The organism is Achromobacter sp. NPDC008082 (assembly GCF_042957345.1).
Classification (GTDB): Bacteria; Pseudomonadota; Gammaproteobacteria; order Burkholderiales; family Burkholderiaceae_B; genus Achromobacter; species Achromobacter kerstersii_A.
On the sequence record NZ_JBIBIB010000007.1, the window covers coordinates 227,788 to 339,901 of the forward strand.

Consider the following 112,114-nt stretch of genomic DNA (forward strand, 5'->3'; position numbering starts at 1 on the left):
CGCAAGGGTGTGCTGTCGATTGCGGCCACGCACTCGCAGGCGCGCTACGCCTTGCCCCCCGTCATCAAGGAATTCCGCCAGCGTTACCCCGATGTGGTGCTGCATCTGCACCAAGGCTCGCCCAAGCAAGTCTCGGAAATGCTGCTGGAAGGCGAGGCCGACATCGGCGTGGCAACCGAAGCCGTGGCGGACTATCCCGGCCTGGTGAACCTGCCGTGCTACCGCTGGAGCCACAGCATCATCGTGCCGCGCGGCCATCCGCTGGAGCATCAGCACGACGGCATCAGCCTGTCGCAGTTGTCGCGCTACCCGATCATCACGTACGGACGCGGCTACACCGGCCGCGCCCACATCGACGAAGCGTTCGCGCGCGCCGGCATCACGCCGGATATCGTCATGACGGCCATGGACGCGGATGTCATCAAGACCTACGTCGAATTGGAACTGGGCGTGGGGATTGTGGCCGCCGTGGCGTGGGACGCCGAGCGCGACACCCGCCTGTGCGCCATCGACGCCCGCCATTTGTTCGAGATCAACCTGACCCGCCTGGCAATACGACGCGGCGCATGGCTGCGCGGTTATGCGTTTCACTTCATCGAAATGTTTGTGCCGACGCTGACGCGGGAGGTGGTGGACAGGGAGTTGAAGGGGGACGGCGTGTCAACGTAGGAATCGCACCATTATCCAGGTGACGTTTTGCCCGTTGATTTGAGGCATGGGGGTTTGATGCATGAAGGTCTGCGGACCGGTCGGCACCTGTTCGCAAGTCCAGGAGCCGGGGTAGGGGCAGGGTTGGCCTGAGCTTACTCGTACGGGTTTGGTCGCATCGGTGGCCGCATCGTCGTGCATCCAATGCCAAGCCACCGTCTGGCCTTGATACGCAGGCATCGGTTCGTCTTTGCGGACGGTGCACAAGATTGACCCTTTCTCGTCCGCGCGCCATCGGCCTGCTCGGGGAGCCGGTTGACCGGTCTGCGCGAGGCGGGCAGGTTCCGGTTCGGGGGCGCGTTGATCAATATCGCGCTGCCAGATGACTGTGCCGCGAGATCTATCCTGCGAGACGGGCGGGGCGAGCTCCCCGGCCTTGAAGTAGCGGCGGGAATGGGTTTTAGCCAGCGTGTACCACCAGCCGTCTGAGGGGATCAGCTCGCCCACGACGACGTGCGTAGCGGTGGGTTCGACGGGCGGATCGCCGGGCGTCAGGCCTCGAATCTCGGGCGTTGGCCAATCACTGTCGTCATCGAAGCGCGCTAGCCAGCGCTGGGTGTCAACGCGGTCGAAATAATGGTTCGGGTCGCCATCCCATTCTCCAAACCCCGTCAGTTCCAGTTGCGGATGCCGAATACGTCTGAGCAGGCGATTGAGCAAGACGGGAAGTTCAGGTACGCCAAGTTCAACGGGATACAACTCAGGTTGCGGACCCAGTTCAATCCATTGCCCGCAGCTGAGCGTGTCGATGCGGATGCGCGGGTCGTTCAGATGCGCGATGACCTCTTCGCGGGAGACCAAGAGCTTTTCTCGCCAGATGTCGGATAGGAAGAAGCCCCAGGTGGGGGGGCGGATGCCTGAGGGCAGTCCAGGCGTAAACGCCATGCCAAATGGATAGTCCGTGTCCAACCCGTAGAAATGCGGCGCAAGCGCGCGGTCCCAGACGGCCGCTTCGGAACGCATGCCGAATTCCAACGGATTACCCATGGCGAACCCGCTATAGACTGTTCTATCTTCACCCAATCGTTCGGAAACTTGATCTCTACCGCGGCAAACACGTTTTCAACTTCGAACGGCTGCTGGCGATACTCGACAATCACCAGATCTGGCGCCAAGCTTCCTTTTGGGCGGGGCCAAAAAGGGAAATACTCGCTGATCCGTTTTGGCCGGGTTGATGGGTCACCCAGCATCGCGGCAAACGACGTCCCGTGGTAATTCGGTTCGGCCTTCAGCGGGCTTTGCCACGCCAGCAGATCATCCACGGCTTCAAACACCAATGACGCTGTCGTCTGCTTTAACGCGATGTCGATCGTGGTCTCAATGACTTCGCCCGGAATCTTCTTGCGGATTCGCCTTGGCACGGTCAGCGGTGATTTCAATGCCCATTGGCACACGGTGCTGATCACGGGGCGGAACGGAATTTTGCGTTCGATGTACTGTTTGAACGTCATGTTTTCATTGCGGCCGCGCGACACGGTCGTGTTGCCGCCCGTACGGACGAAGGTCGAGCTTTTGATATCGATCTCTTCCTTCATGCCCTTGATGACGTCTTTCAGGATGGTCTCGACTTCCTTCTTGCGCTGGCTGATCTGGGCCAGGGTTTCGGCCGTTTCAATGGCGGTTTGTGCGGTTTCGTAGGCGGCATAGGCGCGATAGGCGCGGTATCCCCAAACCAGGGCGGCGACAACTGGGGCGGCCATCAGGTGTCTCCGTCGGTATGCAGGTTCAGGAAAGCGTCTTCTCTGGGACCGTGTTCGGGAAAATGCTCGCGCGAGCCATCCAGTTCACCCACCAGGTGCTCGGGGTCTTCGGATAGCCGTTGATCCTCTCGCATGATGGTTTTGTATGTGTGCACGCTGCGTGCGCGAGGCGTATTGATGAATTCGGTTTCACCGTTGTGATCCGTCATGCCTTCTTGCAGCAGCGTGGCGCCGGTCATGATCCGATATCGGTAACGTTCGAACGTGCGTTCGTCTGTCTTGCGCATGCGGAACCGGCCGGTGTAGTCGCCGGATGCGACGTCGGGTGAGGTGAAGGCCGGTAGTTCGGCGCTGCGCCCGGTCGGGCCGGAAAACGCATGCTGCGCCGCCTTGACCGTAAAGGTCCCCGGCATGCCCAATTCGATGTGCCCATCGGCCAGCTTGATGTACGCCCCGCCGCAAAGCAGCGTGATGTGCTTGTCGGCCGCGATCAGCACGTGTTGTTTGCTGGACGTGAGCTCGGCGCTTTGGTCAGCCTGAATGCGGATGGCGTTGTGCTGCGCTTGCAGCAGCATTTCGCCTTGGTGCGCGATGTGGCGCAGGGCGCCGCCTTGAGAGAACAGCCCCACGTCGCCGCCAGCGTTGATCACGACTTTCTCGCCCGCGCTGATCTGCTGATGGCGCTGGGCGATGCTGTCCAGGTGTTCGCCTGCGCTTAGCGTCAAGCTGGCGGGCGTGGCGGCGGCGATGCCACCGGGTGCGCTAAGCGCCATCAGGGCGGCATCGCCTTGGCCTGCGCCGTTTTGTTGATCATTTGCGCCGTGGCCTAGATCGCGCACGGACTCGCTTAGCGATTGCTGCGGGGCGGTGTCATGCTCGATGCCTTCGTGCTTGCCGGCGTAGTCGCCTAGCGTGCGGGCTAGTTCCAGCGCGGCTTCCAACACGCCCACCATCTCCGAGCGATCCAGTTGCCCGCCCTTGGCATGCCGTCGCGCCTCGGTCGTCAGCAGCAAGCCTTGCGCCGCACGCAACGCGCCATGCGCGTCCGTGCGCAACTCAAACCCTTCGCCACGCGGTTTGCCGCCGGCTGGCCTGGGGTGCGTCAAATAGCCCAGATGCAGTTCAGATGCCCCGTGTTCACTCATCAGCGCCGCGCTGATCTGCGCCGACGTGTCATCCAGCCGCAGTTCATTGGCCCGGTTGCCCTTGTGTTCCTTGCTTTTGATGGTGTGCAGAATGTTGTGCCGGGGCAGTTCATACGGCGGAAGATGGGTGGCGCGGTATGCCCGCGAGGTGATCAGCGGCTGGTCTGGATCGCCGTTCAGGAATTGCACGACGACTTCTTGGCCGATTCGCGGGATCGCCATCTGCCCCCACAGCGCGCCCGCCCAGTTCTGTGAAACCCGTATCCAGCAGGAGCTGTGTTCGTCGTGGTCGCCCAGCCGGTCCCACGGAAACTGCACCTTGACCCGGCCCCACTCGTCGCAAAAGATCTCTTCGTTGGGCGGGCCGACAACGGTGGCCATTTGCGGGCCGTCGATGCGGGGTTTAGGGCAGGGCGCGGGCTTCCAGTCGACTTTGTCGGGGACGAGTTCGGCGGTGTAGCCATATTGCGTGCCTTGTTCCGCACCGAAGCCGTCTTCTTCCTGGCTTGTGTGCTGCACGCCATGGTGGCGCATGCGGACGGGCCGCCAGCCGTGGTTCCAGTCTTCGCGCGGGTGACCGGTCAGGTCGAAAGCCACACCGGGAATCAGGCGCGCGTCGTCACCGTCGACGATGGCGATACGCGCATCGCGGCGTCGGCCTAGCAGTCTTGACTGGGTGAACGGTTTGCCCGCTTCGTCGCGCTTGTAGCGGCCGGGATAGTCGTAGCGTTCGTAACGGCGGTCTTGATGCGCCAAGTCTGCGGCGACAGGCGAATGTTCCTGGCTGTAGCGCGGATGCTTGTAGGTGTAGTCGCGCTGAGTTTGCACTGCGGTGCGCACACGCTCGGCGTAGGTGAAGCGATGCAGCGCGGGCTCGGGCTGATCGCCGCCCGGCATGGGGTTGTACAGAACCGGCCCGCCCGCGATTTCACCGTGAATGTAGATGCGGTCGCCGTGAATCAAGCGGTGGCTTTTTTCGGCATGTTCGTAGCGGTAGAAATAACCTTCTTCGGCGGCCAGACGGTTCAGAAATTCCAGATCGGTATCGCCCGCCTGCACGCAGTATTCGCGCGGAAGGTGTTCGTTCGTCGTGACCTGTTCATAGTCCGTGATGCCCTGGCGTTTGATGACATCCGCCATGATCTCCGGCACGGACAGGTGCTGGTAGATGCGCCAGTCGGAACAAAGGGCGGCGCGGGCCAGAGAGGGTTCAAGCACCGCCCGATAGCGGGTGCGGCGAAAGCCGGTCATCGATTGTTCAAACTCCGTCACGATGCCATGCACATGCCGCACCGCCATCCCGCCCCGCCAGATCGTGAACAGGGCGGGTTGATCCAGCAGGCCGCCAAAATCCACCGCTGGATCAAAGCTGGAAAGGTCCACGCTTAACCGGTAGGTCTCGGACAGCGCCTCGTCCAGCGTGAATTCAACGACATCAAACGCCGCGCCATGGACGGGCGTGAACGTGAAACGCATGTCTTTTACGTGCGGCAACATGGGCGTCCCTTCCGGTGTATCCAAGTCGAGCAAGAATCTTCGGCAATCGTCGGCACTGCCGTCTATAGAAGGAGTCTGATATTGCGGCTGCACTGACAGAATCCGCCGCTCTGCGTCCCAAAGCCGCCATTGCGCGCATATCCATAGACGCATTTCTACGTTGTCCGCCGCCCGGCGCGCACGTAGCCTGAAGGTCTCTTCAACCCGGACGTTCAGGTCATCTCATGAGCATTTCTTCCCCCGCGGCCGCGCCGGCCCAAAGCACGCATACCGCACGCGCAGAGGCCGTTCGCGCGTTCATTGCGCAGGTGCGCAAACTTGTTCCCGACGCGTCGCACGCGACGCCGGAACAGCTGGCGCGGGTGGCGGCGCTGTTGGAGGCCTTGGGCCAGCGGCACGAACTTTTCCCCGCAGACGCATTTGCCGTGGCGCCGGGCCGCCCCACCTCTATTTATCGCTTGGCCGAAGATGTGGACGGCGGCTACGCGCTCTACCTGTCGCTCGGTGAACCGGGCAAGGCGCAGCCGCCGCATGACCACACGACCTGGGCCATTATTGCGGGCGTGCGGGGCAACGAGCGCAACGAGGTGTATGCGCGGGCCACCACCGAAGATCCGTTGCGTGACGCCCTGACGCCCGTGCGCCGCGTGGACGTGGGGCCGGGCAATTCCATCGTGTTGGGGCCGGACGACGTGCACACCATCGAATTGGTGGGCGACGAACCCGGCGCGCATCTGCACTTCTACGGCTTGGCGCTGGACCGGCTCCATGGCCGCGTGGTGTTTGAAAGCACGGCGGGCGGCACGTATCGCACGTTTTCGCCGCCCGCCGCCATTTACCATGCACGGGTGTCGGCCCAGGCCTTGCAAGAAGAACTGCGCGGCGATGCCGAAATCGCCGTGCTGGACGTGCGCGAGGCCGGCCGTTACGCGCGCCGCCATTTGCTGGTGGCGGTGCCTGCGCCGCTGTGGCGCCTGGAGGTGCTGGCCGACCGCCTGGTGCCAAGGCGCGACACGCGCATCGTGCTGGTGGACGATGATGAATCCCAAGCGCATCAGGCCGCGGCCAAGCTGACGCGCCTGGGGTGGACGGACGTCTCTGTGCTGGAAGGCGGCACGGACGGCTGGGCGCGTGCGGGGCTGGAACTGTTCTCTGGCACCAACGTGCCGAGCAAGGCGTTTGGGGAAGTAATCGAACACGAAAAGCACACGCCGTGGATCGATGTGAATGAGCTGCACGAGCGCGTGGCGCGCGGCGACGACATCGTGGTGGTGGACAGCCGTACGCCGGAAGAATTCCACAATTTCACGTTGCCGTTCTCGCATAGCCTGCCGGGTGCGGAACTGGTTTATCGCATCCGCGAACTGGCGCCTGACCCGAAGACGTTTGTGGTGGTGAATTGCGCCGGCCGCACGCGCAGCATTGTGGGCGCGCAGACGCTGATTGATGCGGGCATTCCGAACCGAGTAGCGTCTTTGCGCAACGGCACGATGGAATGGTTGCTGTCGGGCCGCGAGCTTGCCTATGGCCGCCATGCCGCGCTGCCGGAACCGGGCGCGCCGGCGTTGGCGGCGGCGCGCGAACAGGCGCGCGATGTGGCGCAGCGGGCGGGCATTGGGTATCTCGACACGGCGACGCTGCACGCGTTTGAGGCCGAGCACGCGACGCGCACCTTGTTCAAGTTCGACGTGCGTACGCGCGAAGAGTACGAGACCGGTCACCTGGAAGGGTGGCGGTGGGCGCCGGGCGGGCAGTTGGTGCAAGCCACCGACGAATACCTGGCCACGCGCCGCTCGCGGGTGGTGCTGGCGGATTGGGATGGCGTGCGCGCGCTGACGACGGGCGCCTGGCTGGCGCAATTGGGCGCGGTCGAGGTCTATCTGTACCAGCCGCCTGCGTTGGCGCCGTTGCAAAGCGGCGTGGAGTCGCGCCGCGTATTGCGTCATCGTCCGGAGGCGGCCGGCGTGCGTGCGCAGGCGCTGCATGCGGCGTTGAACGCGGATGAAGCCATTGTGTTTGATGTGGAATCGCGCGTGGCGTATGAACGTGGGCATGTGCCTGGCGCGCGTTTCGCGGCGCCGGACCGGCTGGCGGAATTCCTGTCGCCGGATGATCCGCGCGTGATTGTGCTGACGTCGTCGGACGGTGTGTTGGCCAGTGTGGTGGCGGCCGAACTGGCGTGGCGCAGCAAGCGGCCGGTGCAACATCTGCTGGGCGGCACGCGCGCCTGGAAGACAGAGGGCTTGCCGCTAGGCACAGGCGCAGCGGGGGTGTTGACGGGAGACGACGACCAGAGCATCAGCCCGTACCTGTTTGATGATCTGGCGGCGCGCGATGACGGCTTTCGGGAATACCTGGACTGGGAGCTGGGGCTGGTGGCGCAGTTGGAACGCGATGGCAGCCAGGACATCAGCTTGATTCCGGCGAAGTAGGGCGGCTGGGCATGCGCGCCCCGGGCATCGGCATCCGCCGCAGAAAGGCAGGCGGCCGCCGTCCCGGGGCAACGAAATCTGCCTGATTATCCAAGGTGACGAAAAGGTTTACGCTTTCCGTTTCCTTCAGGAGATTCGACATGCAGCCTACATCGAACGTAGCCACCTATGCGAACGAAGCCACCTATGCGCTTGGCAGCAAGCGGGTCAAACGCCTGGGTTATGGCGCGATGCAGTTGGCAGGCCCCGGCGTGTTCGGCCCGCCGCGCAACCGCGATGCCGCGCTGACGGTGCTGCGCGAAGCCGTGGCCAGCGGCGTGAACCATATCGACACCAGCGACTTCTATGGCCCGCACGTTACGAATCAGTTGATCCGCGAAGCGTTGTCGCCATACCCCGATGACCTCGTTCTGGTGACCAAGATCGGTGCGCGGCGCGGCGAAGACGCGTCGTGGATTCGCGCCGACAAGGCCGATGAACTGACGCGCGCGGTGGAAGACAACCTGCGCAATCTGGGCCTGGACGTGCTGGACGTGGTGAACCTGCGCATCATGTTCGGCGTGCACGGGCCGGAAGAAGGCTCGATTGCCGAACCGCTGGCGGCGTTGCTGGCCTTGCAGCAGCGCGGCCTGGTGCGCCACATCGGCTTAAGCAATGTGACGGCCGCCCAAGTGCAGGAAGGCCGAGGCATCTGCGACATCGTTTGCGTGCAGAATCAGTACAACCTGGCGCACCGCGACGATGATGCGCTGATCGACGCGCTGGCGCAGGACGGCATCGCCTACGTGCCGTACTTTCCGCTGGGCGGCTTCAGCCCGCTGCAATCGGCCACGCTGACCTTGGTGGCGCAGCGGGTGAACGCCACGCCGATGCAAGTGGCGATTGCGTGGCTGTTACAGCGGTCGCCCAATATTCTGGTTATTCCGGGAACCTCATCCGTTGCGCATCTGCGCGAAAACCTGACGGCCGGGGATCTGGTGCTGCCCGGGGATGAGGTGCGCGCGCTGAACAACATCATCAACGAAGCGGAGTGACGTCGTGCTGGCGCGCTCGGACATTAGCCAAGTGCGAGCCGGCCCACTGTGTTCACTACGCAAGCTCCAGCCGGTTCCCGCCCATTGACTTGGCGCGATACAAGGCGCGGTCGGCCGCCGCCAGCGCCTCGCTTAACGGCGGCGCGTCCTGTTCGAATCTTGCCAGGCCGATACTGACCGTGGCCTGCACGTCGCCTCGGCCGATGTGGCCGGGCAGCGTGTCTGCAAAATGCGCCGCCATCGTTTCGCCCAAGGCTTGGGCGCGGCGCGCGGGGTCGCCGGTCAGCAAGGCGGCGAACTCTTCGCCGCCCAGCCGGGCGAGCATGGCGCCAGGCCCGACGATGCGTTGGGCGATGTCAGCGAAGGCCTTCAGCACCTTGTCGCCCGTCTCGTGGCCGTGACGGTCGTTAATGGATTTGAAGTGGTCCAGGTCAAAGGCGAGTACGGCGATGGGCGCGCGGCCGGCGCTGTCGCGAATCAGGCGCGCGCCTTCCTCGAAAAACCAGCGGCGGTTGCCCAGGCGCGTCAGGTAATCCGTTTGCGATTCTTGCAGCAGTTGCCCATGCGCTTCTTCACGAACAAGCTTGAGCAGCGCCATCGGCAGCAGCACCGAATACAGCACCCCTTCATACATGGTGATGTTGCTGGCCAGCGCCCGGATGTCCGGCCCATATTGCGCCACCAGCCAAGGCAGGATGACCGCGCGAAAGGCGTAGAACAGCGCGTGGATGACGGTGACGACGATGACGAAGTAGCGCGATGACAGCGGCTTCATTGGCGCGCATCGCCACATTTCCCAGGCGGTCAGCGCCGCAATGCCGGCGATAGGCGCCGCGCTGACGTAGGCCCACATCACGCCTTGCCCTTCTGCGCCCGCCGCGGCCCACAGCAGCGCCATCACGATCAGCAACGCGCACGACGCCTTGCGGTACTGCCGGCCGTTGAATGACGCCACGCCGTGCAGCACTAGCAGGTAACCGCTAAGGATGATGAGGTTGCTCAGGCCCGGGCCGATGGATGCGGGCAGGTAGCCGCGCAGCAGCACCACGGTGCATCCGGCGGCAAGCGTGGCGAAGCCCGCCGCGAACATCCGTAACGCCTGGCTGCGTGGGGAGTGGGTCCGGTGTTCCCAGTAGGTCATCCCAGCGCTGGCAAGCAGCGTACCGATGACAAGGAGATAAAGGGTGAAGAGATCGACGTGCATCCCGGCGGGTATAGGCAGTGCGCCGATACAGGCGTCGGCTGCGGGATTTTACGTGGAAAACTTGACAGCGGCGTGTTACAGCTGCGCGCTGTGCGCGGCATCCAACAGGTCGTCGGCATGCACCATTAATGCACGGACCTGGTGCAGTTGCGGGTACTGATTCAGCACGCCTGCCCATTGGGGAGAGGTCAGTAACGAATGCCAGACGGGGTGCAATGTGTGGGTGTCTGCCGGCTGCCCTTGGGCGAGTTGGCTGGCGAACGCGATGCTGGCAGGGGCAGACAACAATTGCATGCGGCTGGCGGCATTGAGTAGACGCGGCGCGGGGTCGGCGGGCGCGTCGCAGCAGTACAGCACCGTGTGCGCCAAGCCAGGCCCGTCTGTCGGCAACGCGCGCAAGGACTCGCCGCGTAGCGGCACGATGCCTTGCTGCGTTTTGAAGGGGTACGTGGTGTGGATGTCCGCATGCGCCAGCAATTGCAGGCCGCGCAACAATCGGGGCAAGTCCGTGCTGGCGGCGTCGACCGACGCTTTGGCTTCGACCAGTAGGCAGACATCCCACGCGGGCGCGTCATCCTCGTTACGCATCACGTCGGACCGGCGCAACAATGCGGCGTCCCATTCGCTCTTGGCCCGGTCGGCGCTGGCAGGTAGCGACGCGGGCACGCGCATCGACGTCACCACGCGATAGGGGGCGGTGGTGTTGGCCGCACGTCCATGTCTGGCGCGTATGTCGTCGGCGGGTTCGTCGTCGGGGGGTATGTCGTCGGGGGGTATGTCGTCGGGGGGTATGTCGTCGGGGCGTTCGTCGTCGGCGCGTGGGCTCATGCTGCGGCGTTCGCTTGCGTTCAGCCGCTGCGCCACGACTTCCAGCGCTTGGGCCGCCAGCGCTTCGACGGCCGCGCCGCGTTGTTGGGCGTCAGAGCCTTGCCGTAATGCTGTCGCGCTGCCCGGGCGCGGGCCGTTGCGATCCCACAGCGATTGGTAATGCCGCACCCGCGCGTCGGCCGCCAGCACGTCCAAGCGTTGCAGGCGTGTCAGCGCAGCGCTATCCAGCAGCCGGGCGCAGCCGCGGGCAAGCGCAACGTCGCCATGGGTGTCCGGCATCTCGCATAGCCGTTGCACGGCATCCGCTAACGCTTGCCATGCCCCAGAGGACGCAGCGGCTTGCACGTCGGCCAGCGTGTCCGCCTGCAAGCCGCGTGGCATGCGCGCCAGCTTGGCGGGGTGCGCGATGGCATTGGCGGCGGCCAGGATTTCGCGGCGGTCCGCGTCGGCGCCTGCGGCAAGCGATGCGTACTCGCGCACGGGCGCCACGCGATGGCGCAGTTCCATGGCCTGGATGGCGGGGTCGCCCTGGCCTTCACGCATGGCGTCGCGGATCAGTTGCGCCAAGGCGTCGACAAAGGCGCGTTCGATGTCAGCGTGCGGCGTGTGGCCTTGGGCCAGCGCCTGCCGCGCCTGGTCGATCGCCAACGCCAGCGCGGTGGCGCTATGCCCGTTCTGCGCATCCGTGGTGACAGCAGGCGTGGGCGGCACGCGATAGCGGCGCACCACAATGCGCAGCGTTTCATCCAGCAGGGCGGGGCGCGGGGGCAGGGGCATGTTGATGGGGACGGAATAGGACGGTAGCGGCGTAAGCCTAGCGCGCCGCGCGAAAACATGCAGCGTTTTCATGGCTGACAACTACCTGAACGGGTAATCAGAATATGAAAACAATGTCGTTCGCGCCCGGCAGCGCAGCCGATATCGTCCGGTTTGAACGGCGCATCAGCCGCCGCATACAGGAGAATCCGATGTCCCCACGCAAGTTGCTCGCTGGCGCGGTCGCCGTGCTGGCCACCTTTGCCGCTGCGCCCGCAGCGGCGCAACACGCCAAATTTCTGGTCACGACCGAGTGGCTGGAAAAGAACTTGAACGACCCCAAGGTGCGCGTTGTGGAGGTCAGCGTGAACCCGGGCCTGTTCGAACGCGGCCATATTCCCGGCGCGGCCAATGTGAACTGGCACACCGATCTGGTCGATACCGTGAACCGCGACATCGCGCCGCCCAAGCAATTCCAGGCGCTGCTGGCGCGCTCCGGCATCAATGCCGACACCACCACCGTGCTGTACGGCGACAACAACAATTGGTTTGCGGCGTGGGGCGCGTGGATTTTTGATATCTACGGCATCGATAACGTGAAGATTCTGGATGGCGGCCGCAAGAAGTGGGAAGCCGAAGGGCGCCCGCTGGCCAATAGCGCGAAGATTCAGCCGGCTGGCACGGCGCAGATCAAGACGCCCAACACGGCGCTGCGCGCGCATCTGCAAGACGTGCTGGCCGTGGCCCGCAAGGAAAAGCAGGGCGTGCTGGTCGACATCCGCTCGGCCGATGAATACAACGGCAAGATCTTCGCGCCCAACGGCGTGCCGGAACTGGCCGTGCGCGCGGGCCATGTGCCGGGCGCGGTCAACGTCACCTGGAGCAAGCTGGTGGCCGATGACGGCACCTTCAAGCCGGCAGACGAACTCAAGGCCATCTACCAGGCGGCCGGCGTGGACGGCAGCCAGCCCATCATCACGTACTGCCGCATTGGTGAACGGTCCAGCCATTCGTGGTTTGCGCTGAAGAAACTGCTGGGCTATGACGTGCGCAACTACGACGGTTCGTGGACGGAATACGGCAACAGCGTCGGCTCGCCCATCACCAACCCCGCCGGCACCGTGTGGGGCAAGACCTGACGTGACGACGTTGCGCTATGGATCGGCCGCCGCCGTGCTGGCGGCCGTGGTTGCCGCCGCCTGGCTGCTTGCCCCATTGCCGGATGGCGGGCGCAGCCTGGCCTTGTCCGTGCTGCTGGGCGCGGCGTTCGGCATTGTGCTGCAACGTTCGCGCTTCTGTTTCTACTGCATCGCCCGCGACTTCATCGACAAGAAGGAAACAGCCGGCATGTTTGCCGTGTTGCTGGCGCTGGGCGTGGGCATGCTGGGGTATCACGCGGTGTTCGGCGCGTTTCTGCCGATTCCGTCGGCTGACCGCCTGCCGCCCGGCGCGCACATCGGCCCCGTCAGCGTGGCGCTGGTGGCGGGCGCGTTCGTCTTCGGGGTGGGCATGCGCGTGTCGGGCTCCTGCATCAGCGCGCACTTCTACCGGCTGGGCGAAGGGGCGCTGGGCTCTCCCTTTGCGCTGCTGGGCGCAGGCGTGGGTTTCGTGCTGGGCTTTGCGACGTGGAACGCCTTGTACCTGGCGGTGATTCAGCAGGCGCCTGTCGTGTGGCTGCCGCAGCAACTCGGGTATGGCGGCACCGTGCTGTTGCAAGGCGCGGTGCTGCTGGCGCTGGCGTGGGCGGTGGTGCGTCGAGGCGGTGCGCAGACGGCGTTGCCGCAGCGGGCGGCATCGCCCTGGCATGCGGTCTTGCATGAACGTTGGCCGCCAGCGGTAGGGGGCATTCTGGTCGGGGCCATCGGGGTGATGGCGTACTTGCGGATTGCGCCGCTGGGCGTCACGGCGGAACTTGGCAGCGTGGCGCGCACGTTGGCCGCGCGTGCGGGCGGGTTGCCGGATCGGCTCGAAGGCCTGGATACGTTTGCGGGCTGCGCCACGGCGGTCAAGCAGGTATTGCTGTCGAACAACGGCGCGTTCGTGCTGGCCTTGGTGGCGGGCGCGTGGGCGGCGGCCTTGGCGGCGGGCGCATTCCGGCCCCGGCTGCCCTCGCTGAAGGACGTGGCGCGCAACTTTGCGGGCGGCGTCTTGATGGGCTGGGGCGGCATGACGGCGCTGGGGTGCACCGTGGGCACGCTGCTGTCTGGCGTGATGGCGGGCGCGCTGTCGGGCTGGGTGTTTGGCGCCGCCTGCTTCGCGGGGATCTGGGCGGCGCTGCGTGTGGTAAGAGCCCCCGCCGCCCGCCCCGCAACGCAACTTACTTGAACAGCGCGGCGTTCTCTTCCAGCACCGAGTCGGCGCACTGAGCGTCCAGGTTGCCGCCCGGGGCGCCGGCCACGCCGATCGCGCCGATGACATTGGCGCCCGCCTTGACCGGCACGCCGCCGCCCAGCAGCAGGAAGCCCGGGATGTCGGTCAGGTTGGCCGCGCCCGGATTCTTTTGCGCGTTTTCCATCATGGTCAGCGTCGGGGTCTTGGCGGACACGGCGGTGAAGGCCTTGGCGCGGCTGGCTTCGATGGTGTGCGGGCCGGCGTTGTCGGCGCGGGCAAAGGCCTTGAGCAGACCGGCGCGGTCAACGACCGACGCGCTGACGTTGTAGCCCTTGGCCTGGCAGGCGGCGACGGTGGCGGTGGCGAGCTTTTGCGCGTCAGCCATCGACAGATTGCTTTCGTTCAGCACGGCGGCGTTGGCGGCGCCGGCAAACGCCAGCGAGGACATCAGGGTGGCGAGCGTGATCCGGTTCATGGTCTGCATCCTAGTTTTTTGAAGGGGTTCGGTAGGAGCAGTCAGTGTGGCGAAAACGCGGCGCGGCCGGTATACGCCCGATTACGCCCAAACCTCCGTAGGGATACGGAGGCTAATCCAGCAACGTTGCGTACTGGCGGATCAATTGCGCCAGGGAATCTGCTTCCAGCTTGGCAAAGACATTCGCCCGATACGTTTCCACCGTGCGCGGCGATAAATCAAATTCGCGCGCGATTTCCTTGTTGCTCATGCCTTGCACGATGCGTTCCAGCACCTCGTGTTCACGGCCGGATAAACGCGCCAGCCGCTCGGTGGCGGCCTGCGTCACAGCTAGCCGTTCGCGGCTGGCGATGTGGGTGCGCACGGCCGCTTGCACGGCGTCCAGGAACACATCGTCGTCCACCGGCTTTTGCAGGAATTCCATCGCGCCGCCCTTGAAGGCGCGGCGGCACAGGTCCACGTTGGCATGGCCGGTCAGCATGACGACGGGCAGGTCGGATTGATCGGCCAGACGCGTCAGCACGTCCAGCCCGCTGATGCCGGGCATGCGGATGTCGAGCACAACGCAGCCGATGGCGCTGGGCGTCAGCTGCGCCAGAAAGGCCAGCGGGTCGCCAAAGCCCGCGCTGCGCAAGCCCACGCTACGCAGCAGCAAGGCAAGGCCGTCGCGCACGGCGTCGTCGTCATCCACCAGATACACCAGCGGCGAGTGTTCCAGCGTGCGGGGATCTTGAGCGGTCATGCGGGGGCTCCCGAGCGCGGCAGGCTCACGGTAAAGCAGGCGCCTGTGGGGGTGATGTTGCGCACGGCGATGCGGCCGTCCATGGAGCCGGCCAGCGTCTCGCACAGGGCCAGCCCCAGGCCCATGCCGTGTGGGCGCGTGGTGTAGAACGGCGCGAACAGCTTGGGCAGGGCGTCGGACGCGATGCCGGGGCCGGTGTCGCTGACGGTGAACAGATAATCACCGCCTTGGGCGTGGCCTTCCAGCCGGATGTGACGCGGGCCGTCGCTGGCGGCCACGGCGTCCGCCGCGTTCTGCACCAGGTTGTGCAGGATCTGCTCCAGCGCCACGCGGTCGCCCAGCGGACGTGCGCCGGGGCTGGTGTTGTGCCAGCTCAGGCGGATGCCCTGACGGGCCAATTCCGGTTCGCGCAGAAAGCGCAGCGATGCCACCAGCGCGTCCGGGTCCAGCGCTTCCCGGCGGGCGGGCGAGCTGGGTTGGACCAGTGCGCGCATGCGGCTGATGATGTCGGCCGCGCGCTTGGCCTGTTCGGCGCTGGCCAAGAGCGCATGGCGCACGGCGGGGCGTTCTTCCTCGTCATCCAGCAGACGTTCGGCGGCGCGCGTGTGCGCCAGGATGGCGGTCAGCGGCTGGTTCAATTCGTGCGCGATGCCCGCCGCCATTTCGCCCAGCGTGCTCAGGCGCGCCATCGCGGCCAGGCGCACCTGTTCCTGTTGCCGGCGCGCGTCGGCGTGCGACCGCTGCCAGGCGGCGGCGCCTGCCACGAGCAAAGCGCTGGCCGCCGCCCACAGCAGCCACGCGGTCCACGGCCAGAAGCCAGGCGTCAGCGTGCGCGTGCTGCGCATTTGAAAGGGCTGGCTGGCCGCGCCCAGCGGTTTTTGCAGCGTCATCGTCAGGCCAAAGGCGTCGGCGGGTTGCTTGTCCAGCAGGGTCAGCGGGGTTTGATCCACGGTCAGCGTCAGGTTCGCCAGCCCCGGCGGAAAGTCGGCGGCGGGGACCAACTGGCGGGCGTCCACCAGCAGGCTCCAGCTGGACGGCGCGATCAGCCAGTAGTGCGCCGCGTCCACAGGCAGCGTCACCGGCCGGCCCAGTTGGCGGGCGCGATCCAGGGCGTCGGACAGGCCCGGCGGCTGGGCCAGGCTGCCTGCCCACGCGCCATCGGCCAGATAGCCCAGCCCCTGCAACTGCGGCATGGCGGGCTGCAAGCTGGGGTAAAGACGTTCGGGGGTGGGCGGGTGCGACAGGGCAGCCAGCGTGGCCAGCACGGCTTCATGCTGCACGGTCTTCTGGCTCAGCATGCGTTGGGCCACGCTGGTGCTTTGAAAGAAGCGGTCGTGCTGGTCGACGTATTCCTGGCGGGCGATCCAGGCGGCGCCCAGGCAGAACAGAACCAGCCAGCAGAGGAGGGCGCGGGAGCGCGATAGGGGATTCACGCGGGAATTATGCCTTGCGGCCGCTGCGGACCGGAATCCGTAAGGCTACGGAGGATTCAGGCGGCGCGTTGCTTGGCGTGAGGGCGGGGGTCTTCGCCCGTGCCTGGGCTGGTGCCTCGGCCGTGGCGTAGGCTGGCGCGATGATTGCCGTCGCCGTCGCCGTCGCCGTCGCCGTCGCCGTCGCCGTTAGCCGGGCCGCCCGTCTCGGCGCCCGACTGCGAACTTGCCGACACCGCCATCTGGTAAAGCGCCGCCACCAGGTCCGACTGTGTGACCAGGCCGTGCAGGTTGCGCGCGGCGTCCAGCACCGGCACGCAGTGCAAGCTGTCCGACATGGGCCGGGCCAGCTCGATGACGGGCAGGCCCGGCGTGGCGAAGGGGACTTCGCTGCGCATGCAATCGGCCACCAGCAGGTCGGGCGCGGGGGCGCCGTCCAGCGTTTTCGCGGCCAGCCGGCTCTTGCGCGCCAGCACTTCGCCCTGCGCCACCATGCCGGCATAGCGGCCGGCCGAGTCGAGCACGGGCAGCGCTTGCAGGCGGTGCTTGTCGAACAGGCGGATGGCGTAATCCAGCGGGTCTTGCTCGTGCACGGTGACCACATCGCGCGACATGATGTCCGCGCAGGTCACGTCACCAAAACGCCGCAGGCTGGCGCGCAGTTCGGCGGCCAGCACGATGTCTTCCAGGTCTTCCTTGCTGATGTCCAACAGTTCGCCGCGTCGGGCCAGGGCCTCGTCGAGATCGGCGCGGCTGAAGCCCAGGCGTGCGCTGGGGGCGGCGTCGCGCGTGTGGTGCCCGGGCGCGGGGTCGGCATGGCGGCGCGGATAGTTGCGGCGCAGCGCGCCGTTGAACGCCACGGCAATGCACAGCAGAATCAGGGAATTCAGCCCCACGGGCCACAGCGCAAAACCGTAACCCAGGCTAGCCACCGACGGGCCGCCCAGCACTGCCGTCAACGCCACCGCGCCGCCGGGCGGATGCAGGCAGCGCAGGCTGAACATCGCGCCGATGGCCAGGGCGGCCGCCGCGGCAGCCGCCACACCCGGTTCGGGAATCATCTGCGCGCAGAATACGCCGACCAGCGCGGACACCAGATTGCCCGCCATGATGGACCAGGGCTGGGCCAGGGGGCTGGCGGGCGCGGCGAACAGCAGCACGGCAGACGCGCCCATCGGCGCGATAAACCAGGGGTTGGCGCCGCCCAGCGCGTGGCGGCCAACCCATTCCGTGCAGAACAATCCGAACAGCGCACCCAATACGCCATAGAGCTTTTCGCGCCCATTGACGCCTACCGGCGCTGGCGCGAACGAGCTCAGCCAGCGCTTCATTGCCACACCCAAAACGATCTCCTCGCGTGCTTGAAATATGTCGCGGGACGACAATTTATCACGCGGCAACTGACGGCCAGCTATCAGCGCACGGGCCACGCGTCAGCCAGCGTCGCCGTCGATGCGGGCCAGCAAACGGCCCAGCAGCGGGCGCATGGCGCGCAGTTCTTCCAGATGCGAAGCCGACAGGCCTTCCAGCACGCGTTCCGCTTTTGGGGTCAGCACGACCTCAACGCGGCGGCCGTCTTCGGCGTCGTCCTCGCGGCTGACGAGCTCAAGGCGGGCCAGCCGGCCGACCAGCTCGGCCGCGGTGTGGGGACGAATCAGCAGGCGTTCGGCGATTTCGCCCACGTACAGGCCGCGCCGCCCAGGCGGATGCTTGCGCGTGCCTTTGATGGCCAGCAGGGTCTGGTGCTGTTGAGGCGTTAGATCGAACTCGGCCGCCGCGCCCTCGCTGAAGGCGGCGAAGGTGCGCAGTGCGTATCGGAAGTCGGCCAGCAGTTCGTAGTCAGCAGGCGACAAAGTGGTGGGGGACGGATCATTGTTCACCCGGCGATTCTAATAGATCATCGGCGCCGCGTGGCCTGTCCGTTTGTCCTACTTCTTGTTGGCGGGGTGTCAGGGTTTGGCTCAGGATGCCGCCGCCGCGCCGCTTGCCGCACGCAGTTCCCACAGCACGTCCAGCACATGCTGGGTCGCGCGTTCGACCTTTTCGGCGCGGTGCGCGATGCCCAGCGGCCGCCACAACGCGGGCCGCAGGGGGCGCATGATGATGCGCGGGTCGGCCTGCGGCGCGGTGGTTTCGTGCGGCAGCAAGGTCGCGCCGTAACCCGCGGCCACCAAGCTTTTAATGGCGTCGTTGTAGTTCAGCTGGATGCGGGCACGCGGATTCAGCCCGGCGTTGGCGAACCATTCGCCGGTTTGGCGCGACAGGCGGGTGGTGGCGTCGTTCAGAATCAGCGGGCGCGCCGCGAGCCAGGCGGGCGTGACGCGCGCGGGGGCGGGCCAGCCCACGGGCAGAAAGGCCATGACCGGGTCACGCCGCCAGGGTTTGATGATCAAGCCATCGATAGGCGGTTGCGGCAGCGCCACCAGCCCAATGTCCAGCGTGCCGTCGTTTAAGCGCTGCAACGTTTCCTGGGACGTCAGCACCGCCACTTGCACGTCAATGCCCGCGTGGCGCTGGCCCAGCGTTTCCAGCGCCTGCGGCAGCAGATGCGCAATGGCGCCGGTGGATGCGCCCAAGCGCACGCGTCCGGACAAGCCCTGCACCTGCCGCTGCACATCGTCCAGGGCTTGATCGGCTTCGGCCAGCAGCCGGCGCGCGCGTTCCAGCAGCGTATCGCCAATGGCGGTGGGGCGGACCTGTCCGCGCTTGCGCGTCAGCAGCGGTGCGCCGATGCGCGCTTCCAGGTCGGCCACATGCAGGCTGACGGTAGGTGGGGCCAGATGCAAGGCGCGCGCGGCGTCCGCAAACGAACCCAGGTCGGCAATGGCGACCAGCGTACGCAGGCGGTCCAGGCTGATTTCACGCATGGGTTATTCGTTCAGAAAAGATGAAGTTGACGGTCATGATATTCGACTTTTCTTATGTTGAGCGCAGGCCGATGATACCGGCTGGCTTCATTGATTCCCTTACTTTTTCTCTTTACCCCACCCTTGACCCCACCCCTTACGCGACGGAGCACGTCATGACGCACCCCCTGGTTTTTATCGACGGCGACCAAGGCACGACCGGCCTGCAAATTCACGAGCGGCTGCATGGCCGGACTGATTTGCAGTTGCTGACGCTGCCCGATGCCGAGCGCAAAGACCCGCAACGCCGCGCCCAGGCGATCAACGCCTGCGACGTGGCCATTCTGTGTTTGCCTGACGAACCGGCACGCCAGGCGGCGGCATCGGTGGTGAACCCGGCGGTGCGCGTCATCGACGCCAGCTCGGCGCATCGGACCACGCCGGGCTGGGTGTATGGCTTTCCGGAAATGAGCGCGGGGCAGGCCGAGCGCATCGCCCACGCCAAACGCGTCAGCAACCCGGGCTGCTATCCCACGGGCGCCATCGCCTTGCTGCGGCCGTTGATTCAGGCGGGTCTGGTGCCGTCGGATTATCCGGCGGTGGTGCACGCCGTGTCGGGCTATTCGGGCGGCGGGCGCGCCAGCGTGGACGCTTACGAGGGCGCGGGCGGCGTGCAAGGTCCGGCGTTTCAGCTGTATGGCTTGGGCCTCGCGCACAAGCACACGCCGGAAATCGAAGCGCACGCCGGGCTGACGCAACGCCCCGTGTTCGTGCCGGCTTACGGCGCGTTCCGGCAGGGCATTGTGCTGACGATTCCGCTGCAACTGCGTTTGCTGCCGGCGGGCGTCACCAGCCAGCAATTGCACGATTGCCTGCAACAGCACTATGCCGGCACGACGCATGTGCAGGTGGTGGGCCGGCAGGAAGCCGCCGCGCAGTCGCACTTGGACCCGCAGGCGCTGAACGGCACCAACGATTTGCGCCTGGCGGTGTATGGCAATGAACAGCACGGCCAGGTGTTGTTGACGGCCGTGTTCGACAACCTGGGCAAGGGCGCATCGGGCGCGGCCGTGCAGAATCTGGACTTGATGCTGGCTGCGATGGGCTAGTGGGATGGGCTACTGGGATCGGCCAGCGTGGCTTCTACCAGCCGGCGCAGCCACATCGTGCCCGGGTCGCTTTCAAAGCGCGCATGCCAATGCACGGTGACGCACAAGGGCGGCAACGAGATGGGCAGCGGGCGGATGTCGAACGCGTGGTCGCGGTTGAACCAGAGGGCGGCGCGGTACGGCAGCGTTACGGTCAGATCGGTGCGGCGCACGATTTCGGCGGCGGCCGAAAAGTGCGGCAGCGCCAGATAGGGCTGACGATGCAGGCCGGCTTCGCCCAGCACGTCGTCCAGCAGGCGGTGCGCGCTGGCGCGCGAGGCCACCAGAATATGGTCCAGCCGTTTGAACTGGCCCCGCGTCAGGCCCGCGGACAGCACCGGGTGCCCGCGCCGGCCCATGCACGCATAGCGCTCGCTGAATAAATCGGCGTGGCACGTGTGGCGGCCCAGGCCAGCCAGGTTGCCGATAGCCAGATCGACTTCACCATCCTTCAACGCTTGCGGCAGCTGCTCCAGCGCCACCTCCAGCACTTCGATCTGCAAGCGCGGGGCCAGCGCATGCACACGTTCCATCAGCGGCGGCAGGAACACCATTTCCCCAATGTCAGACATCGATAGCCGGAAACGCCGCGTGCTCGTCGCCGGGTCGAATTGCTGGCGCAGGCTGACCGCTTCGGCAAAGCTGTTCATGCCGCGCTCAATGGGGTCGGCCAGTGCAAACGCGACGGGCGTGGGCTGCATGCCGGTGGCGGTGCGCACAAAAAGCGGATCGTTGAATTGTTCGCGCAATCGGCCCAACGCGTAGCTGACGGCAGGCTGGGTCAGGTTCAGCCGCTGCGCCGCGCGCGTCACGCTGCGCTCATGCAGCACGATCAGGAAAACCCGCATGAGATTCAGATCAAAGTCCACGCATGCCCTTGGTATCAGTCTGATTTATAAGATAAATAATACCCATAAATTTGACACATAAATAGTTGATTCCTAGACTAATTCCACAGAGTCGCGCGATGCCACGCAGCGGCCGAACCGCTGGGGAAGCGTTGTCATGCATGCGTTGACATTGCCGTCGTTATTGGTGGAGCAGGGCGCCCGCTTGGGCGATCAACTATGGGTTCAAGCGCCCGGCGGCGCGCTGCGTTTCGGCGACGCGCCGGCCCACGCCGCAAGCTGGGCCGCGCGTTTGGCGGCGGCGGGCGTGGCGCTGGGCGACCGCGTGGGGCTCATGGCCGGCAACCGGCATGAATTCCTGTCCGTCGTGCTGGGTTGCGGCTGGCTGGGCGCGGTGGTGGTGCCCATCAATACCGCATCGCGCGGCATGCAGCTGCGGCACATCCTGGCCAATAGCGGCTGCGTGCTGCTGGTGGCGGACGCAGCGTCCTGTGCCGCGTTGGCGGCGCTTGCGTCCATGCCCGCCATGCAGGATGGCAATGCCGGCAAGCACGCCGGGCAACACGCCGCCTTGGCGCTGCGCCAGATCTGGCTGCTGGACGAGGTGGCGGACGTGGCGGGCCTGCCTGCGCCCGCCAGCGCGCCGCCCGCCCTGCACGCGAGCGATGCGGGCGTGCCTGCCGCCGCCGACATCGGCCCCGGCGACATGCTGGCCATCTTGTACACGTCTGGCACATCGGGCTTGTCCAAAGGCGTGTGCTGTCCGCATGCGCAGTTCTATTGGTGGGGCAAGATCGCCGCGCGCAATCTTGAAATCACCAGCGCTGATGTGCTCTACACCAGCTTGCCGCTGTTTCACACCAATGCCTTGAACGCCTGCTTTCAGGCGCTGGTGACGGGCGCGTCCATCATTTGCGACGAACGCTTTTCCGCAAGCCGCTATTTCGACCGGCTGGAAGCCACAGGCGCCACCGTCACGTATCTGCTGGGCGCGATGGTGCCGATGCTGCTGGCGCATGAACCCGCTGCGTCCGAACGCCGGCATCGCACCCGCATCGCCTTGGCGCCCGGCGTGCCCGAACGTTTTCATGCGGCCTTCACCGAGCGCACGGGCATCGCGCTGCTGGAAGGCTACGGCTCTACCGAAACCAACTTCGCGCTGGGCGGCACCTTGGCCCAGCAGCGTCCCGGCACGATGGGCCGGGTGGCGCCCGAGTTCGACGCCATCGTTGCCGACGAACACGACGCGCCCGTGCCAGATGGCGAACCCGGCGAATTGCTGCTGCGCGCCACGCCGCCGTTTGCGGTCGCCACCGGCTACTTCGGCATGCACGACAAGACGGTCGAAGCCTGGCGCAACCTGTGGTTCCACACGGGCGACCGCGTGGTGCGCGACGCCGATGGCTACTTCCGTTTCCTGGACCGCATGAAAGACGCCATCCGCCGCCGCGGCGAGAACATTTCGTCTTACGAGGTGGAACAGGTGCTGCTGGCGCATCCGGCGGTGGCCGTGGTGGCGGTCTATGCCGTGCGCTCTGAATTGGCCGAAGACGAAGTCATGGCGGCGCTGGTCTATAAGCCCGGCCAGACCTTGACGCCTGCGGCCCTGCTTGATTTCTGCCAGCCCCGCATGCCGTATTTCGCCGTGCCGCGCTATCTGCGCGTGCTGGACGATCTGCCGCGCACCGAGAACGGCAAGGTCCGCAAGTTCCGCTTGCGCGAAGAAGGTATCACCGGCGACACCTGGGACCGGGACGCCGCCGGCTATCGCGTGGCGCGCTAGCGCGCCATTGATCCATTCAAAAATCCAAGGGGCGGCAATGACGATGGCATACAAGGGGGCGGCGTTATCCGCCGCCGACGAAGCGAAAAGAAAGCGCACGCGGCGCGTGGTGACGGCTTCCGTCGCGGGCAACGCGATGGAGTGGTACGACTTCTTCATCTACGGCACGGCGGCGGCGCTGGTGTTTGGCGAACTGTTCTTTCCCAAAGGCACCGACCCGTTACTGGGCACCATGGGCGCGTTCGCCGGCTTTGCCGTGGGTTTTCTGGCGCGGCCGCTGGGCGGCGTGATCTTCGGCCATATCGGCGACCGCTATGGCCGCAAGCTCGCGCTGGAGTGGACGCTGGGGCTGATGGGCGCAGCGACTTTCCTGATCGGCCTCTTGCCCACCTACGAGCAGGTCGGATTCTGGGCGCCCGTTGCCATGGTGGTGCTGCGTATCGTGCAAGGCGCGGCCGCGGGCGGGGAGTGGGGCGGCGGCGTGCTGCTGATCAGCGAAGCCGTGGGCGGCAAGCGGCGCGGCTACTTCTCGTCGTTCAGCCAGTTGGGCGTGGCCGGCGGCTTTGTGCTGTCGTCTGGCGTCTTCATGCTGGCGCAGCAATTGCCGCAGGATTCCTTCATGAGCTGGGGCTGGCGCCTGCCGTTTTTGCTGAGCGTGCTGATCTTTGGGGTTGGCCTGTATATCCGCAAGCACATCCCGGAAAGCGATGAATTCGTGCAAGCCAAAAAGACGGCCAAGCGCGGCATGCCGGCGGTGGAAGTGTTCCGGCGCTATCCGCGTCAGGTGTTGACGGCGATGGGGCTGCGCGTGGCCGAGAACGGCGGCTCGTACATCTTCCTGGCCTTTGCGCTGGCCTATGGCAAGTTCCTGGGTATTTCCAACGACATCATGTTGGGCGGCGTGCTGGCGTCGATGTTCATCGAGCTGGGTACGCTGGTGTGGTTCGGCCATTTGTCTGACCGCATCGGGCGGCGCGCCGTGTATTTGATTGGCTCGGTGGGCTTGGTGCTGGTCGCGTTTCCGTTCTTCTGGATGGTGCAGACAAAGGAGCCGCTGTGGATTTTCCTGGCCTTCTTCCTGGGCAACACGGTGTGCCACGCCGCCATGATCGGCACGCAGCCCGCCTACTTTGCCGAGCTGTTCCCCGCTGAAGTCCGCTACACCGGTTTGGCGCTGGGGCATGAGCTGGCGTCGGTATTCGCGGGGGGCTTGTCGCCGCTGATCGCGATGGCGCTGCTGCGTAAATATGAATCGGCCACGCCCGTGGCGTGGTTCCTGGTGGGCATGGCGGCCATTACCGTCATCACCTTGCTGCTGACGCGCGAGCCGCCCCGGCAGGACACGGAATGAACGCGATGGCCAGTGACGGCGGCGACGCCAGCCCGGACGACGGCTTCAATGCTGGCGCAGGCGCCAGCCTCCACCGCGGCCCCGGCATTGTCAGCGTCGGTGAAACCCCCGCGTTGCGCCATCCCGACGCGTCGTGCTCCACGGCCGGCCTGATGGCGCAGGCGGTAGGCGAAGCCCTGCGCAACGCCGGGCTCAGCCCCGCGCAGGTGGATGGTCTGGGCGTGGCGTCGTTCACGCTACGCCCGGACCGCGCCATTGATCTGGCCTGGCGGCTGGGGCTGCGCTTGAACTGGTGCATGCAGGACGAGATGGGCGGCGCCAGCGCCATCAACTTGCTGCGTCAGGCGTGGCTGGCGCTTGCGGCCGGGCAGGCGGAAACCATTGTGCTGGTGTCGGGCGACCACTTCACCGGCGCCGATTTTGCCGGGCTGGTGCGCGGCTACAACCGTACCGCGCAAGACTACCTGAGCCCGCTGGGCTGCGAAGGGCCGAACCCCATGTTCGCGATGCTGACGCAGCGGCAGATGGCGGCAACCGGGCTGCGCCGCGAAGACTATGGCGCGCTCTGCGTGGCGCAACGCCAATGGGCCGCCGGCAATCCCAACGCCGCCTATCGCCAGCCGCTGACGCTGGCGCAATACCTGGACGCGCCCATCGTCGCGCCGCCCTTGAGCCGGCTGGACTGCGTGCCGGTGGTCAGCGGCGCCAGCGCCCTGGTGCTGCGCGCCCGCCCGCAAGGCGTGCACGTGCGGCTGGTGGCAAGCGGCGCCCGCTACAACCACGATCAGCAGGAAGGCGATGGCCTGGAAACCGGCATTGCCGCCTTCGCGCCCGCGCTGTGGCGGGCGGCAGGCATGGGGCCAGACGACATGGATGTGGTCAGCGTGTACGACGATTACCCGGCGATGGCCTTGGCGCAGCTATGCGACTTGTGCGTTGCCCGCGCGGGCGACTTGCCCGGCTTCATCGCCCGGCGCATCGCCACCCGCGATCTGCCGGTGAATACCGCGGGCGGCCAGTTGTCGGCGGGCCAGGCGGGTACGGCAGGCGGCATGCACGGGCTGGTTGAGGTGGCCCGGCAACTGTTGGGTCAGGCGGGCGGCCGCCAGTTACGCGGGCTGCGCCATGGCGTCGTTACCGGCTACGGCATGGTCCAGGTGCGTTACGGCATGTGCGCCAACGCGGCGGTGCTGACGCGGGAGGGGGCATGAGCCTGAATATTGATCAATGCCGCGCATGCGCGCACCGGTGCTATCCGTCCCGGCTGTGGTGCCCGGCTTGTGGCCACGACCAGGTGCTGCCGGTGGCGGTGGACGATGCCGAGCTGCTGGCGTGGACGGTCATGCCGGCAAAAGGGGACGCGGCCGATGAGGCCGGCCCCGCCATCATCGCTACCGTGCGCGCCTTGCCCGACGGCCCCATGCTGGTCGCGCGGCTGGAAGACATGCCCACGCATATCGGCCAGCGTTTGCGCCTGTTCGGGCGCGAGACGCAGGGGCGGGTGTTGCCGTGGGCGAGGACGCTGCCCGGGTGAACGGCGATGGGCGGAAGGGCGCTTGGGTAAGCGCTGGTTGGGTGTAGACCACCTAGTCGCCGCTGTCCGCCGCCCGGATCGATTCCAGCCGCTGCGCGAGCGACGCCGTGGACAATTCACCCACCCGCAAATCCACCAGCCGGCCCTGCGCATCCAGGAACAACGTGGCCGGCAAGCCCCGGTTGCTGAACTTGCGCGACGCCTCGCCGGCCGGGTCAATCAGCACGTTGCGTAGCGCGGGCGCGTGCTTGTCCAAGAACTGCGCTACGTCTTGCGCGGCTTCCGCCTGATTCAGAAATACGAAGTTGACGTCCGCGTTGGCCGCCTGCGCCGCCGCAAAGGCCGGCATCTCTCGCCGGCACGGCGGACACCAACTGGCCCACAGGTTGATCACGGTGGGCTTGCCGTGAAAGGCCGACATCGTGGCGGGCGCGCCATCCATGCCGTGGACGGCCAGCGCAGCCAGTTCGGGTTGCGGCTGCGGCGTCGGGGCCAGCCAGCGCCCGCCGCCCAGCCACGCGGCGCTGGCCAACGCCAACGCGCCCAACAAAGCCACGCGCGGCGCCTGGCGGCGCAATACAGCGATGACGGCATAGGCCCACGCTGCCGCGAGCCCCGCCAAGCCAATCCAGCCGCCATCGCGCAAGTCCAGCATCTTGACCGGGTCGGGCAGGTAGTGGTCGCGGTAGCGCCAGACGAAGCTCAGGCGGGCGGCCAGCAGGCCGATGATCAACGCCCGCCACAAGACGGTGCTCAAGTGCGCGGCGCGATCGCGGTCGCGATTCACGAGCTTGGCCGCCAGCAGGCCGACCACCCCGGCGGCGATCAACAGCGCAAGTTCAGTAGGCAATACCAGAGGGCCGAGCCGAATGGCGGGCGTCATGCGTCCGCCTTGGTGTTGGCCGTGTCAGGCGGCGCAAAGCGGAAGGCAATGCGCATGTTCGCACCCAAGCCGGTAATGCGCAGGTCGTGAATACGCGCGCTGCCGGGCAGGGGCAGGGGGCCTTCAGCGGTGAAGCCGTGCCCGTCGATATCGTCCTGCAACGTGCCGCCATCTTGCGCCTGAAATAGCGCGGCGTAGGTCTCAAAATGCGGGGACGGGGAAAAGCTGCCTTCCATTAGCACGCCGCCAGACGTGCGCACCTGCGCCACGCCCACGAGCTTGCCCCCGCCATCCTTGATGTTGAATTCCATGCTCGGCTCCCGAATGAAGCGGACTAGCCTAGCATGCGGCGCGCCCCGCAGCGCCGGGGCAACCGGCATGGTCCGGCAGTAACGCTAAAATGGCGGCTCGCGGCTGCCTGTCCAGCCTTTCCGGCATTCTTATTCTTGCGCCTGGCGCACCCATAACTATGAAAAAACTGACCGCTGTTCTCCTCGTGTCCGCCACCACGCTGCTGACCGCTTGCGGCCCGAGCGACAACGCGACCCCGGCCAGCGCGGCCGCTTCGAAGAAGGTCGTCGTGGGGCTGGATGACAACTTCCCGCCCATGGGTTTCCGCGACGCAAGCAACCAGATCGTCGGTTTTGACGTCGATATGGCCAAGGAAGCCAGCAAGCGCCTGGGCATGGAAGTGGAATTCAAGCCGATCGACTGGAGCGCCAAGGAAGCCGAACTCAACGGCAAGCGCGTCGATGTGCTCTGGAACGGCTTGACCATTACCGAAGAGCGCAAGAAGAACATCAGCTTCACCGCGCCGTACATGGCCAACCACCAGATCATCATCGTCGGCACGCAGTCGCCCGTGAAGGTCAAGAACGACCTGGCCGGCAAGGTGGTCGGCGCGCAGGATGGCAGCAGCGCCACCGACGCCATCGCCAAAGACCCGGTTGCCGCGCAGATCAAGGAAGTGAAGAAGTTCGGCGACAACGTCACCGCGCTGATGGACCTGGCCGCTGGCCGTCTGGACGCCATCGTCGTGGACGAAGTGGTGGGCCGCTACCTGATCAGCAAGCGCGCCGGCGAATACCGCGTGCTGGACGAGAACTTCGGCACCGAAGACTACGGCGTTGGCGTGCGCAAGGACGACACCGAACTGCTGGGCAAGCTGGACAAGACGCTGGATTCGATGAAGCAGGACGGCACCGCCGGCCGCATCGCCACCCAGTGGTTTGGCGCGAACATCATCAAGTAAGCGGCGCGCGAACCCACTGAATGGACTACGTACTCTCTTTGCTGGGGCCCATGGCGGAAGGCGCGAAAGTGACCTTGACGCTGTTTTTCATCACCCTGGCCCTGGCGGTGCCTTTGGGGTTGGTGCTGGCCCTGGCGCGCATTTCTAAGTGGCCGCTGCTGAGCAGTCTGGTGAACGGCTATATCTGGCTCATGCGCGGCACGCCGCTCATGCTCCAGATGCTGTTCATCTATTTTGCGCTGCCGTTCGTGCCGGTGATTGGCGTGCGGCTGCCGGATTTTCCGGCGGCCGTGGTGGCGTTCGCGCTGAACTATGCGGCGTATTTCGCCGAGATCTTCCGCGCCGGGATTCAGTCGGTGGATCGCGGCCAGTACGAAGGCAGCAAGGTGCTGGGCATGACCTATCTGCAAACGTTGCGCCGCATCGTGCTGCCCCAGATGGTGCAGCGCGTGCTGCCGCCGATGAGCAACGAAACCATCACGCTGGTGAAGGACACGTCGCTCATCTACGTGCTGGCGCTGAACGACATCCTGCGCACGGCGCGCGGCATCGTGCAGCGTGATTTCACGACCACGCCTTTCCTGGTCGCCGCCGCCTTCTATCTCCTCATGACGCTGGTTCTGACGTGGTTCTTCCAGCACATGGAAAAGCGCTATGCCAAATATGACCAGTAATCCGCAGGCAGGCGCCAGCCTTTCCGGTACGGAACGCTCCGCTGTCGTCCGGCCCGGTATGGACCAACCCGGCCTGGACCGCCCCGTCATGATCCAGGCCAGCGGCATCATCAAGTCGTTCGGCGCCAACCGCGTGCTGGACCAGGTGTCGCTGACGCTGGGGCAGGGCGAGGTCGTGGCGGTGATCGGGCCGTCGGGCTCGGGCAAAAGCACGTTCCTGCGCTGCCTGAACCACCTTGAGACCATCGACGAAGGCAGTATCGATGTCGAAGGCGAATCGATGGCGCGCGCGGTTCCGGGCGGGCGCAGCCAGTACGCCAGCGATGCCGAAGTGCGCCGCATCTGCCGCAAGATGGGCATGGTGTTTCAGTCGTTCAACCTGTTCCCGCACATGACGGTGTTGCAGAACATCATCGAAGCGCCGATCACGGTCAAGGGCATGACGAAGGCGCAGATCATCCCCAAGGCGGAAGAGTTGCTGCGCAAGGTCGGCCTGCTGAACAAGCGCGACAACTATCCCACGCGCCTGTCCGGCGGCCAGAAGCAGCGCGTGGCGATTGCGCGCGCGCTGGCGATGGAGCCCGACATCATGCTGTTTGACGAGCCCACCTCGGCGCTGGACCCCGAACTGACGGGCGAAGTGCTGCGCACCATGAAGCAGCTGGCCGACGAACGCATGACGATGCTGGTCGTTACCCACGAGATGGGCTTTGCCCGCGAAGTGGCGCACCGCGTCATCTTCATGGACGACGGCCGCATCGTGGAAGAAGCCCCATCCGCCACGTTCTTCAGCGCGCCGCAACACGCGCGCAGCCGGGAATTCCTGGCGCACATGCTGTAAGGCAAGCCGGGTGCGGGCAACGGCCTTGCACCCCTCTCGGAGGTGACCATGCGCCCTGACAACGTTCCCGTCCTGCGGTTGCGCGGCGTGTACAGTCAGCGCCTGGCCCCCGTCAGCTTGGATTTGGCGGCAGGCGAGTGCGGCGCGATTGTCGGGCCGTCGGGGTCGGGCAAGTCATTGCTGCTGCGGCAAGTGGCGGACCTGGACCCCGGGCATGGCGAGATCGAACTCGATGGCAAGCCGCGTTCCGGGATGCGGGGCTACGAATGGCGGCGCCAGGTGGTGTATTGCCAGGCGGAAGCCGGGTGGTGGGACGACCACGTCGCGCCGCACTTCCCAGACCGCACCCAAGCGCAAAGCTTGATGCAGGACTTGGGCCTGCCCCCCGAAAAGCTGGATGCCTTAGTGCACGAGCTATCCACGGGCGAGCGCCAGCGCCTGGGGCTTGCGCGCGCGTTGGCGCAGCAGCCGCGCGTGCTGGTGCTCGATGAGCCCACGGCCGCGCTGGATCAGGCGGCCACCGCCCGCGTGGAAGCGGCATTGCAGCAATTCCTGGATCGTGGCGCGGCCATTCTGATGGTCACGCACAACCCGGAGCAGGCCCGCAGGCTGGCGCGCCGCACCTGGCGCATGGCGCAGGGCCAACTGGAGCCGTTATGGACGTGATCAAGCTGCAAGCGCTGGACCTGGTCATTGCGTCGTTATTGGTGCTGCTGTGCGCGGCGATCTCGTTTGCGCTGCGCTTGAATTTGCAGCGGCAGGTGTTGTGGGCGGCGATCCGCACCGTCGTGCAATTGCTGCTGGTCGGCCATATTCTGCGCGTGGTGTTCGCGCATGCCACGCCCTGGCTGACGGCGCTGGTGGTGGCGGTGATGATGGCGCTGGCCGCGCGCGAAGTGGCAGCCCGCCCCAAGGCGCGGCTGGCCGGGCATGGCAATGGCTGGGTTGGCACGCTGGCGGTGGCGGCCACCACCCTGATCACGGCCATGTTCATTCTGAACACCGCGCTGCGCCCCGACCCCTGGTTCGACCCGCGCTACGCCATCGCGCTGGTGGGCATTGTGCTGGGCAGCGTGCTGAACGCCGCCAGCCTGGCGCTGGACGGCGTGCTGTCGGGCGTGCGCCGCGAAAAACTGGCGATCGAAGCGCGGCTGGCGCTGGGCGCGACCCCGCAGCAGGCGTTCGCAACGCTGTTGCGTGAATCCGTGCGCCGCGGCATCGTACCCAGCATCAACCAGATGTCGGCGGCGGGCATCATTACCTTGCCCGGCATCATGACGGGCCAGATCATCGCCGGCATGGACCCCATCGACGCGGCCAAGTACCAGATTCTGCTGATGTTTCTGCTTTGCGGCGCAAGCGGCATGGCGGCCATGGCGGCGGCCTATGGCGCCATGCGTCGGCTGACGGACGAGCGCGGGCGCTTGCGTCTGGATCGTCTGTCGGCGCCGAAATAGGGCGCCCATCGGCGTCGGCAATTCAATAAATTTAAGATCGTTTTAAGAAATTTCATGAGAACTCGACGCGCGCCTTCTCATAATGAGCGCAATGTCGAGCCTTTTTGAACGTTTCTTCCTACGGACTTTCATGCCTTTTGAGTCTTGCTTGCCCCCATTTTCTGGCCACTATCGCCTTGCCGCCGTTCGTGCGGCGCAGGAGCGCCGGGCATGAGCGCCGTCCTGACCCCAACCGCCCAGTCCACACACGCGGCGGCCACGCAAAGATCCATTCCCGGCTGGCAGGTATTGCTAGGGCTGGCCGTCTGGCTGGCCGCGTTGGCGTGGGCGCGCTGGCTGACCTTGCCTGACGAAGGGCGGTATGCCGGCGTGGCGTGGGAGATGCTGCGCAGCCAGTCGCCCATGGTGCCGCTGCTGGACGGGATGCCGTATTTCCATAAGCCGCCCTTGTATTACTGGCTGGCGCAAATCAGCTACGCCTTGTTTGGCGTGCATGAATTCAGTGCGCGCCTGCCGTCGCTGCTGGGCGCATGGAGCGCAGGCGCGGGGCTGTATGCGTTTGTCTCGCGCTACCGCAACGTGGCGCAGGCGCGCTGGGCGGTCGTCATCCTGGGCCTCACGCCCTTGTTCTTCGGCGCCGCGCAGTTCGCCAATATGGACATGTTGGTGGCCAGCATGATCACGCTGTGCGTGTTGGCCGCTGCGGACACCGCCTTGCGGCGCGCAGAAGGACGGCCGTTTCGCGCGATGTCGATTGCAACCGGGGTGCTCGCGGCGCTGGCGGTACTGGCCAAAGGCTTGATCGGCCTGGCGTTGCCCGGCGCCATCGTGCTGGCCTGGCTGGTGTTGCAGCGCGACTGGCGCGGCATGCGCGCCTTGCTGTGGGCGCCGGCCTTGCTGGCGTTCGCCGTGGTGGCCGTGCCGTGGTTCGCGTTGATGCAGATGAAGTTTCCGGGCTTCTACCACTACTTTTTTGTCTACCAGCACTTCGAGCGCTTTGCGCAAAGCGGGTTCAATAACGCGCAGCCGTTCTGGTTCTATGTGCCGATTGTGGTGGGCCTGGCCTTGCCGTGGTCGATCTGGGGGGCGGCCATTTTCACGCGCGGCTTCTGGCGTGACGCCGATCCGCAGGGCTTGCGCCGGCTGATGGCGATCTGGATCGCGGTGGTGATGGTGTTCTTTTCCATCCCGCAGTCCAAGTTGATTGGGTATGTGCTGCCCGTGTTCCCTGCGCTGGCGTTCCTGATCAGCGAACGTATCGCGCCCGCTTGGGCGGCAGGTAAACGCCGGGGCATAAGCATTGCAGTCATCGTGGCGGTAGTGATCTGCCTGGGTGCCATTGTTGCGGCGGCCGCCAACCCGCGCGGCAGCGCCGGGCTGACCATGAAGGAACTGCGCGGTGAAATCCGGCCGCAAGATACCCAGGTCGCGCTGCATGCGTTGCCGTTTGACCTGGGCTTTTACACGCAGGCGTCTGAACCTGCCTGGATTGTGGATGACTGGCTGGACCCCGCCATTCCCACCCGCGACAACTGGCGCAAGGAACTGTATGACGCGGCCGAGTTCGACCCCATCGTGGGCAAGCGCGTGCTGGTGCAAAACGGTGATTTGACCGCGCGGCTGTGCGCGTCCGCCGACGGTACGCGCTTTTGGATCTGGGGCCGGGACGATGACGCGGGGCGTTATCCCGCCATCAACGGCGTGGCGCCGCGTCTACCGGGCGACAAGCGCGCCGTGTGGCGGCTGGACATCGACAACGCGTTCCGCCAACGGATGTGCGCAGGGCAGGCGGCGAAGTAGCCAGGCAACCCAGCTCGCAAGCGATAAAAAAGCCGGCAGCCTTTGAAAGGGCTGCCGGCTTTTTTTGTACTGGCGGTAACTCAATACCGCCAGATCCTGACGCTTAGCCGATGGAGGCCAGCACCTGGTTCAGCGTGGCGCTCGGGCGCATGGCTTGGCTGGCCTTGTCTTCGTTCGGCTGGTAGTAGCCGCCGATGTCAACCGGCTTGCCTTGGGCCGCCTTCAGCTCGTCCACGATCTTGGTTTCGTTTTCGGCGAACGCACCCGCAGCGCCAGCGAACTGCGCAGCCAGGGCGCGGTCGTCGGTTTGCGCGGCCACGGCCTGGGCCCAGTACATGGCCAGGTAGAAGTGGCTGCCGCGGTTGTCCAGGCCGCCAACCTTGCGGTCGGGCGACTTGTTCTCGTCCAGGAACTTGGCCGTTGCCTGATCCAGCGTCTTGGCCAGAATCTGCGCGGTCGGGTTCTTGTACGTGCGGCCCAGGTGATCCAGGGATTCGGCCAGCGCCATGAATTCGCCCAGCGAATCCCAGCGCAGGAAGCCTTCTTCCAGGAACTGTTGCACGTGCTTCGGGGCCGAGCCGCCCGCGCCCGTTTCGAACAGGCCGCCACCGGCAACCAGCGGAACGATCGACAGCATTTTGGCGCTGGTGCCCAGCTCCATGATGGGGAACAGGTCAGTCAGGTAGTCGCGCAGCACGTTGCCGGTGACCGAAATCGTGTCCAGGCCTTCGCGGATGCGCTTGACCGAGAACTTGGTGGCTTCAACCGGGTCCAGAATGCGCAGGTCCAGGCCGCTGGTGTCGTGGTCGTTCAGGTACTGCTTGACCTTGGCGATGATCTGGGCGTCGTGGGCGCGATTTTCGTCCAGCCAGAAGACGGCGGGCGTCTTGCTGGCGCGGGCGCGGTTGACGGCCAGCTTGACCCAGTCCTGGATCGCGGCGTCCTTGGTCTGGCACATGCGCCAGAGGTCGCCAGCTTCCACGGCTTGTTCCAGCAAGACCTTGCCCGACGCGTCGGTGACGCGCACGGTGCCCGATGCCGGGACGACGAAGGTCTTGTTGTGCGAACCGTATTCTTCGGCGGCTTGCGCCATCAGGCCGACGTTGGGCACGCTGCCCATCGTGACCGGATTGAACGCGCCATGCTTCTTGCAGTCGTCGATGACGGCTTGGTAGACGCCAGCGTAGCTGCGGTCGGGAATGACGGCCTTCGCGTCTTGCAGCTGGCCTTCGGCGTTCCACATCTTGCCGGAGTCGCGAATCATGGCGGGCATGGACGCGTCGACGATGACGTCGCTGGGCACGTGCAGGTTGGTGATGCCCTTGTCGGAATTCACCATCGCCAGTTGCGGCAGGGTCTTGTAGGCGGCGTCGATGTCGGCGGTGATCGCGGCTTGCTGGTCAGCCGGCAGCGATTGGATCTTGGCGTACAGGTCGCCAATGCCGTTGTTGGGATCGAAACCGGCTTGCTTGAGCACGGCGGCGTGCTTGGCCAGCACGTCTTTGTAGAACACGGACACGACGTGGCCGAAGATGACCGGGTCAGAGACCTTCATCATCGTGGCCTTCAGGTGCACCGAGAACAGCACGCCGGTGGTCTTGGCGTCGTCGATCTGGGCTTGCAGGAAGGACTTCAGCTTGGCGGTCGACAGCACGGCGGCGTCGATGATCTCGCCGGCCTTGACCGGGGTCTTTTCCTTCAGGACCGTCTTCGTGCCGTCAGCAGCGGTCAGTTCGATCTTGACGTCGCCGGCGTCGGCGATCAGGGCCGACTTTTCGGTGCCGTAGAAATCGCCTTCGGACATGTGCGCCACGTGCGACTTCGAATCCGCCGACCACGCGCCCATCTTGTGCGGGTGCTTGCGGGCGTAGTTCTTCACCGACAGCGGCGCGCGGCGGTCGGAGTTGCCTTCACGCAGAACCGGGTTCACGGCGCTGCCCTTGACCTTGTCGTAACGCGCCTTGACGTCGCGTTCGGTGTCGTTGGCGGGGGCGTCCGGGTAGTCGGGCAGCTTGTAGCCTTGCTCTTGCAGTTCCTTGATGGCCGCCTTCAGTTGGGGCATCGAGGCGCTGATGTTCGGCAGCTTGATGATGTTGGCTTCGGGCTTGACGGCCAGCGCGCCCAGTTCGGCCAGAGCGTCGGACAGCTTCTGGCTGTCGTCCAGATAATCCGGGAACAGCGCGATGATGCGGCCGGCCAGAGAGATGTCACGCGTCTCGACTGTAATGCCTGCGGGCTTGGCGAATGCCTGGACGATGGGCAGCAGCGAACGGGTTGCAAGCGCCGGCGCTTCATCGGTGAGGGTATAGATAATCTTCGGAGTAAGAGACATGATCCTTGAATCTGTTCGGCGCATAGCGCTTTCGGCGCAAACCCGAACATGCTAAGCGGCGTACGCCGGTAGATGTTGTCGAGAGTGGGTTCGTATGGGCAGAGGCGGGGCGGACCCCGGATTTGCTCAATCCGGCAGGCGCCTGCCCTTTATTTGTTGGCTCGATGACTCGGCCAATCTGGGAAGTACGACTGCCACGAAGGCGACATTGTAAACCCGTGACAAGGGCGCCGCGCATGGAAATAGCTGCAAAATGCCGTCTTATGAGCAGGATATCGCGGCTATATGCGTGGGATATGGCGGGCGGCGTTCTCGAATTCACGCTTGGCGCCGTTTCCGCCCGGTGTGATTTGACAAAATCCCGCGCCAAGCGCATTCTTTGCGCCATGAATTTCCGCGCCGTCCGCATTTCGCTGATTATTACCATCATTCCAAGAATGGTGGGTTAGCGCGCGACCGCAATAGTCACAAGCCACCCGCCCCACGAGGCGGGTTTTTTGTGGCCGCCTCTGCCGGGCAAATTTCCTAAGCAGAGAACCGCATGCAATCCTCCCCGACCGACACCGCATTCCAGCACGGCAACGCCTCGCCCATGGAATACCTGCGGCAGATTCTGACCGCGCGCGTTTACGACATCGCCCGCGAAACCGAATTGGACGCGGCGCGCGGCTTGTCGGTCCGGCTGAACAACACCGTGTTCTTGAAGCGCGAAGACAACCAGCCGGTGTTTTCCTTCAAGGTGCGCGGCGCCTACAACAAGATGCGCAACACGCCGCAGGCGGCGCTGGACCGGGGCGTGATCACCGCGTCCGCTGGCAACCACGCCCAAGGCGTGGCCATTTCCGCGGCCAAACTGGGCGTGCGCGCCATTATCGTCGTGCCGCAGACCGCGCCGCAGGTGAAGGTGGATGCGGTGCGCGCCCACGGCGGCCCGACCGTCACCGTGGTGCAGGCGGGCGATTCCTATAGCGACGCCTACGCCCACGCGCAAACGCTGGCGCAACAGCACGAGATGACCTTCGTGCCTGCCTTTGACGACCCTTATGTCATCGCCGGCCAAGGCACGGTGGGCATGGAAATCCTGCGCCAGCACGCCGGCCCGCTGCACGCGATCTTCGTGCCCATTGGCGGCGGCAGCCTCGCCGCAGGCGTGTCGGCCTATGTGAAATCCGTGGACCCGTCGGTGAAAGTGATCGGCGTGCAAACCGAAGATTCCTGCGCGATGGCGCAATCGCTGAAGGCGGGCGAACGCGTGAACCTGCCGGAAGTGGGGCTGTTTTCAGATGGCACCGCCGTGAAGCTGGTGGGCGAGGAAACGTTCCGCCTGTGCCGCGAATACCTGGACGAGGTGATCCTGGTGGACACCGACGCGGTGTGCGCGGCGATCAAGGACGTGTTCCTGGATACGCGCAGCGTGCTGGAGCCGGCGGGCGCGCTGGCGGTGGCGGGCTTGAAGAAATATGTCGAACGGGAAAACGCCCAAGGCTTGTCGATGGTGGCCATCACATCGGGCGCCAACATGAACTTTGACCGCATGCGTTTCGTGGCGGACCGCGCCGAAGTGGGCGAAGCGCGCGAGGCCGTCTTCGCCGTCACCGTGCCGGAAGAACGCGGCAGCTTCCGCCGCTTCTGCCGCGTGATCGGCCAGCGCAGCGTGACCGAATTCAACTACCGCATCGCCGACGCGCACACGGCGCACATCTTCGTCAGCATGCAGATTGCGCGCCGGGGCGATGCGGCCGACATCATGGCGGCGTTGCAGGAACAGGGCTTTTCCGCCAGCGACCTGACGAATAACGAAGTCTCGAAGCAGCACATCCGCTACATGGTGGGCGGGCGTTCCCCGCTTGCGGGCGGGGAGCGGCTGTTCCGCTTTGAATTCCCCGAACGCCCCGGCGCGCTGATGAAGTTCCTGTCAGAGATGGCGCCTAACTGGAACATCAGCCTGTTCCATTACCGCAACCAGGGCGCGGATTTCAGCTCGGCGCTGGTGGGCATCCAGGCGCCGCTGGCCGATAGCGCGGCGCTGGACGCCTTCTTGCAGCAACTGGGCTACGCGCATTTCGAAGAAACCCACAACGAGGCGTACCGCCAGTTTCTGATCTGATCTGGCTGGATCGAGTTGGGTCGGGTTGGGTCGGGTTTGGCCGGATTTGGCCGGGTTGGGCCGGGTTTAGCCAAAATCGATTTGACTCCCGCGCGTTCAGCCCGGCTTGCAGTTCGCCTTTGCGCGTGACGTCGCCGTGGGCAACGTCACGCCGGGCTTAAGCTGCAACGTGGCGCGGCCCTGTGTTTGCGCCAATTGCAGCGTGGCCGCGCGCCAGGCGGGCACATCGTCAAACAAGACTTCCGGCCGGGACGACGACGGGTACAGCGGATCGGGCCGGTTGAATTCAATGGCGGGCAGCGCCAGGCACGTGTCTTTGAAGTTCAAGCGCGCCAGCTCCCGTCCATCGCTTAAGCGCACCGCACGAAACGCCAGCGGCGCGTCCACGAACTTGACGACTTCGGGCACGATCCGCATGTCGCCCTGCGCGTCCTTGATGCGCGTGGCGGGTTCCACCACCACCACGTCTCGGCCCGGCGCAATGGCCAGATACGCCACGTCGCCGTCCACATCCAGCAGTTTTCCCTGGCCCAGATTCGTTGCCTTGAGCGGCGCGTGGCGGATCAGCACCGTTTCTTGCCAGGCGGTTTCCACGCGCGTCCAGCCTGGCAGGCGTGCGTCTTCGAAGCGGGTGCCGCCGGGTTTGTCGCGGTCGCGCTGGTTCGATAGCGCCATCCGGTTCACGCGCAGTGCGCCGTTGGCGACCTGCAAGTGGGCCAGCACCGGATCGGCGCTGGAGCTGGTGAAGTAGGCCAGCACGGCATCGGTTTCAAGCGCCTTTGCGTTGGCGGCGCAGAAGAACGCGGTTGAGGCCATGTCGCGGCCGTCGGGGTAGAGCAGCTTGCCGACGTCCTTGCCGCAGAGCTTGTTGCCTTGGAACGTGATGGTGGTGCTGCGGGTGTTTTGGCGCTGGCCGGTGTTCCAGTCCTGACGCCCGCCCGTCGTGATCTCGACGACGAGGCCGTGATTGTCGTAGACGACCGATGCGCCTGCGGGCGCGGCAAGCAGGCTGAGAAAAAACGCCATGATGCGGCTTCTCGTCATTTCCGCGGACTCCCTGGAATGGCTGGACCGGTAAATATATACCGCCGCACAGGATGTGCCGCCGTTGTATATACCGCCGCACAAGATGTGCCGTCGTTGGCCCGTGCCGTCAGACCCCGGCCAGCCCATCCACGTGCACCTGCGCCTGCCCCTGCGGGCAGCGTTCCACGCGGGCTTGCACGCGATAGACCTGACGCAGCGAGTGCGGCGTGACGACGTCGGCAGGCAGGCCCTGGACCTGGATCGCGCCGCGATGCAGCAGCAGCGCGTGGTCGGCGTGGCGCAGCGCGATGTTCAAATCATGCAGCACCACCAAGGTGATCAGCCGGTGCTGGCGCGTCTGGCGGCGCAGCACGTCCATTACATGGAATTGGTAGTTCAGGTCCAGCGCGGACAGCGGTTCGTCCAGCAACAGCAGACGAGGGCGGCGCACCAGCGCTTGCGCCAGCGAGGCCAGTTGCTTCTGGCCGCCCGACAGCTCATCCAGATACCGGCTCGCAAGCGCCGCGATGCCCAGGCCGGTGATGACGGCCTGCGCGTCGTGCATCAGCGATTGACCGGTTGCGCTTTGGGTCCCCACACCCTGGCGGCCTGAACGTGCGGCGACCAGCACCGATTCGAACACCGTCATGTGTACGCCCTTGGGCAAGGCCTGCGGCATGTACATGGCGCGCTCGGCCCGGCGCGCGGGGGAGGCGCGCGCCAGGTCTTCGTCGTCCAACAGGATCGCGCCGCGCATCACTGGGTTCAGCCCGGCCAGCGTTTTCAGCAGCGTGGATTTGCCGCTGCCGTTCGGGCCCAGCAGCGCGGTGACCGCGCCTTCGGCCAGCGGCCCGGCGCTAAGGTTTTGAAGCACCGGCTTGCCGCCGTAGCCAGCGTCCAGCCCGCGGATGTGCAGCGCTGTCATCGTCAGGGTTGCAGCACCAGCGTGCCGCGCATGTGTTGGGCGTGCGCGGGGAACGAGCAGTAGTAGGTGTACGACTGCCCAGCGCGCAGGCGGCTGACGGGGAAGGTCACGGTGGCGGTTTCGCCGCCGCCCAGCATCGGGGTCTTGGCCAGGATGCGCGCATCAGCAGGCGCCAGAAATTCGTGCGGCGCACCGGCTTTCATGCCGTCGATCATCACGGCATCAATATCTTCCGTCTTCGTCAGCACCCAGTTGTGGCCGGCCTTTTCCTTGCTGTTCTTGCCTGTGTGAATCAAGCGCACGGTGAACGCGGTGCAGGTGGCAGGCACGACGATGTGGTCCGGGCCGAACTGCTTGCCGGGGCGGCCTTCAACGTCGATAGCGCAAGCGGGGGCGGCTTGCGCCGCGCTGGCGACGAGCAAGCTGGCCAATGCCAGGGTCAGGCGGGAATGCATCAGGGGAGTCTCCTTTGGGAATGCAGGCTTAGGGGGCGTCAGGTGCGCTTTAACGCACGCACGACGATGGTGAGAAAAAACGGAATGCCAACCAGCGACGTCACAATGCCCACCGGAATCAGCGCGCCGGGCAATACCGTCTTGGACGCGACCGACGCCAGCGACAGGATCAGCGCACCCGCCAGCGCACTGCCGGGCAGGTAATAGCGGTGGTCTTCGCCCAACAGCAGGCGGGCGATGTGCGGGGCGACCAGGCCAACAAAACCAATCGTGCCGACGAACGACACCGCCAGCGCCGCCAGCGCGCTGACGCGCAGCAGGCTGACCAGGCGCAGGCGCTTGACGTCTATGCCGAAGCTGGCGGCGCGCTCTTCGCCCAGCCGCACGGCGGTCAGCTTCCAGGCGTCGCGCATCGAAAAGGGCAGGGCCAACGCCACGGCCGCCGCCATGACGGACACCGTGGTCCAGTTGGCGCGCGCCAGGCTGCCCATCGTCCAGAACACAATGCCTTGCAAGGCCTCTTCGCTGGCCACGAATTGCAGCAGCATCACCAGCGCCTGAAAGGAATAGACCAGCGCGATGCCAAACAGCACTACGCCCAAGGTTGAACCGCCGCGCCAGCGCGCCACGCGTTCCAGGATCAGCACCGACACCAGCGTGCAGGCAAAGGCCGAGATCGACACCACCATGCCGGGCGGCAGCGCCGGCACATGCCAGTCCAGCGTGATGGCCAGCGATGCGCCAAAGGCCGCCGCAGCCGACACCCCCAGCGTGTAGGGGCTGGCGAGCGGGTTGTCGAGCATCGTCTGCATCTCGGCCCCGCCCAGCCCCAGCGCCACGCCGACCAGCAAGGCCATCAGCGCATAGGGCAAACGAAACTGCCAGACGATGACGCGCGTGCCAGCGCTGGCCGCGTCGGGATGCAGCAGCGTGTGCAGCAGGTCGGCAAGCGGCAGCGACGCCGGGCCGCTGGCGATGTCGGCCAGCAGGCTGGCAAGAATGGCCAGCGCCAGCACCGCGGTCAGGAACCGGCGCTTGCGTACGGTGCGGCGGTAGGCGGCGATGGCGTCGTCTGCGCTTGCCGTAAAGGCCGGTGCGGCCGCCGTGGTCGGGTTGATCATGGCGCGATTAGCGGGCGGAAGGCGCAGAAGCGTCCAAAGACCCCGCAGGCGCCGTCCAGTACGTGCCGGCGTTGTCCACGTCCAGAAACTGGCGGTACAGCGTGTCCAGCGTGTCTTGCGGGTTCAGCGCGGCGGCGCGTTCCGGGTAGAACCACGCGGCCATCGCTTCGATGGCGGCCACGTTGTAGGGCGAGTTGTAGAACGCATGCCAGATGCCGTAAGCGCGGTGCTGCGCCACTGCGTTCAGATCGCGGATGCCATCGCGGGCCAGCAGCGCGGTGAGGCTGCCTGCCGACACATGCGCGGCGGCGCCTGGCCCGACCAGCAGGCCAGGGCGGCCGGGTTCGGAGCGGCTGCCGGTGGCGATGTAGACGTCGGGTTTGGCGTCCAGCAAAAACTCCAGGCTGACGTCGCCGATTGCGCCGGGCAAGACGGGTGCCGCCACATTGACGCCGCCCGCCGCCTCCAGCAAGTCGCCAAAGCTGCCGTTGCCGGTGGTGTGGCAGCAGGCCGGCCATACACCCGCCAGCATTTCCACAAACACGCGCGGGCGCTGCGCCTGCGGCACGGGGTCTACCATCTTGCGCACGCGCGCCAGCCTGTCTTCATAGAAAGCGATATAGGCTTCGGCTTCAGCCTGGCGGTCCAGCGCCTGCCCCAAAATCCGCATGCTGGGCACGGTGTTCTGCACGGGGTGCTGGCGAAAATCGATGAACACAATGGGAATGCCGGCGTCTTGCAGCGCGGTGATCATCGGGTTGTTGCGCCCCGGCCCGTGGCCGCTCAGGCTGAACACCGCTACATCGGGCGCCAGCGACACGATTTTTTCAGGGCTGACGCTGGCTTCCGACGTCTTGCCAATCAGCGGCACGCGGGCTGCTTTCGGATAGCGCGTGACGAGCTGGTTCCAGGAATACGGGTCTTGTTGCTTCAGCTCGCCTTGCCAGCCCACCACGCGGGCGACCGGGTCCTTCTTGTCCAGCAGCGCCATCGCAAACACGAAGCGGCCTTCACCGAGCAGCACGCGTTTGGGGTGGTCAGGCACGGTGACGACCCGGCCGGCCAGGTCTGTAACCTGACGCGCGTGGGCGTCAGCAAGCACGCCCAACCCGGCGCAAAGCAGGGCGGTAGCGGCCAAGGCCGCACGAAGCAAAGAAAGCGTACGCATCGAAACATCCCGGGTTGCGCCGTTCGCCGCAGGCTTGCGGGTAACGCGAACCATTCTTATCGACACGCAGTGTCCGCCAAGCCGTCTCAAGAAATCGTTAAGAGAAATCGTTAAGACGTGGCCGCCAAGGCAGGGCGCCGCCGCGCCATGCCATAACGCTTATGGACCCCTCAGGTTTATTCATTGGGCGCTAATGCTTCGCCTGCCCATAATCCAACAGGCCTACGCGATACCCCTCACCCATAAGGAAACGCCATGCCTAAACTTACCCACGCCGTCTGGCATTACCGGCGCGACAAGATGACCGCCCTGATGGACGATCTGGCGGTCGACGCCATCATCTTTACGTCCGCCGACTTCTTCCAGTTTGCGACCAACTTCCATACCGACGTCCTGCCCTGGGAACGCCCGATCTTTGCCGTGGTGCCGCGTGACGGCACGCCGTTTCTGGTGATGAACGAACTGTCCACGCACCATATGCAGTTTTCCCAGGAGCAAGGGAAAGTCTGGATCACGGACATCACGTACTACGCGGAGCATCCGCGCGTGTCGAACCGACTGCCCTTGATTACGCAGCTGCCTGAAGTGTTGGCGGCAAGGTTGAAGGCCGCGGGGCTGGCGCGGTCGCGCATTGCCGTTGAAGGCGGCAGCCCTGTGCTGGCGCAGGCGGGCCGCATCCTGCCCGACATCGTGCTGCGTCCCGCCACGCCGGAATGCCGCTCGCTGCGCTGGCAAAAACATGATGAGGAACTGGCGGTGATGGCCGCCGCCGCCTCTATTTCCGATTGGATTCAGGACCGCTACCGCGAGAACATCCAGCCGGGCCGGCTGGTGCAAGAACTGGACTTTGCGATGGCGTCGCTATTCGTGCAAGAAGCCGCCAAGCGTTTTCCGGGCGAGCATTTCGAAGTGATCCGCTGTTGGACGTTAAGCGGCCCGGCCTCCGCGTCGCCCCATGGCGATGGCGCGTCTTGCGGCGCGCGCATCAACAAGGGCGATGTGCTGGTCAATATCGTCATCCCGCGCCTGAACGGGCTGACGATTGAAAACGAACGCACCTGGTTCTGCGGCGCGCCCTCGGCCGAGCAGACCCGGCTGTGGTCCGCCGCCAAGGCCGCAAACGAAGCCGCCATTGCCGCGGCGCGTACGGGCAACCCGGTCTGCATGATAGATGCGGCGGCGCAGGCCGAAATCGAAAAGGCCGGCTACGCGGATTTCATCCGCCATCGCACCGGGCATGCAGTGGGCATCATCCACCACGAATACCCGGAAGACATGGCGTTCTGCCAGCGCCCCTTGCTGGACAACGAGGTCTATTCGGCCGAACCCGGCATCTACGCCTATGGCATCGGCGGCTTCCGGCTGGATGACACTGTGGTGGTGGGCGACACGCCGCGCGTGTTGACGAACACGCCCAAGACGCTGGAATACGCGACGGTCAAGTAGTTGAAGCCGGGCCAGCGCCGCCGCCTTCGAGCAGGCGCTTGGCCTCTTCGCGCAGCGTCTCGCACAAGTCCGGCAGCACGATGCTGGGCGAGTTCGCCGCCCACAGCATGCCAATGGGGCCGAACTCCAGGCGCGACGGCATGGGCACGATGCTGATCAGGTTCCAGCGTTCGTACATCCGCGCAACCGAACTGGCCAGCGTGGCGATGTAGTCGCGGTCTTGCAGCATGGATAACAGCGCCACCAGCGAGCTCGTTTGCACGGCGGGCCGGGGCGGCGGCATGCCCGCTTCCGACACCGCCTGGTCCAGCCGCACCCGCGACAAGATGCCGGGCGGCGGCAAAATCCAGGGGTAGCCGTCTGTGTCTTCCCAGCGCGGCGCGGCCAGTTCCGTCAAGGGGTGGCCGCGCCGCGCCACCACGCTGAACGTATCGGTCATCAGCCATTCGGTGCACAGCCCGGAGCGGCTGGCGCGCACATCCAGCGGGCCGATGATCAGATCAATTTCACGGCGCTCCACGCGTTCCACCAACGGCTCAAGCAAGCCTTCAACCAGTTCGATCTGCACCTTGGGTGAACGCTGGTGCAGCGCGGCAATGGCGCGCGGCAGCAAAACCGGTGCGGCGGACAGGATCGTGCCGATATGCAGATGCCCGGCCACGCCGCCTTTGACCGCTTCGATCTCTTCGCCGGTGCGCGCCGTGTCGCCCAGCACCCGGCAGGCGTATCGCCACAGCGCGCGCCCGGCCTCGGTCAGCGTCAGCGTGCGGCCGCGCACAAATAACGGCGTGCCGACCAGGTCTTCCATGTCGCTCAGCCAATGGGACAGCGCGGGCTGCGTCATGTGCATCGCCTTGGCGGCGCCTGTCACGGTGCCGGCGCTTTCCAGCGCGGCCAGCACTTGCAGGTGCCGCAGCTTCAGGCGGCGGGTCCAGGAGAGTTCAGTCGGGGTGGCATCCATGCGGAAATGGTAATGGATATCTCAGCTTTATTCATTGGCCGGATATGGTTCGTGGCCCGCAAAATGCCTCATCCCTTTCATGAGGCAGACCCGTGACGAGTTCAAACGATTTCAAGCCGCAGGCGCTGGCGTTAGGCGGCGTGGCGCAAGCGTTGGCGCAAGATTCGCAGCCGGAGCGCGGCTTGCAGGCATTGGCCGATGCGCTGTCGGCGCGTATCGGCTACCGCTTGTTTACGGTACTGGTGCTGGATCGGCAGGCGGGCCTTAGCCGCCGCTACTTTTCCAGCCAGCCTGTGGCTTATCCGACCGATGGCGCCAAACCCATACGCGAAGACAGCGATTTCTATGCCCGCGTCGTTCAGGCCGGACAGCCCCGGCTATGCCAGGACCGCCACGAGTGCCAGCAGGCGTTTCCAGATCACGATCTGATTTTCTCGCTGGGCTGTGAAAGCGCGGTCAACGTGCCGGTGCGATGGAACGGGCAGACCATTGCGTCATTGAACCTGCTGCATGAAGCGGGCTGGTACCGGCAAGACATGCTGCCCGAACTGGCCTGGTATTCGGCGCTTGCCATTCCGCTCATACAAACAATCCACCACACTACCTGATATCCACGGGGAAAAACCATGAAACGTTTTAGCGCAGGATTCGCTGCATTGCTGATGTCGTGGGGGCTGACGCCGGCCTACGCGGCGGATGCCTATCCCACCAAACCCATCACGATTGTTTATCCCTATGCGCCGGGCTCGGCGTCGGACACCATGACGCGGCTGCTGGCCGATGCGATGTCCAAAAAGCTGGGCCAGCCCGTCATCGTGGAAAGCAAATCGGGGGCGGGCGGGTCGATCGCCACCGAACACGTCGTACGCGCCGCACCCGATGGCTACACGCTGCTGCTCAGCGCAAGCGGCACCATCGCCGTCAATCCGCATATCTACAAGCTGCGCTACAACCCCGTCGAAGACCTGGCGCAGATTTCCATCGCGGTCGAAGTGCCGTTCGTGTTTGTCGTCAGCAAGGATTTTCCGGCGCAGGACTACGCGTCGTTCAAGGCGCTTAGCAAGCAGAAATCCGGCGGCCTGACGTCCGCTAACGCCGGGCTGGGCACACAGGCTCACTTGACGCAGGCCGCCTTCGCCAGATTGGCCGGCGTCAACCTGAACATCATTGGCTACAAGGGCGCGGCGCCTGCCGTCAACGACATTCTGGGCGGGCACGTGGACTCGATGATGGACAACGCCGCGTCGCAGATTCCGTATGTCACGTCGGGCAAGACCACGGCGTTGTTCGTCACGAGCGACTACCGCTTTGAGGGCTACCCCAAGGTGCCGACGGCGAAGGAACTGGGCATTACGGGGCTGGTGCCCGCTGGCTGGTTCGGCCTGGCCGCGCCCAAGGGCACGCCGCCCGCCGCCATCGACAAGGTTCAGACGGCGTTGACGGCGTCGCTGAAGGAACCCGACATCCAACGCAAGCTCAAGGACCTGGGTTGGGTGATCGTGGGCAATACGCCCGCGCAGGCCCTGGAACGGGCGCGGGCCGACTACACGCTGTTGGGGCAAGTGGTTCGCGACATAGACTTGAAGCCTAACTGAGGCGGCAGGCGGGGCGGGGGCGGGCGCCTGTGTAGGCATCTATAAAGACCTGAACATAGGTCTATGCAAAGGCCTACGCAAAGGTATATCCAAAGGCCAAGGCATCGGCATATCCAAAGGCCTACGCATCGGCGTATCCAAAGGCCGATGCAAAGCCCCCTAAAATGTGCGATTGATTTCCATTCCCCGCCTTGCCCCATGCGCGTTCTAGTCATCGAAGACGACCCCGACATCCTGGCCAACATCACCCACCACCTGACGCGGCGCGGCTATATCGTCGACTGCGCCGAAGATGGGCAGCGCGGCTACGCGATGGCGGCGCAAGGCGGGTTCGACCTGATTGTGCTGGACCTGATGCTGCCGCGCCTGGATGGCTACGAGCTCTGCCGCCGGTTGCGCACCGAAGCCGCGTGCGACACGCCCGTGATCATGGTCACCGCGCGCGACACGCTGGATAACCGCCTGACCGGCTTTGACGCCGGCGCGGACGATTACCTGGTCAAGCCCTTTGCGCTGGCCGAGCTGGCTGCGCGGGTCAAGGCGCTGCTGCATCGCGCAAGCGGTGCGAGCGCGGCGCGCGTGTTGTGCGTGGGCGATCTGACGCTGGACACCCGTACTTTGTCGCTGGCGCGGGCGGGCCAAGCGCTGCGCCTGCCGCCGGCTCCGCTGCAACTGCTGACCTTGCTGATGCGCGCAAGCCCGGCAGTGGTGCATCGCGGCCGGCTGGAAGAAGCGCTATGGCGCGACTCGCCGCCCGACAGCGACAGCCTGCGCACGCACATCCACCAGATCCGCCAAGTGGTCGACAAGCCTTACGGCGCGCCGCTGCTGCACACCGTGCACGGCATTGGCTACCAGTTGCGGGCGGCGGATGAAAGCTAAGCCGGCGACGCGGCGCGGGCTGGCGCGCCATCTGGTGCTGACCTATGTGGCGTTGGCGCTGCTGGTGGCGGGGCTGCTCACGGGCTTGTCGGTCTGGAGCGTGGGCAAGCTGGAAGCGCACCTGCAACGCATCGACATGGGCATGGCGGTGGAGCGGGTGCGCGGCGATTTCCTGGCGGGCATCGACCCCGGCCGGCCCAACCGTTTTTTTCACGGCGAGCCGGGCAGCGATGCATTTCCAGATTGGCTCCGGCCGCTGTCGCCGGGGTTTCACAAGATCGAACGCGCGGGGCGAATCTGGCACGTGATGGCCGACGACCAGGGCGGACAGCGCTACATGCTGCTGCGTGACTACACCGACTATGAACAGAGCCAGGTGGCGTCGCACTGGGCCGCCGTCAGCGGCTTGGCGGGCAGCCTTGCGCTGGCGTTCGCGCTGGGCATTCTGGCCACGCGCAGGCTCTTGCGGCCCTTGTCGCGGCTGGCCGCGCAAGTCAACACGCGCGGCGCGCAGCCGCCGCAGACCCGGCTGGCTGAAGACTATCCGCCTGATGAGATCGGCCAGCTGGCCGCGGCTTTTGACGCCACCTACAACCAGCTTGAACAGGCGCTGCGGCGCGAACAACTCTTCACCGCCGATGTCGGCCATGAATTGCGGACGCCGCTGATGGTGATCTCAAGCTCCTGCGAGCTGCTGCGTGAAGAACAGGCTTTGGATGCGGACGGCCAGGCGCGGCTGACGCGCATTGAAGCCGCCGCATCCGACATGAGCGACCGGCTCGACACCTACCTGATGCTGGCGCGCGGGGGCGACGCCGCCGAACGCTTCGCCCGCGAAAGCGCGGTAAGCACGGCACGCGGGCAACTGGCGGCGTGGGCGGGCGTGGCCGAACGCCGGGGCATGCACCTTTCGCTGAAAGAGGCCGGCGCCCACACCCAACCGCTGCAATTTCCCGCGCCGCTGATGCGTGCGGTCTTGTCCAACCTGGTCCGCAACTCGCTCCAGTACGCGGGGCCGCAAGCGCAGGTCGTCATCACGGCGGGGGCGGATTTCATGCAGGTGGCCGACAACGGGCCGGGCATTCCGGCCGAACGCCAAGCGGCCATTTTCAGCCCCTTCGTGCGTGGCGAACAGCCGGATGCCGGCAACCTGGGGCTGGGCCTGTCGCTGGTGCAGCGCATCTGCGCGCACCAGGGTTGGCGTGTGTCGTTGCAGTCGGCGCCGGGGCGCGGCAGCGTGTTCCGCGTGGACCTGGCCGCGCAGGTGGCATGACGCGGGGTGGGTGAACGCCGCTTAAGAACCCGTACCGCGCCCTGTTGCCTGGCCGTTCAGCGTCCGGCGAACACCGGCTGGCGCTTCTCGGCGAAGGCGGCGGCGGCGTTGCGGTAGTCCTCGCTCTGGTTGGCCTGGTCCGATAGGGCCTGGATGCGCGCCGCGTCTTCGATCAGCGTGCCTGCCGAGATCGCGTTCAACTGGAGCTTGCTGCCCGCGATAGACAGCGGCGCGTTGTCCATCATGCCCGCCCCGAATGCCAGCGCGCCAGCGACCGGGTCGTCGTAGATGGCGTCGATGAAGCCCGCCTGACGCGCCGCGCCGGCGTCGACGAACTCGCCGGTGTAGAGCCAGCGCCGCGTCTGGCTGACGCCGATCAACTGCGACAGGCGCTGAAGCTGCACGGTGGGGTAGACCAGGCCCAGACGCGCCACTGGCACGCTGACCCGCGCGCTGTCGTCGCCCACGCGGAAGTCGCAGCACAGCGCCAGGCTTGCGCCGCCACCCACGCATACGCCGCGCATGGCCGCGATGACCGGCAGCGGGGCGGCCTGCACCGCCGCGAAGCATTCCTGGATCACTGCGCGATAGGCGTCGGCGCGCACGGGATCTGACAACGCTTCGCGAAACGCTAGGATGTCGTCGCCCGCGCAGAAGTGGCCCTGCGCGCCGGTCAGCACCGCCAGCCGCAGCGACCGGTCTTCTGCAAAGCCGCGGAAGACGTCGCGCAGATCGCGCCAGGCAGCCAGGTCGCAGGCATTGCGCCGATGGGGCCGGTTGATCGTGACGATGGCGACGCGGCCCCCGTCACGGCTGTCCACACAAATTTCAGATGCCAAGGCAATCTCCTGTGCCGCGTTCGCGGCGTATCAGTTCAGTTTGATGTGCGTGGTGTCCACCACGGCATTCCATTTCTCGACCTCGGCACGCAGCGCCGCATCGGCCTGCGCCGTGTCGGTGTAGATCGGCACCACCCCTTGCTGGCGCAGCTTGTCGCCCACCGTCGGCCCGTCGTGCAGGCGCTTGAGCGCGCCGTTAAGCGCCTGCACCACCGGCTCGGGCGTATCGCGCGACACCAGGATGGCGTAGACCGACGACGCGGTGAAGTCCGGCAGCCCTTGCTCGATCAGCGTGGGGGTATCGGGCAGGGACGCCAGCCGGTTGCGCGCGGCAACGCCCACCGGCACGATGCGGCCGCCAGGCAGATTGGCCAGCGCCGTGGGGGCGGTAGCGAACATCATCTGCACCTGGCCGGCCAGCAGATCGACCATGGCGGGCGCAGCGCCGCGATACGGCACGTGCAGCAGCTCCAGTTTTTCACGCAGGCGGAACATCTCGGCGATGGCATGCTCCATCGTGCCCGGACCCGAGGAGCCATAGGCGAACTCGCCCGGCGCGGCGCGCACCTTGCTCACCAGTTCGGGCAAGGTCTTCACGCCCATGGCCTGGTTTACCACCAGCACGATGGGCAGCTCGCCCACCACGCCAACCGAGCGGAAATCCTTCAGCAGATCGAAGCCCACGACGTCTTTGCCCATCAGCCGGCTATTCAGCACATACGATGTGGTGGGCGCCATCAGCAGCGTATAGCCGTCGGCTTTGGCGCGCCGCACCTGCTGCGCGCCGATGTTGCCGCTTGCGCCGGCTTTGTTCTCAACCACGACGGTCTTGCCGAGCTGTTCGCTCAAGCCCGTGCCAAGGATGCGGCCGACCACATCGACGGCGCCGCCTGCGGCGAAGGGCACGACCAGCGTGATCGGGCGTTCGGGATACTGCGCCTGCGCGGGCAATGCCGCCAGGCTCAATACGCCAGCGGCGAACCAGCCGGCGCAACGTGATTTCCATTTAAAAATGGTGTTCATAGACTTCCCCTTGATGCGGTGCGCTTTCGCGCCCGCGGATTCTGATGTGTCCGTTGAACTGCGGTTGTAGTACTGCGGATGTGGTACTGCGGGTGACGTGAAACGCGCTACTTGCCGACCTGGTATCCCGAGGCCTGTAGATCCCACACACCGGCGGTCTGGCGAGACAGTTCTTTTTTCTGAATACGTTGCGTCGGTGTCTTGGGAAATTCGTCAACGAAGGCCACAAAGCGCGGGATCTGGTAATACGGCAGCCGCGGCTCGCTCCAGCGGATCAGGTCGATCGGGGCCAGCGCACGGCCATCGCGCAAGCGCACGAACAGTTTGAGTTCGTCTTCGCCCAAGTCGCTGGGCACGCCCACCAATGCGGTCTCCTCGATATCGGGGTGCTCGGCAATCACGCGCTCAACTTCCCATGCCGAGATGTTGATGCCGCGCCGCCGCAGCATGTCTTTCTTGCGGCCGGCGTAATACAGAAAGCCCTGTTCATCCTGGCGCGCAAGGTCGCCCGTGCAGAACCAATCGCCTCGGCGAGCGTCGCGCTCGGCGTCGGGATTGCGGAAGTAGCCCAGAAAGCCCAGCCCGGGCACGCGCGCCCGCACGGTGATTTCGCCGGTTTCTCCCACGGCCACCGGCTCGCCGTCGTCGCCGGTGAGCTGCACGTCGTAGTAATCGAGCGGCTTGCCCACCGAGCCTGCGGGGCCGGCGGGGTTGACGGTGACAAAGGTGATCAGCTCCGACAGCCCATAGCCCTCGCGCATTTCCACGCCAAAGCGTTGCGAGAACGCCTGCCACAGCTCTGGCGGGCAGCCGCCGCCCCACGCGATGCGCACGCCGTGGCTGCGGTCGTCGGCGCGCGGGGGCTGCTTGAGCAGCATCGGAATGACGGTGCCCAGGTAGTGGATGTGCGTCACGCCGTAACGGCGGGCGTCGTCCCAGAAGCGCGACGCGCTGAAGCGCTCCACCATCGCGAGGCGCGTGCCGCCCAGCAGCGCCGAAATGATCACGGCCACGCCGGCGCCGTGGTGTAGCGATTCCCACAACAGAAACACGCTGCCGGGCTCGGCGCCGGTCAGCCGCAGAATTGCGAGCGGCCCCGCACGCAGGGTGCGGTCGGATTTCAGCACACCCTTGGGCGCGCCCGTCGTGCCTGAACTCGGCGTGAGCGCGAGGATGTCGTCGGGGCCGGGCGCAACCGGCAACGGGTCGGCCGGCGTGTCGGCATAGCGTTCGAATGCGCGGCTGGCGTCGGCATCCGGGCCCAGCCCGTTGCGCCACAGCACCACGTCCAGCCGTTGGAGCTCGGGCGCCAGCGCGCCGGCATACTCCGCGTCGGCGATCAGGGCGCGCGGCGCCAGGTGCTCGAACAGATGCGCAAGCGACGCGCCTTTCAGGTGCACGTTTACAGGCACCCGCACCAGGCCCAGGGCGGCCAGGGCGAAGATGGCGACGATGTGGTCGGGGTGGCTGGGCAGCATGAGCGCCACGCGATCGCCGGGGCGCAGCCCTTCGCGCCACAGCAGGTTGGCCAGGCGCAGCACGCGTTCGTGCAGCATGGCAAGCGTCAGTGGCACGTCATTGAAAAGGCAATACACCTCGTCGGGTGCTTCGGCGGCGCGGCGCGCGATGAGCTGCGCAAGGGTTTCATCGGAAGCCGATGGGATGTCGATGTGAGTGTCTGCGGTCATGATGCGTAAAGCGGTCAGGGAATCGGACGATGCGGCCACATCAGTTGGCCGGCTTGTTGGCCGGCTTGCGGCGCTGATCCCGCTCGGCGAAAAAGGCCTGCATCATGCGGGCGGGTTCGCCGCTTTCGTAGGATTCGTGATGCAGGCGCGCGGCGGCCTGCATGGCGTCGCGAAAGCCCGCCTCGGTCATTTCCTGAAAGCGCTGCTTGTCCAGGCGCAGCGCGACGGGCGGCTTGGCGGCGAGTTCGGTGGCGATGGCCAGCGCCCGCGCGCGGACCTCGTCCGCCGGCACCAGGTGATGGATCAAACCCAGCTGATGGCATTCTTGCGCCGGCATCATGCGGCCGGTCAGCGTGAGTTCGATGGTGCGCGACAGGCCCAGCATTTCACGCATGATCCACGGCCCCGTGACGCTGGCGATGCCCGCATTGATCTCGGGTTGTCCCATTTTCACGCCGTCGTGGGCCACACGGATGTCGCCCAGCAGCGCCACCTGGAAGGCCGAACCCGCGGCCGTGCCGTTCAGCGCCATGACCAGCGGCTTCGGAAAGCTGCGCAGCAGGTGGTAGTAGGTTTCCCACTCACCGATCCACGTTTCGGCCCGAGCGCCGTCGAAGTCGCGCGCTTCGTTCAGATCCTGGCCCGCGCAGAAGGCGCGATCGCCGGCGCCGGTCATCACCAGCGCGCCGACGGCCGGATCTGTGGCGGCCTCGCGCAGCACTTGCATGATTTCGGCACGCATCGCCGTGTGCCAGGCATTGAGGCATTCGGGCCTATTCAGCGTCAGCACCGTGACGTTGCCAACGCGTTCCAGCTTGATGAAGTCCATGGAGTTCTTCCTTTACATGAGCATCCGCCGCCATCTGCGGCAATAATTGAATAGTAATTTACGTAATTGCTATTTAATTTCGAATGATCATATTCCGGATTTTTCCTGGCGCGTACCAGGGGATTTCCCGAAGGCGAGCGCATGCGATGGCAATAAAATTGCCATTCAATTTTTATAGGAAGAGGGGAGGGTTACGCGGGAATCAGGTCTTGCGCGGTCTGCGTGACCAGCGGCAGCAGGCGCGTACGCACGGCGTCCGCATCATGGCGCGTGGCCAGCGCGGACAGATTGATGGCGGCAATGGTCTGGCCGCGGCTGTCCACCACCGGCACGGAGATCGACACGCTGCCCTGGCCAAGATTCTTCTCGGTCATGGAGTGACCTTGCGCACGAGCCCTGGTGAAGAAGCTCAGAATCTCATCGTCGTCACGGTCGCCAAATCGGGCGCGCACACTGGGCGGCATCGCGACGATGCGGGCGCGCAGCGCGTCATCGGGAAGATGCGCCAGCAACACCTGTCCCGACGAGGCCGGCATGGCGGCGAAGCGGCTGCCTACCGGCAGGTTCACCGACACCGGGTGCACGCTGGGAATGTTGCCCAGGACGATGATCTCGTCGCCGTCGAGTTCGACCCATGAAATGGATTCGCCGGTTTCCCGCGCCAGCTCGACCAGATTCGGCCACGCATGCTGTAAGGCCGCGTTTCCGCCCAGCATGGCGCCGGCAAGGCCCACCAGCCGCGCCGACAGCCGATAGGTTTTCGCACCCGGCGGCCGTTGCAGATAGCCCAGGCGGTGCAGCGTATACACGAAACGCTGCGTTGCGCTGCGGCCCAACCCCGTGCGTTCGTTCAGCTCAAGAATCGACAGCGCCTGGTTGTCGCGGTCGAAGCTCTCAAGCACGCGCATCGCCTTCTCGACCGACGCCACGAACAGGCGTTCGTCAACATCGTCCTCGCGGGCGATGTCGGTAGCGGATACAGGGGCGGAGGACGTAAGCGGGGCGATGGACACGGTCGGACGGCAAGCGCGCGGGGCCAGGAAGCGCACAGTGTAACGCCCCGCCGTGCCCGTCACGCCGCTTCCCTTGGCCGACAGCTTCAGGCTACATTCGCCCGTTGACTCGGATCAAGAAGGGATGGGGTATGCGCGAAGTAAGCCCGCTTTCAGATGACAACGCCGTGTACCGGACTTTGCTGGAGTCGACCAAAGCGATTCCTTGGAAGATCGATTGGGCCACGATGAAATTCGCCTACATCGGCCCCCAGATCGAGTCGTTGCTGGGCTGGAGCGTGGATAGCTGGGTGAGCGTGGAGGACTGGGCCATGCGCATGCACCCCGAAGACCGCGAGTACGTGGTGAATTTCTGCGTCACGCAATCCCAGGCCGGCGTGGACCACGAGGCCGACTACCGCGCGCTCACCAAAGACAACGGTTATGTCTGGATTCGTGATGTGGTGCACGTCGTGCGCACGGACAACGGCGAGGTCGATTCGCTGATCGGCTTCATGTTCGACATCACCGAACGCAAGAAGACCGAGGAAAAACTGCTGAGCCTGCAGAAAGAGCTGGAGGTGCTGTCGTTTAAGGATGGCTTGACGAATATTGCCAACCGGCGTCGCTTTGACAGCAGTTTTGAATTGGAATGGGAGCGTGCGCAAACCGAACGCCAAGCCTTGTCGGTATTGTTGTTCGACGTCGATTTCTTCAAGCAATACAACGATTTGTATGGCCATACACAGGGCGATAAATGCCTGGTGGATATCGCGCAGACGTTGAGCTTGGCGCTGGATGGCCCCCGTGATCTCGTGGCGCGCTACGGCGGCGAAGAATTTGTCGTGCTGTTGCCCGAGGCCGACGCCGAAGTCGCCCGCAAAGTCGCGCAACGCTGCCAGCGCTTGCTTGAGAAGAAGTCGATTGTGCATGCGCTGTCGCCGCATGGCCGGCGCGTTACGGTCAGCATCGGAGCGGGTACGGTGGCGCCCGGCAAGCAGGCGGACCGTGCGAGCTTTATCAAAGCCGTCGATCAGCAGTTATATGCCGCCAAGAAAAACGGGCGGGACCGCATTGAACATGTGCAACTGCAAGCCTGAGCGGCTTCGCATAAGTAGTGACGAACCCTTGGGCCACGTTTTGCCGATACCGGTTTTTTGAACCATGAACCTGACAATGGGCCGGCGGCGCGCTTTCTGTGCGCAGAAATAATAAGCGCCCAGCGGAATAGATGGGCGGAAAATTATGCCGAGTTCCGGGCTTTGGCGCCGGACGTAATAGCGTTAAATGACCCGTCGTCCATCAACATAATGGGAAGATCGATGCTCAAGGTTGAAGCCGCTACTGCGATTATTGGCCGTTCGTTTGTGAAACCGGGCCAATCCAGCCAGATGCCTGGCGCTTTTGCTGATGCGCTTGAAGAAGCGCAGCGCGGAGCCGGCCGATTCCAGGTCAAGCAAACTGCGCCTGCGTTGTCCAGCGCCGAACAGGAACTCCATGAGTTGGTGGCCATGAGCCCCGAAGAGCGCTTTTTTGACATGACCCTGCGGTCGCTTGGCATTTCAAAAGAAGAATATGCCGCGATGAGCCCGGCGGAAAAAGAAGAAGTGGCCCGGCTGGTTCAACAGCGCATCGCAGAGCGAATTAAAGACAATGCCAACAGTGGGCGCGCCTCGGTGTTTGAGTTCGCGTAAGCCCAGGCGTCTTGCCGGTCAAGCAGGCTCGTCGCCAAACAGGTCGGCTTGGCGCGGGTCGGCTGCGGCGAGGTCATAACCGATATCATCTGCGACTTCACGCAAAATCGCCTGTGCCAGGTTGAACGCGGTGTTCGCCGCGGGCACGCCGGCGTAGATCGCATTTTGCAGCAGCACCTCTTTCAGCTCGTCGGGCGTCAGGCGCGAGTCGTCGGGGGCGGTGAGGGCGGCGCGTACGTGCAGCTCGAATTCTTCCCAGCGCGCCAGCGACAACGTGACGGCAAGCACCATCATGCGGCGCGACTTGCGCGCGAGACCGTCGCGGCTCCAGATGTCGTGCCACGCGTAGCGCGTGATCATGTTCTGGTATTCGGCGGTAAAGCTGGTGGCGCGCGACAGCGAGCGCTCGACCCAGGCGTCGCCCAACACGGCGCGGCGGTTGGCCAGGCCCTTTTCGAAATCGTCTTTGCGGCTCATGGAGTCTCCTGCTGTGGTGATTCGGGGTGAGCATAAACGAGAAACGCCGGCGCGCGTGGGGCGCGCCGGCGTGGCGGCATCAACTGCGCCGTAATCAGTTCACGTTGATGTGGTTGGCCTTGACCACAGCATCCCAACGCGTCTGCTCTTCGTCAACAAACTTGATGAAATCGGCCGAGCTGCTGCCCACGGGCGTGAGGCCGAGCTTGCCCAGCTTCTCGCGGGTGTCCGGACGTTGCAGCGTCTTCTGAATCACGTCTTGCAGCTTGGCGACGACGTCAGGCGGGGTGCCGGCCGGCAGGAAAAAGCCGTTCCATTCGACCACATCAAAGTCCTTCATGCCGGCTTCGGCCACGGTGGGCACGTTGGGCAGTTCGGGCATGCGCTTGGCCGACGATACGGCCAGCGCCTTGAGCTTGCCGGTCGTCACGTAGTTCAGGCTTGACGCTGCGTTGGCGAAGTAGACGTCGACCTGGCCGCCCATCACGTCCACGATGGCCGGCGCGCCGCCCTTGTAAGGCACGTGCACCGCTTCGATCTTCGCGTCTTTCTTCAGCAGTTCGCCCGCCATCTGCGCCAGGCTGCCCGGGCCGTAGGACGCGTACGTGTAGCGGTTGGGGCTGGCCTGCGCGGCCTTGATGAAGTCGGGCAGCGTGTTGAAGGCCGAGGCGGGTGCGGCCACCAGGATGTTGGGCACGCTCACCGCCTGCGACACGGGGATGAAATCCTTCTTCGCGTCATAGGGCAGCTTGCGCAGCACCGGGTTGATCGAGAACGCCGAGGCGTCGTAGAGCACCGTGTAGCCGTCGGCCTTGGCACGGGCCACGAAGGCGGCGCCGATCGAGCCGCTTGCGCCGCCCTTGTTTTCGATGACGACGCTTTGGCCCAGCACTTCACCCATGCCTTGCGCAATGATGCGCGCGGCGTTGTCCGCGCCGCCGCCGGCCGAGTAGGGCACGACCACGGTGATGGGTTGCGACGGATAGTCGGCCGCGATGGCGGCGCCTGCGAAGCTCAGGCCGAAGCCGGCGACGAGCGCGGCCCGGATCAGGGTTGTTTTGTTTTTCATGTCTTCTCACTTCTCCCGTGCAGGGGGGTCAAACGGATTGGAATAATGGTGCATGGCGCGACCGCTGCGTGCCCGGCCCGATAGGCCGGAGCCAATCAGACGGTCGCGATGGGGTTGACCGGCGCGCCGACCAGACCCGGCACATACATGGGTGCCGCAGTCAGGAAGAAGGCGTGCCGGCCCCGCTGTCGCAGCCAATGCGCCAGCGGGGTCAGGTGCCAGAGCTCGCCCAGCGGCAAGCCCAGCTTGAAAAGGCACTGTTCGTGCAGGGGAAGCAGCGGGCCACGTTCGGTGGCCAGGCTGTGGTTGCGCAATTCAACCGCATGATTGTCGGCCGCGATGGCGGCGATGCGGCTGCTCTTGATCCAGGCCAGCAGCTCGGCGTCGTCGCCGTCCAACACGCAGCAATGGGTCTTCAGACGATGCAGTTCATCGTCGGGCAGCGTCAGGGCCAAGTCGGCCAGACCGGTGTGCACGCACAGCACGTCGCCGGGCCGCACGGTCACGCCGTCGGCCTGCATCACGCGTTGCAGGTCGGCCAGGCCGATCTTGCGCTGTTCGTCGCCAAAGTGCGCGCGCAGGTCCACCATCACGCCGCGGCCTTGAATGCCATGACGCGCCATCGGCGCAATCGACAGGTCGCGGGTGCCGGTGAAGCCGTCGGTAACGGGTTCGCTGACGGTGAAGCCGTTGTAGCCGGTGGGCCGCGCATCGCCGTTGCCCTGGGCATCGTAGAGCGAGCCCACGTGGCCCAGCGCATCCCACTGCGTCGAGTATTGCGGCGATATCGTGACGCTGTCATCGCTGATGACGTCGGTGGCGCCCGGCACATCGGTGGCCAGCGGATAGCGGTAGACAGGCACGCCGTTTTTTTCGGCGGGGCGAATCACCGGACCTTTGCGGCGCGGGTTCAGCACCGGTGCGCGCGGCACGGTCAGCGGCAGGCTCAGCGAAAACGAAATGCCCTCACGCACCTCGGCAATCGCGGCCAGACGCGTTTGCGCATCCAGATAGTTCAGCGTGCCAAGCTGGTCGTCGTCGCCGAAATCACCCCAGTTCGATCCGGCGGGCCGCTGGTGGTATCGCTGTTGGCTCATCGCCATGTCTCCTCGCGCCGCGTTTGATGTGGCGCGCTTTGTTCTTTCGGCCGGCGGCGCTGGGCCGCCGGCGTTTTTTCTTATCGTGACGATGCGCTCAGCGCACCGCCTCCCGGCCCATCAGGGCGTCGATGTCATGCTCCCCGTAGCCCAAATCGGCCAGGATCTCGCGGCTGTGTTCGCCCAGCGTCGGTGCGCCAATGCGAGCCGGGGCCGTGGTGTCGTGCACCGTGCCGTCGGGGGCGAAGTGCGCCCACTGGGCCAGCCCCAGGTAGTTGCCTGCCGCGGGGCTGGACAGGGGCTGCATGAACCCCATGGCCTGCACCTGCGGATGGTCGAACATGTCTTCAACACGGTTGACCACGGCGCACGGCACGCTTTGGCCAAACTGCTCGGCCCATTCGGCGGCGCTGCGTTGCGCCAGCGCTTCGCGCACTTGCGGGATCAGCACCGCAGCGTGGGCTGCGCGTTTCTTGACGGTATCGTAGTCAGGGTGCTCCGCCAATTCGGCCAGCCCCAGATGGCCACACAGCGAACGCCAGAAGTGCGGTGTGTTCGCCGAGATGTACAGATGGCCGTCGCGCGTGGGATGAATGCCGGTGATGCCGCCCGAGCGCATGTCGCGTTCGATGTGGCGCGGCTCGTTCTCGGCCCACACCAGACGCGCCGACTGCATCGCCAGCGCGCTGCCCAGCAGCGACACCTCGATGGCCTGGCCGCGGCCGGTTTTCTCGCGCTGATACAGCGCGGCCGCCACGCTGTTGGAAATCAACGCGGCGCCGTAGTAGTCGACCACCGAACCATAAAGAATTTCGGGCGGGCCGTCGGCTTTGGCTTGGGATGCGCACATGCCCGTCATGGATTGCAGCACCTGGTCGTAGCCGGCGTGGCCCGCCATCGGGCCGGCCGCGCCGTAGCCCGTCATCGCGCAATACACCAGGCGGGGATTAATCGCCGCCAGCGTGGCGAAGTCGATACGCAGCCGCTCCGGCACGCCCGGACGGAAGTTGTGGACCAGCACGTCGGCCTCGCGCACCAGACGCGTAAGCACTTCGTAGCCGGCCTCGTCCTTCAGGTTCAGGCACAGCCCGCGCTTGTTGCGGTTGATGCCAAGAAAGGCGCGGCTTTCGCTCTCCAGCGTCGACGGATACTTGCGCAGGTTGTCGCCCTCGGGCGGCTCGATCTTGATCACTTCGGCGCCCATGTCGCCCAGCAGCGCGCAGCCATAGGGGCCGGCGATGTAGGCGCTCAGGTCCAGCACTTTAACGCCGGACAGGGGCAGGGAAGATACGGAAGGGTGTTGCATCGTGCGGGTCACTCTGTCTTGCGGATTAGGGAATGGGCTTAAGCGCGGCCGGCGGCTAGCAGCACGTCTTCGGCGCGGCGCACGAAAGGCGCGTCGATCATGCGGCCATCCAGCAGGAACGCGCCCATACCTGCGTTTGCGCGGCTGGCCTCGACCACGCGGCGAGCCTGTTCGATCTCTTCAGGCGAGAAGCCGAATTCCTCGTTCGCGATGGCGATCTGGCTGGGGTGGATGCACGATTTGCCCAGAAAGCCCAGCGAACGCGCCAGGCGCGCCTCGGCGCGAAAGCCCTCGATGTCTTTGACGCGGGCATAGGCGGCGTCCAGCGCGAACTTGCCGGATGCGCCGGCGGCCAGGCGTACCGCCAGCAAGATCGGGCGCAGCGTTTCAGGCGCATAACGTGCAATGCCCAACGGCTCGAACAGGTCAGCCAGGCCCAGTTGCAGGCCGCAGACGCGTTCGTGCGCCGCCGCCAGCTCGGCGGCGCGGGCCAGCGCCTGCGGCGTCTCGATATTGACGAGGAAGCTGCCCGTGAAGCCCGCGGCGCTGGCGCGCGACACTGCGTCCAGCACCGAGGCGGCGTCCTGGGTCTTCGGCACGTTCAGGATGTCGAACGGCACGCGGCCCAGCACGGCCAGGTCGTCGGCGTAGTAGGGGGTGTCGGAGGCGTTGATGCGGACGATAATTTTCTTGGCATGCGCGGCGCCTGCCTGCTTGCCTAGCCAGTCGGCCAGCAGCGTGCGCGCCTCGGCTTTGCGTTCCGGCGCGACAGCGTCTTCCAGATCAAAGGAAATCGCGTCGGCGGCACTGGCCATGGCCTTATCGAACAGCTCCGGGCGTGATGCCGGAACAAATAGCTTGCTTCTCATGCTTGTCTCCTGGGCCGCATTGTGGCCCGGGCGCAAGCACGGTTGGGCGAGCTTGGTTACGATCAAACGATAGAATATCTATCATCATGAATACCGACTTTCTCCAAACACTTGTCGCCGTGGCGCGCCATGGCTCCATGGCCGAGGCCGCACGCCGGCTGGGTCTGACGCACGGCGCGGTCGCGCAGCAGATTCGGGCGCTTGAACAAGAACTGGGCGCGCCGCTGGTAGCGCGCGCCGGCCGCACCGTGCACCTCACGGCCAAAGCGGCCGAATTGCTGGCGCCAGTGCAGGAGGTCTTGGCTAGCCTGGAACAGATCCGCTACCTGGCGCGTTCCGGCGAAGTAATGGGCGAACTGCGGCTGGGCGCGGGCAACACCGCGCTCAACTCCATGGTGCCGTCCATCCTTGAACGCCTGGTGGCGCGCCATCCGCTGGTAAACGTGGCGCTTACGCCGGGCCACTCTGCACGCTTCTATCCTGCGGTTGAGGCCGGCGAATTGGACGCGGCCATCGCGCTGGAAGCCCCGTATCCGCTGGCCAAGAGCCTGGGCTGGCAATTGCTGCGCGAGGAGCCCTACGTGCTGGCGACCGCGCCACGGCTGGCGGGGCGCGATCCGCATTCGCTGCTGGCTAGCGAACCCTTCATTCGCTATCAACGCAACGATTGGGGCGGCCGCCATGTCGACGACTACTTGAAGCGCGTCGGCATCACGCCCCGCGACCGCTTCGAGCTCAACGCCATCGAAGCCATTGCAGTAATGGTCAGCCGCGACCTTGGCGTGGCCATCCTGCCGCTGGCGACCAACGGCGCGATCGAGCGGCTGGGCCTGGCGGTGTTGCCGCTGCCCGCGCCCTGCGAACCGCGCCGCTTTGGGCTGATCTGGCCACGCGGATCATCGCGGCTGGCGCTGATACAAGCGTTTCGCGACATTGCGATTGTGGAGTACGGGGCGTAGACACGCGATGTTCGCCAAGCAACGCCTTTAGCTTGATGTATGGGTTTTTATCGTTTTAATTTTCTAATAAAACCATACATAACAAATAATTCAACTATTTGTATGGATCTTGGCGCTAAACTTTGACCCTACAAGGGGAGTCTGCGGCTCGCTCTCCAATGCTCCCTGGCGCTTTCAACGTTGCTTTGTCTTTGCCTGGCCCACGAGTCGTGAATGAAGCTGCTGATGCAGCGTTTTGAGGAAATGATGAATTTTTGGGTCCCTGTAGTCTTCGGTACGTTCAAGCTCCTCGTGTTGGGCACGGGCATGTATCTCGCCATCAAGTCTCACTACGACGGAGAAAAAAAGGAGAAGAAGGAAAAGGAGAAGGAGATGAACGCGCAGTAGGGCAGCAGGGCTGGCCGCGTTGCTTACCTGCTTAGGCGCACGGCGCGGCGCGCCCGAATTTCTCCCGATAGGCAACGGGGCTGGTCTGCACGATGCGCCGAAAGTGCCTGCGCATGGACTCCTCTGAACCGAACCCTGCCAACTCGGCGACACGGCCGATCGGCAAGGGCGTTGGCGCTTCAAGCATGTCACGGGCAGCCGCCACGCGTTCGCGCACCAACCATTCATACGGCGCCATGCCTGTCGCGTCATGAAATTGCCGTTGCAGCGTGCGCGGACTCATGGCGGCGCGTTCCGCCATGGAGCGCAGCGTGTGCGGCAAAGCGGGATGCTGGCGCATCCAGTCCATCAACTTCGTCAAGCGCCCGCTGTCATCATGCAGCATGGGGCGCGGCACAAACTGCGCCTGGCCACCTTCGCGGTGCGGCGCCACCACCAGCCGCTGCGCGACCCGGTTCGCCACGGCGCCGCCGTAATCACGCCGCACCAGATGCAGCAGCATGTCCAGCCCCGCCGCCGAACCCGCCGACGTGATGATCTGGCCTTCATCGATGTAGAGCGCATCCGGCTCAACCCGTAGCTGCGGGTAACGGCGTTGCAGCCTTTCGGCGTATCGCCAATGCGTGGTGACGGTCATTCCGTCGAGCACGCCGGCCGCGGCCAGTACGAACACGCCGGAGCAAATCGAACACAGCCGCGCACCGCGCTTGTAGGCCATGCGGATGCGCTTGAGCAACGCCTCGGGCGGCAATTCGTCGGCATCGCGCCAACCTGGCACCACGATGGTATCGGCGCGATCAAGCATTTTGAGCGTGTAGGGCGCGCTGACGGTGATGCCGCCAGCGGCGCGCAGCGGGCCGGGCTCGGCTGCGCACACGGCAAAGCGGTACCAATCGACGCCGAGCTCGGGGCGTTCCAGCGCGAAGAGTTCCGTCACGCACCCGAATTCGAAGGTGCAAAGCCGGTCATAAGCCAGCGAAACGACAAGATGATTAGCCATGGCGTGATCTTACCGAAGAATGGCAATTACGCCACTACTGCGGAAGGCCGCCAGCCGTCAGAATGCTTCGCCTGGACCTTTTTCCAGGCACGTTATTCCCAAATCATTTCTGCTGAGTTCAACCATGTCGACCCCTAACGCCGTCACCGCGATTGCAGCGGCCCACAGTGAAGCCGCCCTTGTCCATTTCCGCGCTGCGATGCAGTTCGAAACCGATTGTTCCGACGTAGCCAGTGCGCTCGCCAGCGGGGCGCCCGGCTTCGTGCTGCTGGATGTCCGCAGCCCGGCCCTGTTCGCGCAAGGCCACGTGCCGGGCGCGCTGAATCTGCCGCACGGCAAGATCGTCGAATCGAAACTCATGAGCTACCCCATGGATACGCTCTTTGTCACGTACTGCGCCGGGCCGCATTGCAACGGCGCGACGCGCGGCGCAATACGGTTGGCTCAGCTGGGCCGGCCAGTGAAGGTAATGATTGGCGGCATCACCGGGTGGTTGGACGAAGGTTTCGATCTGGCGGCGAGCGCAGTGCATGCGCCGTGATGGCGTTTGGAAGTCGGGGTCTTTGCTGCGAGAGCGCCGTATAGCGCATTTAGCGCATTCAGCGCATTCAGCGCATTCAGAAATTCGTCAACTGACTTGGATTAGTAATGTTATTACATTACAATCCCGGCTCGAATTTTCGCTGCATCGTCCCCGCCTGGGGCTTCGTCACACCTGCATCTTTCATGTCTGCCTCGATCCCCGTTTCCTTCGCAACGCGGCTGCGTTCCATTGACGCCTTGCGCGGCCTGGTCATCGTCATCATGTTGCTTGACCACGTCCGCGAGACGTTCTTTCTTCACCATCAGGTCAGCGACCCGATGGATGTCTCGGCCACCGACCCGGCCTTGTTTTTCTCCCGCTTGTTGGCGCATCTTTGCGCACCCGTCTTCGTGTTCCTGACTGGCGTATCCGCCTGGCTCTACGGCGCCAAAGCCGGCAGCCGGACGGCGGCAGCGGGGTTTCTGGCTAAGCGCGGCATGTTCCTGATCGCGCTGGAAATTGTGGTGGTGAATTTCGCGTGGACGTTTCAGTTCCCGCCGTCGGTGATCTATCTGCAAGTGATTTGGGTGATAGGTCTGAGCATGCTGGCGCTGGCTGCGTTGCTGTGGCTGCCGCGCGCGGCGTTGGTGGTAGTGGGCGTTGTGCTGGTGGCGGGGCATAACGCGCTGGACGGCGTGCACTTTGCCGCGGGCGAGTTCATGCACGTGCCGTGGGCGGTGTTGCATGACCGGGGCTGGATTCAGGTGGGCGACGCCTTGCGGCTGCGCACGTCGTACCCCTTGCTGCCGTGGATCGGCGTGATTGCGCTGGGCTACGCAGTGGGGCCGTGGTTTCAGGCTCGCGTGCCTGCGGCCATGCGGCAGCGTCGCTTGTGGGCGGCGGGCATCGCGGCGCTGGCGGGTTTCTTCGTGCTGCGCGCGCTGAATGGGTATGGGCAGGCGCAACCGTGGGCCGTGCAGGACGATGCGCTGCATACGGTGATGAGCTTCGTGAACATCACCAAGTACCCGCCGTCCTTGATGTTTTTGCTGCTGACACTCGGTTTGGGCTTGTGCTTGCTGGTGCTGATTGAACGCGTGCAAAGCGCTGCGTGGGTGGGCGTGCTGTGCGTGTTCGGCGCCGCGCCGATGTTCTTCTATCTGCTGCATCTGTACGTGCTGAAGGCCCTGTACCTGGCGGGCGAGAGCGTCTGGGGGCTGAACCAGGGCAAATTCTTTGGCGTGGAGAGCATGGCCAGCATCTGGCTGATTGCGGTGTTGTTGGCGGTGGCGCTGTACTGGCCGGTGCGTTGGTTTGGCCGGTTAAAGGCCGCGCGTCGCGATATCTTCTGGCTCAAGTATCTGTGATGGCGGCGCTTGGATGGCGTCAGTGGCCGCTGGGCGTGGCCACGCTGATGACGCCGTGCGTGGCCGACGCGCAGCAAAGCCCCGTCATCTTGTACGGCGTGGTCGACCTGAGCCTGGCGGGCTTCTCGACGCAGGAGCGCGGCACGTCCGTGAGCATGCAGTCGGGGGTGCAGTCGGGTTCGCGATGGGGCTTGCGCGGCAGCGAAGACTTGGGCAACGGCTTGCGCGCCAACTTCCAATTGGAAAGCGGCGTGCTGGCCAACAACGGCAAGTCGGCGCAGGGCGGGCGTCTGTTCGGGCGCGCGGCGTGGGTGGGCGTGTCAGGCGGCTGGGGCGATCTGCGCCTGGGCCGTCAGACGTCGGTGTCGTCGGCGACGCTGGCGGACTATGACGCGTTTCTGGCGTCGTACTTGATCACGGGCGCGCAGACCGCGCTGCTGCCTTACAACGCGAATCGGGCGGATAACACCGTGGCGGTGTGGAGCCCATCGATAAACGGGTGGCGCGCGGGGGCGGACGTCAGCCTGGATTACGACGGGGGCGGCGGGTTTCAGACGTCGGCCACGAACAAGCTCTATAGCGCCGCGTTGATCTATGAACAACCCGGCTACGCCGTGACGGCAACCTATGAAGGCGCGCGCTGGGCGGACGGCACGGTGCAGTCCGCCGCCATGAAGCAGGCGGGCGGGGCGCGCCAGCCCGATGCCTTTACGGTGGCAGGCCGCGCCACCGTCGACGCGGTCACGCTGTATGCGGCCGGGTCCCTCATGCGCAACGGGTCGACGATTCCGGCCGTGCCGTCGCCGGGGCAGCGCGCGTACTTTCCCGGCAGCACGGTGCATGCGGTGATGGCCGGGGCCGCGTGGCGGTTGGGGGCCAACACCGTCATGGCGTCGTGGCAGGGCAGTATGCCAAGCGGCGGCGTGCTGGCGCGCGATGGCGCCACGCACACGCAGCAGATCTATTCGGCGGGTTATGGGTACGACCTGTCCAAGCGCACCAACCTCTATGCCATCTACGGCTATATGCGGGGCGCCTGGTCAGATGCGTCGTGGCATCAATCGCAATATGCGGTGGGCATGCGCCACCGGTTCTAGTACGTCTTGCCGGAAATCTGCTGGGCGGTTTGCAGGTCGAGCCACTTGGGGTCTTGGGGAATGCGGTCCAGGTTACCCAGGTCGATCTGCGTTTGCAGCGCGTCTTTCAACGCTTGTTCCGGCACGGCCACGGAATCCGCGAACACGCCGTCATCGATCAGGCGCTGTACGGATGCACGCACCACGGCAGGGTCCAGGTTCGGGAACAGCTTCAACCCGCTGGCGACCGCAGCGGCCGGGTCTTTGTGGATGGCCTTCAACGCGCGGTCGATGCCGGCGACAAATTTCTGCTGCACTTGCGGGGAAACATCCTGGCGCGTGGAGATGGCCGAGAACGTGTATGGGCCAATTTCGCGTGAAAACGCCGATACGACCTTGTAGCCCTGCGCCTGCGCTTGCGACGCGCCCGGTTCATAGAGCACGGCGCAATCGGCCTTGCCGGAACTCAAGGGGCCAATCTCGTTGCCCAGCGGCACTTCCAGCAAATCCACGTCGCGCTTGGCGTCCAGGCCAGCGTTTTTCACGAGCTTCAGGAACGCGGATGTGCTCGTCGTGGGCATGGCGCCGGTGGCGATGGTGGCGCCTTTCAGGCTCTTGAAGCTGTCGAACTTGAAGTCTTGCTTGCACGTCAGCCACACGCCCAGGCGGTTCAGCGTGCCGCCCACGACTTTCACGGGTGCGCCGCGGCCAAATGAAATGGCCGTCCATTCAGGGCCGTGCAGCGAGAAGTCGGCGCTGCGGGAAATCACGGCGGCCAGCGCGTTAGTGGACGATGAGGCCACGTCGATGCGCACGTCCAGCCCTTCGTCCTTGAAGTAGCCGTGTTCTTCGGCGAAGTACACCGGCAGGTAGAACACGGACTTGAAGGCGGCGGATACCACGGCCTTGTCGTTGGCGGCGAAAGCGGAGACGGACAGCAAGGACGCCACGGCCGCCGTGGCCAAGCGCAGGGAGAGTTTCGGTTTCATAGGGAATGTGCAGGCGGGAAAATCGGGTTCAGAGCTTGAATTGGGTGGCGTAGGTTTGGTCTTTCCAGCGCAGCAAGCGCTTTTCAAGAACGTCCACACCGGCATACAGGACAAAGCCCAGCAGCATCAGCGAGAAGATGCCGACCCAGACGGTGTTCAGGTCATACAGCGACGAGGCCACGAAGATGACGTGTCCCAGCCCGTACTTGGACGAAATGAATTCGCCCACCACCGTGCCCACCAGCGCAAAGCCGATATTGATGCGGAACGTGCTGATGATGGCGGGCAGCGCAGACGGCACGACCACCTTGCGAAAGATCTGGCGGCGGCTCGCGCCCAGCGACACCATCATTTTCTGGATGTCGGGGTCGGTGTCCTTGGCGGCTTGAAACGCGGCCAGCAGGGCCACGATGGACGTCAGCGACACCGACAGCGCCACTTTGGAAATGACGCCGGTGCCGAACCACAGGATTACCAGCGGCGCGAACGCAATCTTTGGCACGCTGTTGATGGCCACCAGAAACGGTTCGACGACCCGCGCGGCATAGGGCGAATACCACAGCGCCAAGCCGGGCGCGGTGCCAAGCAGGGTGCCGGCCACAAAGCCTACGGCGGACGCCCAGAGCGTGTAGTTGGCGTCTTCCCAGAGTTTGCCGGACTGGATCATTTGCCAGGCGGCTTGCAGCACGCCGGCGGGCGATCCAAACAGAAAGCCGGACACGGCGCCAGATCGCACGCCGGCTTCCCAGGCGCCGAACAGCACGGCAAGAATCAGTAGCTGGGTGGCCAGCACGGGCAGCCGGAAGCCCGCGGGGCGAGGGGGGCGGTTGGCCCGGCCGGCGGGCGCCATGGGATGTTGCCGGCTATCGCCCAAGGCGGCGCTGGCGGCAGGGGTAACGGTGGTCTGGCTCATGCGTGGGTTCCGGTTTTGCGGCCGGTTTGAATATCGAGTTCCTGGCAGAGCAGGTCGAAGTACGCGGGAAAGCGGCTGTCGTGGCGCGCGGCTAGTGGCGAGCGTGTGCCAAGCTCGATCTTGTGTTCGCTTTTCAGCCGGCCGGGGCGGGCGCTCAAGACGAAGATGCGTTCAGACAGCGCAATGGCTTCGTCGATGTCGTGCGTCACCAGCACGACTGTCTTGCCCTTTTGGCTGACGGTGTCAGCCAGCATGGACTCCAGGAACAATCGGGTTTGGTAGTCCAGCGCCGAGAACGGTTCGTCCAGCAGCAGCACATCCGGGTCCGGCAGCAAGGTGCGCGCCAGCGCCACGCGTTGCCGCATGCCGCCCGACAGCGCCTTGGGGTAGCTGTCTTGAAACGGCAGCAAGCCGAACGTGTTCAGGTATTCGCGCGCCAGTTCCACGGATTCCGCGCGAGGCGTACCGCGTATTTCCAGGCCAACGAGCACGTTGTCCAGCACGGTGCGCCAGGGCATGAGCAGGTCGCGTTGCAGCATGTAGCCGACGCGTCCGCGCAGGTTGGGCAAGGCCTTGCCATCAAGCGCGATGGTGCCGGCATCGTGTTCAAGCAGGCCGGTCAGGATGTTGAACAAGGTGGACTTGCCGCAGCCTGAGGGGCCGATGATGCTGACGAATTCGCCGCTGGCGGCGTTCAGGCTGATGTCGTCCAGCACCTGAACCGGGCCGGTGTCGGTCTGGAACCGCTTGGACAGATTGCGGATTTCCAGTTTTAAAGCAGGGGCTTGTGTCATGGCGGTGCAATCTCAGGCCGCCTCAGGCCGCGCCGTGCTCCAGTTCCAGCGCCACCACATCTTCATGCGGCACTTCCAGCGCCTCGTTAAAGCGCTTGAAGAAGCTGCACAGGGCGATGCGTATCGTCAGTTCCACAATCTGTTCTTCGCTGAAGAACGATTGCAGCTTGCTGTAGAACGCGTCGCTGACTTGCGACGGCGTCAAAGTCACCAGCACCGCGTAGTCGCGCACCACCAGGTCTTTTTCATCCAGCCCGGGAACGCTGGGTTCCAGCAGGCGGTCGATGGCGTCTTGCGAAATGCCGTGCGCCGCCAGCTTGGGCGTGTGCAGCGTGACGCAGTAATGGCAGGCATGCGCCTTGGATGCCGTCAGCAGCGCAATTTCAAGATGGCGCGGCGAGATCAGGCCGTCTTCGCGCGACTGCACCAGGTACGAGAAAAAATGCTTCAACGCCGGCGGCCGCGGCGCGAACGCGCTCAGCATGTTGGCGTACGGGCCGTAGTCTTGAAGCAGTTGATTGAAGAGGGTGGCGGTGGCGGGGTCTAGCTTGGCGGGGTCCAGGGGTGTCAGGCGGGGCACGGCGATTCCAGCGGAATAAGAAAATGACGCTGTCATCCTAAAAGACGCATGCCCGCTTGAAAAATACCGATATCACATATGGTTATGGGGACGCACGGCGCTTATGCCGACAGCCAATTAGCATCGCCTTCGATCAGCGTGCCGCCATGGCTGGTGGTGTCGCCTTGGCGCGCGACCGGTTGCCCTTCGATGGTGGCGGATGCGGAACCGCTGACGATGACGGCGCCGCAGCTGATGCGGTCGCCCACGCGGGCAATGGGCCGGCCGTTGATGGCGGCGGTGGACGCGCCGCTGACGATGGTGCCAGGGCCGTGGAGCGGGCAGGCGTGGGCATGGCCGACTAGGGCGACGGGGATCATGGTGGCTCCTTTGATCTGAATGGCGTTGGCCGGAATGGCTTCAATCAGATTGGCCTCCATGTTATGGAGCCGCTCAAAATTAGCCATAGGACAATTCAGAAAAGCAGCCGCCCCGTGTTCGCCTGTTGCGCTTTCCGCCTAGGCCCTACAAGCGCTGGCCCCCCGTTGCGTCAATGCTCTGCCCCGTCACCCAGCGTCCTTCGTGGGACGCCAGGAACGCCACGATGTCCGCGATGTCTTCCGGCTGGCCGACGCGCCCCAGTGCAATCGTCTGGGCAATCGTGCGGCTGATGTCCGGGTCGCGGGCGCGGGTGTTCATGTCGGTGGCGGTGGCGCCGGGCAGCACGGCGTTCACCGTGATGCCGCGTGCGCCCAGGTCGCTGGCCAACAGCAGCGTCAGCGCCTCCAGCCCCGCTTTGGCCGGCGCGTAGACGCTCATCTCCGGATACGCGGCGCGGGTGCCCATCGACGAGATATTGATGATGCGCCCGCCGTCGCGCAGGAACGGCAGGCAGTGCTGAATCAAAAAGAACGGCGTCTTCAAATTGACTTGCAGCACGCGGTCGAAATCATCCGGCTTGACGTCAGCCAGCCGCGCACGCAGGCCCACGCCCGCGTTGTTGACGAGAACATCCAGGGCGTCGGCGCCAGTGTGCTGCTGCAATGTGTGGCGCAGCGCGCCGGCGAGTATCTCCGCCGCGTCGGATGCGGCCAAGTCGGCTTGCAAGGTCCAGGCGCGGCCGCCCGCGTCGCGGATCAGCGACACGACCTCGTCGGCCGCTTCGCGGGCGGCGTTGTAATGCACGGCGACATGCGCGCCGCGCCGGCCCAGCGCCAGCGCAATGGCGCGGCCGATGCCGCGGCTGCCGCCCGTGACCAGCGCCGTCTTGCCGGCCAGGGAATCTTTGGTGTGGCTCATGCGGCCTCCGTGGCGGTCAAGGTCCAGGCTTGTTGCGCTTCCAGCGCGCGCGCCTGCAACAGCAGGGCGTTGCGATCAACCTTGTTGGTGCCGGCCCATGGCAGCTCATCCACGAAGCGGATGCGGCGCGGGTGCTGATACGCAGGGCCGTTCGCCAGCGCATGGCGCTTAAGCGCGTCGGCATCCAGCCCACTGCCGTCGCGGCGCACGACGAAGGCCACGGGAATGTGCCCGCGTTCTTCGTCGGCCAGCGGCACGACGCAGCTTTGGCGCACGTCGGGGTGAGACTCCAGCAGCTTTTCCACTTCAACGGGATAGATGTTTTCGCCGCCGCACACGAACATGTCGTCGGCGCGGCCGACGAAATAGTAGAAGCCGTCGGCGTCGCGGCGCATGACGTCGCCGCTGTAATACCAGCCGTCTTGCAGCACCTGCGCGCTTTTTTCGGGCAGGTTGTGATAGCCGGACAACACGGCCGGGTTCTTCATCAGCAGCACGCCTTCGTCAGCGTTCGGGCCGTCCGCCAGGCGCACGTGAGACGGGTCCAGCGGATGGCCCACCGCCAGCGGCGGCGTGGGCAGGCCATCGGGATGCGGGCCAAACACGGCGGGGCCGGCTTCGGTGGTGCCGTACCCATGCGTGATGCGCACATGCGGCAGCGCTTGCTGAATGCGTTCATACAGGGCCGCTGTCATCGGGGCAGAACCCAGCATCACGCGCGCCAGCGCTGAGAGATCGCGGCCGTGCAGCAGCGCCGGGTCTTTGACCAGGCGGGCGAACATCGTCGGCACGGCGGTCAGCACCGTGATGCGGTAACGCTCCAGCGCATCGGCGTAGGCGGCGACGTCAAAGCTGGGCTGGATGACCAGCAGGCTGTTGCTGGCGAATGCGCGCTTGGCCATGAACAGGCCGTTCATGTGGAACAGCGGCTGGGCCAGCAGATAGTGTTCCTGCGCGGCGTGGGCCGCCGCGGGAGCGGAGGTGGTGGTCAGTGCCCAAAGTTGGCCGGCGTGCGTCAGCGGCACGCCTTTGGGCTTGCCGGTGGAGCCCGACGTGTACAGCATCTGCGCCACCTCGTCGTGCGCGGGGGTGATGGTGTTGAAGTCCGTGGGCGTGATCTGCGCGGCGAAGCCGTGGGGGCCGTCATCGTCAAAGTCCAGCACAGGCACCGTGGCTTCGAAGGCGGCGCGGCGCGGGCCGTCGACGAACGCCAGCGCGATATCGGCGTCGCGGATCACGTAGTCGATATTTTCTTGCGACTGCTTGATGTTGATGGGCACGGCCACAAAGCCGGCGCGCATGATGCCGAAATACGTAATCAGGTATTCGGCGCGGTTCAGCGCGGCAATGGCCACGCGCGCGCCTGGCGGCAGGCCGCGCGCCGTCAGCCAGGCGGCCACGCCGCCCGCCAGTTGGCGGACCTGTTCGTGGTCGTAGCGCGCGGGTGCGCCGGGCTGGCGCAGGTCAATGAGGGCGGGCAGGGCGGCGGCGCGGCGCGGGTCGGCCAGGTCGCCAAGATTATTCAGCGTATGCGTCATGGGAAATTCCGGGTTTGCAGTTGCGGTTCAACGCTTTTGCAGCTTGGGGTTGAGCGCGTCGTTCAGGCCGTCGCCCACCAGGTTCAGCGACAGCACGGCAAGCATGATGGCCACGCCGGGAACGGCGCAGATGTACCAGGACGAGCGGATCAGGCTGCGGCCTTCGCCCACCAGCCGGCCCCAGCTGGCGATGTTGGGGTCGCCCAGCCCCAGGAACGACACCACCGATTCGTACAGGATGGCGCCGGCGACCACCAGCGACGACATCACGATGACGGGCGGCAGCGCGTTGGGCAGGATCTCGGCGGCGACGATGCGCAAGGGGCGCATGCCGACGGCGCGGCAGGCCTGCACGAATTCGCGTTCCTTGAATGACAGGAATTCCGCCCGCGTCAGCCGCGCGATGGGCGGCCACGACACCAGCCCGACGGCCAGCGTGATGGTTTCAATATGCGGCCCCAGCACCGACACGATGGTCAGCACGAAGACCACGTTGGGAATGATCTGGAACAGTTCGGTGACGCGCATCAGCGCTTCGTCGATCCAGCCGCCCGACCACGCGGCCGCAGCCCCCACGCTTACGCCGATCAGCGTGGCGGTGGCGGCGGCGACCAGGCCGATCAGCAAGGTGGCGCGCGCGCCGTGCGCGATCAGCGCGGCGATGTCGCGGCCCATGGAGTCGGTGCCTAGCGGATAACGCCAGGACTCGAACGGCCAGATTTCGGGCGCGCCAACGATGCGCAAGGGGTTGGTGGGATACAGCCAGCCGGCGCTGGCGGCCAGCAGCACCACCAGCAGCAAGACGATGGCGCCCGCCACCGCGCCCCGGTTGCGGGCGTAGCGCGCTACGAACGAGGCCGGGCGATGGTGGCCTGCGGCCGCCGGGGAAGCTTCGGTGGTGGCGGCAGTTGTAGCGCCGGCGGCAGGCGAAACAGAAGACGTTGCAGACATATCAGGCAGCCTTGATGCGCGGGTCCAACCGCGTGTAGAGCAGATCGACCACGATGTTGGCGACGATCACGACAAAGGAACTCAGCACCAGGATGCCCAGCACGACGGGGTAGTTGCGGGTCATGACGCTGTCAAACAGCACGCCGCCTATGCCGGGCCAGCTGAACACGGCTTCCACGACAATGCTGCCGCCCAGCACCGCGCCCAGTTGCAGGCCCAGCAGGGTCACGATAGGCAGCACCGCATTGCGCAGAATGTGGCGCAGCACCACGGCAGCGCGCGTCAGGCCCTTGGCGTACGCGGTACGCACGTAGTCCATGCGGCTGACTTCCAGCATCGACGCCCGCATCACGCGCGCATAGGCCGCCGAATAGAACAGGCCTAGCGCAATGGCGGGCAGCGCCAGGTGGTGCAGCACGTCCAGCGCCTGGCGCCAGAGCCCGCCGTCCAGCCCAATGGTGACCATGCCGCCCACCGGAAACCAGCCCAGCTTCACGGAAAACAGAATGATCAGCATGATGCCCAGCCAGAAGCTTGGCGCGGCAAAGCACAGCACCGCAAACGCCGACACCGCACTGTCCCACCACGTGTTGACCTTGACCGCCGACACGATGCCCGCCGCCATGCCCACCAGCACGGCGATGGCGATGCTGGCCAGCATCAGCACCAGCGTGGCGGGCAGGTGCGCCAGAATCACGTCCAGCACCGGCAGGTTGTGCCGGTACGAAAAGCCAAAGTCCAGGCGCGCGACCGACCCGATGTACTTCAGCAGCTGCACTGTTGGGGGCTGGTCCAGGCCGTAGGTGACGCGCAGGCGTTCGATCAGCGCAGGGTCGGTGACCTGCTGTTCGGCCGTCATCACGTCCAGGAAGGTGCCTGGCACGGATTGGATCAGGGCAAAGTTCAGCACCACCACGCCCAACAGCAGCGGAATGGCCTGAAGCAAGCGGCGGGTGATCAGTCGGATCGGCATGGCGGGTCGCTTACGCTTGCAGCCAGACGTCGGCCAGGCTCTCGCCCTGCACGTTGGCGCTGGTCGTGAAGTTGCGCACCTTCTTGCCGGCCAGCGTGAACGCCTGGATCTCCACCAGCGGCACCAGCGGCACGTCGGTGGACGCCAGCTTTGCGAATTCCGCGGCCAGCGCGCGGCGGGCCTCGGGCGCTGTTTCCACCGCGAGCTTGGCGACGATGCCGTCCATCTCGGGGCTGGAATAGCCCGTGGCGTTGCGGAACGCCGCGCCGCGCACGATGCCGTCGGTCGTGAAGAATTGCGTCACGGTCGGCACCAGTTCCAAGGGCGACGTGAAGTTCGACACGGCGATGTCGTAGTCGTAGTCGCCATAGATGCGCTTGAGCGCGGTGGCGCGGTCAACCGAATCCAGCTTCACCGCAATGCCCACGTCTTCCAACGCCTGCTTCAGGTATTGGCCCAGCTTGGCGTTTTCTTCGAACCAGGCGGCGGCCAGCAGGTTGACGGTGAAGCGCTTGCCGTCTTTGACGGGCAGGCCGGCGGCGTCCAGCAGCGCCGCCGCCATCTTGGGGTCGAACGGGTAACGCGGCACGTCTTCCGTGAAGAACAGCGGGTTGCTGCTGAAGATGGGCGCAATCGCGGGCTTGCCACGGCCGTAATAGATGGTTTCGACGATGAATTGGCGGTCGATGGCGTGCAGGATGGCCTGGCGCACGTCGCGGCGCTTGACGATCTCGCGGCGCTGATTGAACTCAACGGTGACCGTCCAGGCGGTGTTCTGATAGCCGCGCGTATCCACGACGACCTTGCCGGTTTTCACCAGACGGTCGATGTCGCGCGCCGGCACCGGACTTGAATACGCCAAGCCCAGTTCCCCCGTTTCCAGCGCGGCTCCGCGCGAAGCCGGGTCGGCCCACCAGCGGATGACGAGCTTGTCCAGGTAGGGCATGCCGGCATTCCAGTACGCATCGTTGCGCAGGTATTCGACATGGCTGCCGCGCACCCACTTGCCGTACTTCCACGGGCCGGTGCCGACCGGCGTGTTGTTCAAGGGGTTGGTGATGATGTCTTTGCCGTCGTACAGATGCTTGGGCAGCAGCAATTGGAACTGGCCGGCCAGCGTGGACTTCAAGAAGAATTCCGGCACGGGTGCGTTAAAGCTCAGCACGACGGTGTGCGGGTCGGGGGCGGTGGCGTCCGTCAACGATTTCAGCGCAATGCCGGCCGAGATCGGCTTCCAGTGTTGCAGCACGTTGTAGACGACGTCTGCGGATGTGAACGGCGCGCCGTCATGCCAGGTGACGCCTTCGCGCAGCTTGATGGTGTAGCTGCGGAAGTCGGCGGCGGGCGTCAGGCTTAGCGCCAGCGCGGGCTGGAACTTCAGGTCGGCGTCCAGGCGCAGCAGGCGTTCAAGAATCTTGGTGGACGTCTGGAACGGGCTGGAGCCGCCGCCGCCCGGCACAAACAGCGCCTGCGGTTCCAGGCCGCCCCAGCTGGCGACGAGCGTGCCGCCCTTGCGGGCCGGGCCGGGGTCCGAACCCGGGGTGTCGGTGGCGGCGATCAATGCGCGGGGCGCAAGCCCGAAGCCCGTGGCGGCCAGGCCGCCAGCGGCGGAGCGGGTAAGGAAGGCGCGCCGTCCGGGGCGCGGAGTCTGGGTCATGATGAATCCTTAAGGGGCAAGGCGGGCTTCAGCCTTGGCTGAGCGTGGCGTAGGTGGCGCGGCCGATGGCCACCAGCGCGCCCTGGTCGTTGTAGAGGTCTACGTCGGCTACGCCGACGCTGCGGCCGTTGCGGCGCACGCGCGCGACAGCGGTCAGATTGGTGTTGACGGCGGGGCGCAGATAATCAACGCGGAAGTTGATGGTCGGCAGCCCACGGCCCAGCAGCATGCCCACGGCGAAGTCGCCCACGGTATCGATCACGGCGGCAAGCGGGCCGCCATGCCATTGGCCGCTGGCCGCGCCGCGTTCGAACTCGGCGCGCATGGGGGCCAGCACGGTGAGCTCGCCACGGTCATGGTCGACGGCGGTGACGCTCAAGCCCAGCCAGGCAATGAACGGGGAGCCGTCGAACTTGGCCTGGATGGCTTCGGCGCTAAGCGTCGCACTTTGGGCCGCGCCGGGGGCAGGGTGTTGCACGGCGCTCATGACGTCACCAGCACTTTGCCGACGATCTTGCGATCTTCCAGCGAGGCCAGCGCCTCTGCGCCTTGTTCCAGCGGCCAGACGCGGTCAATCGGCACGTGCAGGCGGCCATCGCGCACAAGCTCCAGCAGCTCGTAGAGGTCGTCGCGGTCCCAGCCGTTGGAGCCGCGAATCTGCAATTCGAAGGTCCAGATGTAGCGCAGGTCTTCCTTGGGGTCGAAGCCCGCGGTGGCGCCGCAGGTCAGCAGGCGGCCGCCCAGGCGCAGGCAGCGCAGCGACTTCACCCAGGTGTCGCCGCCCGTGAAGTTCACCACCACGTCCACGCCGCCCGACTTGCCGCCGCGGCGGCGCGCGGGTTTGCCGAAACGCTCTTGCACGGCTTTCAGGAAGTCTTCCTGCGTGTACAGGATGATGTGGTCGGCGCCCAGCGCGCGCAGCGCTTCGCCCTTTTCAGGGGTGCCGGCGCAGGCGATGACTTCCGCGCCGGCCAGCTTGGCCAGCTGCACCGCGCACACGCCCACGCCGCCGCTTGCGCCCAGGATCAGCACTTTTTCACCGGCCTGGATCTGGCCGATGCGGTTCATCATGCGCAGCGCCGTGCCGTAGGCCACAGGCAGCGCGGCGGCTTGTTCGAAGCTGACGGCATCGGGCAGGCGCAGCAGCTGGTGCGCGGGCACGCGGCAGCGTTCGGCCAGGCCGCCGTGGATGGTTTCACCCACCAAGCCGCCGTTCACGCGGTCGATCGGGTCGACCAGCACGCGGTCGCCCACTTTCCAGTCGCTGACGTTGGCGCCGGTTTCCAGAATTTCACCGGCCACGTCCAGGCCGATGATTACGGGAAAGGGCAGGTTGATGCCGGGCATGCCACGGCGCGTGAACACGTCGTGGTAGTTCAACGACGACGCGCGCACGCGGATGACAACGTCGTCAGGGCCCGCGACGGGGTTGGGGAATTCGGGTTCGAAGCGGAGCTTGTCGCTGCCGCCGTGTTCACGCAAAACGATTGCTTTCATGACTGCCAATAAAGTGTGGGAAGGGGGAAAGAGGCGTTACCAGGCGGCCACGCCGGCGATGGCTTGCCGCGTGATGGCCAGGCCGTGCGCCAGGGCGCTACGGCGCCAGACGCTCGAAACCGGAACGAAGGCGTCGACCAGGTCGGCGCGCAGTTGGGCGTCACGCGCGGCATCGGGCGATAGCGGGGCCTTGAAGCGCAGCCATTGGTCCAGCCTGAGCGCGGGCCGCATTTGCAGGCCGCGCGTGCCGAACTCAACGACGGCGCCCGCCAATGCGCGGCCGCCCAAGGCTTGCTGCACGCCACGGAACACCAGCCCCTGGTAATCGGGGCGGGCCAGGCCATGCGGACGCTGGTCGCGTACGCGGTCTGCGCCCCACCATGCGGCGGCTTGCGCTTGTTCGGCGCTGCCTTCGTCGTTGAAGCACAGGAAGAACGGCTCGCCGTATTCGCCGATGCCGGTATGCCAGTCAATGAACGCCACGCGTTCGCTGGCGGCCAGGTGTTCGTCAACAATGCGGCGCAGCGTGCGGTTGGACCACTCGGGGCCTGCGCCGCCATACACCAGGCCATCGGGATGCGTGTACTGGCCGCTGGCGGTGACGTTGAACAAGGTGTCCGCGCCATGCGTGTCGCGGAATTGTTCGACGGCGCGCGCGCCGGCTTCCAGGCTGGCTTCCGTCCACTCGGCTGGAATCAGATGCGGATGCAGCGTGGCGTAGTGCGGGTTGGCCGGCTTGGTGCGAGTGTGGTCGATGAAGTTGCGGTTCAGGTCGACGTTGTTTTCGGTGGTGCGCGTGTCGTAGGCGTAGCCATATGGATTCAGCGCGTGCACGAAGATGACGTTCACGTCGTCGGGCAGGGCGTTACCGCCATCGGCGCGCAGCCAGCCGATCTGCACGGCCGAACCCGCTGCGCCTTCCAGCCCGTGCGTGCCGCTGATGGCAAGGTGCGTGCGCGGTGCGTCAGGCCGCCCCAGCACGGCGACGTCCACGCTCAGCGGCTGACCTTGCGGGTCCTTCAATGACGGGTGTTCGTGGCGCGACAAGGCTGCACCGCGCTCGGTGGCGGCGGCCACGAAGGCGGCGCGCGCCGCCGCGTAACCGGTGGAAAAGCAGTCCCAATAATCGGGCAGGGTCTGGCTCATCTCAGGCCTCTTGCACGAAGACTTGCAACGCGCCCGCCGCGTCTTCCGGCGCCACGACCAGTTCGCCCTGCGCATTGGCGCGGTAGTTCACCTGGTTGGCGTCAAACAGCGCGCGGGTCTTGGCCAGGTCACGCACGCCGATGACCGAGCCGGCAAACCAGCCGCCTTGGGTTGCCGCCGGCAACCCGGCCGGCACGCGGACGCGGGGGTAGCGTTGTTCGAAGGCGGCGGGGCGCAGGAAGTCGATGCGCAGGCTGCCACGGCGCACTTGCAGGCCGCCGTCGGGCAGGTCACTGATGGCGATGGGGCCGAACACGCGCTCATAGCCCGCGCGCAAGGACGCGGGATCGGGGTGCACGGCGATCAGCGCTTCGATGCGGCGCGCGCCGTTGGCGTGGTCTTGCCATTCGGGGCGATAGACCAGGTGGCGCGTCAGGTGGCCGCAGGTGAAGAAGTCTGGCACGCCCAAGAGGCCGCTCGGAAAGTTCGTGTTGTTCCAGGCGGCGTCTTCGCTGCCTTCAGGCAGATGCACCGGGCGTCCGCCGCGCAGGGGCGGTTCGGCGTCGATGCCCAGGCGCGCCAGTTCCGCGTGCACGGCGGTGCTGTCGGTGGTTTGCAGCGCGGCGGCCACGGGGCCTTCGTAGACGTCGTCATAGCCGCCAAAGCGCGAATCGGCCTTCAGTTCTTCCGGGAAGAAAAGCAGTTCCAGGTAGTTCGCATCCAGGATGATGGTCTGGTTGCGCGTGCCGCGATGGTGTCGGCCTTGCGGCGCAAGGCTGAAGCCCAGCTTCACATAGCGGTCGGTCGCCGCCTGCAGGTCGTTGACCCGGATGATGTAGTGGTCAAGGCCGGTGACTGAGGGTAGGGACATCGGAACTCCAGATTGCGCTTTGGGAAAAAGGCAGTCTGGCGGAAGCGGCGGCGCGCTTGAACGATTGAATCCGCATGTCGATATTTGGTTTGTGATGGCGCGGGGCGGCGCCGCTGGCGGCATATTCAAATCACTAATGCGTGTTTGCCGAGGATTTGCCGCCTTGCTTAGAGTTCTGGTTCTTTCAGCTGCCTGAACTTCCACACGCCATCATGACTTCTTCTTTGCGTTCCCTGCGTTTCCTCGCCCGCGGCGCCTCGCTTGCCGCCGGCCTGCTGTTTGCGGCCTTGATGGCTGATGCCGCCCATGCGGCGCCCGCGGTACTGCGCGTGGGTGTGACGACCGGCCCGCATGAACAGGTTTTTGAAGTGGTCAAGAAGGTGGCCGAACGCGACTACGGCCTGAAGATTCAGATCGTGCCGTTCACCGACTACGTGCGTCCGAATGCCGCACTGGATGCGGGTGACCTGGAAGCCAATAGTTATCAGCATCGCCCGTTCCTGGCGGCGCAGATCCGCGCGCGCAACTACAAACTGGTGGGGCTGGGCCGCACCTGGATCGGGCCGATTGGCATCTATTCGAAGAAGTACAAGCAGTTCAAGGACATTCCCAACGGCGCCACGATTGGGATACCCAACGACCCCGCCAATGAAAGCCGCGTGTTGCTGTTGTTGCAGCAGGCTGACGCCATCAAGCTGCGCACCGGCATCGACCCCGTGGCGGGCGTAAACGCCACCCCGCGCGACATCATCGACAACCCGCGCGGTTTCAAGTTCGTGGAAATCGAGGCCGCGCAATTGCCGCGCACGCTGGATGATTTCGACGCCACCACCATCAATGCGGACTACGCGTTGAAAGCGGGGCTGCACCCGGTGCGCGACACCTTGCTGGTGGAGGGCGCGGATGGTCCTTATGCCTGCCTGATCGCCGTGCGCGAAGCCGACCGCGACCAGCCTTGGGCGCAGCAGCTGGTGCAGGCGTATCAGTCGGAAGAGGTCAGGGCGTTCATTCAGAAAAAGTTTGAAGGCGCGATCATTCCAGCTTTCTGATCGCTGCGGCTGAGCCGTAAGCGTCAGAAAAAAGGCCGCCTTCTATCGAAGGCGGCCTTGGCCACATCGCGGTGACGCGCGTGGGATCAATGCAGGATCTGGCTCAGGAACAGCTTGGTGCGTTCGTTCTGCGGGTTGTCAAAGAACGCGTCCGGGTTGTTCTGCTCGATGATTTCGCCGCGGTCCATGAAGATCACCCGGTTGGCGACCTTGCGCGCAAAGCCCATTTCGTGGGTCACGCAGATCATCGTCATGCCGCTTTCCTGCGCCAGCGTCACCATCACGTCCAGCACTTCCTTGACCATTTCCGGGTCCAGCGCGGACGTCGGCTCGTCAAACAGCATGACCTTCGGGTTCATGCACAACGACCGCGCAATCGCCACGCGTTGTTGCTGGCCTCCCGACAACTGGCCGGGGAATTTCTTCGCCTGATCGGGAATGCGCACGCGTTCCAGGTATTTCATCGCTGTGGCCTCGGCCTGCGCGCGCGGCTGCTTCAGCACCCACATGGGGCCGAGCGTCAGGTTTTCCAGCACGGTCAGGTGCGGGAACAGGTTGAAGTGCTGGAACACCATGCCCACTTCGCGGCGGATGGTCTCAATGTGTTTGAGATCGTTGGTGAGTTCGGTGCCGTCAACGATGATCTGGCCTTGCTGGTGCTCTTCAAGACGGTTGATGCAGCGGATCATCGTGGACTTGCCCGAGCCCGACGGGCCGCACACCACGATGCGCTCGCCTGGCGCCACGTCCAGGTTGATGTTGCGCAACACGTGGAACTGGCCGTACCACTTGTTCACGCCCTGCAATCGAATAATGGAATCCGACATGCTTGGTCTCCGTAAGGTTTACCGGGGGTTACGCCGCGCAATCAGCGCGCGTGCCCGGTGGCCAGCCGCTTTTCAAGCGCTTGGCTGTATTTGGACATGGAATAGCAAAAGACGAAGTAGATCAGCGAGATGAAGAGATAGGCCTCCACCCCGAAACCCCGCCAAGCCGCGTCGGACAAGGCTGCTTTGGCTGCCAGCGTCAGGTCGAAAATACCGATGATCACCACCAGCGACGTGTCTTTGAACAGGCTGATGAAAATGCCGACCAAGGGCGGAATCACGATCTTCAACGCTTGCGGCAGGATGATCTTGCGCATCTGCTGCCAGTAGTTAAGGCCCAGCGAATCGGCGCCTTCGTATTGGCCTTTGGGAATGGCCTGCAAGCCGCCGCGCACCGTTTCCGCAATGTAGGCGGCGGCGAACATGATGATGGCGATCTGCGCGCGCAAGAGCTTGTCGATGGTGAAGCCTTCGGGCAGAAACAGCGGCAGCATCACCGACGACATGAACAGCAGGCTGATCAGCGGCACGCCACGGATCAGCTCGATGTACACGACGCACAGCGCCTTGATGGCGGGCATTTTTGAGCGCCGGCCCAGCGCCAGCATCACGCCGATCGGGAACGCAAAGGCGATGCCGAACGTGGCCAGAATCAGCGTCAGCGGCAGGCCGCCCCAGCGCGAGTTCTCGACATACGTCAGGCCGAACACGCCGCCCCACATCAAGAGCGCAACGGCCGTCAGGCCGCCCGTCCAGATGAGCGCCAGCTTGCCGTTCCAGAAGCGCCGCATGCCGCTGCATGCGATGACCGCAACGAGGATCAGCGTGGCGATCAGCGGACGCCATTGCTCGTCAAACGGATAGGTGCCGAACAGAATCAGCCGATGCTTTTCGACGATGAACGCCCAGCAGGCGCCGCCCACAGAGGCGCGGCATTCCATGGCGTTGGTGGCGGTGAAGTTGGCCTTCAGGAAAGCCCATTCCACCAGCGCCGGCAACGACATCAGCAGGAACCACGCCAGCAGCACCGTGATCAGGATGTTCAGCGGCGACGAAAACAGGCGGGACCGTACCCAGGCCCAGGCGCCCACCTGGGTGCTGGGCGGGGGCAGGGGTTCGGCGAAGGAGTGCGTAATGCTGCTCATATCAACGCTCCACCAGCGCGATGCGCTTGTTGTACCAATTCATGAATATCGAGATCGACAGGCTGACCGTCAGATAGGCGCCCATGATGATGAGGATGCCCTCGATGGCTTGCCCGGTCTGGTTCAGCGTGGTGTTGACCACCGACACGATGTCGGGATAACCAATCGCGACCGCCAGCGAACTGTTCTTCAACAGGTTCAGGTATTGGCTGGTCATCGGCGGGATGATCACGCGCAAGGCTTGCGGCAGCACGACCAGCCGCAGCACCTTCGCGCGCGGCAGGCCCAGCGAGCCAGCGGCTTCCCATTGGCCGTTGTTCACCGCCTGGATGCCCGAGCGCACCACTTCAGCGATGAACGCCGAGGTGTAGACGGTCAGGCCCAGGAACAGGGCGACGAACTCCGGCGTCAGCGTCAGGCCGCCAACGAAGTTGAAGCCCTTCAATTCCGGCATGTCCAGCGTCAGCGACGCGCCGCTGGCCAGCCAGCCCACAACGGGCAAGGCCAGCAGCAGGCCCACCGCCGCGCGGCCCAGCGGGAACACACGGCCCGTGGCTTCCTGGCGCTTCGTGCCCCAATGGCCCAGGAACAGGATGGCCACAATGGCCAGCGCCAGTCCGCCCAGCACCCAGTCCAGCGATGCGCCTTCCAGGCCGGGCACTTTCAGACCCCGGTTGGAAATGAACACGCCCGGCAGCGGGTTGTGCGCCTGGCGCGGACCCGGCATGTTTTCGGTGATCAGCGCGTACCAAAAGAACAGTTGCAGCAAGAGCGGCACGTTGCGCATCACTTCGACATACACCGAGGTGATTTTCTTCACGAGCCAATTCTTCGACAGCCGTCCGACGCCAATGAACACGCCCAGAATGGTGGCGGCGACCAGCGCAAGCAGGCCCACGCGCAGCGTGTTCAGCACGCCCACGAAGATGGCGCGGCCATAGGTGTCGGCCGGGCCGTAGGCAATGACGGATTCGCCAATGGCGAAGCCCGCCTCGCGGTTCAGAAAGCCGAAGCCCGTGGCGATGTTGCGCATCGACAGGTTGTGCAGCGTGTTGTGCACCAGGAACCAGACGCCCGCCCCGACAAGCGTCAGGGCCAGCACCTGGTAGACCAGCGCACGCGTGGCCGGGTCGTTCCAGGACACCCGGTGCGGTGGCCTTGCCACCGGGGATTGCGCGGTGTGCTTGGCCACGGCTTAGTCCGCCATCAAGACTTTGACGGCCGCTTCCAGGCGGTCCATGCCTTGTTCGATGACTTCGGTGGACGTCGCGAACGAGAAGCGCACATAGGGCGACAAACCATAAGAACCGCCGTCGATGACGGCCACGCCGGCTTCGCGCAGGAAGAACAGGCTGACGTCCAGGTCGGTCTTCAGCTCGCCTGCCGGGCCGGTGCGTCCGATCAGGCCTTGCACGTTGGCGTAGACGTAGAACGCGCCGTCGGGCATGGCGCACGAGATGCCGGGAATCGCGTTCAGGCGGCGCACGATCAGGTCACGGCGCGCCTTGAAGATGTCGACCATCTGCGTGACGCTGGACTGGTCGCCTTCCAGAGCGGCCTGCGCGGCCACTTGCGAAATCGCGCTGGGGCAGGACGTGCTTTGCGACATGACCGTGCTCATCGCCTTGATCAAATCCGCCGGACCCGCGCCGTAGCCCACGCGCCAGCCCGTCATGGCGTACGACTTCGACATGCCGTTGACGATCAGCGTGCGCGGAATCAGCTGCGGTTCCACCTGCACGGGCGAGGCATGCGCCTGGCCGCTGTAGCAGAAGGGCGCGTAGATTTCGTCGCTAAGAATCCAGACGTGCGGATGGCGCAGCAGCACATCGGTCAGCGCGCGCAGCTCGGCCGCGCTGTAAACCGCGCCGCTGGGGTTGCTGGGGGAATTCAGGATCAGCCAGCGGGTGCGCGGCGTGATCGCGGCTTCCAGCGTGGCGGCGTTCAGCTTGAAGCCTTGCGACTCGGGGCCGGTCACGACAACGGGCTTGCCGTCGTTCAGCAGCACCATGTCGGGGTACGACACCCAGTACGGCGCGCACACGATGACTTCGTCGCCCGGCTCCAGGCTGGCGGTCAGCGCCGCACCGATGATCTGCTTGGCGCCCGCGCCCACGGTGATCTGGTCCATGCCGTAAGACACGCCCAGCCCCAGTTCCAGGCTGTTGGCGATGGCGCGGCGCAAGCCCACCGTGCCGTTCGGGCTGGTGTAGCGGATGTCGCCGCTGGCGATGGCTTCCTGGCCGGCGCGCGCAATGTGGGCGGGCGTGGCCATGTCCGGTTCGCCGAGCGTGAAGTCGGCGATTTCGCGGCCCTGGCGGCGCAGTTCGTCGACGACGATCTTGGCGGCCATGCTGGGCGAAGGTTTGATCTGTTTCAGGCGGGCGTTGACGATGCTGTTCATGGTTACAACGTAAAGAGGCTAAGACAGGCCGCGCGTTGCGGCCGGACATGCGGGTAAAGAGAAAAGCGGCTTCCCCTGTCAGGCGAAGCCGCGCATGAGTCAGGCTTAGCGCACCGGCCAGCCGTACATCAGGCCGCCTTGCGTCCACTGCTTGTTCAGGCCGCGTTCCAGCTTCAGCGGGCTGTCCTTGCCCATGGCGCGGTCATAGCTTTCGCCGTAGTTACCGACTTGCTTGATGATGTTGTAGGCCCACTTGTCATCCAGGCCCAGGTTCTTGCCCATGCCCGGCGTCACGCCCAGAATGCGCTGCACATTGGGGTTGGTGCTCTTCAACATTTCATCCACGTTCTTCGACGTGATGCCGTATTCCTCGGCTTCCAGCATGGCGTTCAGCGACCAGCGCACCACGTTGAACCACTGCTCGTCGCCTTGGCGGACCATCGGGCCCAAGGGTTCCTTGGACAGGTTTTCGCTCAGGATTTCCCAGTCTTCCGGCTTGGCCAGGCGCGTGCGCATGTTGGCGGCGGTGTTCGACTTGTCGTTGGTGTAGGCGTCGCAACGGCCCGATTCGAGCAAGCGGAAGTTCTCGTCGTAGTTCTCAACCAGCACCGGCTTGAACGTCAGGCCGCGGCTGCGGAAGTAGTCGGCCAGGTTCAGTTCGGTGGTGGTGCCCGGCTGCACGCAGATGGTGGCGCCGTCCAGTTCCTTCACGCTCTTCACGTTCATCGACTTCTTGACGATCAGGCCTTGCGCGTCATAGAAGTTCACGCCCACGCCGATCAGGCCCAGCGTGGTGTCGCGGGTCAGCGTCTGCGTGGTGTTGCGCGACAGCATGTCGATTTCGCCCGATTGCAGCGCGGTGAACTTGGCTTGCGCGGTCAGCACGTTGCCCTTCACTTTGGAGGCGTCGCCGAACATGGCGGCGGCGACGGCGCGGCACATGTCCACGTCCAAGCCGGTCCATTCCCCCTTGCTGTCCAGCACCGAGAAGCCGGGGATGCCGGCAAAGCCGCACTGCAAGAAGCCTTTTTTCTTGACGGCGTCGAACGTCACGCCGGCTTGCGCGCCAGAGGCGACGCACAGCAAAGTCGCCGCAACGGCGGTGGTCAAAAACTTACGCATGGAGAATGCTCCTGGGGAGGTCGGAAAGCGCTTGGATAAGCGGGAAAGGAAAACGCGGGAACCCGGCGCGCACGCGCAGTCGTTGCTCAGGCTGTAGCCGGAGCGGGCGGTGACGCGTGAACGCAGGAGTAAGGGAAGGGGGCGCGGAGAGGTCCGCGGATGACCGGGAACCCGGTCAGGTGATGTGCCGATGGATACGCGTGGCGTAGCGGTGGAACGTCGTGCGGAGGGAAAGAATCGGGCTCATCAGCGGCACTTGTACAACGTGGGTCATACGGAAAGCGGGGCGGTGTGCGCAACGGCTGGCGTCACATCGCACGGCTAGGTCATGAGACGTATGATGGCAGCTGTCATACAAGCTAGCAAGTAAGGGGATTCCCGTAATTTTGAACCCGGCAGGGCGATGCCTGCCGGTTTACGTCTGGGGCTACTGCGCGGGCGCTTGCGACAGCAGCTTGCGGTAGCGCGCGATGCTATCGCCCAGATGGCGCGCCATGGCGGCGCGCGCGGCGCCGGGGTCGCGGCGCATGATGGCGGTCAGAATGGCTTCGTGTTCGCGCACGTTGCGCGTTTCGTAGGTTTCCAACTCTTCAGGCGTCTTGCCGCCGTGCTTGATGTTCAGGTCCAGCATCACGTCGCGCACCGCGGCCTTCAGCAGCGCGGGAAAGTGCGGGTTGTTCGACGCCTTGGCAATCGACAGGTGGAATTCGTAGTCGGCTTTGACGGCGGCTTCCATGTCGCGGGTTGCGCGGTTGAAGGCGTCGAAGGCTTCGACGATGCCGCTCAAATCCGTTGCGGTGCGGCGCTCTGCCGCCAGCCCACAGGCTTCAACTTCAAGGCCGGCGCGCAGCTCCATGATGTGCAGCGCCCAGCGCGGGTCGGCGGCGGGTTCGATGACAAAGTCGATGGGCTTTTCGCGGTCTTCCGTGACGAACACGCCAATGCCGGGCTTGCTGACCAGGCGGCCGCTCAGACGCATGGATGCGACGGCTTCACGGATGACGGTGCGGCTGACGTCGAACTCATCGCACAGCGCGTGTTCGGAAGGCAGCTTGTCGCCGGCGCGGTACAGGCGCGCGTCCAGCCGCTTGTTCAGTTCCTCGATCACCACGTCGGTCAGGCGCGAACGCGGGCGGGGCCGGGCGGGAGTTTGCATCGTCTCTCTTATAAGTGGGGGTGGCGGGAAGGGCAGGCCCGTAGCCCGCAGCCGAGCAAGTGTACGCTTTTCGCGTGCCGTGTCCGGGTGTCCGGCCCGATGACGGCGGCTAGGCTGGGGGGGAGTCAGGCGAGTATTCAGGCAGAAACTCAGACAGAAATTCAGGCAGAATTTTTGATACCCGTATGACAACATACAGCGGCCATTCCGCCAACTATTGTTTGTTTTTGTGATGGGTTGGGGCGCGCCTAAGAAAAAGCCCTCCCGATGCGGGGAGGGCTGGATTCATTGCGGGCCGGACCCGTGGCGCATATCAGCACCAGATATCAGCACCAGATATCAGCGCCGCATGCCGATGCGGCTTACTGGGCCCCGAGCTTCTTGATCAGGGCGTTGAGCATTTCCATTTCTTCGCCGGTCAGGTCGGTCAGCGGTGCGCGCACGGGGCCTGCGTCGTGGCCGACGAGCTTGGCGCCCGCCTTGACGATGCTGACGGCGTAGCCAGCCTTGCGGTTGCGGATTTCCAGGTACGGCAGGAAGAAATCGTCGAGCAGGCGGTTGGTGGTGTCGGAATCGCCCGCGGCAATCGCGCGGTAGAAGTCCATCGCGGTCTTCGGCACGAAGTTAAAGACGGCCGACGAATACACCGGCACGCCCAGTGCGCGGTAAGCGGCTGCGTAGACTTCAGCGGTGGGCAAGCCGCCCAGGTACGAGAAACGATCACCCAGTTTGCGGCGGATGCTGACCATGGCTTCGATGTCGCCAATGCCGTCTTTGAAGCCAACCAGGTTGGGGCAGCGCTCGGCCAAACGGGCCAGGCTGTCAGCCGACAAACGCGATTGCGCGCGGTTGTAAACGATGACGCCGATCTTCACCGACTTGCACACCTGTTCCACGTGCGCCGCGATGCCGTCTTGCGACGCTTCGGTCAGGTAGTGCGGCAGCAGCAGAATGCCCTTGGCGCCTTGGCGCTCGGCTTCTTGTGCGTAGGCAATGGCGGTGCGGGTGGGGCCGCCGGCGCCCGCCAGGATCGGCACTTTGCCGGCGCAGGTTTGCACGGCGGTGCGGATGACGTCCGAATATTCCTGCGGGGCCAAGGAGAAGAACTCGCCCGTGCCGCCAGCGGCGAACAGCGCGGTGGCGCCGTACGGGGCCAGCCATTCCAGGCGGGCGGCGTAGGTCTTGGCGTTGAAGTCGCCGTTTTGGTCGAAGTCCGTTACGGGGAAGGAGAGCAAACCTTCCGAGACAATTTCCTTGAGTTCCTGAGGAGTCGTCATGCTGGCATCCAAATGGTGAGGAAGAAAGAGGCGAAAGTAAGGCCGGCAATGTGTCGGCCCGGTGGTTGATCAGTAGAGGTTAAGCAGTAGAGGCTAAGCAGCAGATGTATGTCATCGTACAACATACAAGTACGAGTGGCAATGCGGCGAAGCGGAATTCATAGTCGTCGTACAACAATACCGGGTAAATCCTAAGAGATTCGGAATTTCCCTAGATTGAAAGACCACGCAGCAGGACGTATTCTGCTTCTCCGTAAGTCGTACGACAACGTACAAGATAAGACGACAACGTAAGACCTCACTCTTACCCATTCAGGAGACAAGCTTGAAGCAGGCATTCCCCGTATTGCGCCGCACGTTCGCTGTTCTGGCCTTGGCCGCCTTGGGCGCCTCTGCCGCCCACGCCGCTGACGATTGGCCCAAAGCCAAACCGATCACGCTGGTGGTGCCGTTTGCAGCCGGCGGCACGTCCGACGTGCTGGGCCGCATGATTGCCCAGGAATTGGGCGCGAGCCTGAGCCAGACCGTGCTGGTGGAAAACAAGGGCGGGGCGGGCGGCGTGCTGGGGGCGGATGCGGTCGCGCGCGCCAAGCCCGACGGCTACACGCTGCTGCTGGGCACCATCGCCACCCACGCGATCAACCCGTCGCTGTTGCCGGGCATCAACTACAACGCCGCGAAGGACTTTGCGCCCGTCATTCTGTTGGGCAGCATTTCCAACGTGCTGCTGGTGGGGGCGAACCAGCCGTACAAGTCGGTCCAGGACGTGGTTAGCGCGGCCAAAGCCAACCCGGACACCGTCGCCTTTGGTTCGGCCGGGCAGGGCACGTCGCAACATCTGTCGGGTGAAGTGTTCAAGCAACTGACGGGCGCGCATCTGACCCACGTGCCGTACCGCGGCAGCGCGCCGGCCATTCAGGATTTGATTGGCGGCCAGATCCCCAGCTCGTTTGAAACCGCGCTGGTGGCGCTGCCCCATGTGCAAAGCGGCAAGGTGCGCGCGCTGGCAGTCACGTCCGCCAAGCGCACCGACGTCATGCCGGACGTGCCGACCATGCAGGAAGCGGGCATCGCCGGGTTCGACGTCAGCAGCTGGCAAGCCATCTACGCGCCGGCCAACACGCCGCCCGCCGTGATTGACCGCTTGAACAAGGCCATTGCCACCATCATTGCCAAGCCTGATGTCAGCGCGAAAATGAAGGGCTTGGGTCTGGCTTACACGCCGAATACGCCGGCGGAGTTCACCGCGTTCCAAACGGGTGAGCAAGCCAAATGGGCAAAGATTATTGCGGATGGGAATCTGCGGGCACAATAAGTGCACTTGCTGTTTAAGGTATATGGGGGCGGCAGCGAGCCGCCCCTTTTTTTTACCGCGCATTTTGCAATGCAGAGATTATGATTCTGCCGCTGCGGATAGAAATAATTCCCGTGTGTATTTCGATAATGGCCGGGGTGGTGCGACTTGCGTCACGCGAATGTATGCAATGTCATATCGCCAACAGAGAGGACTAAGTGATTTTGCCCGGTATATCGGCAACGCGGCATCCGGCACTAGCGCTTACAGACTAGCGCGCCCAGCAAGAGCATTCCGATCAGGGTTCCCCCTATGGCCAGCGCGGCTCTTTCTGCCCGTTCACACCCATGCATATAAAGCCATGCCGAGACAGACGCCGTCAAAACAATGGCTATTCCCAACAAAAATGGCCGCCAATGGGCGCGCAGGCGGCGAAATAGGTTTGAATTTTCGATATTCATTTTCCTCTCGCCTGTTGAGAAACTGAAAGCCGTGGGTCATTTTGCCAAGAAAACCATAATCGGAAAATAGTGTTACAAAATTGACGCGAATTGGCGGGATTATCAACGCGTGTATTGACAAGCAGAAATCAAAAAAATAAAACGCCGCGCAGGGAGCCTCGAATTGAGACAACCCTGCGCGGCGTTTTTTGTGAGACGCGTCTGATTTGAAATGGGGCTTCAGAGGCCACCATGAAATCCATGGCCACACATCTGAAGCATCACCGCTGCCGCCTTATATTCGCGGCATCGCAGTCACCCCATCACGCCTTCGTCATCACCCCATCCACCATGCGCGTGAGCGACAGCGGATTGGCGCGCTTGACGCCTTCCGGCAGCAGCGCATCGGGCAGGTCCTGGTAGCAGACGGGGCGCAGGAAACGGCGAATTGCTGTCGCGCCGACCGAGGTCGATGCGGCGTTCGACGTGGCCGGGAAGGGGCCGCCGTGCACCATGGCATGGCTGACTTCCACGCCCGTCGGGTAGCCGTTGGCCAGGATGCGGCCGGCCTTGCGTTCCAGCACGGGCAGCAGCGCTTGCGCTTCTGCAACATCCGCGTCGTCAACGAAAAGCGTAGCCGTGAGCTGGCCTTCCAGGTGCTCGGCCACGGCCGTCATCTGGGCGACGTCTTTGCAAGCCACCACCAGCGATGCCGGGCCGAACACTTCGGCTTCCAGCTCGTGCGAAGCCAGGAAGCGGTCGGCTTGCGTGCCAAAGACGACAGCGCCTGCCGCGTTGGCGGCGGGCTTGGACGCTTCGCCACGGCCCAGCGTGGAGACGCTGGCGTGCTTGGCCAAGGCGTCTGCGCCATCCTGGTAGGCGGCGAAAATGCCCGGGGTCAGCATGGTGGCGGCGCCTTTGGCTTCGACGGCTTGGGCTGCGGCCTGGCGGAAGCGTTCCAGCGCGGGGCCTTCCACGCCAATGACCAGACCGGGGTTGGTGCAGAACTGGCCCACGCCCATGGCCAGCGAATCCACGAAGCCGCGGGCGATGGCTTCAGCGCGGGCTTCCAGCGCGGCCGGCATCAGGAACACCGGGTTGATGCTGGACATTTCGGCGTAGACGGGAATCGGCACCGGACGGGCGTTGGCGGCCGCAACCAGCGCCAAACCGCCACGGCGCGAACCGGTGAAACCGACGGCGGTGATGGCCGGGTGCGTGACCAGCGCCGTGCCGATATCGCTGCCCGCGCCGAACAGCAGCGAGAACGTGCCTTCGGGCAGGCCGTGCTTGGCGACGGCGGCTTGAATCACGCGGCCCACCATTTCAGAGGCGCCGGGGTGCGCATTGTGCGCTTTGACGATGACGGGGCAGCCCGCGGCCAGCGCCGACGCGGTGTCGCCGCCCGCCACCGAGAAGGCCAGCGGGAAGTTGCTGGCGCCGAACACGGCGACCGGGCCCAGCGGCACATTGGCCAGGCGCAGATCGGCGCGCGGCAGCGGCGTGCGCTCGGGTTGGGCGGGGTCGATGGTGGCGTCCAGGAAGTAGCCATCGCGGACCACGCGTGCAAACAGACGCAGCTGGCCGACGGTACGGCCGCGTTCGCCTTGCAGGCGCGCCACGGGCAAACCGGTTTCCAGGTGGGTGCGTTCGATCAGGGCGTCGCCCAGCGCCAGGATGCCTTCAGCAATGCTCTCCAGGAACTGCGCGCGGGTTTCCAGCGGCGCGGCGCGATACGGGTCGAAAGCGGCGCGGGCCAGCTCGGCGGCGCGTGCTACGTCGTCGGCCGAACCGGCGGGAAAGCCCGGCTCCAGGCGTTCGCCGGTGGCGGGGTTGATGGCGTGCTGGGCAGCGCCGGCGCCCAGAACGGCGGTGGCGCCGATCAGCATTTGGCCGGTCAAAGTCATGATGAATTCTCCGAAAAAAACGCCCCCGAATCGGGGGCTGGCTTGCAGTTCAGTGGCGCGGCTTATTGGGGGCCGAGCTTCTTGATCAGGGCGTTGAGCATTTCCATTTCTTCGCCGGTCAGGTCGGTAAGCGGTGCGCGCACCGGGCCGGCGTCATGGCCGACAAGCTTGGCGCCCGCCTTCACGATGCTGACGGCGTAGCCGGCCTTGCGGTTGCGGATTTCCAGATACGGCAGGAAGAAATCGTCCAGCAAACGGTTGGTGGTGTCGGAATCGCCTGCGGCAATCGCGCGGTAGAAGTCCATCGCGGTCTTGGGCACGAAGTTGAAGACGGCCGACGAATACACCGGCACGCCCAGCGCGCGGTAAGCGGCTGCGTAGACTTCAGCAGTGGGCAGGCCGCCCAGGTACGAGAAACGGTCGCCCATCTTGCGGCGGATGCGAACCATGGCTTCGATATCGCCAATGCCGTCTTTGAAACCGACCAGGTTGGGGCAGCGCTCGGCCAAACGGGCCAGGCTGTCTGCCGACAAGCGCGATTGGGCGCGGTTGTAGACGATGACGCCGATCTTCACCGACTTGCACACCTGTTCCACGTGCGCGGCGATGCCGTCTTGCGAGGCTTCGGTCAGGTAGTGCGGCAGCAGCAGGATGCCCTTGGCGCCTTGGCGCTCGGCTTCTTGTGCGTAAGCAATGGCGGTGCGGGTGGGGCCGCCGGCGCCCGCCAGGATCGGCACCTTGCCGGCGCACGTTTGCACGGCGGTGCGGATGACGTCCGAATATTCCTGCGGGGCCAAGGAGAAGAACTCGCCCGTGCCGCCAGCGGCGAACAGCGCGGTGGCGCCGTAGGGCGCCAGCCATTCCAGACGGGCGGCGTAGGTCTTGGCGTTGAAGTCGCCGTTTTGATCGAAGTCCGTCACGGGGAAGGAGAGCAAACCTTCCGAGACAATTTCCTTGAGTTCCTGCGGGGTGGTCATAGTGCGTTCATCCGAAGTAGCCGTCTTGGCCGCTGGCTAGGGCCTTGCACGGGATGCGGTGTTGAAAAGGTAAGTCATCGTACAACATGATTTTGGCGGTTTCAAGGGCCGTCTCCCTATGACAGCACTTGTTTACAAGGGGAAACCCGAAATTTATTTTTGAACGGGTTCAAGGATATTCTTCTGGTTGTACGATAACGTATCGGATGCCGGACCCTCGCGCATCCTTCCAGGCAAAAGGATTTTTCATGCAGGTTGCGGCAGACCAAGCGCCCGTGCTTATCAAGATTCATCCGCAGGACAACGTGGCAATCGTGGCCAATGAAGGGGGGCTGCCTGCCGGCACGGTGCTGCCCGATGGCTTGCAACTGGTTGACACCGTGCCGCAAGGGCACAAGGTGGCGCTGGCGGATCTGGCAGAAGGCGACGCCGTCGTCCGCTACAACGTGGTGGTCGGGTTTGCGGCGAAGGCGTTGCCGCGCGGCAGCTGGATCAACGAACGCGTCACCACGATGCCCGCCGCGCGCACGCTGGAAGACTTGCCCGTGGGCACGCGCATCACGCCGCTGCCGCCGCTGGAAGGCTATACGTTCGAAGGCTACCGCAATGCCGACGGCACCGTCGGCACGCGCAACATTCTGGCGATCAGCACCACAGTGCAATGCGTGCAAGGCGTGGTGGAGCACGCGGTGGCGCGCATCCGCCAGGAAATGCTGCCGCGTTATCCCAACGTGGATGACGTGGTGGGCATCGAACACACGTATGGCTGCGGTGTCGCCATCGACGCGCCGGGCGCGGCGATTCCGATTCGCACGCTGCACAACATCGCGCGCAACCCCAACTTTGGCGGCACGTCGATGGTGGTGAGTCTGGGCTGCGAAAAGCTGCAACCCGAACGCCTGCTGGCGCCGGGCGCCATTCCGATCCGCGCAGGCGAGGGCATGGGCGCAGACGGCAACGGTGTAGACACCATCGTGCTGCAAGACGAAGAGAATGTCGGCTTCCAATCCATGATTGACCTGATCATGCGCACGGCCGAACGCCATCTGGAAAAACTGAATGCGCGCCGCCGCGAAACCTGCCCGGTGTCGGACCTGACGGTGGGCGTGCAGTGCGGCGGCAGCGACGCGTTCTCAGGCGTGACGGCCAACCCTGCCGTGGGCTTTGCGACCGACCTGCTGGTGCGCGCGGGCGGCACGGTGATGTTCTCCGAGAACACCGAAGTGCGCGACGGCATCGATCAACTGACCGCGCGCGCGGCCACGCCGGAAGTGGCCGACGCGCTGGTGCGCGAGATGGCCTGGTACGACGAATACCTGCAACGCGGCATGGCCGACCGCAGCGCCAACACCAGCCCGGGCAACAAGAAGGGCGGGCTGTCGAACATTGTCGAAAAAGCGATGGGGTCCATCGTGAAGTCGGGCTCGTCGCCGATTCATGGCGTGCTGTCGCCCGGCAACCGCCTGACGCAAAAGGGCCTGATCTTCGCGGCGACGCCCGCCAGCGATTTCATTTGCGGCACCTTGCAGTTGGCCGCGGGCATGAACCTGCACATCTTCACCACGGGTCGCGGCACGCCGTATGGCCTGGCGCAAGTGCCGGTGATCAAGGTCGCCACCCGCGACAGCCTGGCGCGCCGCTGGCATGACCTGATGGACGTGAACGCCGGGCGCATCGCGACCGGGCAGGCGTCCATCGAAGACGTGGGTTGGGAGCTGTTTCGCCTGATGCTGGACGTGGCCAGCGGCCGCCAGCAGACCTGTGCGGAAAAGCTCAAGCTGCATAACGCCCTGGCGTTGTTCAACCCGGGGCCGGTGACCTGACGCCCGGGGGTTGCGCCCCATTCCCACGCTAGACCGCATTGCCATCGCATTACACCGATAAGAGGAGACACCGATGGAGCATGCCCCCTTGGCCCAACCCGGCCGCCGCCGGCTGCTGGGCGCCGCATTGGCGCTTGGCCCGGTTGCCCTGGCGCAAGCGCAACCCGCTGGCCCCGGCCCATCATTCAATTTCACGCCGCAACAGCGCTACCCGGACCCGTCCATCCGCATCCTGGACCCGGAGTTTTCCAAGTACCGCATCTACAGCAGCAGCGTCGAACAACTGGCCAGCGGCTTTCGCTGGCTGGAAGGCCCGGTCTGGGTGGGCGACGGGCGCTATCTGCTGGTGTCCGACATTCCCAACGACCGCATCCTGCGCTGGGACGAAACCACGGGCGCGGTCAGTGTCTTTCGGCACCCGGCCAACTTCAGCAATGGCTTGGCGCGCGACCGCCAGGGCCGTTTGCTGGCCTGCGAACACTTGACGCGCCGCGTCACGCGCACCGAGTACGACGGCTCCATCACCGTGCTGGCTGACCGCTACGACGGCAAGCGCTTCAACTCGCCAAACGACATCATCTGCCAACGCAACGGCGCCATCTGGTTCACCGACCCGCCGTTTGGCATCGGCGGCCATTGGGAAGGCGACAAGGCAACGCCCGAACTGCCGCATGGCGTGTACCGCATCGCACCGTCGGACGGGCGCGTGACGCGCGTGCTGGAAGACCTGGCCGGCCCCAACGGGCTGTGCTTTTCGCCCGACGAAAAAATTCTGTATGTCGTGGAATCGCGGCATCAGCCGAACCGCGTGATCTGGGCCTATGACGTGGGCGCCGACGGCGCGCTGTCCGGCAAGCGCGTGCATGTGGACGCGCAAGGCCCAGGCGCCATCGACGGCATCAAATGCGATGAAGACGGCAACCTGTGGTGCGGCTGGGGCAGCAACGGCGCGCCCAACGCCAAGTCCGAAGAGCTGGATGGCGTGATGGTGTTCAACCCCGCCGGCAAGCCCATCGGCCACATCCGGCTGCCGGAACGCTGCGCCAACCTGTGCTTTGGCGGCGCCAAGCGCAACCGGCTTTTCATGGCCAGCAGCCATTCGCTTTATGCCCTGTACGTGGAAACGCGCGGGGCGGCGTGAATCATCAAGAACACATCAGACGGAGTGGAGACAATGAACGTAAGCAAGAGGCAGTTCCTGGGCGGCGCCGCGGCGCTATGCCTGTCGCCGTTGGTACCGGCATGGGCGCAGCAGGCCGCGTCGTCCGCCGGCGGCAACGCCGCCAATTGGCCGACGCGCCCCGTGCGCATCATCGTGCCGTACCCGCCCGGCGGCTCGTCGGACATCATCGCGCGCATCCTGGCGCCGCGTTTGTCTGATGCGCTGAAGCAGACCGTCGTCGTCGAAAACAAACCCGGCGCCAATGGCAACCTGGGCGCGGGCATCGTGGTGCAATCGGCAGCGGAAGGCCATACCGTGCTGCTATGCGATGTGGGCGCGCTGGCGATCAGCCCGTCGGTCTATACCAAGCTGTCGTTCGATCCGTCCAAGGACTTGCGCGCCGTCAGCATGCTGGCGTATTCGCCGCACGTGTTGGCCGTGCATCCCGATGTGCCGGCCAAGACGGTTGAGGAATTGGTGGCGCTGTCGAAAAAGCAGCGGCTGAATTTTGCGGTCACGGCCATTGGCAGCGCGCCGCACCTGGCGGCGGTGGCCGTGCAGCAGGCCACCGGGGCGCAGTGGGAATACGTGCCATACAAGGGCGGTTCGCAAGCGGTGACCGACACCATTGGCGGGCAAACGCAGATCATCATGAATGGCTTGCTGGCCACCTTGCCGCACATCAAGGCCGGCAAGCTGCGGCCGATTGCGATTTCTAAGGGTGAGCGCATGCAGCTTGTGCCCGACATCCCGACCATTTCCGAGCAAGGCGTGAAGGGCTTTGAGTCTGGCACGTGGCAAGGCGTGATGGCGCCGGTGACCACCACCGACCCGGTGGCTGAACGGCTGGCGATGCTGATGGCGGAAATTGTGAATCAGCCCGACGTGAAGGCGCAGTTGAACGAGCAGGGCGCGGAAATCGTGACGCGCAATCCCGCCGAGCTGACGAAGTTCTTCAACAGTGAACGCGCGCGCTGGGCCAAGGTGGTGCAAAGCGCCGACATCCGTCTGGATTGATCGGGGGCAGGGCGCGCGCCTTGCGGCACGATGGCGATGGGCGCAAACTCGCAAGACGCAGGCTTGAAACCTTGCCGTCTTGTCACCCTTGCCGTCTTGTCACGGAGCTGTCATGAAAGCCCTGATTCTTGCCGCATGGATGGCGCTGGCCGCCGCGCCCGCTGTCGCGCGGGACGGCGTGCCTGCCGTGCCGCAAGCGCCGCCGTCGGCGCGGACCTTGCCTGATGCGTGTTTAGGCACGTCGTGCCCAAAGACCGTGGACCCGAACAGGAACACGCCGTGCTTGGGGACATCGTGCCCGGAGTCCGGGTATTCCGCTCCTGGCACCGCAGCCGGCGCAAAGCCCGGCACCAGCACCACCCCCGCGCCGTGGAGCGGCGGCCCGGCCCAGCCGAAGCTGCCGCCGATGCCGTCGCGTTCGGGGCAGCCCATCGGGCCGTTGACGCCGGGGCCGGTATTGCCGCGTTAGTTGCGGCTGGTAGTGGGGCTTGCAGTGCGGCTTGCAGTGCGGCTGGTAGTGCCGCTATTAGTGCCGCGTCCGTGCGTGTGCTCCAACGCGGATGCGCCAAGATTTTGCACAGCGGTGGTGCATCAGTTATCTGGCTTGAAAAAAATCATGACTGCGCTTGTTGCCTGTCAACGTAGCCTGCTATCTTCTGCCCCGTAGCGCGTTCGTCGCACACTCGGACCCCCATCCATGCCTGCCCGTCAACGCCTTTCCCTCGACCCCACGCCTGTGCCCCCGCCGTCCACCGACGCGTTGGGGTGCTCGGCCAGCAAGCTGCTTTTGAACCAGCACTTCGAGGGCGGCGGCCTGACCTTCTATCGCAAGAGCACCGACAACGCGCAATTCGGCAACGTTGAAACGCCGGCATCGGACCGGGGTTTTCTGGTGGGAGTGGCCATGCAGGGCGGGCACCGCCGCCGCATCCTGCAAGGCAATCACGCGTCCACACACGACTTCGATACGGGTTCGATTTACATCCGCGATTTCCACGACGACTATCGCGCCGACCTGCAAGGCGGGTTTGACTTCGTGTTGATCGAACTGTCGCGCGCGTTCATCGAGCGCGTGAACGACGAGAAGGGCGGCCCACGTATCAGCAGCCTGGCGCCGCGCGCGGGAACGGGCGACCCGGTGCTGGCGCACCTGTCGCACGTGCTGGCCGGCGTGCTGGAGCAGCCCGCCCAAAGCAGCCCCTTGTTTGTGGAGCATCTGGGGCTGGCCATCGGCACGCATTTGCTGGAGCACTACGGGGCCGGCGCCACCACGGGCTGGTCGGACTCGGGCAGCCGGGTGTTGTCGCGCAAACTTGAGGCGCGGGCGAAAGACATGCTGCTGGCGACGTTGCGCGACGACAGCTCCATTGCCGACATTGCCGAAGCCTGCGGCTTGTCGCGCAGTTACTTCATCAAGGCGTTTCGGCAAACGGTAGGCACCACGCCGCATCGCTGGCTGCTGGAGCAACGCGTGCAAAAGGCCAAGGAGCTGTTGCTGGTGCCGGGCCGCTCCATTACCGACACCGCGCTGCTGTGCGGCTTTGCTGACCAAGCGCACATGACGCGGGTGTTCACCAGCCTGGTCGGCGTGTCGCCGGGGGCGTGGCGCCGGGCTAATGTGACGTAGGGGTGGTGTAGCGGCCAACGGGGCGGCGCTATCCCGCCGCGGCCATCACTAGCGGCCATAGCCAGTGGCCATACCAGCGTCCATATCCGCCGTCATGGCGCTTTCATACAAAGCAGGACGCAACTGCGCAAGACGCGGCCGGCAGCAGCAAGATACCGTTTGGGGTATCTTGCCGCTTTCCCCGGCTGTTTCGGATTGAGTCCATGAACCGTCTTGCCACCGATGCGGCCTGCCATCCGGCCGATCTGCCGGCCTTGCACGCCCAGGCGTTCCCGATGCTGACGCGCGCCCTGATTGACCGGGCGGCGTCCCATGGCGAGACCATCTTGGTGTCTGCCGGCACGGTGCTGCTCAAAAGCGGCGAATGCGAAGCCGCGTTCTATATCGTGCTGGACGGCTACGTTGAAGTCCTGGAATCCGAACCGGGTGGCGCGATGCACCACTTGCTGATGCATCGCGACGGCGAGTTCACGGGCAGCCTGGACTTGTTTACCGACCGGCCCAATGCGGTGACCGTGCGCGCCGATTCCCCCAGCCGCTTGTTGCGCATCAGCCGGGCGGCGTTGGCCCAACTGCTGCTGACGGATCGTGAACTTGCCGACGTCGTGCTGCGCGCATTCATGCTGCGGCGCATCGGGTACTTGCGCCAACGGCCGTATGGCGGCGCGATCCTGCGGTCGGCCACGCCGCCCGGCGAAGAGGATTCCGTGCTGGACCTGACGGTGATTGGCGGCGGCCCCGCCGGCTTGGCGGCGGCAAGCTACGCCGCCTCTGAAGGCTTGCAGACCTTGCTGGTGGGCGGTTCGCTTTGCGGGCCGGACGCGTTGCGCGACGACGTATTGCCGGGCTTCCCTGGCACGATCACGGGCTTGTGCGGGGGCGGGCTGCTGCGCCGCGCGGAAGTGCAAAGCCGGCGCTTCGGGTCGCATGTGCTGCCCGGGCGCACCGCCACCGCGTTCGACGATGCCTGCTATCCCTATCGCGTGTGGCTGGATGACGGCCAGGTGATTGAAACCCGCAGCCTGATCGTGGCGACGGGCATGCAGAAAGGCGCAACGCCCCAGACGCCGGGGGACGCCAATACCGCGTGGCTGGACGGCTGCCTGGACACCGACGACCACGGCTACATCCACACCGGCCGGGCGGCGGCAGGCTCCATGCAGGCGCGCGCCTATGAAAGCTCGCAGCCCGGTGTGTTTGCAGTGGGGGCCGTGCGGGCGGGGTCAGACAAGCACGTGTTGGCCAGCATCGCCGAGGGCGCGGCCGCGGTGCGTGTCGTGCACCGCTTCCTGGACGCCTCGGCCCACTGAACGCGCGGGCCGGGCAGGGGGGCCGGGCAGGGGGGGCGGGCAGGGGGCCGGGCAATGTGCCGTCAGGCCGCCGGCCCCGGCTTGGCCTGACGCGTGTCCAGCGCCAGGAAATGGTGCACCACGGGTTTCTCTGGCCCGATGTGAAAGCGCTGCGCTTCGCCTTGCAGGTCGGCATCGGCTTGCGACACGCGCTGGTGCTGCCGCATGTGTTCCGCCCATGACTCCACCAAAAACCATTCCTGCACGCGTTCAGGGTCGCTCGTGTGTTCGGCAATGCCCCAGGCGTAAGCGCCGTCGCGCCGGCGCTCCTCGGCCACCGCCTTCAGCGCTTGCAGGAACGCCGGGCGGTCTTGCACACGGATGCGGTATTCGATCTGCACCATGACCGGGCCGCGATCATGCTCAACCGGCGCGTCCAGCAAGGGTTCGGGCCAATGGTTGGACGGGTCCAGATTGGCTTCGCCCTGCGGCAGACGCAAGCGGTGCAGCAACACCCCGGCCACCAGCAGCCCGGCCGCGCCCGCCAGCAAGGTGGCCGGCACGCCGATCTTCTGCGCCAACAAGCCCCAGCCCAGGCTGCCTGCGGCCATCGCGCCGTTGAACACCATCAGGTAGATGGCCAGCCCGCGCCCGCGCACCCAGTTCGGCAGAATGGCTTGCGCGACGCCGTTGAAGGTGGTCAGCGCAACAATCCAGCCCAAGCCCAGCACCAGCAACAGCAACACCGCCGCCCATTGCGGCGGGGCAAAGGACAGCGCGGCCATCACCACCGCCGTAACGGCGGCCGCCGCCAGCACGAGGCCGTCGGTGTTCAAGCGCTGGCGCAGCTTGGGCAGCACCACCGCGCCCAGAATCGCGCCCACGCCTACGGCGCCCAGCAAAATGCCGTAGAACCCGGCGGTGCCGCCCAGCATCTTGCGCGCCACCAGCGGCAGCAAGGCCCAGACCGAGCTTGCGAAGATGAAGAACACCGCCGCGCGCAGCAGCACGATGTGCAGCTCGCGGCTGGCGCGGGCATAGCGCACGCCCGCGCGGAAGGCGCCAAAGAATTGTTCGGACAGGCCGTCGTCCACCTTCTTGGGGCGCTTCCACCAGAGCAGCGCGCCGATCACGAATACATAGCTCAGCACGTCGGCGCCATACGCCGCCGCCGCGCCAAAGGCCGCCAGCAACAGGCCGCCCACGGCCGGGCCTAACGCGCGGGCGATGTTGATGCCCAACGAGTTCAAGCCCACGGCGGTCTTGAGTTCCGCCTTGGGCACGAGCTCAGGCACGATGGCTTGCCAGGTCGGCCCCATCAACGCCGTGCCCACGCCGCCCAGGAAAGTCAGCGCGATCAGATATTCCACGGTCAGCGTATTGGTCTTGGCCATCATCAGCAGCGTGAAGCTGACGCAGGCCAGCAGCACCTGGATGATGATCAGAAAGCGCCGGCGGTCCAGGATGTCGGACAAGACGCCTGCGGGAATGGCCAGCAGGAAGACGGGCAGCGTGGCCGCCGTCTGCATCATGGCGACCGCGGCGGGGTTGTTGGACAGGTCAGTGACGAGCCAGGCGCTGGCCACGTCGCGCATGAAACTGCCGATGTTGCCCAGGATGGTGGCGCCCCACAGCACGGCGAACAGCGTGTGCTTGAGCGGGGCCATGCCGCCTATGGCGGCGGGCGGGGGGGTACTGCGGTCAGCTCCGGCCATGCGGGCGCTCCGTAAAATCATGCCAGGCAACCAGGACCCACGCCCCAGCCAGCCCAATGTGCTCGTAAAAGGCGTTCATATTCATGAAGCGCGTGTCGGCGGGGGATTCCCAGTAGCGGTTGGCCATCAGGGCGGCCGCGGCGGTGAACACCGCCAGCGCCAGCGCGCCCAGCCAGCGCAGCCGGCCCGACAACACCAACGCGCTGGCGCCAAGTTCCAGCAGAATAACGGCGGCGGCCGCCAGCGCGGCAGGATGCAAGCCGAAATGCGCCATTTCGGCTTGCGCGCCGTCGAAATCCAGCAGCTTGACCAAACCGCCCTGCAAGTAAGCGCCGCAAAGCGCCAGCAGGGCCAGCCAGCGCACGGCGGGCGATGTCATCACGGCGCGCATCGTCATACCGCCCAGCAGGCGCAGCCCAGCGCGCCCCAGAACCCTTTCAGGTCAGAGACGGGCAGTTTGCTGGCCCAGGCGCCCGCGTGCTGGTGGCCGTGGACGTTGCAGTCATTGGCGCAGGCGCAAGCGGCAGCGGCTTCGCGCAGCGTGGCTTGCAGCGGCTTGCCTTCGCTGTCGCCCCACGCGCCGTAGCCGCCGAAGAGCCGCGTCGGCGACCAGTCCGGCATGGCGGGCGGTGGCGCGGCTTCGTCAAAACCGGCGAATTCACCCGCGCCCCAGACGACCTTGCCGCCCACCATCGTCAACAGGCTGGAGGTGTCGGCGATGTCGGATTCGGGGCAGGCGAAGAAGTCGCGGTCGGGCACCACCAGATCCGCCAATTGGCCTTCGGCGATGCGGCCCTTCTTGCCTTGCTCGTTTGAGAACCAGGTGACGTTTTCGGTCCACATGCGCAGCGCCGCGTCGCGGTCCAGGCAGTTGCGTTGCGGCGTCAGGCGCAGGCCGCCGACCGTCTTGCCGGTGATCAGCCACGACAAGGACACCCACGGGTTGTAGGACGCCACGCGGGTGGCATCGGTGCCGGCCGACACGTTCACGCCTTTTTCCAGCATGCGTTTGACAGGCGGCGTGGCTTCGGCCGCGCCTGCGCCATAGCGTTCAACAAAGTACTCGCCTTGATACGCCATGCGATGCTGCACGGCCACGCCGCCGCCCAACGCGGCGATGCGGTCAATCGAGCGTTCCGAAATCGTTTCGGCGTGGTCGAAGAACCAGTTCAGCCCTTCCAGCGGCACGTCTTTGTTCACGCGTTCAAAGACGTCGAGCGCGCGCGAGATGGTCTCGTCATAGGTGGCGTGCAGGCGCCAGGGCCAGCGGTTCTGCGCCAGGATGCGCACGACTTCTTCCAGCTCGCCTTCCATCTCGGGACCCATTTCGGGGCGCGGCTGGCGGAAGTCTTCGAAGTCGGCCGCCGAGAACACCAGCATTTCGCCCGCGCCGTTGTGGCGGAAGTAGTCGGTGCCTTGCTTGTACTGCGACGTGGCCGTCCAGTTCAGGAAGTCTTCTTTTTCCTGTTTGGGCTTTTGCGTGAACAGGTTGTAGGCCAGGCGGATGGTCAGCTGGCCCGCGTCGGCCAGTTGCTGGATCACCTGATAGTCCTCGGGGTAATTCTGAAAGCCGCCGCCCGCGTCGATGGCGCCGGTGACGCCCAGCCGGTTCAGGTCGCGCATGAAATGGCGCGTGGAATTCAGCTGGTAATCAAACGGCAGCTTGGGGCCTTTGGCCAGCGTGGCGTACAGAATGGACGCGTTGGGTTTGGCCAGCAGCAGCCCCGTGGGGTTGCCGGCGTTGTCGCGCACGATTTCGCCGCCGGGCGGGGCGGGCGTGGTCTTGTCGTAACCCACGGCGCGCAGCGCCGCGGCGTTCAGCAGGGCGCGGTCATACAGGTGCAGGATGAACACGGGCGTATCGGGCGCCACGGCGTTCAGCTCTTCGATGGTGGGCAGGCGCTTTTCAGCGAACTGGTGTTCGGTGAAGCCGCCCACCACGCGCACCCACTGCGGGGCGGGGGTAATGGCGACTTGGCGGCGCAACATGGCCATGGCGTCGGCCAGGCTCGTCACGCCGTCCCAGCGCAGTTCCATGTTGTAGTTCAGGCCGCCGCGAATGATGTGCAGGTGGTTGTCGATCAGGCCCGGCAGCACGCCGCGCCCGTTCAGGCTGATCACTTTCGTGGCGGGGCCTGCCAGCGGCAGCACGTCAGCGGACGCGCCGACGCGCGTGAAGCGGCCATCTTTGATGGCGACGGCGTCCGCCGTGGGGCGGGCGGGGTCCAGGGTCGTGAATCGGCCTTGATGCAGGATCAGGTCGGGGGCGCCGTGGCGCGCGGGGTCCAGAGTGTCAGCCATTGCGCTTGTCTTCACAGAGGTTGGCGGGGGGCGGCGCGGGGGTTTTCGGGCAGCTGGGCAGCTCGCCGAACATGTGCGGCTTGACCTGCTGGTGTATCCACGACGTGCGCGTAGGTTCGTCGGACAGCAGGCGTTTGACCAGCGGGGGAATCTGTTCCCCCGCCAGGATGCCAAGCAGGCCTACCAGGGCAATCACCGGAGGCGCGGGTGAGCGCACGTTGAACAGCGCGTAAATGACCCCGACCAGCAGGCCGAGCCCCAGGGAAACCAGGTAGACCTTCATCAGCGTGCTCCGATCAGCCTTCGTGGGCGTTGAACATGGACTTGGCGTAGAGGATGCCCAGGCCATAAGCGCCGCCGAACTTCTTGGCGATGCCGGTCGTCATGTCATACGTATCGGTGCGCGCCCAGTCACGCTGCATTTCCAGCAGGTATTGCAGTGCGGTGATGGGCTGGCCGCCCGCTTGCACGATACGCTCGATGGCGCGATTGTGCGCTTCGGCCGACACGTCGCCGCAGGCGTCAGTGATGACATAGACCTCGAAACCCTGATCCAGCGCCGACAAGGCCGGGCCCACGATGCAGACGCTGGTCCACAGACCGGCCAGCACAATGCGCTTCTTGCCGATTTCGTTGACCTGCTTGATGACGGCGGCGTCTTCCCAGGTGTTCATGGACGTGCGGTCCAGCAGCGCCTGGCCGGGGAAGGGGGCGACGACTTCGTCGAACATCGGACCCGAGAAACTCTTTTCAGCAACGGTCGTCAGGATGGTGGACGCGCCAAAACCGGCAGCGGCCGAGGCGACCAGCGCGGCGTTGTTGCGCAGCGTGACGGCGTCGATGGAGTGCGTGGCGAACGCCATCTGCGACTGGAAGTCGATCATGATGAGCGTGTGGTCTTTGGGCGAAAGCAGCTTGGCGCCGGGCGTGGCGGTGGCGGTGATAGGCATCAGTAACTCCTGTGGTGCCGGGTGAGGAAACACCGGCAATGTGCCTGCGCACGCGCGCGGCGTATTGAACATTTGTCCGCCCCTTTGAAGATTGTGACTGCGCGCGCCCGCCTGACGGCAGCCGCGTGATGGGAAACGCCTGGTCGCGTGCAGAACAATTTTGCAATCGGCTGTAAAAACTCCACTTAGGGCTGAGGGCTCCGCACCTCCCAAGCGCCCGCCAGGGCGCTTTTTCTTTGTGCGGGCTGGGCGCGTCCCGATTCACGCCGGGGTTGGGTGCGGGTAGCGTCCGAAAGCGGGCAACCCCCGCACTGCCTTGGTGCGCGGCGCGCCGCGGCAGCGTGCGCAGCGGGGCGGGAAGGCGTTGCCGCCGTTCGGGTTTCCCCTTGAATTGTCGACAACGCGGGCGCGCCAAAACTTGGCATGCAAGTTGCTTATTTTTTTAACGAGCTATTGCTACTATCGACCGTCGTGCCTGCTGGGTCAGGGGGCTGACGGGCCCGACGTTGTCAGCGTGACCTTGCAGTGTGGAGACTTTCATGAAGCATCTCATCAAGCACGTGACTCGCTACCGCTATGCCGCCCCAGTTAACTACAGCATCCAGACGCTGCGCCTGACGCCGCGCCGCGACGAGCATCAACACGCCTTGCGCTGGCAGATCCAGACGCCCGGCGAGATCCAGGCGCAGGTCGACGCTTATGGCAACGTGACGCACACGCTCACGTTGCACCGCACCCATAGCGAAATCGAAATCCATGCCGTGGGGCAGGTCGACATCCATCCGCTGGCGCAAGGCCATGTGGGCGACGAAGACGAGCGCCTGCCGGTCTACATCTATGGCGTGCCCACCGCGCTGACCCAGTGCGACGACAGCATCCGCGAATTTTGCCGACACGTGGTGCCGCGCGGCGTGCATACTCCCGAAGACGTGCTGCGCTTGAGCGCCGCCATCCGCGAACGCGTGGCCTACACGCCAGGCGTTGCCGATGCGCCTGTACCGGCGGCGCAGGTGCTGGCAGCCGGGCGCGGCGGCAGCCAGGACCACACCCATCTTTTGCTGGCCTGCGTGCGCGCCTTTGGCACGCCGGCCCGTTTTGTCAGCGGCTATTGGCACATGGCTGGCGATGACGCCGCCAGCCATGGCTGGGCCGACGTCTGGCTGGCCCGTCACGGCTGGGTCAGCGTGGATGTCAGCCATTCCTGCTTCGCGTCAGACGGCCATTGCCGGCTGGCCGTGGCGCGCGACTATGAATCGGCTTCGCCCGTGCGCTGGTTGCATGGGGCGGCGGCCGCGCTGTCCATGAATGTGTCGGTGCAGGTGCAAACCAGCCACTGACTTGCCCAGTCGACCCGGAGAAGGCAGTGACCATCCACGTAGCACTCAAGCACGTCACGCAATACAAATACGACCGTTTGGTCAGCCTGTCGGCGCAGGTGCTGCGCCTGAGACCCGCCCCACATAGCCGCACTCCGATCCTGTCGTACTCGCTGACGGTGGAACCCGCCGACCATTTCATCAACTGGCAGCAGGACCCGTTCGCCAACTATCTGGCGCGGCTGAATTTCCCGACGAAGACGCGTGAATTCAAGATCACGGTGGATCTCGTCGCCGAAATGGCCGTGTACAACCCGTTCGACTTCTTCCTGGAGCCGGACGCCGAGGAATTTCCGTTTACCTACGACGACGGCCTGGCGCGCGAGCTGGCGCCGTACCGCGTGTGCGACAAGGCTACGCCGCGCTTTGCGGAATTCCTGTCGCGCGTGGATGTGCGGCCGCAGCGCACGGTGGATTTTCTGGTGGGCTTGAACCAGCAGATCCATAAGGAAATCAATTACTTGATCCGTATGGAGCCGGGCGTGCAGACGCCCGAGGAAACGCTTACGCGTAACGCAGGCTCATGCCGGGATTCCGGTTGGCTGCTGGTGCAGGCGCTGCGGCATCTGGGGCTGGCGGCGCGTTTTGTGTCTGGCTACTTGATTCAGCTGAAGCCGGATGTGCGGGCGCTGGACGGCCCCAGCGGCGCGCAGACTGACTTCACCGACCTGCATGCGTGGTGCGAGGTCTATCTGCCGGGCGCGGGATGGATTGGGCTGGACCCAACGTCCGGCCTGTTGGCGGGCGAAGGCCACATTCCGCTGGCAGCCACCCCCGAACCCGGCAGCGCCGCGCCCGTGACGGGCGCGGTGGACGAAGCCGAAGTCGAATTCACGCACACCATGTCGGTCACGCGCGTGTTCGAATCCCCGCGCGTCACGAAGCCCTATACCGACGAGCAATGGCACGCCATCCGCGACCTGGGCGACAAGATCGACGACCATCTGGACCACATGGATGTGCGCCTGACGATGGGCGGTGAACCGACCTTCGTGTCGGTGTCCGACCGCGAAGGCGCCGAATGGAACACCGCGGCGCTGGGGCCGACCAAGCGCGGCTACGCCGTCGAACTCTTGAACCGGCTGCGCACGCGCTACGGCGGCAACGGCTTTCTGCATTTCGGGCAGGGCAAGTGGTATCCGGGCGAACAATTGCCGCGCTGGGCGCTGTCGATCTATTGGCGCGCAGACGGCCAGGCCTGCTGGGATGACCCGGCGCTGTTTGCCGACGAGCGTCAGCGCAGCGCCTATACGGTTGCCGACGCGCGGCGTTTCATGACGAAGCTGTGCGAGCGGCTGGGCGTGGAAGATCGTTTCGTGGTGCCAGGCTATGAAGACGTCTTCTACTACCTGTGGCGCGAGCGCCGGTTGCCCGTCAATGTGGACCCCTTCGACGCGCGGCTGGACGACGAGATGGAACGCGCCCGGCTGCGCCGCGTGTTCGAGCAAAAGCTTGATAGCGTGGTGGGCTACGCCTTGCCGATCCAGGCGGGCGAGGGCGGGCCGTGGGTGTCCGGCCCCTGGTTCCTGCGCGACGAACGCATGTATCTGTTCCCGGGGGATTCGCCCATGGGATACCGGCTGCCGCTGGATTCGCTGCCTTGGGTGGATGAGGCCGATGCGCCGGTGGTTGTGGACCGCGACCCCTATGACGCGCGGCGGTCTTTGCCCGGGCCGGCGCAATTGCTGACGCAGCATGCGCGGGGCGCGGGGCGGCAGGAGGTAAATGGCAAGGGGGCGGCGGCCGGCGCGGGAGCCGCGGGCGCAACGGCGGCGGCAGGCCCATCAGACGCCGCCGCACCCGCCCGATTCGAATCCGCCGCCGGGCTGACGCGCACCGCCATGTGCGTGGAAGCGCGCAATGGTGTGCAGTACGTGTTCATGCCGCCGCTGCCGCGCCTGGAGGATTATCTGGCGCTGGTGGCGCAGGTTGAAGCCACGGCGCGTGAGTTGAACACCCGCATCGTCATGGAAGGCTATCCGCCGCCGCGCGACCCGCGTCTGAAGGTGTTGCAGGTGACGCCCGACCCCGGCGTCATCGAAGTCAACATCCACCCGGCCAGCAACTGGGCCGAACTCGTCGACCATACCGAATTCCTTTACGAAGCCGCCTTTGAAACCCGGCTATCCACCGAGAAATTCATGGCCGATGGCCGCCACACCGGCACGGGCGGCGGCAACCATTTCGTGCTGGGCGGGGCCACAACGGCCGACAGTCCGTTCCTGCGCCGCCCCGACGTGCTGGCCAGCCTGCTGGCGTACTGGGTCAACCATCCGTCTTTGTCGTATCTGTTCTCGGGCTTGTTCATCGGGCCGACGAGCCAGGCGCCGCGTATCGACGAAGCCCGCAATGATCAGGTCTACGAGCTGGAGCTGGCGTTTCAGGAAATACATCGCCGTTGCGCCGAACAGGGCGCGGACGTGCCGCCCTGGATGATCGACCGGGCGCTGCGCAACATTCTGGTGGATGTCACGGGCAACACGCATCGCTCGGAATTCTGCATCGACAAACTCTATTCGCCCGACAGCGCCACGGGGCGGTTGGGCCTGTTGGAGCTGCGTGCGTTTGAAATGCCGCCGCATGCGCGCATGAGCCTGGCGCAGCAGCTGCTGTTGCGTGGGCTGATTGCGCATTTCTGGAAGACGCCGTACACCGCGCGGCTGACGCGCTGGGGCACGGAATTGCACGACCGCTTCCTCTTGCCGACCTTTGTGAAGATGGATTTCGAGGATGTGCTGGCCGACCTGAACGAGGCCGGCTACGGGTTCGACGCCGCCTGGTTCGCGCCACATTTCGAGTTCCGCTTCCCGCTGTTTGGCGATGTGGCCGCGCGCGGCATTCATCTGGAACTGCGCGGCGCGCTGGAGCCGTGGCATGTGATGGGCGAAGAGGGCTCGTCCGCCGGCACGGTGCGGTATGTGGATTCGTCGCTTGAGCGGGTGGAAATCCGGGTATCCGGTTTGAACGACAACCGCTATGTTGTGACGGTCAATGGCCGGGCGCTGCCTTTGCAGCCTACCGGACGCGTCGGGGAATATGTGGCGGGCGTGCGGTACAAGGCCTGGTCGCCGCCGTCGGCGCTGCACCCCACCATCAGCGTGCACGTGCCGCTGACGGTAGACATTGTGGATACCTGGAACCGCCGTTCTTTAGGAGGCTGCAAATATCACGTCGCGCACCCGGGCGGGCTGAACCCGGAGTCGTTCCCGGTCAATTCCTACGAGGCCGAGAGCCGTCGCTTGGCCCGCTTTGAAAAGATCGGGCATACGCCCGGGCGTATGGATGTTGCGCCCGCCAAGGTCAGCCGGGAATTTCCGTTCTCGTTGGATTTAAGGCACGATTGAGCCCTACCAGATGTTGAACCCCGGCGGTCCCGCCGCCGATAAAGCTGCTATGCCGCAATTTCTTTTTCAGACGGACCCGTCGCAGGATGTCGCATCCCTGGCGGTTCATGCGGCGTTGCCCGCACGCGCCGGGCACTACGACGAGCTGCGCGACACGGCTGACGCGTCCGGGGCCACGCGCCTGCGCGAACCCTGGCCCCGTTTTTTTGAACTGCTGGGCACCAGCGGCTTCGCCGACCTGGACCGCCGCGTCGACGTCGTGGCGCGGCAGATCCGCGAAAACGGCATCACCTACAACATCTACGCCGACGCCAGTGGCTCGGCGCGGCCCTGGTCGCTGGACCTGCTGCCCTTTGTCATCAACGACGCGGACTGGTCCGCCATCGAAGCGGGCGTGTGCCAGCGCGCCAGCCTCTTGAACCGCCTGCTGGGCGACATCTACGGCCCGCAAACGCTGCTTGCCGACAAGCTGATTCCGCCTGCGCTGGTGTTGGGCCACCCGGGCTACCTGCGCCCGCTGCGCGGTTACGCGCCACCGGGCGGCACCTTTCTGCACATCGCCGCCTTTGACCTGGCGCGCGCCAGCGACGGCGGCTGGTGGGTGGTGTCGCAGCGCACGCAGGCGCCGTCCGGCCTGGGCTATCTGCTGGAAAACCGGCTGACGATTTCGGGCATGTTCCCCGAGGCGTTCAAGGAATTGCGGGTGCAGCACCTGGCCACCAGCTATCGCCGGCTGATGGACATGCTGTACAAGCTCAGCCCCGGCGCGCTGACGGCGCAAACGCCGCCGCGCATCGTGCTGCTGACGCCCGGCCCCTACAACGAAACCTATTTCGAACAGACCTATCTGGCGCGCTATCTGGGCGTGACGCTGGTCGAAGGCGGCGACCTGGTCGTGCGCGACAAGGTGCTTTACCTGAAAACGCTGCACGGGCTGGAACGCGTGCATGCGGTGCTGCGCCGGCTGGACGACGATTTCTGTGACCCGCTGGAATTGCGTTCAGACTCCACGCTGGGCGTGCCGGGTTTGCTGCAAGTGATGCGGGCGGGCAATGTGCTGGTGGCGAATTCGCTGGGCACGAGCTTTCTGGAATCGCCCGCCATCAATGGTTTTCTGCCCGCCATCAGCCGCCGCTTGCTGGATGAAGACCTGTTGCTGCCGTCGCTGCCGTCGTGGTGGTGCGGCGAGGCGGCCGCGCGCGATCAGGCGCTGGCGAATCTGGCGGGGGCGGTGGTCAAGTCTACGTACCCCAGCAATACGCGCGGCGGATTCGAGCCGGTGATAGGCGGGGCGGTGCCGCCGTCCGAGCGCGACGCGCTGCTCGCCCGCATTGCCGACCACCCCGACGCCTACACCATCCAGGAATACCTGCCGCTGTCGCAGGCGCCCAGTTGGTCGGCCGGCCACATCGTGCCGCGCGCCGCCATGCTGCGCGTATTCGTCATCGCAGACGGCGAGGGCGGCTGGACGGTCTTGCCCGGCGGGCTGACCCGCATCGCCAGCCGTGAACAGCAGATTGTGTCCATGCAACGCGGCGGGAGCAGCATGGATACCTGGGTCACCACGCGCGGGGCCGTCGATACGTTTTCGATGCTGCCCGCGCAGTTGCGCCCGGAAGACATCGTGCCCGCCCACCGGCCGGTGTCCAGCCGAGCCGCTGAAAACCTGTTCTGGATGGGCCGCTATACCGAACGCGCCGAGAACGATGTGCGCCTGGCGACGGTGGCGTTGACGTGGTTGAACAGCGACGAAGACAACGCGGGCGAACTGTTCGCCGCGGTGGCCGCCCTGTGCCAGCGCAGCGGCCTCGTGCCGCCCGCGCAGACCTTGTCGGTGCGCATGTTCGAATCCACGCTCGTCGCCGAGCTGGCGGGCGCCGACGCGCAGGGCGGGGTCGCTCGCAACCTGGGCGCGCTGGCGTTTGCCGCCGGCCAGATTCGTGACCGCTTGTCGCCCGACCATTGGCGGCTGGTGGTAACCGCCCATGAATGGTTTTTGCGCATGGCCGCCAACCAGGCCAAGGGCCGCGACGACGATACGGTGTCAGACGCGCCGGTCTCCGCACCGGACGTGCTGCGTGCGCTTAAGAACCTGGGCATGCAGTTATCGGCCATTACCGGTTCGCAAACCGACCGCATGACGCGCGATGACGGCTGGCGGCTGCTGACCATCGGCCGCCAGATTGAACGCCTGTCCGCCATGGCGAGCTTCTTGGGCGAACTGTTTCGCCGTAACGCCGTGCTGGGCGACAGCGGTTTCAACATTCTGCTGGATCTGTTCGACAGCAAGATCACGTATCGCGCCTATTACCCCGGGCGGCAGGAAGTGCCGGCGTTGCTGAACCTGCTGGTGCAGGAACCCGCCAACCCGCGCTCGCTGGCGTGTGTGTTGAATGTGTTGAAAAAGGAAGTGGCGCGCTTGCCCGACACGGTGGCCGGGCCTGCATCCGACTTGTTGGCCTTGTTGCCGGCGCAAGGGGCGGGCGTGACGCTGGCCACGTTGTGCGAGCAGACGCAGGGTTTGTACGCCGGCGTGCTGGCGCTGTCGGAGCAACTGGATGGGGCGGCCAGCAACCTGTCCAATGAAATCAGCCGCCGCTACTTCAGCCACGCGGCGGGTTACGACCAGACGCTGTCGGCATAGGCCGGGCGCCTTCATCGTCATGAACCAGACCTCACTTTCCGTTGCCCCCCTGGAATCCGCGTCCGGCGTGACGCTGGGCGTGGACCACGTCACCGCTTACCGCTACGACTCGCCCGTCGAACTGGCGCACCACCTGGGCTATTTGCGTCCGTTGACCGACGTCAGCCAGGTGGTCGAGACCTACGCGCTGAGCGTCACGCCCGCACCGTCTGATATCGCGGAATCTGTCGACGGCTTCGGCAACACGCGCTGCACCTTCGCCCTCTATGCCCCGCACGAGGCCTTGACCGTGCGCGCCACCAGCCGCGTCACCGTTCACCCGCGCTTTGCCGCCTTGGACCCGGCGACCGGCCTGGCGTGGGAAGCGGCCGTGCAACGTTTGCGTTATGACCCGGCCTTGCCTTTCGCGCCAGAAGTGGAATTCACGTTCCCGTCGACCTATGTGCCGCTGCACGCCGAGCTTCAGGCATACGCCTTGCTGTCGTTCACGCCAGGGCGGCCGGTGGCGGCGGCCGCGATCGACCTGATGCACCGCATACACACCGACTTCACCTACCAGCCCGCACACACGCAAGTGTCCACGCCCATCCTGCAAGCCTTCCAGGAAAAAGTCGGCGTGTGCCAGGATTTCGCGCATGTGATGATCGGCTGCCTGCGCGCCATTGGCCTGCCGGCGCGCTATGTCAGCGGCTATCTGATGTCGCAACCGCCGCCCGGCAAGCCGCGCTTGATTGGGGCGGATGCGTCGCACGCGTGGGTGTCGGTGCACTGCGCAGGCGTTGAGATCAATGGCGGCTGGGTCGACCTGGACCCCACCAACAACGTGGTGCCAGGCACGGCGCATGTCGTCCTGGCCTATGGCCGCGACTACGGCGACGTCACCCCCTTGCGCGGCG

Annotated in this window: 100 protein-coding genes and 1 pseudogene (2 of these 101 running past the window's edge); 41 read left to right on the plus strand and 60 right to left on the minus strand. The window is 65.2% G+C overall.

Features of this window, described 5'->3' with window-relative positions; genetic code table 11:
* Nucleotides 1–669, plus strand: the 3' portion of a protein-coding gene (locus ACFZAI_RS27270) for a CysB family HTH-type transcriptional regulator (protein WP_391569933.1). Its footprint begins 270 nt before the window's first position; only the last 669 of its 939 coding nucleotides appear in the window; the start codon falls outside the window, past its left edge; it ends in the stop codon at nt 667–669.
* On the opposite strand, the gene ACFZAI_RS27275 is transcribed toward ACFZAI_RS27270, so the two are convergent.
* Together ACFZAI_RS27275 and ACFZAI_RS27280 are read right to left on the minus strand one after the other, a co-directional pair.
* Nucleotides 661–1,695 (minus strand): hypothetical protein, encoded by a 1,035-nt coding sequence (locus ACFZAI_RS27275; protein WP_391569934.1) that lies wholly within the window; start codon nt 1,693–1,695, stop codon nt 661–663. The genes ACFZAI_RS27270 and ACFZAI_RS27275 overlap by 9 nt on opposite strands.
* 712 nt (nt 1,696–2,407) lie before the next feature.
* The gene (locus ACFZAI_RS27280) at nt 2,408–5,050 is read right to left on the minus strand and encodes a type VI secretion system Vgr family protein (protein WP_391569935.1); all 2,643 of its coding nucleotides are present in this window, start codon (nt 5,048–5,050) and stop codon (nt 2,408–2,410) included.
* A gap of 224 nt (nt 5,051–5,274) precedes the next feature.
* Between ACFZAI_RS27280 and ACFZAI_RS27285 the strand changes: the two genes are divergently transcribed.
* Nucleotides 5,275–7,482 (plus strand): rhodanese-like domain-containing protein, encoded by a 2,208-nt coding sequence (locus tag ACFZAI_RS27285; protein ID WP_391569936.1) that lies wholly within the window; start codon nt 5,275–5,277, stop codon nt 7,480–7,482.
* Nucleotides 7,483–7,622: 140 nt separating this feature from the next.
* On the plus strand, nt 7,623–8,516 hold the full coding sequence (locus ACFZAI_RS27290; protein WP_391569937.1) for an aldo/keto reductase family oxidoreductase: 894 nt from the start codon (nt 7,623–7,625) through the stop codon (nt 8,514–8,516).
* Nucleotides 8,517–8,571: 55 nt separating this feature from the next.
* Here the strand turns inward: ACFZAI_RS27290 and ACFZAI_RS27295 are convergent, their stop codons facing one another.
* Together ACFZAI_RS27295 and ACFZAI_RS27300 are read right to left on the minus strand one after the other, a co-directional pair.
* Nucleotides 8,572–9,720: a diguanylate cyclase domain-containing protein gene (locus ACFZAI_RS27295; RefSeq protein WP_391569938.1), complete on the minus strand. Its 1,149-nt coding sequence runs from the start codon at nt 9,718–9,720 to the stop codon at nt 8,572–8,574.
* A 75-nt stretch (nt 9,721–9,795) separates the two neighbouring features.
* Complete coding sequence (locus ACFZAI_RS27300; protein ID WP_391569939.1) at nt 9,796–11,325, minus strand: 3-deoxy-D-arabino-heptulosonate 7-phosphate synthase; 1,530 nt, start codon at nt 11,323–11,325, stop codon at nt 9,796–9,798.
* Between the two features lie 191 nt (nt 11,326–11,516).
* Here ACFZAI_RS27300 and ACFZAI_RS27305 point away from each other — a divergent pair, with 191 nt between their 5' ends.
* Both ACFZAI_RS27305 and ACFZAI_RS27310 read left to right on the plus strand, forming a co-directional pair.
* The gene (locus ACFZAI_RS27305) at nt 11,517–12,443 is read left to right on the plus strand and encodes a sulfurtransferase (RefSeq protein ID WP_391569940.1); all 927 of its coding nucleotides are present in this window, start codon (nt 11,517–11,519) and stop codon (nt 12,441–12,443) included.
* A 1-nt stretch (nt 12,444) separates the two neighbouring features.
* Nucleotides 12,445–13,629 (plus strand): YeeE/YedE family protein, encoded by a 1,185-nt coding sequence (locus tag ACFZAI_RS27310; protein ID WP_391569941.1) that lies wholly within the window; start codon nt 12,445–12,447, stop codon nt 13,627–13,629.
* Here ACFZAI_RS27310 and ACFZAI_RS27315 read toward each other — a convergent pair.
* From ACFZAI_RS27315 to ACFZAI_RS27340, 6 genes are all read right to left on the minus strand, one after another.
* Nucleotides 13,622–14,110, minus strand: coding sequence for a heme-binding protein (locus ACFZAI_RS27315; protein ID WP_391569942.1), 489 nt, complete (start codon nt 14,108–14,110; stop codon nt 13,622–13,624). The genes ACFZAI_RS27310 and ACFZAI_RS27315 overlap by 8 nt on opposite strands.
* A 112-nt stretch (nt 14,111–14,222) precedes the next feature.
* Entirely contained in the window at nt 14,223–14,852 is a 630-nt protein-coding gene (locus ACFZAI_RS27320; RefSeq protein WP_054422938.1) for a response regulator transcription factor, read from the minus strand.
* Nucleotides 14,849–16,285, minus strand: a complete 1,437-nt coding sequence (locus ACFZAI_RS27325; protein WP_391569943.1) for a sensor histidine kinase — start codon at nt 16,283–16,285, stop codon at nt 14,849–14,851. Before ACFZAI_RS27325 ends, ACFZAI_RS27320 begins: the two co-directional genes overlap by 4 nt.
* A gap of 56 nt (nt 16,286–16,341) precedes the next feature.
* Nucleotides 16,342–17,625 carry an HPP family protein gene (locus ACFZAI_RS27330; RefSeq protein WP_391569944.1) on the minus strand — a complete coding sequence of 428 codons (1,284 nt, stop codon included), beginning with the start codon at nt 17,623–17,625 and terminating at the stop codon, nt 16,342–16,344.
* 90 nt (nt 17,626–17,715) lie between these two features.
* Entirely contained in the window at nt 17,716–18,162 is a 447-nt protein-coding gene (locus ACFZAI_RS27335) for a MarR family winged helix-turn-helix transcriptional regulator (protein WP_391569946.1), read from the minus strand.
* Nucleotides 18,163–18,243: 81 nt separating this feature from the next.
* The gene (locus ACFZAI_RS27340; protein ID WP_391569947.1) at nt 18,244–19,149 is read right to left on the minus strand and encodes a LysR family transcriptional regulator; all 906 of its coding nucleotides are present in this window, start codon (nt 19,147–19,149) and stop codon (nt 18,244–18,246) included.
* Between the two features lie 155 nt (nt 19,150–19,304).
* On the opposite strand from ACFZAI_RS27340, the gene argC reads away from it, so the two are divergent.
* Nucleotides 19,305–20,237: an N-acetyl-gamma-glutamyl-phosphate reductase gene (argC, locus tag ACFZAI_RS27345; RefSeq protein ID WP_391569949.1), complete on the plus strand. Its 933-nt coding sequence runs from the start codon at nt 19,305–19,307 to the stop codon at nt 20,235–20,237.
* Here the strand turns inward: argC and ACFZAI_RS27350 are convergent.
* Nucleotides 20,234–21,124, minus strand: coding sequence for a LysR family transcriptional regulator (locus ACFZAI_RS27350; RefSeq protein ID WP_391569950.1), 891 nt, complete (start codon nt 21,122–21,124; stop codon nt 20,234–20,236). The two genes, argC and ACFZAI_RS27350, sit on opposite strands and share 4 nt — an antisense overlap.
* A gap of 133 nt (nt 21,125–21,257) precedes the next feature.
* Between ACFZAI_RS27350 and ACFZAI_RS27355 the strand changes: the two are divergent.
* From ACFZAI_RS27355 to ACFZAI_RS27370, 4 genes and pseudogenes are all read left to right on the plus strand, one after another.
* Nucleotides 21,258–22,907: pseudogene (locus tag ACFZAI_RS27355) on the plus strand (ATP-dependent acyl-CoA ligase); the annotation flags it as partial.
* A gap of 37 nt (nt 22,908–22,944) precedes the next feature.
* Nucleotides 22,945–24,258 (plus strand): MFS transporter, encoded by a 1,314-nt coding sequence (locus tag ACFZAI_RS27360; protein WP_391569952.1) that lies wholly within the window; start codon nt 22,945–22,947, stop codon nt 24,256–24,258.
* A gap of 152 nt (nt 24,259–24,410) precedes the next feature.
* On the plus strand, nt 24,411–25,469 hold the full coding sequence (locus ACFZAI_RS27365) for a thiolase family protein (RefSeq protein WP_391570283.1): 1,059 nt from the start codon (nt 24,411–24,413) through the stop codon (nt 25,467–25,469).
* Entirely contained in the window at nt 25,466–25,792 is a 327-nt protein-coding gene (locus ACFZAI_RS27370; protein WP_391569953.1) for a Zn-ribbon domain-containing OB-fold protein, read from the plus strand. Before ACFZAI_RS27365 ends, ACFZAI_RS27370 begins: the two co-directional genes overlap by 4 nt.
* Nucleotides 25,793–25,844: 52 nt before the next feature.
* On the opposite strand, the gene ACFZAI_RS27375 is transcribed toward ACFZAI_RS27370, so the two are convergent.
* Nucleotides 25,845–26,675: a redoxin family protein gene (locus ACFZAI_RS27375; protein ID WP_391569954.1), complete on the minus strand. Its 831-nt coding sequence runs from the start codon at nt 26,673–26,675 to the stop codon at nt 25,845–25,847.
* Nucleotides 26,672–26,986 (minus strand): hypothetical protein, encoded by a 315-nt coding sequence (locus ACFZAI_RS27380; RefSeq protein WP_391569955.1) that lies wholly within the window; start codon nt 26,984–26,986, stop codon nt 26,672–26,674. The genes ACFZAI_RS27375 and ACFZAI_RS27380 overlap by 4 nt, the downstream gene beginning before the upstream one ends.
* Before the next feature lie 158 nt (nt 26,987–27,144).
* Between ACFZAI_RS27380 and ACFZAI_RS27385 the strand changes: the two genes are divergently transcribed.
* From ACFZAI_RS27385 to ACFZAI_RS27410, 6 genes are all read left to right on the plus strand, one after another.
* Nucleotides 27,145–27,927, plus strand: a complete 783-nt coding sequence (locus ACFZAI_RS27385; RefSeq protein WP_391569956.1) for a transporter substrate-binding domain-containing protein — start codon at nt 27,145–27,147, stop codon at nt 27,925–27,927.
* A 20-nt stretch (nt 27,928–27,947) separates the two neighbouring features.
* Nucleotides 27,948–28,601, plus strand: a complete 654-nt coding sequence (locus tag ACFZAI_RS27390; RefSeq protein ID WP_054422969.1) for an amino acid ABC transporter permease — start codon at nt 27,948–27,950, stop codon at nt 28,599–28,601.
* A gap of 88 nt (nt 28,602–28,689) precedes the next feature.
* Nucleotides 28,690–29,442 carry an amino acid ABC transporter ATP-binding protein gene (locus ACFZAI_RS27395; protein WP_175169471.1) on the plus strand — a complete coding sequence of 251 codons (753 nt, stop codon included), beginning with the start codon at nt 28,690–28,692 and terminating at the stop codon, nt 29,440–29,442.
* A 48-nt stretch (nt 29,443–29,490) separates the two neighbouring features.
* Complete coding sequence (locus tag ACFZAI_RS27400) at nt 29,491–30,108, plus strand: ATP-binding cassette domain-containing protein (protein WP_391569957.1); 618 nt, start codon at nt 29,491–29,493, stop codon at nt 30,106–30,108.
* Nucleotides 30,099–30,899, plus strand: coding sequence for an ABC transporter permease (locus ACFZAI_RS27405; protein WP_391569958.1), 801 nt, complete (start codon nt 30,099–30,101; stop codon nt 30,897–30,899). The genes ACFZAI_RS27400 and ACFZAI_RS27405 overlap by 10 nt, the downstream gene beginning before the upstream one ends.
* A gap of 210 nt (nt 30,900–31,109) precedes the next feature.
* Complete coding sequence (locus ACFZAI_RS27410) at nt 31,110–32,699, plus strand: ArnT family glycosyltransferase (RefSeq protein ID WP_391569959.1); 1,590 nt, start codon at nt 31,110–31,112, stop codon at nt 32,697–32,699.
* Between the two features lie 103 nt (nt 32,700–32,802).
* Here the strand turns inward: ACFZAI_RS27410 and ACFZAI_RS27415 are convergent, their stop codons facing one another.
* Nucleotides 32,803–35,031: an NADP-dependent isocitrate dehydrogenase gene (locus tag ACFZAI_RS27415; RefSeq protein WP_391569960.1), complete on the minus strand. Its 2,229-nt coding sequence runs from the start codon at nt 35,029–35,031 to the stop codon at nt 32,803–32,805.
* Between the two features lie 236 nt (nt 35,032–35,267).
* On the opposite strand from ACFZAI_RS27415, the gene ACFZAI_RS27420 reads away from it, so the two are divergent.
* Nucleotides 35,268–35,480: a hypothetical protein gene (locus tag ACFZAI_RS27420; protein ID WP_391569961.1), complete on the plus strand. Its 213-nt coding sequence runs from the start codon at nt 35,268–35,270 to the stop codon at nt 35,478–35,480.
* A gap of 92 nt (nt 35,481–35,572) precedes the next feature.
* Nucleotides 35,573–37,138 (plus strand): threonine ammonia-lyase, biosynthetic, encoded by a 1,566-nt coding sequence (ilvA, locus tag ACFZAI_RS27425; RefSeq protein WP_391569963.1) that lies wholly within the window; start codon nt 35,573–35,575, stop codon nt 37,136–37,138.
* A 96-nt stretch (nt 37,139–37,234) separates the two neighbouring features.
* Here the strand turns inward: ilvA and ACFZAI_RS27430 are convergent, their stop codons facing one another.
* The 5 genes from ACFZAI_RS27430 to ACFZAI_RS27450 form a co-directional block, all read right to left on the minus strand.
* On the minus strand, nt 37,235–38,182 hold the full coding sequence (locus ACFZAI_RS27430) for a hypothetical protein (RefSeq protein WP_391569964.1): 948 nt from the start codon (nt 38,180–38,182) through the stop codon (nt 37,235–37,237).
* A gap of 109 nt (nt 38,183–38,291) precedes the next feature.
* Entirely contained in the window at nt 38,292–39,089 is a 798-nt protein-coding gene (locus ACFZAI_RS27435) for an ABC transporter ATP-binding protein (RefSeq protein WP_391569965.1), read from the minus strand.
* A 2-nt stretch (nt 39,090–39,091) separates the two neighbouring features.
* Entirely contained in the window at nt 39,092–39,544 is a 453-nt protein-coding gene (azu, locus tag ACFZAI_RS27440) for an azurin (RefSeq protein ID WP_391569966.1), read from the minus strand.
* 38 nt (nt 39,545–39,582) lie between these two features.
* The gene (locus ACFZAI_RS27445) at nt 39,583–40,665 is read right to left on the minus strand and encodes a FecCD family ABC transporter permease (RefSeq protein ID WP_391569967.1); all 1,083 of its coding nucleotides are present in this window, start codon (nt 40,663–40,665) and stop codon (nt 39,583–39,585) included.
* A 7-nt stretch (nt 40,666–40,672) separates the two neighbouring features.
* On the minus strand, nt 40,673–41,833 hold the full coding sequence (locus ACFZAI_RS27450) for an ABC transporter substrate-binding protein (protein WP_391569968.1): 1,161 nt from the start codon (nt 41,831–41,833) through the stop codon (nt 40,673–40,675).
* 255 nt (nt 41,834–42,088) lie between these two features.
* Between ACFZAI_RS27450 and ACFZAI_RS27455 the strand changes: the two genes are divergently transcribed.
* Complete coding sequence (locus ACFZAI_RS27455; protein WP_391569969.1) at nt 42,089–43,279, plus strand: M24 family metallopeptidase; 1,191 nt, start codon at nt 42,089–42,091, stop codon at nt 43,277–43,279.
* Here the strand turns inward: ACFZAI_RS27455 and ACFZAI_RS27460 are convergent.
* Nucleotides 43,272–44,240 (minus strand): LysR family transcriptional regulator, encoded by a 969-nt coding sequence (locus ACFZAI_RS27460; RefSeq protein ID WP_391569970.1) that lies wholly within the window; start codon nt 44,238–44,240, stop codon nt 43,272–43,274. The two genes, ACFZAI_RS27455 and ACFZAI_RS27460, sit on opposite strands and share 8 nt — an antisense overlap.
* A 92-nt stretch (nt 44,241–44,332) precedes the next feature.
* Here ACFZAI_RS27460 and ACFZAI_RS27465 point away from each other — a divergent pair, with 92 nt between their 5' ends.
* From ACFZAI_RS27465 to ACFZAI_RS27480, 4 genes are all read left to right on the plus strand, one after another.
* Complete coding sequence (locus ACFZAI_RS27465; RefSeq protein ID WP_391569971.1) at nt 44,333–44,848, plus strand: GAF domain-containing protein; 516 nt, start codon at nt 44,333–44,335, stop codon at nt 44,846–44,848.
* 18 nt (nt 44,849–44,866) lie between these two features.
* On the plus strand, nt 44,867–45,835 hold the full coding sequence (locus ACFZAI_RS27470) for a Bug family tripartite tricarboxylate transporter substrate binding protein (RefSeq protein WP_391569972.1): 969 nt from the start codon (nt 44,867–44,869) through the stop codon (nt 45,833–45,835).
* Between the two features lie 198 nt (nt 45,836–46,033).
* Nucleotides 46,034–46,717, plus strand: a complete 684-nt coding sequence (locus tag ACFZAI_RS27475) for a response regulator transcription factor (protein WP_391569973.1) — start codon at nt 46,034–46,036, stop codon at nt 46,715–46,717.
* Nucleotides 46,707–47,990: a sensor histidine kinase gene (locus tag ACFZAI_RS27480; protein WP_391569974.1), complete on the plus strand. Its 1,284-nt coding sequence runs from the start codon at nt 46,707–46,709 to the stop codon at nt 47,988–47,990. Before ACFZAI_RS27475 ends, ACFZAI_RS27480 begins: the two co-directional genes overlap by 11 nt.
* 56 nt (nt 47,991–48,046) lie before the next feature.
* Here ACFZAI_RS27480 and ACFZAI_RS27485 read toward each other — a convergent pair whose 3' ends face one another.
* The 5 genes from ACFZAI_RS27485 to ACFZAI_RS27505 form a co-directional block, all read right to left on the minus strand.
* Complete coding sequence (locus tag ACFZAI_RS27485) at nt 48,047–48,829, minus strand: enoyl-CoA hydratase/isomerase family protein (protein ID WP_391569975.1); 783 nt, start codon at nt 48,827–48,829, stop codon at nt 48,047–48,049.
* Nucleotides 48,830–48,859: 30 nt separating this feature from the next.
* Nucleotides 48,860–49,852 carry a Bug family tripartite tricarboxylate transporter substrate binding protein gene (locus ACFZAI_RS27490; protein ID WP_391569976.1) on the minus strand — a complete coding sequence of 331 codons (993 nt, stop codon included), beginning with the start codon at nt 49,850–49,852 and terminating at the stop codon, nt 48,860–48,862.
* Nucleotides 49,853–49,959: 107 nt separating this feature from the next.
* The gene (locus ACFZAI_RS27495) at nt 49,960–51,540 is read right to left on the minus strand and encodes an AMP-binding protein (protein ID WP_391569977.1); all 1,581 of its coding nucleotides are present in this window, start codon (nt 51,538–51,540) and stop codon (nt 49,960–49,962) included.
* Between the two features lie 40 nt (nt 51,541–51,580).
* Nucleotides 51,581–52,369, minus strand: a complete 789-nt coding sequence (locus ACFZAI_RS27500; protein ID WP_391569978.1) for an enoyl-CoA hydratase/isomerase family protein — start codon at nt 52,367–52,369, stop codon at nt 51,581–51,583.
* A 191-nt stretch (nt 52,370–52,560) separates the two neighbouring features.
* Nucleotides 52,561–53,382 (minus strand): IclR family transcriptional regulator, encoded by an 822-nt coding sequence (locus ACFZAI_RS27505; protein WP_391569979.1) that lies wholly within the window; start codon nt 53,380–53,382, stop codon nt 52,561–52,563.
* A 131-nt stretch (nt 53,383–53,513) separates the two neighbouring features.
* Between ACFZAI_RS27505 and ACFZAI_RS27510 the strand changes: the two genes are divergently transcribed.
* Together ACFZAI_RS27510 and ACFZAI_RS27515 are read left to right on the plus strand one after the other, a co-directional pair.
* Nucleotides 53,514–54,461, plus strand: coding sequence for a sensor domain-containing diguanylate cyclase (locus tag ACFZAI_RS27510; RefSeq protein WP_391569981.1), 948 nt, complete (start codon nt 53,514–53,516; stop codon nt 54,459–54,461).
* Nucleotides 54,462–54,683: 222 nt separating this feature from the next.
* Nucleotides 54,684–55,055 (plus strand): hypothetical protein, encoded by a 372-nt coding sequence (locus tag ACFZAI_RS27515; RefSeq protein WP_391569982.1) that lies wholly within the window; start codon nt 54,684–54,686, stop codon nt 55,053–55,055.
* Nucleotides 55,056–55,073: 18 nt separating this feature from the next.
* Here the strand turns inward: ACFZAI_RS27515 and ACFZAI_RS27520 are convergent, their stop codons facing one another.
* From ACFZAI_RS27520 to ACFZAI_RS27540, 5 genes are all read right to left on the minus strand, one after another.
* Nucleotides 55,074–55,532, minus strand: coding sequence for a carboxymuconolactone decarboxylase family protein (locus ACFZAI_RS27520; RefSeq protein ID WP_391569983.1), 459 nt, complete (start codon nt 55,530–55,532; stop codon nt 55,074–55,076).
* Between the two features lie 94 nt (nt 55,533–55,626).
* The gene (locus ACFZAI_RS27525) at nt 55,627–56,601 is read right to left on the minus strand and encodes a tripartite tricarboxylate transporter substrate binding protein (RefSeq protein WP_391569984.1); all 975 of its coding nucleotides are present in this window, start codon (nt 56,599–56,601) and stop codon (nt 55,627–55,629) included.
* A 95-nt stretch (nt 56,602–56,696) separates the two neighbouring features.
* Nucleotides 56,697–57,698, minus strand: coding sequence for a cyclase family protein (locus tag ACFZAI_RS27530; protein ID WP_391569985.1), 1,002 nt, complete (start codon nt 57,696–57,698; stop codon nt 56,697–56,699).
* A gap of 97 nt (nt 57,699–57,795) precedes the next feature.
* Nucleotides 57,796–59,004, minus strand: coding sequence for a CaiB/BaiF CoA transferase family protein (locus ACFZAI_RS27535; protein WP_391569986.1), 1,209 nt, complete (start codon nt 59,002–59,004; stop codon nt 57,796–57,798).
* Between the two features lie 38 nt (nt 59,005–59,042).
* Nucleotides 59,043–59,873, minus strand: a complete 831-nt coding sequence (locus ACFZAI_RS27540) for an HpcH/HpaI aldolase/citrate lyase family protein (RefSeq protein ID WP_391569987.1) — start codon at nt 59,871–59,873, stop codon at nt 59,043–59,045.
* A gap of 86 nt (nt 59,874–59,959) precedes the next feature.
* On the opposite strand from ACFZAI_RS27540, the gene ACFZAI_RS27545 reads away from it, so the two are divergent.
* Together ACFZAI_RS27545 and ACFZAI_RS27550 are read left to right on the plus strand one after the other, a co-directional pair.
* Complete coding sequence (locus ACFZAI_RS27545) at nt 59,960–60,832, plus strand: LysR substrate-binding domain-containing protein (RefSeq protein WP_391569989.1); 873 nt, start codon at nt 59,960–59,962, stop codon at nt 60,830–60,832.
* A 213-nt stretch (nt 60,833–61,045) separates the two neighbouring features.
* The gene (locus tag ACFZAI_RS27550) at nt 61,046–61,219 is read left to right on the plus strand and encodes a hypothetical protein (RefSeq protein ID WP_391569991.1); all 174 of its coding nucleotides are present in this window, start codon (nt 61,046–61,048) and stop codon (nt 61,217–61,219) included.
* Between the two features lie 31 nt (nt 61,220–61,250).
* Here the strand turns inward: ACFZAI_RS27550 and ftrA are convergent, their stop codons facing one another.
* Nucleotides 61,251–62,219, minus strand: a complete 969-nt coding sequence (gene ftrA, locus ACFZAI_RS27555) for a transcriptional regulator FtrA (RefSeq protein ID WP_391569992.1) — start codon at nt 62,217–62,219, stop codon at nt 61,251–61,253.
* Between the two features lie 124 nt (nt 62,220–62,343).
* On the opposite strand from ftrA, the gene ACFZAI_RS27560 reads away from it, so the two are divergent.
* From ACFZAI_RS27560 to ACFZAI_RS27570, 3 genes are all read left to right on the plus strand, one after another.
* Nucleotides 62,344–62,760 (plus strand): rhodanese-like domain-containing protein, encoded by a 417-nt coding sequence (locus tag ACFZAI_RS27560; protein ID WP_391569993.1) that lies wholly within the window; start codon nt 62,344–62,346, stop codon nt 62,758–62,760.
* 185 nt (nt 62,761–62,945) lie between these two features.
* Nucleotides 62,946–64,109, plus strand: coding sequence for a DUF1624 domain-containing protein (locus tag ACFZAI_RS27565; RefSeq protein ID WP_391569994.1), 1,164 nt, complete (start codon nt 62,946–62,948; stop codon nt 64,107–64,109).
* The gene (locus ACFZAI_RS27570; protein ID WP_391569995.1) at nt 64,109–65,206 is read left to right on the plus strand and encodes a porin; all 1,098 of its coding nucleotides are present in this window, start codon (nt 64,109–64,111) and stop codon (nt 65,204–65,206) included. The genes ACFZAI_RS27565 and ACFZAI_RS27570 overlap by 1 nt, the downstream gene beginning before the upstream one ends.
* Here ACFZAI_RS27570 and ACFZAI_RS27575 read toward each other — a convergent pair.
* From ACFZAI_RS27575 to ACFZAI_RS27640, 14 genes are all read right to left on the minus strand, one after another.
* The gene (locus ACFZAI_RS27575; protein WP_391569996.1) at nt 65,203–66,174 is read right to left on the minus strand and encodes an ABC transporter substrate-binding protein; all 972 of its coding nucleotides are present in this window, start codon (nt 66,172–66,174) and stop codon (nt 65,203–65,205) included. The two genes, ACFZAI_RS27570 and ACFZAI_RS27575, sit on opposite strands and share 4 nt — an antisense overlap.
* Nucleotides 66,175–66,202: 28 nt before the next feature.
* Nucleotides 66,203–67,087, minus strand: a complete 885-nt coding sequence (locus ACFZAI_RS27580) for an ABC transporter permease (protein WP_391569997.1) — start codon at nt 67,085–67,087, stop codon at nt 66,203–66,205.
* On the minus strand, nt 67,084–67,881 hold the full coding sequence (locus ACFZAI_RS27585; protein WP_391569999.1) for an ABC transporter ATP-binding protein: 798 nt from the start codon (nt 67,879–67,881) through the stop codon (nt 67,084–67,086). The genes ACFZAI_RS27580 and ACFZAI_RS27585 overlap by 4 nt, the downstream gene beginning before the upstream one ends.
* 22 nt (nt 67,882–67,903) lie before the next feature.
* Entirely contained in the window at nt 67,904–68,461 is a 558-nt protein-coding gene (locus tag ACFZAI_RS27590) for a carboxymuconolactone decarboxylase family protein (protein ID WP_391570000.1), read from the minus strand.
* 101 nt (nt 68,462–68,562) lie between these two features.
* The gene (locus ACFZAI_RS27595; protein ID WP_391570001.1) at nt 68,563–68,880 is read right to left on the minus strand and encodes a PAAR domain-containing protein; all 318 of its coding nucleotides are present in this window, start codon (nt 68,878–68,880) and stop codon (nt 68,563–68,565) included.
* Nucleotides 68,881–68,965: 85 nt separating this feature from the next.
* Nucleotides 68,966–69,739, minus strand: coding sequence for an SDR family oxidoreductase (locus tag ACFZAI_RS27600; protein WP_391570002.1), 774 nt, complete (start codon nt 69,737–69,739; stop codon nt 68,966–68,968).
* Nucleotides 69,736–71,277: a class I adenylate-forming enzyme family protein gene (locus tag ACFZAI_RS27605; protein WP_391570003.1), complete on the minus strand. Its 1,542-nt coding sequence runs from the start codon at nt 71,275–71,277 to the stop codon at nt 69,736–69,738. Before ACFZAI_RS27605 ends, ACFZAI_RS27600 begins: the two co-directional genes overlap by 4 nt.
* 27 nt (nt 71,278–71,304) lie before the next feature.
* The gene (locus ACFZAI_RS27610) at nt 71,305–72,228 is read right to left on the minus strand and encodes an ABC transporter permease (protein ID WP_391570005.1); all 924 of its coding nucleotides are present in this window, start codon (nt 72,226–72,228) and stop codon (nt 71,305–71,307) included.
* A gap of 1 nt (nt 72,229) precedes the next feature.
* Nucleotides 72,230–73,201, minus strand: a complete 972-nt coding sequence (locus tag ACFZAI_RS27615) for an ABC transporter permease (protein WP_391570006.1) — start codon at nt 73,199–73,201, stop codon at nt 72,230–72,232.
* 10 nt (nt 73,202–73,211) lie between these two features.
* Entirely contained in the window at nt 73,212–74,858 is a 1,647-nt protein-coding gene (locus tag ACFZAI_RS27620) for an ABC transporter substrate-binding protein (protein ID WP_391570007.1), read from the minus strand.
* 28 nt (nt 74,859–74,886) lie between these two features.
* On the minus strand, nt 74,887–75,345 hold the full coding sequence (locus ACFZAI_RS27625) for a PaaI family thioesterase (RefSeq protein WP_391570008.1): 459 nt from the start codon (nt 75,343–75,345) through the stop codon (nt 74,887–74,889).
* Entirely contained in the window at nt 75,342–76,355 is a 1,014-nt protein-coding gene (locus ACFZAI_RS27630; protein WP_391570010.1) for a zinc-binding alcohol dehydrogenase family protein, read from the minus strand. Before ACFZAI_RS27630 ends, ACFZAI_RS27625 begins: the two co-directional genes overlap by 4 nt.
* Before the next feature lie 36 nt (nt 76,356–76,391).
* Nucleotides 76,392–77,501: a M14 family metallopeptidase gene (locus tag ACFZAI_RS27635; protein WP_391570011.1), complete on the minus strand. Its 1,110-nt coding sequence runs from the start codon at nt 77,499–77,501 to the stop codon at nt 76,392–76,394.
* 1 nt (nt 77,502) lies between these two features.
* Nucleotides 77,503–78,372, minus strand: coding sequence for a VOC family protein (locus tag ACFZAI_RS27640; protein ID WP_391570012.1), 870 nt, complete (start codon nt 78,370–78,372; stop codon nt 77,503–77,505).
* Between the two features lie 212 nt (nt 78,373–78,584).
* Here ACFZAI_RS27640 and ACFZAI_RS27645 point away from each other — a divergent pair, with 212 nt between their 5' ends.
* Complete coding sequence (locus ACFZAI_RS27645) at nt 78,585–79,421, plus strand: MetQ/NlpA family ABC transporter substrate-binding protein (protein WP_391570013.1); 837 nt, start codon at nt 78,585–78,587, stop codon at nt 79,419–79,421.
* An 86-nt stretch (nt 79,422–79,507) separates the two neighbouring features.
* Here ACFZAI_RS27645 and ACFZAI_RS27650 read toward each other — a convergent pair whose 3' ends face one another.
* From ACFZAI_RS27650 to kdgD (ACFZAI_RS27680), 7 genes are all read right to left on the minus strand, one after another.
* A complete protein-coding gene (locus ACFZAI_RS27650; RefSeq protein ID WP_054426858.1) occupies nt 79,508–80,248 on the minus strand; it encodes an amino acid ABC transporter ATP-binding protein in 741 nt (246 codons plus the stop codon).
* Between the two features lie 41 nt (nt 80,249–80,289).
* Nucleotides 80,290–81,393: an amino acid ABC transporter permease gene (locus tag ACFZAI_RS27655; protein WP_391570014.1), complete on the minus strand. Its 1,104-nt coding sequence runs from the start codon at nt 81,391–81,393 to the stop codon at nt 80,290–80,292.
* A 1-nt stretch (nt 81,394) separates the two neighbouring features.
* The gene (locus ACFZAI_RS27660) at nt 81,395–82,558 is read right to left on the minus strand and encodes an amino acid ABC transporter permease (RefSeq protein ID WP_391570284.1); all 1,164 of its coding nucleotides are present in this window, start codon (nt 82,556–82,558) and stop codon (nt 81,395–81,397) included.
* Between the two features lie 30 nt (nt 82,559–82,588).
* A complete protein-coding gene (locus ACFZAI_RS27665) occupies nt 82,589–83,797 on the minus strand; it encodes an aminotransferase class I/II-fold pyridoxal phosphate-dependent enzyme (protein WP_391570015.1) in 1,209 nt (402 codons plus the stop codon).
* 105 nt (nt 83,798–83,902) lie between these two features.
* Nucleotides 83,903–84,919 carry an amino acid ABC transporter substrate-binding protein gene (locus tag ACFZAI_RS27670; protein WP_006219388.1) on the minus strand — a complete coding sequence of 339 codons (1,017 nt, stop codon included), beginning with the start codon at nt 84,917–84,919 and terminating at the stop codon, nt 83,903–83,905.
* Between the two features lie 427 nt (nt 84,920–85,346).
* On the minus strand, nt 85,347–86,075 hold the full coding sequence (locus ACFZAI_RS27675; protein ID WP_391570016.1) for a FadR/GntR family transcriptional regulator: 729 nt from the start codon (nt 86,073–86,075) through the stop codon (nt 85,347–85,349).
* A 362-nt stretch (nt 86,076–86,437) separates the two neighbouring features.
* Entirely contained in the window at nt 86,438–87,352 is a 915-nt protein-coding gene (gene kdgD / locus ACFZAI_RS27680) for a 5-dehydro-4-deoxyglucarate dehydratase (protein ID WP_391570017.1), read from the minus strand.
* A gap of 325 nt (nt 87,353–87,677) precedes the next feature.
* On the opposite strand from kdgD (ACFZAI_RS27680), the gene ACFZAI_RS27685 reads away from it, so the two are divergent.
* Entirely contained in the window at nt 87,678–88,667 is a 990-nt protein-coding gene (locus ACFZAI_RS27685; RefSeq protein WP_391570018.1) for a Bug family tripartite tricarboxylate transporter substrate binding protein, read from the plus strand.
* 742 nt (nt 88,668–89,409) lie between these two features.
* Here the strand turns inward: ACFZAI_RS27685 and ACFZAI_RS27690 are convergent.
* Nucleotides 89,410–90,993 (minus strand): aldehyde dehydrogenase (NADP(+)), encoded by a 1,584-nt coding sequence (locus ACFZAI_RS27690; protein WP_391570019.1) that lies wholly within the window; start codon nt 90,991–90,993, stop codon nt 89,410–89,412.
* A 62-nt stretch (nt 90,994–91,055) separates the two neighbouring features.
* Nucleotides 91,056–91,970: a 5-dehydro-4-deoxyglucarate dehydratase gene (kdgD, locus tag ACFZAI_RS27695; protein ID WP_342065567.1), complete on the minus strand. Its 915-nt coding sequence runs from the start codon at nt 91,968–91,970 to the stop codon at nt 91,056–91,058.
* A gap of 248 nt (nt 91,971–92,218) precedes the next feature.
* Between kdgD (ACFZAI_RS27695) and garD the strand changes: the two genes are divergently transcribed.
* The 3 genes from garD to ACFZAI_RS27710 all read left to right on the plus strand — a co-directional run bounded on the left by garD (nt 92,219) and on the right by ACFZAI_RS27710 (nt 95,972).
* Complete coding sequence (gene garD / locus ACFZAI_RS27700; protein ID WP_391570021.1) at nt 92,219–93,793, plus strand: galactarate dehydratase; 1,575 nt, start codon at nt 92,219–92,221, stop codon at nt 93,791–93,793.
* 73 nt (nt 93,794–93,866) lie between these two features.
* Nucleotides 93,867–94,934 (plus strand): SMP-30/gluconolactonase/LRE family protein, encoded by a 1,068-nt coding sequence (locus tag ACFZAI_RS27705; RefSeq protein ID WP_391570022.1) that lies wholly within the window; start codon nt 93,867–93,869, stop codon nt 94,932–94,934.
* Nucleotides 94,935–94,967: 33 nt separating this feature from the next.
* Nucleotides 94,968–95,972, plus strand: coding sequence for a tripartite tricarboxylate transporter substrate binding protein (locus ACFZAI_RS27710; protein ID WP_054426848.1), 1,005 nt, complete (start codon nt 94,968–94,970; stop codon nt 95,970–95,972).
* 99 nt (nt 95,973–96,071) lie between these two features.
* Here the strand turns inward: ACFZAI_RS27710 and ACFZAI_RS27715 are convergent, their stop codons facing one another.
* Nucleotides 96,072–96,404, minus strand: a complete 333-nt coding sequence (locus ACFZAI_RS27715; protein ID WP_391570023.1) for a hypothetical protein — start codon at nt 96,402–96,404, stop codon at nt 96,072–96,074.
* Between the two features lie 265 nt (nt 96,405–96,669).
* On the opposite strand from ACFZAI_RS27715, the gene ACFZAI_RS27720 reads away from it, so the two are divergent.
* Nucleotides 96,670–97,599: a helix-turn-helix domain-containing protein gene (locus tag ACFZAI_RS27720; protein ID WP_391570024.1), complete on the plus strand. Its 930-nt coding sequence runs from the start codon at nt 96,670–96,672 to the stop codon at nt 97,597–97,599.
* Nucleotides 97,600–97,802: 203 nt separating this feature from the next.
* Nucleotides 97,803–98,909, plus strand: a complete 1,107-nt coding sequence (locus tag ACFZAI_RS27725) for a cyclic nucleotide-binding domain-containing protein (protein WP_391570025.1) — start codon at nt 97,803–97,805, stop codon at nt 98,907–98,909.
* 62 nt (nt 98,910–98,971) lie between these two features.
* On the opposite strand, the gene ACFZAI_RS27730 is transcribed toward ACFZAI_RS27725, so the two are convergent.
* Genes ACFZAI_RS27730 through ACFZAI_RS27750 form a run of 5 tightly spaced genes read right to left on the minus strand, consistent with a single transcriptional unit; the run spans nt 98,972 to nt 103,854 of the window.
* Nucleotides 98,972–100,603 (minus strand): MFS transporter, encoded by a 1,632-nt coding sequence (locus tag ACFZAI_RS27730; RefSeq protein ID WP_391570026.1) that lies wholly within the window; start codon nt 100,601–100,603, stop codon nt 98,972–98,974.
* Entirely contained in the window at nt 100,590–100,982 is a 393-nt protein-coding gene (locus ACFZAI_RS27735; protein WP_391570027.1) for a DoxX family membrane protein, read from the minus strand. Before ACFZAI_RS27735 ends, ACFZAI_RS27730 begins: the two co-directional genes overlap by 14 nt.
* A 14-nt stretch (nt 100,983–100,996) precedes the next feature.
* Nucleotides 100,997–102,904: an amidohydrolase gene (locus ACFZAI_RS27740; RefSeq protein ID WP_391570028.1), complete on the minus strand. Its 1,908-nt coding sequence runs from the start codon at nt 102,902–102,904 to the stop codon at nt 100,997–100,999.
* A complete protein-coding gene (locus ACFZAI_RS27745; RefSeq protein WP_391570029.1) occupies nt 102,897–103,187 on the minus strand; it encodes a XapX domain-containing protein in 291 nt (96 codons plus the stop codon). The genes ACFZAI_RS27740 and ACFZAI_RS27745 overlap by 8 nt, the downstream gene beginning before the upstream one ends.
* A gap of 13 nt (nt 103,188–103,200) precedes the next feature.
* On the minus strand, nt 103,201–103,854 hold the full coding sequence (locus tag ACFZAI_RS27750) for an isochorismatase family protein (protein WP_054426841.1): 654 nt from the start codon (nt 103,852–103,854) through the stop codon (nt 103,201–103,203).
* Between the two features lie 539 nt (nt 103,855–104,393).
* On the opposite strand from ACFZAI_RS27750, the gene ACFZAI_RS27755 reads away from it, so the two are divergent.
* The 4 genes in view from ACFZAI_RS27755 to ACFZAI_RS27770 are tightly spaced (at most 49 nt apart) and all read left to right on the plus strand, a layout consistent with a single transcriptional unit that may run on beyond the window.
* A complete protein-coding gene (locus tag ACFZAI_RS27755) occupies nt 104,394–105,191 on the plus strand; it encodes a transglutaminase N-terminal domain-containing protein (protein ID WP_391570030.1) in 798 nt (265 codons plus the stop codon).
* A 26-nt stretch (nt 105,192–105,217) separates the two neighbouring features.
* The gene (locus tag ACFZAI_RS27760) at nt 105,218–108,574 is read left to right on the plus strand and encodes a DUF2126 domain-containing protein (protein ID WP_391570032.1); all 3,357 of its coding nucleotides are present in this window, start codon (nt 105,218–105,220) and stop codon (nt 108,572–108,574) included.
* Between the two features lie 49 nt (nt 108,575–108,623).
* Complete coding sequence (locus ACFZAI_RS27765; protein ID WP_391570033.1) at nt 108,624–111,218, plus strand: circularly permuted type 2 ATP-grasp protein; 2,595 nt, start codon at nt 108,624–108,626, stop codon at nt 111,216–111,218.
* A 19-nt stretch (nt 111,219–111,237) separates the two neighbouring features.
* Nucleotides 111,238–112,114, plus strand: the 5' portion of a protein-coding gene (locus ACFZAI_RS27770) for a transglutaminase N-terminal domain-containing protein (RefSeq protein WP_391570034.1). It continues 83 nt past the right edge of the window; only the first 877 of its 960 coding nucleotides appear in the window; the start codon lies at nt 111,238–111,240; its stop codon lies beyond the right edge, outside the window.

Excerpts from the sequence above, each read along its gene's own strand:
- ACFZAI_RS27730 (WP_391570026.1), bottom strand. The coding sequence starts at position 100,603 with ATGGCCGGAGCTGACCGCAGTACCCCCCCGCCCGCCGCCATAGGCGGC.
- ACFZAI_RS27655 (WP_391570014.1), bottom strand. The coding sequence starts at position 81,393 with ATGAGCAGCATTACGCACTCCTTCGCCGAACCCCTGCCCCCGCCCAGC.
- ACFZAI_RS27670 (WP_006219388.1), bottom strand. The coding sequence starts at position 84,919 with ATGCGTAAGTTTTTGACCACCGCCGTTGCGGCGACTTTGCTGTGCGTC.
- ACFZAI_RS27500 (WP_391569978.1), bottom strand. The coding sequence starts at position 52,369 with ATGGACTTCATCAAGCTGGAACGCGTTGGCAACGTCACGGTGCTGACG.
- ACFZAI_RS27275 (WP_391569934.1), bottom strand. The coding sequence starts at position 1,695 with ATGGGTAATCCGTTGGAATTCGGCATGCGTTCCGAAGCGGCCGTCTGG.
- ACFZAI_RS27415 (WP_391569960.1), bottom strand. The coding sequence starts at position 35,031 with ATGTCTCTTACTCCGAAGATTATCTATACCCTCACCGATGAAGCGCCG.
- ACFZAI_RS27280 (WP_391569935.1), bottom strand. The coding sequence starts at position 5,050 with ATGTTGCCGCACGTAAAAGACATGCGTTTCACGTTCACGCCCGTCCAT.
- ACFZAI_RS27460 (WP_391569970.1), bottom strand. The coding sequence starts at position 44,240 with ATGGATGCCACCCCGACTGAACTCTCCTGGACCCGCCGCCTGAAGCTG.
- ACFZAI_RS27720 (WP_391570024.1), top strand. The coding sequence starts at position 96,670 with ATGCCTGCCCGTCAACGCCTTTCCCTCGACCCCACGCCTGTGCCCCCG.
- ACFZAI_RS27420 (WP_391569961.1), top strand. The coding sequence starts at position 35,268 with ATGGAAATAGCTGCAAAATGCCGTCTTATGAGCAGGATATCGCGGCTA.
- ACFZAI_RS27575 (WP_391569996.1), bottom strand. The coding sequence starts at position 66,174 with ATGAAACCGAAACTCTCCCTGCGCTTGGCCACGGCGGCCGTGGCGTCC.
- ACFZAI_RS27530 (WP_391569985.1), bottom strand. The coding sequence starts at position 57,698 with ATGAGCCAACAGCGATACCACCAGCGGCCCGCCGGATCGAACTGGGGT.
- ACFZAI_RS27635 (WP_391570011.1), bottom strand. The coding sequence starts at position 77,501 with ATGAGCCAGACCCTGCCCGATTATTGGGACTGCTTTTCCACCGGTTAC.
- ACFZAI_RS27585 (WP_391569999.1), bottom strand. The coding sequence starts at position 67,881 with ATGACACAAGCCCCTGCTTTAAAACTGGAAATCCGCAATCTGTCCAAG.
- ACFZAI_RS27365 (WP_391570283.1), top strand. The coding sequence starts at position 24,411 with ATGGCGCAGGCGGTAGGCGAAGCCCTGCGCAACGCCGGGCTCAGCCCC.
- ACFZAI_RS27370 (WP_391569953.1), top strand. The coding sequence starts at position 25,466 with ATGAGCCTGAATATTGATCAATGCCGCGCATGCGCGCACCGGTGCTAT.
- ftrA (WP_391569992.1), bottom strand. The coding sequence starts at position 62,219 with ATGGCTAATCATCTTGTCGTTTCGCTGGCTTATGACCGGCTTTGCACC.
- azu (WP_391569966.1), bottom strand. The coding sequence starts at position 39,544 with ATGCATTCCCGCCTGACCCTGGCATTGGCCAGCTTGCTCGTCGCCAGC.
- ACFZAI_RS27360 (WP_391569952.1), top strand. The coding sequence starts at position 22,945 with ATGACGATGGCATACAAGGGGGCGGCGTTATCCGCCGCCGACGAAGCG.
- ACFZAI_RS27410 (WP_391569959.1), top strand. The coding sequence starts at position 31,110 with ATGAGCGCCGTCCTGACCCCAACCGCCCAGTCCACACACGCGGCGGCC.
- ACFZAI_RS27630 (WP_391570010.1), bottom strand. The coding sequence starts at position 76,355 with ATGAAAGCAATCGTTTTGCGTGAACACGGCGGCAGCGACAAGCTCCGC.
- kdgD (WP_391570017.1), bottom strand. The coding sequence starts at position 87,352 with ATGACGACTCCTCAGGAACTCAAGGAAATTGTCTCGGAAGGTTTGCTC.
- ACFZAI_RS27320 (WP_054422938.1), bottom strand. The coding sequence starts at position 14,852 with ATGACCGCTCAAGATCCCCGCACGCTGGAACACTCGCCGCTGGTGTAT.
- kdgD (WP_342065567.1), bottom strand. The coding sequence starts at position 91,970 with ATGACCACCCCGCAGGAACTCAAGGAAATTGTCTCGGAAGGTTTGCTC.
- ACFZAI_RS27580 (WP_391569997.1), bottom strand. The coding sequence starts at position 67,087 with ATGAGCCAGACCACCGTTACCCCTGCCGCCAGCGCCGCCTTGGGCGAT.
- ACFZAI_RS27745 (WP_391570029.1), bottom strand. The coding sequence starts at position 103,187 with ATGAAGGTCTACCTGGTTTCCCTGGGGCTCGGCCTGCTGGTCGGGGTC.
- ACFZAI_RS27295 (WP_391569938.1), bottom strand. The coding sequence starts at position 9,720 with ATGCACGTCGATCTCTTCACCCTTTATCTCCTTGTCATCGGTACGCTG.
- ACFZAI_RS27725 (WP_391570025.1), top strand. The coding sequence starts at position 97,803 with ATGAACCGTCTTGCCACCGATGCGGCCTGCCATCCGGCCGATCTGCCG.
- ACFZAI_RS27350 (WP_391569950.1), bottom strand. The coding sequence starts at position 21,124 with ATGCGGGTTTTCCTGATCGTGCTGCATGAGCGCAGCGTGACGCGCGCG.
- ACFZAI_RS27430 (WP_391569964.1), bottom strand. The coding sequence starts at position 38,182 with ATGACGAGAAGCCGCATCATGGCGTTTTTTCTCAGCCTGCTTGCCGCG.
- ACFZAI_RS27755 (WP_391570030.1), top strand. The coding sequence starts at position 104,394 with ATGAAGCATCTCATCAAGCACGTGACTCGCTACCGCTATGCCGCCCCA.
- ACFZAI_RS27690 (WP_391570019.1), bottom strand. The coding sequence starts at position 90,993 with ATGACTTTGACCGGCCAAATGCTGATCGGCGCCACCGCCGTTCTGGGC.
- ACFZAI_RS27605 (WP_391570003.1), bottom strand. The coding sequence starts at position 71,277 with ATGACGCATACGCTGAATAATCTTGGCGACCTGGCCGACCCGCGCCGC.
- ACFZAI_RS27340 (WP_391569947.1), bottom strand. The coding sequence starts at position 19,149 with ATGCGTGAAATCAGCCTGGACCGCCTGCGTACGCTGGTCGCCATTGCC.
- ACFZAI_RS27600 (WP_391570002.1), bottom strand. The coding sequence starts at position 69,739 with ATGAGCCACACCAAAGATTCCCTGGCCGGCAAGACGGCGCTGGTCACG.
- ilvA (WP_391569963.1), top strand. The coding sequence starts at position 35,573 with ATGCAATCCTCCCCGACCGACACCGCATTCCAGCACGGCAACGCCTCG.
- ACFZAI_RS27620 (WP_391570007.1), bottom strand. The coding sequence starts at position 74,858 with ATGACCCAGACTCCGCGCCCCGGACGGCGCGCCTTCCTTACCCGCTCC.
- ACFZAI_RS27375 (WP_391569954.1), bottom strand. The coding sequence starts at position 26,675 with ATGACGCCCGCCATTCGGCTCGGCCCTCTGGTATTGCCTACTGAACTT.
- ACFZAI_RS27610 (WP_391570005.1), bottom strand. The coding sequence starts at position 72,228 with ATGTCTGCAACGTCTTCTGTTTCGCCTGCCGCCGGCGCTACAACTGCC.
- ACFZAI_RS27520 (WP_391569983.1), bottom strand. The coding sequence starts at position 55,532 with ATGAGCCGCAAAGACGATTTCGAAAAGGGCCTGGCCAACCGCCGCGCC.
- ACFZAI_RS27470 (WP_391569972.1), top strand. The coding sequence starts at position 44,867 with ATGAAACGTTTTAGCGCAGGATTCGCTGCATTGCTGATGTCGTGGGGG.
- ACFZAI_RS27705 (WP_391570022.1), top strand. The coding sequence starts at position 93,867 with ATGGAGCATGCCCCCTTGGCCCAACCCGGCCGCCGCCGGCTGCTGGGC.
- ACFZAI_RS27285 (WP_391569936.1), top strand. The coding sequence starts at position 5,275 with ATGAGCATTTCTTCCCCCGCGGCCGCGCCGGCCCAAAGCACGCATACC.
- ACFZAI_RS27595 (WP_391570001.1), bottom strand. The coding sequence starts at position 68,880 with ATGGAGGCCAATCTGATTGAAGCCATTCCGGCCAACGCCATTCAGATC.
- garD (WP_391570021.1), top strand. The coding sequence starts at position 92,219 with ATGCAGGTTGCGGCAGACCAAGCGCCCGTGCTTATCAAGATTCATCCG.
- ACFZAI_RS27305 (WP_391569940.1), top strand. The coding sequence starts at position 11,517 with ATGTCCCCACGCAAGTTGCTCGCTGGCGCGGTCGCCGTGCTGGCCACC.
- ACFZAI_RS27570 (WP_391569995.1), top strand. The coding sequence starts at position 64,109 with ATGGCGGCGCTTGGATGGCGTCAGTGGCCGCTGGGCGTGGCCACGCTG.
- ACFZAI_RS27480 (WP_391569974.1), top strand. The coding sequence starts at position 46,707 with ATGAAAGCTAAGCCGGCGACGCGGCGCGGGCTGGCGCGCCATCTGGTG.
- ACFZAI_RS27650 (WP_054426858.1), bottom strand. The coding sequence starts at position 80,248 with ATGTCGGATTCCATTATTCGATTGCAGGGCGTGAACAAGTGGTACGGC.
- ACFZAI_RS27640 (WP_391570012.1), bottom strand. The coding sequence starts at position 78,372 with ATGTCCCTACCCTCAGTCACCGGCCTTGACCACTACATCATCCGGGTC.
- ACFZAI_RS27300 (WP_391569939.1), bottom strand. The coding sequence starts at position 11,325 with ATGCCCCTGCCCCCGCGCCCCGCCCTGCTGGATGAAACGCTGCGCATT.
- ACFZAI_RS27455 (WP_391569969.1), top strand. The coding sequence starts at position 42,089 with ATGCCTAAACTTACCCACGCCGTCTGGCATTACCGGCGCGACAAGATG.
- ACFZAI_RS27400 (WP_391569957.1), top strand. The coding sequence starts at position 29,491 with ATGCGCCCTGACAACGTTCCCGTCCTGCGGTTGCGCGGCGTGTACAGT.
- ACFZAI_RS27445 (WP_391569967.1), bottom strand. The coding sequence starts at position 40,665 with ATGATCAACCCGACCACGGCGGCCGCACCGGCCTTTACGGCAAGCGCA.
- ACFZAI_RS27315 (WP_391569942.1), bottom strand. The coding sequence starts at position 14,110 with ATGAACCGGATCACGCTCGCCACCCTGATGTCCTCGCTGGCGTTTGCC.
- ACFZAI_RS27435 (WP_391569965.1), bottom strand. The coding sequence starts at position 39,089 with ATGACAGCGCTGCACATCCGCGGGCTGGACGCTGGCTACGGCGGCAAG.
- ACFZAI_RS27515 (WP_391569982.1), top strand. The coding sequence starts at position 54,684 with ATGCTCAAGGTTGAAGCCGCTACTGCGATTATTGGCCGTTCGTTTGTG.
- ACFZAI_RS27740 (WP_391570028.1), bottom strand. The coding sequence starts at position 102,904 with ATGGCTGACACTCTGGACCCCGCGCGCCACGGCGCCCCCGACCTGATC.
- ACFZAI_RS27750 (WP_054426841.1), bottom strand. The coding sequence starts at position 103,854 with ATGCCTATCACCGCCACCGCCACGCCCGGCGCCAAGCTGCTTTCGCCC.
- ACFZAI_RS27735 (WP_391570027.1), bottom strand. The coding sequence starts at position 100,982 with ATGACATCGCCCGCCGTGCGCTGGCTGGCCCTGCTGGCGCTTTGCGGC.
- ACFZAI_RS27545 (WP_391569989.1), top strand. The coding sequence starts at position 59,960 with ATGAATACCGACTTTCTCCAAACACTTGTCGCCGTGGCGCGCCATGGC.
- ACFZAI_RS27765 (WP_391570033.1), top strand. The coding sequence starts at position 108,624 with ATGCCGCAATTTCTTTTTCAGACGGACCCGTCGCAGGATGTCGCATCC.
- ACFZAI_RS27665 (WP_391570015.1), bottom strand. The coding sequence starts at position 83,797 with ATGAACAGCATCGTCAACGCCCGCCTGAAACAGATCAAACCTTCGCCC.
- ACFZAI_RS27475 (WP_391569973.1), top strand. The coding sequence starts at position 46,034 with ATGCGCGTTCTAGTCATCGAAGACGACCCCGACATCCTGGCCAACATC.
- ACFZAI_RS27565 (WP_391569994.1), top strand. The coding sequence starts at position 62,946 with ATGTCTGCCTCGATCCCCGTTTCCTTCGCAACGCGGCTGCGTTCCATT.
- ACFZAI_RS27550 (WP_391569991.1), top strand. The coding sequence starts at position 61,046 with ATGAAGCTGCTGATGCAGCGTTTTGAGGAAATGATGAATTTTTGGGTC.
- ACFZAI_RS27385 (WP_391569956.1), top strand. The coding sequence starts at position 27,145 with ATGAAAAAACTGACCGCTGTTCTCCTCGTGTCCGCCACCACGCTGCTG.
- ACFZAI_RS27615 (WP_391570006.1), bottom strand. The coding sequence starts at position 73,201 with ATGCCGATCCGACTGATCACCCGCCGCTTGCTTCAGGCCATTCCGCTG.
- ACFZAI_RS27510 (WP_391569981.1), top strand. The coding sequence starts at position 53,514 with ATGCGCGAAGTAAGCCCGCTTTCAGATGACAACGCCGTGTACCGGACT.
- ACFZAI_RS27645 (WP_391570013.1), top strand. The coding sequence starts at position 78,585 with ATGACTTCTTCTTTGCGTTCCCTGCGTTTCCTCGCCCGCGGCGCCTCG.
- ACFZAI_RS27490 (WP_391569976.1), bottom strand. The coding sequence starts at position 49,852 with ATGAACACCATTTTTAAATGGAAATCACGTTGCGCCGGCTGGTTCGCC.
- ACFZAI_RS27535 (WP_391569986.1), bottom strand. The coding sequence starts at position 59,004 with ATGCAACACCCTTCCGTATCTTCCCTGCCCCTGTCCGGCGTTAAAGTG.
- argC (WP_391569949.1), top strand. The coding sequence starts at position 19,305 with ATGACGCACCCCCTGGTTTTTATCGACGGCGACCAAGGCACGACCGGC.
- ACFZAI_RS27625 (WP_391570008.1), bottom strand. The coding sequence starts at position 75,345 with ATGAGCGCCGTGCAACACCCTGCCCCCGGCGCGGCCCAAAGTGCGACG.
- ACFZAI_RS27495 (WP_391569977.1), bottom strand. The coding sequence starts at position 51,540 with ATGACCGCAGACACTCACATCGACATCCCATCGGCTTCCGATGAAACC.
- ACFZAI_RS27380 (WP_391569955.1), bottom strand. The coding sequence starts at position 26,986 with ATGGAATTCAACATCAAGGATGGCGGGGGCAAGCTCGTGGGCGTGGCG.
- ACFZAI_RS27560 (WP_391569993.1), top strand. The coding sequence starts at position 62,344 with ATGTCGACCCCTAACGCCGTCACCGCGATTGCAGCGGCCCACAGTGAA.
- ACFZAI_RS27525 (WP_391569984.1), bottom strand. The coding sequence starts at position 56,601 with ATGAAAAACAAAACAACCCTGATCCGGGCCGCGCTCGTCGCCGGCTTC.
- ACFZAI_RS27710 (WP_054426848.1), top strand. The coding sequence starts at position 94,968 with ATGAACGTAAGCAAGAGGCAGTTCCTGGGCGGCGCCGCGGCGCTATGC.
- ACFZAI_RS27290 (WP_391569937.1), top strand. The coding sequence starts at position 7,623 with ATGCAGCCTACATCGAACGTAGCCACCTATGCGAACGAAGCCACCTAT.
- ACFZAI_RS27450 (WP_391569968.1), bottom strand. The coding sequence starts at position 41,833 with ATGCGTACGCTTTCTTTGCTTCGTGCGGCCTTGGCCGCTACCGCCCTG.
- ACFZAI_RS27395 (WP_175169471.1), top strand. The coding sequence starts at position 28,690 with ATGATCCAGGCCAGCGGCATCATCAAGTCGTTCGGCGCCAACCGCGTG.
- ACFZAI_RS27675 (WP_391570016.1), bottom strand. The coding sequence starts at position 86,075 with ATGCAAACTCCCGCCCGGCCCCGCCCGCGTTCGCGCCTGACCGACGTG.
- ACFZAI_RS27715 (WP_391570023.1), bottom strand. The coding sequence starts at position 96,404 with ATGGGCTGCCCCGAACGCGACGGCATCGGCGGCAGCTTCGGCTGGGCC.
- ACFZAI_RS27405 (WP_391569958.1), top strand. The coding sequence starts at position 30,099 with ATGGACGTGATCAAGCTGCAAGCGCTGGACCTGGTCATTGCGTCGTTA.
- ACFZAI_RS27540 (WP_391569987.1), bottom strand. The coding sequence starts at position 59,873 with ATGAGAAGCAAGCTATTTGTTCCGGCATCACGCCCGGAGCTGTTCGAT.
- ACFZAI_RS27390 (WP_054422969.1), top strand. The coding sequence starts at position 27,948 with ATGGACTACGTACTCTCTTTGCTGGGGCCCATGGCGGAAGGCGCGAAA.